General features: G+C 39.9%; 113 protein-coding genes (2 of these 113 only partly in view). 33 read left to right on the top strand and 80 right to left on the bottom strand.

The window, feature by feature from the left end; all coding sequences use genetic code 11:
• On the bottom strand, window positions 1-846 hold the 5' portion of the coding sequence (gene pheS / locus HL290_RS11825) for a phenylalanine--tRNA ligase subunit alpha (protein ID WP_003655056.1). Its footprint begins 135 nt before the window's first position; the window shows 846 of its 981 coding nt (coding positions 1-846); it begins with the start codon at window positions 844-846; its stop codon lies beyond the left edge, outside the window.
• A gap of 158 nt (window positions 847-1004) precedes the next feature.
• Here pheS and HL290_RS11820 point away from each other — a divergent pair, with 158 nt between their 5' ends.
• A complete protein-coding gene (locus tag HL290_RS11820) occupies window positions 1005-1997 on the top strand; it encodes a hypothetical protein (RefSeq protein ID WP_198496570.1) in 993 nt (330 codons plus the stop codon).
• Between the two features lie 6 nt (window positions 1998-2003).
• On the opposite strand, the gene HL290_RS11815 is transcribed toward HL290_RS11820, so the two are convergent.
• The 4 genes from HL290_RS11815 to rpmI all read right to left on the bottom strand — a co-directional run bounded on the left by HL290_RS11815 (window position 2004) and on the right by rpmI (window position 3777).
• Window positions 2004-2507: a GNAT family N-acetyltransferase gene (locus tag HL290_RS11815; protein ID WP_198496551.1), complete on the bottom strand. Its 504-nt coding sequence runs from the start codon at window positions 2505-2507 to the stop codon at window positions 2004-2006.
• Between the two features lie 56 nt (window positions 2508-2563).
• Window positions 2564-3121: an NADAR family protein gene (locus HL290_RS11810; RefSeq protein WP_198496550.1), complete on the bottom strand. Its 558-nt coding sequence runs from the start codon at window positions 3119-3121 to the stop codon at window positions 2564-2566.
• Window positions 3122-3211: 90 nt separating this feature from the next.
• Window positions 3212-3571, bottom strand: coding sequence for a 50S ribosomal protein L20 (rplT, locus tag HL290_RS11805; protein ID WP_000124858.1), 360 nt, complete (start codon window positions 3569-3571; stop codon window positions 3212-3214).
• An 11-nt stretch (window positions 3572-3582) separates the two neighbouring features.
• Entirely contained in the window at window positions 3583-3777 is a 195-nt protein-coding gene (gene rpmI / locus HL290_RS11800) for a 50S ribosomal protein L35 (protein WP_003655048.1), read from the bottom strand.
• Window positions 3778-4013: 236 nt separating this feature from the next.
• Between rpmI and nreB the strand changes: the two genes are divergently transcribed.
• Entirely contained in the window at window positions 4014-5267 is a 1254-nt protein-coding gene (gene nreB / locus HL290_RS11795; protein ID WP_005036786.1) for a nickel resistance MFS transporter NreB, read from the top strand.
• Window positions 5268-5309: 42 nt separating this feature from the next.
• Here nreB and HL290_RS11790 read toward each other — a convergent pair whose 3' ends face one another.
• The 4 genes from HL290_RS11790 to thrS form a co-directional block, all read right to left on the bottom strand.
• Entirely contained in the window at window positions 5310-5738 is a 429-nt protein-coding gene (locus HL290_RS11790) for a YqaA family protein (RefSeq protein WP_198496549.1), read from the bottom strand.
• A 57-nt stretch (window positions 5739-5795) separates the two neighbouring features.
• The gene (locus tag HL290_RS11785; RefSeq protein WP_198496548.1) at window positions 5796-6416 is read right to left on the bottom strand and encodes a glutathione S-transferase N-terminal domain-containing protein; all 621 of its coding nucleotides are present in this window, start codon (window positions 6414-6416) and stop codon (window positions 5796-5798) included.
• A 228-nt stretch (window positions 6417-6644) separates the two neighbouring features.
• Complete coding sequence (infC, locus tag HL290_RS11780; protein ID WP_080026316.1) at window positions 6645-7196, bottom strand: translation initiation factor IF-3; 552 nt, start codon at window positions 7194-7196, stop codon at window positions 6645-6647.
• Between the two features lie 5 nt (window positions 7197-7201).
• Window positions 7202-9124 (bottom strand): threonine--tRNA ligase, encoded by a 1923-nt coding sequence (thrS, locus tag HL290_RS11775; RefSeq protein ID WP_003655037.1) that lies wholly within the window; start codon window positions 9122-9124, stop codon window positions 7202-7204.
• A 394-nt stretch (window positions 9125-9518) separates the two neighbouring features.
• Here thrS and HL290_RS11770 point away from each other — a divergent pair, with 394 nt between their 5' ends.
• Window positions 9519-11156, top strand: coding sequence for an acyl-CoA synthetase (locus tag HL290_RS11770; protein WP_198496547.1), 1638 nt, complete (start codon window positions 9519-9521; stop codon window positions 11154-11156).
• Between the two features lie 46 nt (window positions 11157-11202).
• Here the strand turns inward: HL290_RS11770 and yjgA are convergent, their stop codons facing one another.
• The 9 genes from yjgA to mazG all read right to left on the bottom strand — a co-directional run bounded on the left by yjgA (window position 11203) and on the right by mazG (window position 17838).
• Complete coding sequence (yjgA, locus tag HL290_RS11765) at window positions 11203-11739, bottom strand: ribosome biogenesis factor YjgA (RefSeq protein ID WP_005036793.1); 537 nt, start codon at window positions 11737-11739, stop codon at window positions 11203-11205.
• Window positions 11740-11741: 2 nt separating this feature from the next.
• Complete coding sequence (locus HL290_RS11760; protein WP_013198928.1) at window positions 11742-12011, bottom strand: HPr family phosphocarrier protein; 270 nt, start codon at window positions 12009-12011, stop codon at window positions 11742-11744.
• Entirely contained in the window at window positions 12008-12859 is an 852-nt protein-coding gene (gene rapZ, locus HL290_RS11755; RefSeq protein ID WP_003655028.1) for an RNase adapter RapZ, read from the bottom strand. Before rapZ ends, HL290_RS11760 begins: the two co-directional genes overlap by 4 nt.
• Before the next feature lie 23 nt (window positions 12860-12882).
• A complete protein-coding gene (gene panC, locus HL290_RS11750) occupies window positions 12883-13731 on the bottom strand; it encodes a pantoate--beta-alanine ligase (protein ID WP_198496546.1) in 849 nt (282 codons plus the stop codon).
• A gap of 3 nt (window positions 13732-13734) precedes the next feature.
• Window positions 13735-14544, bottom strand: a complete 810-nt coding sequence (gene panB / locus HL290_RS11745) for a 3-methyl-2-oxobutanoate hydroxymethyltransferase (protein ID WP_003655024.1) — start codon at window positions 14542-14544, stop codon at window positions 13735-13737.
• Between the two features lie 46 nt (window positions 14545-14590).
• Window positions 14591-15073, bottom strand: coding sequence for a 2-amino-4-hydroxy-6-hydroxymethyldihydropteridine diphosphokinase (gene folK, locus HL290_RS11740; protein WP_003655023.1), 483 nt, complete (start codon window positions 15071-15073; stop codon window positions 14591-14593).
• Entirely contained in the window at window positions 15070-16533 is a 1464-nt protein-coding gene (gene pcnB / locus HL290_RS11735) for a polynucleotide adenylyltransferase PcnB (protein WP_003655021.1), read from the bottom strand. Before pcnB ends, folK begins: the two co-directional genes overlap by 4 nt.
• A 125-nt stretch (window positions 16534-16658) precedes the next feature.
• Window positions 16659-17063 (bottom strand): ComEA family DNA-binding protein, encoded by a 405-nt coding sequence (locus tag HL290_RS11730; protein ID WP_003655019.1) that lies wholly within the window; start codon window positions 17061-17063, stop codon window positions 16659-16661.
• A complete protein-coding gene (mazG, locus tag HL290_RS11725) occupies window positions 17032-17838 on the bottom strand; it encodes a nucleoside triphosphate pyrophosphohydrolase (protein WP_198496545.1) in 807 nt (268 codons plus the stop codon). Before mazG ends, HL290_RS11730 begins: the two co-directional genes overlap by 32 nt.
• A gap of 112 nt (window positions 17839-17950) precedes the next feature.
• Here mazG and HL290_RS11720 point away from each other — a divergent pair, with 112 nt between their 5' ends.
• Window positions 17951-18724 carry an SDR family oxidoreductase gene (locus HL290_RS11720; RefSeq protein WP_198496544.1) on the top strand — a complete coding sequence of 258 codons (774 nt, stop codon included), beginning with the start codon at window positions 17951-17953 and terminating at the stop codon, window positions 18722-18724.
• Window positions 18725-18775: 51 nt separating this feature from the next.
• Here HL290_RS11720 and HL290_RS11715 read toward each other — a convergent pair whose 3' ends face one another.
• From HL290_RS11715 to cysM, 4 genes are read right to left on the bottom strand one after another with little or no spacing between them, the layout of a single operon-like run.
• On the bottom strand, window positions 18776-21082 hold the full coding sequence (locus HL290_RS11715; RefSeq protein WP_198496543.1) for a RelA/SpoT family protein: 2307 nt from the start codon (window positions 21080-21082) through the stop codon (window positions 18776-18778).
• Window positions 21083-21112: 30 nt separating this feature from the next.
• Window positions 21113-22504 (bottom strand): 23S rRNA (uracil(1939)-C(5))-methyltransferase RlmD, encoded by a 1392-nt coding sequence (rlmD, locus tag HL290_RS11710; protein WP_198496542.1) that lies wholly within the window; start codon window positions 22502-22504, stop codon window positions 21113-21115.
• A 9-nt stretch (window positions 22505-22513) separates the two neighbouring features.
• Window positions 22514-23332, bottom strand: a complete 819-nt coding sequence (locus HL290_RS11705) for a 3'-5' exonuclease (protein WP_198496541.1) — start codon at window positions 23330-23332, stop codon at window positions 22514-22516.
• A 12-nt stretch (window positions 23333-23344) separates the two neighbouring features.
• On the bottom strand, window positions 23345-24277 hold the full coding sequence (cysM, locus tag HL290_RS11700) for a cysteine synthase CysM (RefSeq protein ID WP_004641224.1): 933 nt from the start codon (window positions 24275-24277) through the stop codon (window positions 23345-23347).
• A gap of 172 nt (window positions 24278-24449) precedes the next feature.
• On the opposite strand from cysM, the gene HL290_RS11695 reads away from it, so the two are divergent.
• The 6 genes from HL290_RS11695 (at window position 24450) to HL290_RS11670 (ending at window position 31364) form a co-directional block, all read left to right on the top strand.
• Complete coding sequence (locus HL290_RS11695) at window positions 24450-27257, top strand: ATP-binding protein (RefSeq protein ID WP_198496540.1); 2808 nt, start codon at window positions 24450-24452, stop codon at window positions 27255-27257.
• Between the two features lie 94 nt (window positions 27258-27351).
• Window positions 27352-28140, top strand: a complete 789-nt coding sequence (locus HL290_RS11690) for a crotonase/enoyl-CoA hydratase family protein (RefSeq protein WP_198496539.1) — start codon at window positions 27352-27354, stop codon at window positions 28138-28140.
• Window positions 28141-28151: 11 nt separating this feature from the next.
• The gene (locus HL290_RS11685; protein WP_198496538.1) at window positions 28152-29021 is read left to right on the top strand and encodes an NAD(P)-dependent oxidoreductase; all 870 of its coding nucleotides are present in this window, start codon (window positions 28152-28154) and stop codon (window positions 29019-29021) included.
• Between the two features lie 13 nt (window positions 29022-29034).
• Window positions 29035-29829: a hydroxypyruvate isomerase family protein gene (locus HL290_RS11680; protein WP_198496537.1), complete on the top strand. Its 795-nt coding sequence runs from the start codon at window positions 29035-29037 to the stop codon at window positions 29827-29829.
• An 81-nt stretch (window positions 29830-29910) separates the two neighbouring features.
• Complete coding sequence (rsfS, locus tag HL290_RS11675) at window positions 29911-30312, top strand: ribosome silencing factor (protein WP_003654998.1); 402 nt, start codon at window positions 29911-29913, stop codon at window positions 30310-30312.
• Between the two features lie 230 nt (window positions 30313-30542).
• Complete coding sequence (locus HL290_RS11670; RefSeq protein ID WP_198496536.1) at window positions 30543-31364, top strand: SDR family NAD(P)-dependent oxidoreductase; 822 nt, start codon at window positions 30543-30545, stop codon at window positions 31362-31364.
• A gap of 62 nt (window positions 31365-31426) precedes the next feature.
• On the opposite strand, the gene HL290_RS11665 is transcribed toward HL290_RS11670, so the two are convergent.
• From HL290_RS11665 to HL290_RS11655, 3 genes are read right to left on the bottom strand one after another with little or no spacing between them, the layout of a single operon-like run.
• Window positions 31427-32881: an NAD(P)(+) transhydrogenase (Re/Si-specific) subunit beta gene (locus HL290_RS11665; protein WP_198496535.1), complete on the bottom strand. Its 1455-nt coding sequence runs from the start codon at window positions 32879-32881 to the stop codon at window positions 31427-31429.
• 12 nt (window positions 32882-32893) lie between these two features.
• Entirely contained in the window at window positions 32894-33208 is a 315-nt protein-coding gene (locus tag HL290_RS11660; protein ID WP_003654992.1) for a proton-translocating transhydrogenase family protein, read from the bottom strand.
• 11 nt (window positions 33209-33219) lie between these two features.
• On the bottom strand, window positions 33220-34347 hold the full coding sequence (locus HL290_RS11655) for a Re/Si-specific NAD(P)(+) transhydrogenase subunit alpha (RefSeq protein WP_198496534.1): 1128 nt from the start codon (window positions 34345-34347) through the stop codon (window positions 33220-33222).
• Window positions 34348-34587: 240 nt separating this feature from the next.
• On the opposite strand from HL290_RS11655, the gene HL290_RS11650 reads away from it, so the two are divergent.
• From HL290_RS11650 to HL290_RS11625, 6 genes are all read left to right on the top strand, one after another.
• Window positions 34588-35514 carry a DMT family transporter gene (locus HL290_RS11650; RefSeq protein ID WP_198496533.1) on the top strand — a complete coding sequence of 309 codons (927 nt, stop codon included), beginning with the start codon at window positions 34588-34590 and terminating at the stop codon, window positions 35512-35514.
• A 67-nt stretch (window positions 35515-35581) separates the two neighbouring features.
• Window positions 35582-35989 (top strand): RidA family protein, encoded by a 408-nt coding sequence (locus HL290_RS11645; protein ID WP_005036835.1) that lies wholly within the window; start codon window positions 35582-35584, stop codon window positions 35987-35989.
• A gap of 18 nt (window positions 35990-36007) precedes the next feature.
• Window positions 36008-37198, top strand: coding sequence for an MFS transporter (locus HL290_RS11640; RefSeq protein WP_198496532.1), 1191 nt, complete (start codon window positions 36008-36010; stop codon window positions 37196-37198).
• Window positions 37199-37339: 141 nt separating this feature from the next.
• Window positions 37340-38344: a tRNA dihydrouridine(20/20a) synthase DusA gene (gene dusA / locus HL290_RS11635; RefSeq protein WP_198496531.1), complete on the top strand. Its 1005-nt coding sequence runs from the start codon at window positions 37340-37342 to the stop codon at window positions 38342-38344.
• A gap of 334 nt (window positions 38345-38678) precedes the next feature.
• Window positions 38679-39197: a hypothetical protein gene (locus tag HL290_RS11630; RefSeq protein WP_005036844.1), complete on the top strand. Its 519-nt coding sequence runs from the start codon at window positions 38679-38681 to the stop codon at window positions 39195-39197.
• A gap of 173 nt (window positions 39198-39370) precedes the next feature.
• Window positions 39371-39766, top strand: a complete 396-nt coding sequence (locus HL290_RS11625) for a hypothetical protein (protein WP_198496530.1) — start codon at window positions 39371-39373, stop codon at window positions 39764-39766.
• A gap of 33 nt (window positions 39767-39799) precedes the next feature.
• On the opposite strand, the gene HL290_RS11620 is transcribed toward HL290_RS11625, so the two are convergent.
• Window positions 39800-40699: a LysR family transcriptional regulator gene (locus tag HL290_RS11620; protein ID WP_198496529.1), complete on the bottom strand. Its 900-nt coding sequence runs from the start codon at window positions 40697-40699 to the stop codon at window positions 39800-39802.
• Window positions 40700-40795: 96 nt separating this feature from the next.
• Between HL290_RS11620 and HL290_RS11615 the strand changes: the two genes are divergently transcribed.
• Entirely contained in the window at window positions 40796-40918 is a 123-nt protein-coding gene (locus HL290_RS11615) for a hypothetical protein (protein WP_080547764.1), read from the top strand.
• 51 nt (window positions 40919-40969) lie between these two features.
• Here HL290_RS11615 and HL290_RS11610 read toward each other — a convergent pair whose 3' ends face one another.
• Window positions 40970-41731, bottom strand: a complete 762-nt coding sequence (locus tag HL290_RS11610; protein WP_198496528.1) for a ThiF family adenylyltransferase — start codon at window positions 41729-41731, stop codon at window positions 40970-40972.
• 111 nt (window positions 41732-41842) lie between these two features.
• On the opposite strand from HL290_RS11610, the gene HL290_RS11605 reads away from it, so the two are divergent.
• Window positions 41843-42598, top strand: a complete 756-nt coding sequence (locus HL290_RS11605; protein ID WP_198496527.1) for a DUF4261 domain-containing protein — start codon at window positions 41843-41845, stop codon at window positions 42596-42598.
• Window positions 42599-42643: 45 nt separating this feature from the next.
• Here the strand turns inward: HL290_RS11605 and acnA are convergent, their stop codons facing one another.
• The 6 genes from acnA to HL290_RS11575 form a co-directional block, all read right to left on the bottom strand.
• A complete protein-coding gene (acnA, locus tag HL290_RS11600; protein WP_198496526.1) occupies window positions 42644-45397 on the bottom strand; it encodes an aconitate hydratase AcnA in 2754 nt (917 codons plus the stop codon).
• A 124-nt stretch (window positions 45398-45521) separates the two neighbouring features.
• Complete coding sequence (locus tag HL290_RS11595; RefSeq protein ID WP_198496525.1) at window positions 45522-46334, bottom strand: TatD family hydrolase; 813 nt, start codon at window positions 46332-46334, stop codon at window positions 45522-45524.
• A complete protein-coding gene (locus HL290_RS11590; RefSeq protein ID WP_198496569.1) occupies window positions 46334-47275 on the bottom strand; it encodes an RsiV family protein in 942 nt (313 codons plus the stop codon). The genes HL290_RS11595 and HL290_RS11590 overlap by 1 nt, the downstream gene beginning before the upstream one ends.
• A 91-nt stretch (window positions 47276-47366) precedes the next feature.
• On the bottom strand, window positions 47367-48209 hold the full coding sequence (locus tag HL290_RS11585) for a hypothetical protein (RefSeq protein WP_080026296.1): 843 nt from the start codon (window positions 48207-48209) through the stop codon (window positions 47367-47369).
• A 69-nt stretch (window positions 48210-48278) separates the two neighbouring features.
• A complete protein-coding gene (locus HL290_RS11580) occupies window positions 48279-49871 on the bottom strand; it encodes a peptide chain release factor 3 (RefSeq protein WP_045435061.1) in 1593 nt (530 codons plus the stop codon).
• 232 nt (window positions 49872-50103) lie between these two features.
• Complete coding sequence (locus HL290_RS11575; RefSeq protein WP_151744318.1) at window positions 50104-50967, bottom strand: hypothetical protein; 864 nt, start codon at window positions 50965-50967, stop codon at window positions 50104-50106.
• A 322-nt stretch (window positions 50968-51289) separates the two neighbouring features.
• On the opposite strand from HL290_RS11575, the gene HL290_RS11570 reads away from it, so the two are divergent.
• The gene (locus tag HL290_RS11570) at window positions 51290-51862 is read left to right on the top strand and encodes a TetR/AcrR family transcriptional regulator (protein WP_005036868.1); all 573 of its coding nucleotides are present in this window, start codon (window positions 51290-51292) and stop codon (window positions 51860-51862) included.
• 275 nt (window positions 51863-52137) lie between these two features.
• Here the strand turns inward: HL290_RS11570 and HL290_RS11565 are convergent, their stop codons facing one another.
• The 5 genes from HL290_RS11565 to HL290_RS11545 form a co-directional block, all read right to left on the bottom strand.
• The gene (locus HL290_RS11565) at window positions 52138-52698 is read right to left on the bottom strand and encodes a TetR/AcrR family transcriptional regulator (RefSeq protein WP_198496524.1); all 561 of its coding nucleotides are present in this window, start codon (window positions 52696-52698) and stop codon (window positions 52138-52140) included.
• A 672-nt stretch (window positions 52699-53370) separates the two neighbouring features.
• Window positions 53371-55425, bottom strand: coding sequence for a GGDEF domain-containing phosphodiesterase (locus HL290_RS11560; RefSeq protein ID WP_198496523.1), 2055 nt, complete (start codon window positions 55423-55425; stop codon window positions 53371-53373).
• Window positions 55426-55754: 329 nt separating this feature from the next.
• Complete coding sequence (ilvC, locus tag HL290_RS11555) at window positions 55755-56771, bottom strand: ketol-acid reductoisomerase (RefSeq protein ID WP_004641176.1); 1017 nt, start codon at window positions 56769-56771, stop codon at window positions 55755-55757.
• A gap of 31 nt (window positions 56772-56802) precedes the next feature.
• On the bottom strand, window positions 56803-57294 hold the full coding sequence (ilvN, locus tag HL290_RS11550) for an acetolactate synthase small subunit (protein WP_001215920.1): 492 nt from the start codon (window positions 57292-57294) through the stop codon (window positions 56803-56805).
• On the bottom strand, window positions 57294-59018 hold the full coding sequence (locus HL290_RS11545) for an acetolactate synthase 3 large subunit (protein ID WP_003654952.1): 1725 nt from the start codon (window positions 59016-59018) through the stop codon (window positions 57294-57296). The genes ilvN and HL290_RS11545 overlap by 1 nt, the downstream gene beginning before the upstream one ends.
• 503 nt (window positions 59019-59521) lie before the next feature.
• On the opposite strand from HL290_RS11545, the gene HL290_RS11540 reads away from it, so the two are divergent.
• From HL290_RS11540 to HL290_RS11510, 7 genes are all read left to right on the top strand, one after another.
• A complete protein-coding gene (locus HL290_RS11540; protein ID WP_198496522.1) occupies window positions 59522-59857 on the top strand; it encodes a DUF4124 domain-containing protein in 336 nt (111 codons plus the stop codon).
• 187 nt (window positions 59858-60044) lie between these two features.
• Window positions 60045-62669 carry a leucine--tRNA ligase gene (leuS, locus tag HL290_RS11535; protein WP_198079014.1) on the top strand — a complete coding sequence of 875 codons (2625 nt, stop codon included), beginning with the start codon at window positions 60045-60047 and terminating at the stop codon, window positions 62667-62669.
• 27 nt (window positions 62670-62696) lie between these two features.
• On the top strand, window positions 62697-63206 hold the full coding sequence (gene lptE / locus HL290_RS11530; RefSeq protein WP_092707358.1) for an LPS assembly lipoprotein LptE: 510 nt from the start codon (window positions 62697-62699) through the stop codon (window positions 63204-63206).
• Window positions 63207-63224: 18 nt separating this feature from the next.
• Entirely contained in the window at window positions 63225-64214 is a 990-nt protein-coding gene (holA, locus tag HL290_RS11525) for a DNA polymerase III subunit delta (protein WP_017391267.1), read from the top strand.
• A 107-nt stretch (window positions 64215-64321) separates the two neighbouring features.
• Window positions 64322-65662, top strand: coding sequence for a MacA family efflux pump subunit (locus HL290_RS11520; protein ID WP_198496521.1), 1341 nt, complete (start codon window positions 64322-64324; stop codon window positions 65660-65662).
• Window positions 65663-65664: 2 nt separating this feature from the next.
• Complete coding sequence (locus HL290_RS11515; protein ID WP_198496520.1) at window positions 65665-67659, top strand: MacB family efflux pump subunit; 1995 nt, start codon at window positions 65665-65667, stop codon at window positions 67657-67659.
• Window positions 67660-67681: 22 nt separating this feature from the next.
• On the top strand, window positions 67682-69076 hold the full coding sequence (locus HL290_RS11510) for an efflux transporter outer membrane subunit (RefSeq protein WP_198496568.1): 1395 nt from the start codon (window positions 67682-67684) through the stop codon (window positions 69074-69076).
• Between the two features lie 70 nt (window positions 69077-69146).
• Here the strand turns inward: HL290_RS11510 and HL290_RS11505 are convergent, their stop codons facing one another.
• The 3 genes from HL290_RS11505 to orn all read right to left on the bottom strand — a co-directional run bounded on the left by HL290_RS11505 (window position 69147) and on the right by orn (window position 71539).
• Window positions 69147-69950 (bottom strand): enoyl-ACP reductase, encoded by an 804-nt coding sequence (locus tag HL290_RS11505; RefSeq protein ID WP_003654938.1) that lies wholly within the window; start codon window positions 69948-69950, stop codon window positions 69147-69149.
• 137 nt (window positions 69951-70087) lie between these two features.
• Window positions 70088-70819, bottom strand: a complete 732-nt coding sequence (locus tag HL290_RS11500) for a Bax inhibitor-1/YccA family membrane protein (RefSeq protein ID WP_198496519.1) — start codon at window positions 70817-70819, stop codon at window positions 70088-70090.
• A gap of 153 nt (window positions 70820-70972) precedes the next feature.
• A complete protein-coding gene (orn, locus tag HL290_RS11495) occupies window positions 70973-71539 on the bottom strand; it encodes an oligoribonuclease (RefSeq protein ID WP_005036888.1) in 567 nt (188 codons plus the stop codon).
• Window positions 71540-71664: 125 nt separating this feature from the next.
• On the opposite strand from orn, the gene rsgA reads away from it, so the two are divergent.
• From rsgA to secB, 4 genes are all read left to right on the top strand, one after another.
• Window positions 71665-72726, top strand: coding sequence for a small ribosomal subunit biogenesis GTPase RsgA (gene rsgA, locus HL290_RS11490; protein ID WP_004641160.1), 1062 nt, complete (start codon window positions 71665-71667; stop codon window positions 72724-72726).
• A 98-nt stretch (window positions 72727-72824) separates the two neighbouring features.
• On the top strand, window positions 72825-73241 hold the full coding sequence (locus HL290_RS11485; RefSeq protein WP_003654928.1) for a rhodanese-like domain-containing protein: 417 nt from the start codon (window positions 72825-72827) through the stop codon (window positions 73239-73241).
• 11 nt (window positions 73242-73252) lie between these two features.
• A complete protein-coding gene (grxC, locus tag HL290_RS11480) occupies window positions 73253-73510 on the top strand; it encodes a glutaredoxin 3 (protein WP_003654926.1) in 258 nt (85 codons plus the stop codon).
• Window positions 73511-73537: 27 nt separating this feature from the next.
• The gene (gene secB, locus HL290_RS11475; RefSeq protein ID WP_003654925.1) at window positions 73538-73990 is read left to right on the top strand and encodes a protein-export chaperone SecB; all 453 of its coding nucleotides are present in this window, start codon (window positions 73538-73540) and stop codon (window positions 73988-73990) included.
• A 70-nt stretch (window positions 73991-74060) separates the two neighbouring features.
• On the opposite strand, the gene HL290_RS11470 is transcribed toward secB, so the two are convergent.
• The 33 genes from HL290_RS11470 to HL290_RS11310 all read right to left on the bottom strand — a co-directional run bounded on the left by HL290_RS11470 (window position 74061) and on the right by HL290_RS11310 (window position 105450).
• A complete protein-coding gene (locus HL290_RS11470; RefSeq protein WP_198496518.1) occupies window positions 74061-74717 on the bottom strand; it encodes a 4'-phosphopantetheinyl transferase family protein in 657 nt (218 codons plus the stop codon).
• 24 nt (window positions 74718-74741) lie between these two features.
• Complete coding sequence (locus HL290_RS11465) at window positions 74742-75176, bottom strand: hypothetical protein (protein ID WP_004794675.1); 435 nt, start codon at window positions 75174-75176, stop codon at window positions 74742-74744.
• Window positions 75177-75187: 11 nt separating this feature from the next.
• On the bottom strand, window positions 75188-76414 hold the full coding sequence (locus tag HL290_RS11460; protein ID WP_198496517.1) for a beta-ketoacyl-ACP synthase: 1227 nt from the start codon (window positions 76412-76414) through the stop codon (window positions 75188-75190).
• The gene (locus tag HL290_RS11455; protein WP_005036897.1) at window positions 76414-77139 is read right to left on the bottom strand and encodes a 3-ketoacyl-ACP reductase FabG2; all 726 of its coding nucleotides are present in this window, start codon (window positions 77137-77139) and stop codon (window positions 76414-76416) included. The genes HL290_RS11460 and HL290_RS11455 overlap by 1 nt, the downstream gene beginning before the upstream one ends.
• A gap of 23 nt (window positions 77140-77162) precedes the next feature.
• Window positions 77163-77588 carry a 3-hydroxylacyl-ACP dehydratase gene (locus HL290_RS11450; RefSeq protein WP_003654915.1) on the bottom strand — a complete coding sequence of 142 codons (426 nt, stop codon included), beginning with the start codon at window positions 77586-77588 and terminating at the stop codon, window positions 77163-77165.
• Window positions 77585-78790 carry a beta-ketoacyl-[acyl-carrier-protein] synthase family protein gene (locus HL290_RS11445; RefSeq protein ID WP_198496516.1) on the bottom strand — a complete coding sequence of 402 codons (1206 nt, stop codon included), beginning with the start codon at window positions 78788-78790 and terminating at the stop codon, window positions 77585-77587. Before HL290_RS11445 ends, HL290_RS11450 begins: the two co-directional genes overlap by 4 nt.
• Window positions 78787-79332, bottom strand: a complete 546-nt coding sequence (locus tag HL290_RS11440; RefSeq protein WP_198496515.1) for a DUF3261 domain-containing protein — start codon at window positions 79330-79332, stop codon at window positions 78787-78789. The genes HL290_RS11445 and HL290_RS11440 overlap by 4 nt, the downstream gene beginning before the upstream one ends.
• Before the next feature lie 2 nt (window positions 79333-79334).
• On the bottom strand, window positions 79335-80630 hold the full coding sequence (locus HL290_RS11435; protein ID WP_198496514.1) for an NAD(P)/FAD-dependent oxidoreductase: 1296 nt from the start codon (window positions 80628-80630) through the stop codon (window positions 79335-79337).
• Between the two features lie 29 nt (window positions 80631-80659).
• Window positions 80660-82975 (bottom strand): MMPL family transporter, encoded by a 2316-nt coding sequence (locus HL290_RS11430; protein WP_265091545.1) that lies wholly within the window; start codon window positions 82973-82975, stop codon window positions 80660-80662.
• Complete coding sequence (locus HL290_RS11425; RefSeq protein ID WP_198496566.1) at window positions 82950-83579, bottom strand: LolA family protein; 630 nt, start codon at window positions 83577-83579, stop codon at window positions 82950-82952. Before HL290_RS11425 ends, HL290_RS11430 begins: the two co-directional genes overlap by 26 nt.
• Window positions 83579-84007: an acyl-CoA thioesterase gene (locus tag HL290_RS11420; RefSeq protein WP_198496513.1), complete on the bottom strand. Its 429-nt coding sequence runs from the start codon at window positions 84005-84007 to the stop codon at window positions 83579-83581. The genes HL290_RS11425 and HL290_RS11420 overlap by 1 nt, the downstream gene beginning before the upstream one ends.
• Before the next feature lie 9 nt (window positions 84008-84016).
• Window positions 84017-85552, bottom strand: a complete 1536-nt coding sequence (locus tag HL290_RS11415; protein WP_004641134.1) for an HAL/PAL/TAL family ammonia-lyase — start codon at window positions 85550-85552, stop codon at window positions 84017-84019.
• Between the two features lies 1 nt (window position 85553).
• Window positions 85554-86480, bottom strand: a complete 927-nt coding sequence (locus HL290_RS11410) for an acyltransferase (RefSeq protein WP_198496512.1) — start codon at window positions 86478-86480, stop codon at window positions 85554-85556.
• Between the two features lie 2 nt (window positions 86481-86482).
• Window positions 86483-87223 carry a glycosyltransferase family 2 protein gene (locus tag HL290_RS11405; RefSeq protein ID WP_198496511.1) on the bottom strand — a complete coding sequence of 247 codons (741 nt, stop codon included), beginning with the start codon at window positions 87221-87223 and terminating at the stop codon, window positions 86483-86485.
• 2 nt (window positions 87224-87225) lie between these two features.
• Window positions 87226-88884: an AMP-binding protein gene (locus tag HL290_RS11400; RefSeq protein ID WP_198496510.1), complete on the bottom strand. Its 1659-nt coding sequence runs from the start codon at window positions 88882-88884 to the stop codon at window positions 87226-87228.
• A gap of 9 nt (window positions 88885-88893) precedes the next feature.
• Entirely contained in the window at window positions 88894-89448 is a 555-nt protein-coding gene (locus HL290_RS11395) for a septation protein IspZ (RefSeq protein ID WP_132070878.1), read from the bottom strand.
• Complete coding sequence (locus HL290_RS11390) at window positions 89445-89699, bottom strand: acyl carrier protein (protein WP_080592314.1); 255 nt, start codon at window positions 89697-89699, stop codon at window positions 89445-89447. The genes HL290_RS11395 and HL290_RS11390 overlap by 4 nt, the downstream gene beginning before the upstream one ends.
• 5 nt (window positions 89700-89704) lie before the next feature.
• Entirely contained in the window at window positions 89705-89965 is a 261-nt protein-coding gene (locus HL290_RS11385) for a phosphopantetheine-binding protein (RefSeq protein ID WP_000067033.1), read from the bottom strand.
• A gap of 1 nt (window position 89966) precedes the next feature.
• Window positions 89967-90770 (bottom strand): lysophospholipid acyltransferase family protein, encoded by an 804-nt coding sequence (locus HL290_RS11380; RefSeq protein ID WP_198496509.1) that lies wholly within the window; start codon window positions 90768-90770, stop codon window positions 89967-89969.
• Window positions 90755-91369, bottom strand: a complete 615-nt coding sequence (locus HL290_RS11375) for a beta-ketoacyl synthase chain length factor (protein ID WP_198496508.1) — start codon at window positions 91367-91369, stop codon at window positions 90755-90757. The genes HL290_RS11380 and HL290_RS11375 overlap by 16 nt, the downstream gene beginning before the upstream one ends.
• A gap of 196 nt (window positions 91370-91565) precedes the next feature.
• Complete coding sequence (gene der / locus HL290_RS11370) at window positions 91566-92975, bottom strand: ribosome biogenesis GTPase Der (RefSeq protein WP_004641121.1); 1410 nt, start codon at window positions 92973-92975, stop codon at window positions 91566-91568.
• A gap of 187 nt (window positions 92976-93162) precedes the next feature.
• Window positions 93163-94308, bottom strand: a complete 1146-nt coding sequence (gene bamB, locus HL290_RS11365; protein WP_198496507.1) for an outer membrane protein assembly factor BamB — start codon at window positions 94306-94308, stop codon at window positions 93163-93165.
• A complete protein-coding gene (locus HL290_RS11360) occupies window positions 94308-95006 on the bottom strand; it encodes a YfgM family protein (RefSeq protein WP_004641116.1) in 699 nt (232 codons plus the stop codon). Before HL290_RS11360 ends, bamB begins: the two co-directional genes overlap by 1 nt.
• A gap of 28 nt (window positions 95007-95034) precedes the next feature.
• A complete protein-coding gene (gene hisS / locus HL290_RS11355; protein ID WP_017388395.1) occupies window positions 95035-96327 on the bottom strand; it encodes a histidine--tRNA ligase in 1293 nt (430 codons plus the stop codon).
• The gene (ispG, locus tag HL290_RS11350) at window positions 96324-97439 is read right to left on the bottom strand and encodes a flavodoxin-dependent (E)-4-hydroxy-3-methylbut-2-enyl-diphosphate synthase (RefSeq protein WP_004641112.1); all 1116 of its coding nucleotides are present in this window, start codon (window positions 97437-97439) and stop codon (window positions 96324-96326) included. Before ispG ends, hisS begins: the two co-directional genes overlap by 4 nt.
• A gap of 21 nt (window positions 97440-97460) precedes the next feature.
• Entirely contained in the window at window positions 97461-98252 is a 792-nt protein-coding gene (locus HL290_RS11345) for a helix-turn-helix domain-containing protein (RefSeq protein ID WP_132070888.1), read from the bottom strand.
• Window positions 98243-99043 carry a type IV pilus biogenesis/stability protein PilW gene (gene pilW / locus HL290_RS11340; protein ID WP_198496506.1) on the bottom strand — a complete coding sequence of 267 codons (801 nt, stop codon included), beginning with the start codon at window positions 99041-99043 and terminating at the stop codon, window positions 98243-98245. Before pilW ends, HL290_RS11345 begins: the two co-directional genes overlap by 10 nt.
• Before the next feature lie 14 nt (window positions 99044-99057).
• Entirely contained in the window at window positions 99058-100293 is a 1236-nt protein-coding gene (gene rlmN / locus HL290_RS11335) for a 23S rRNA (adenine(2503)-C(2))-methyltransferase RlmN (protein ID WP_198496505.1), read from the bottom strand.
• A 123-nt stretch (window positions 100294-100416) separates the two neighbouring features.
• Window positions 100417-100848 (bottom strand): nucleoside-diphosphate kinase, encoded by a 432-nt coding sequence (gene ndk, locus HL290_RS11330; protein WP_003654870.1) that lies wholly within the window; start codon window positions 100846-100848, stop codon window positions 100417-100419.
• 114 nt (window positions 100849-100962) lie between these two features.
• Window positions 100963-101163: a Fe-S cluster assembly protein IscX gene (gene iscX / locus HL290_RS11325; protein WP_003654869.1), complete on the bottom strand. Its 201-nt coding sequence runs from the start codon at window positions 101161-101163 to the stop codon at window positions 100963-100965.
• A 99-nt stretch (window positions 101164-101262) separates the two neighbouring features.
• Window positions 101263-101814 carry a phosphatase PAP2 family protein gene (locus HL290_RS11320; RefSeq protein WP_003654868.1) on the bottom strand — a complete coding sequence of 184 codons (552 nt, stop codon included), beginning with the start codon at window positions 101812-101814 and terminating at the stop codon, window positions 101263-101265.
• A 24-nt stretch (window positions 101815-101838) separates the two neighbouring features.
• Complete coding sequence (locus tag HL290_RS11315) at window positions 101839-103128, bottom strand: glycosyltransferase family 4 protein (RefSeq protein ID WP_198079072.1); 1290 nt, start codon at window positions 103126-103128, stop codon at window positions 101839-101841.
• A 138-nt stretch (window positions 103129-103266) separates the two neighbouring features.
• Window positions 103267-105450 carry a carboxy terminal-processing peptidase gene (locus tag HL290_RS11310; protein ID WP_198496504.1) on the bottom strand — a complete coding sequence of 728 codons (2184 nt, stop codon included), beginning with the start codon at window positions 105448-105450 and terminating at the stop codon, window positions 103267-103269.
• A 192-nt stretch (window positions 105451-105642) separates the two neighbouring features.
• Between HL290_RS11310 and nagZ the strand changes: the two genes are divergently transcribed.
• Together nagZ and HL290_RS11300 are read left to right on the top strand one after the other, a co-directional pair.
• Window positions 105643-106662 carry a beta-N-acetylhexosaminidase gene (gene nagZ / locus HL290_RS11305; RefSeq protein ID WP_198496503.1) on the top strand — a complete coding sequence of 340 codons (1020 nt, stop codon included), beginning with the start codon at window positions 105643-105645 and terminating at the stop codon, window positions 106660-106662.
• Window positions 106663-106742: 80 nt separating this feature from the next.
• Window positions 106743-107585, top strand: coding sequence for a class I SAM-dependent methyltransferase (locus tag HL290_RS11300; protein WP_198496502.1), 843 nt, complete (start codon window positions 106743-106745; stop codon window positions 107583-107585).
• Between the two features lie 55 nt (window positions 107586-107640).
• Here the strand turns inward: HL290_RS11300 and HL290_RS11295 are convergent, their stop codons facing one another.
• On the bottom strand, window positions 107641-108954 hold the full coding sequence (locus tag HL290_RS11295) for an alpha/beta fold hydrolase (protein WP_198496501.1): 1314 nt from the start codon (window positions 108952-108954) through the stop codon (window positions 107641-107643).
• Window positions 108955-109253: 299 nt separating this feature from the next.
• Here HL290_RS11295 and HL290_RS11290 point away from each other — a divergent pair, with 299 nt between their 5' ends.
• Entirely contained in the window at window positions 109254-110519 is a 1266-nt protein-coding gene (locus HL290_RS11290) for a glutamate-5-semialdehyde dehydrogenase (RefSeq protein ID WP_003654861.1), read from the top strand.
• Window positions 110520-110639: 120 nt separating this feature from the next.
• On the opposite strand, the gene HL290_RS11285 is transcribed toward HL290_RS11290, so the two are convergent.
• The 5 genes from HL290_RS11285 to edd all read right to left on the bottom strand — a co-directional run.
• On the bottom strand, window positions 110640-112268 hold the full coding sequence (locus HL290_RS11285; RefSeq protein WP_198496500.1) for an NADP-dependent glyceraldehyde-3-phosphate dehydrogenase: 1629 nt from the start codon (window positions 112266-112268) through the stop codon (window positions 110640-110642).
• 162 nt (window positions 112269-112430) lie between these two features.
• Window positions 112431-112943, bottom strand: coding sequence for a gluconokinase (locus HL290_RS11280; protein ID WP_005036944.1), 513 nt, complete (start codon window positions 112941-112943; stop codon window positions 112431-112433).
• Window positions 112944-112960: 17 nt separating this feature from the next.
• Window positions 112961-114319, bottom strand: a complete 1359-nt coding sequence (locus HL290_RS11275; protein WP_056482915.1) for a gluconate:H+ symporter — start codon at window positions 114317-114319, stop codon at window positions 112961-112963.
• Between the two features lie 185 nt (window positions 114320-114504).
• The gene (gene eda, locus HL290_RS11270; protein WP_198496499.1) at window positions 114505-115134 is read right to left on the bottom strand and encodes a bifunctional 4-hydroxy-2-oxoglutarate aldolase/2-dehydro-3-deoxy-phosphogluconate aldolase; all 630 of its coding nucleotides are present in this window, start codon (window positions 115132-115134) and stop codon (window positions 114505-114507) included.
• A 29-nt stretch (window positions 115135-115163) separates the two neighbouring features.
• A protein-coding gene (gene edd / locus HL290_RS11265; protein ID WP_198496498.1) for a phosphogluconate dehydratase crosses the window boundary here: on the bottom strand, window positions 115164-115343 show its 3' end. The gene runs 1668 nt beyond the window's last position; only the last 180 of its 1848 coding nucleotides appear in the window; its start codon lies beyond the right edge, outside the window; its stop codon occupies window positions 115164-115166.

The following is a 115343-nucleotide window of genomic DNA, read 5'->3' as shown; positions in this document are numbered from 1 at the left end:
AGCAGCACGTAATACATTTGGATGTACCATGCCACAGCCTAAAACTTCTAACCAACGGCCACGTTCATCCATAATATCTACTTCCGCACTTGGTTCAGTAAACGGGAAATATGATGGGCGGAAACGTACCTTTAAATCTTTTTCAAAAAATTCATTAAGCAGATTAATCAATAAACCTTTTAACTCAGCAAAGCTGGTGTTCTCGGCAACGTATAGACCTTCGATCTGATGGAACATAGGTGAATGCGTTTGATCTGAGTCACAACGATAAACACGCCCAGGACATACAATACGAATTGGTGGCTCACTTGTTTCCATTGTACGAATCTGTACACCAGACGTATGCGTACGCAGTAAATGAGTGGCATCAAAATAGAAAGTATCGTGCATAGCACGCGCTGGATGGTGACCAGGAATATTTAATGCTTCAAAATTGTGATAGTCATCTTCAACTTCTGGACCAGTCGCGACTGTAAAACCAGCTTTAGTGAAGAACTGACAAATTCTTTCTTGTACTTGGGTAACAGGATGGACTGTACCAACACGCTGACCGCGGCCCGGCAAAGTAATATCAATCGTTTCACTTGCTAGCTTTTGCTCAAGTGCTGCCTGCTGTAATGCTGCTTGACGTTCTGTTAAAGCAGTATTAATTGTTTCTCGAACAGCATGAATCGCAGCACCTTGTACTTTGCGTTCTTCAGGGTCCATTTTCCCTAATGCTTTCGATTGTTCTGCAAGCTGGCTTTTTTTCCCTGTAAATTGCACACGTACCTGATCAAGTGCAACAAGGTCTTGAGCTGCTGCAATGGCAGCAAGCGCTTCTGTGGTCAGGGCTTCCAGTGACATATTAACTCTCAAAGCAACAAATTAAAAAAATATAATAAAACACTGCATTCTAACAGTTTTTCATCGAATTGATGAAGTTTATCCATCATGAAAAATGTATTAGGCAACAAAAAGATAAAACGTATAAGATAATAGCATCGTCAATGAGATCAACTATTATGGCGCTCAATCAAATTTGGAAACAACAACTTACGCTTGTGACGTATGGTAATGAATACCTCCGCCAGAATTTAAGCTTTAACCAATGGCGACAACATCATATTTTTGATCACCATAGTTTTCAGTTTCGTGACTTAGCTTCTCAGCATTTGCTTGCCCAACACTTTCAAGTTTGGTTGGAAGCTTTAAAAAAACAAGGCACCACTCAGCTTAGCTTACATTTATCAAGCCTTTTAAATGAAGAGCAAAATCCAAACAGCAATGTTGAGCTTTTACCTTATACTCATTTTATTGTGACCCATGAAAATAATAAGAAATTTGCCTGGATTTTCGGCCATGAACTTGCTGAATGGTATAACAATGACAATGAGTTTGAAGCCCCTCCTTCACAAACCTGCGAACTTCGTTTAGAAACTTTCTGGCGTTTTGAACTAACTGAAAAATTATCAAAAAAAATTGAAGCAGATTTAAAAAATCCGCCATGGCAAGAAATAGCGGACTTTATGGATAGTGAATTATTTCGTAGTAAATATGCAGCAGGTTTTGAAGAACCAGAGTTTCAAAAAGCTTATTTTGATGGTACAAACATTACGAGCCAAGAACCAAAACTTGCTTTAATTCCAGAGAATTATCCTGCAGATTATGCTCACCAGCTTTTATCTCGTACTCAAGCATTAACCAACTATTTAGAACAAAAGAAGCGACTTGCAAATGATCCTTTAGGAGAAGAGCTAGACCAAGAACAACTCATTAATTTAAGAAATTTCACGCAAAAAACTGATGATTTGTTTGCCAAGCTTATTGTTAAGACTGCTAATCACTACCAAACAGCTCAAATAATTCCAGTCGTTAAGGCTTCTCCATTCGAGCAATCAAATGAAAATCCACAGCATTCAAAGCCTCAGCACCATAAAGGCAATGGTTCAGGCGTGATTAAGCTCATTGTTTTAACTATTATTATTTGTGCTTTGGCTTATTATTTTGGTCTTTAATCAAGATTACAGTTCCCATTGATAAAATAATTCTGTTATTTCGAAGCCGAACTCAGGTAGTTCGGATTCGCCAATTATTTTGGCTCCCATTTTTTCATAGAAGAAACGGCTTGGATTTTTATTAAAAACTTCTAAACGAATAAAAGCGTAACCTTGATTTAATGCACATTGATAGAACTTTTGAAATAACTCACGGCCTATACCTTGCCTTTGAATTTCTTCCAAAAGATAAAAGGCAAGAATTTCAGCAGTATTATTCTCAGGGCTCAGATAACCATCGAGAAAGCCTTTTACCATTCTATTTTCAGTATAGATAAATAACTTATGATCAGGGCTTTTGGCTATTTCTTTCCATAGTAGCTCCTTATCTAGTACTTTAAGCTCATCCAATATTTCTTGCTTAAGCATACCTGTATAAGTTTCTTTCCAACACTGTACATGTACTTCTGCAATAGATAATGCATCCTTAAAGGTGGCTATACGAATTTCTCTTTCATTTAATGATTTCAATTCGTTCCCCGCACATCATTACTTCTTAAAGTTAAGTATCATTTTTTAATACAAATTTATTGAGCTAAAAGCTGCTCCCGAACATGCATTAAAGCAAAGCCCAATAAATTTAAACCTTGCCATTGAGATGGGTCTTGAATATGTAAATGATCTTGCGCCATACCAATCCCCCAAATTTTATCTACCGGAGATGCTTCAACTAAAATATGGTCTTTCGTTGCTAATAAGAAATTTTTCAATTCAGGATGCTGAGAGAATTTAGCAAAGTTCGCCTGTACCACGATATCAAAACGTTTTTCTTGCCATATCTTTTCATCATAATTGCGCACTTTACGACCTAGTTGTTTTGCTTCATTCGGATGTTTAACTTGCAAAATCTGTGCAAAGATTTCTTCATCATTAAATAATTTTGCTTTTTGCGCCATCATATAGTGCTCAGCAGTAAAGTATTCAACACCCTCATCTTTAAATTGCGCTGGATACCACTGACTAAAACAACTCTTATCAATAAGATCAACTTGTTTAGGAGTATGCCCCCAAAAATATAAATATTTAAACTGATCACCTTTTTGCACTTTTTGAATTAAGTCATCTAAAAACTTTTCATCTTTCATAATTTATCTCTGGTTATTATCTTTTTTAAAACAGAACCACTAAAAATAAAAAAGACCGCTAAAAAGCGGCCTTTTTTTGAATCTCTAAGCTTATGCAGCTAATGCGCCTTTAGCTTTTTCAGCTAAAGCAGCAAATGCTACTGCATCATGCATAGCGATGTCAGCTAATACGCGACGGTCGATGATCACTTGAGCTTTTTTCAAGCCATCGATCATACGGCTGTAAGACAAACCGTTTTGACGAGCACCAGCATTGATACGCGCAATCCATAGAGCACGGAATTGACGTTTCTTTTGACGGCGGTCACGATAAGCGTATTGACCAGCTTTGATTACCGCTTGGAACGCTACGCGGTAAACGCGTGAACGAGCACCATAGTAACCTTTAGCGCGAGCAAGAATTTTTTTGTGACGACGATGAGCCACTACACCACGTTTTACACGAGCCATTTATAATCTCCTTAGATGTATGGGCACATACGACGAACTGAGTTCACGTCAGAAACATGAACCATTACACAGCCGCGTAATTGACGGATACGTTTAGCAGATTTTTTGGTCAAAATGTGGCGCTTAAATGCTTGTTTGCGCTTAAAACCGTGTGCAGTCGCCTTGAAGCGTTTAGCAGCACCGCGGCGAGTTTTCATCTTAGGCATAACAACCTCTTTTGAACACCTGTTCGGAACGTTTGCACCATTGCAAAAACGACCTGCAGGTAAGGGAGCCGATATTCTAAAGCATCCCAACTTAAAACAAAAGTAAAATGCTCATTTTTTGATAGTAAATTGTCTATTTTATATAAACGTTATTTTCTATAATCAATTATCAAATTACGAGAAAATCCATAAAATCATCCCCTATAATAAGTACAATCGCTTAAATTCAAAAGAATATGAATATACAAAATGATGCTTTCGCTGCATTACGGTATCGGGATTTCTCTATCGTTACGATCAATCAATTTTGCTTAACGCTCGCAATTTTGATTCAAGAAATTATTGTTGCCTACTCATTATATCAAATCACCAAAGATCCACTGACCTTAGGTTTAATCGGACTCGCAGAAGCAATTCCATTTATTGCCCTTTCTCTTTGGGGAGGTTATTTCGCAGATAGGTTTAATAAACAGCTCATTATGAAAATCTGTTTATTTTTCTCGGTTCCTCTTCCCTTGGTTTTATGGTTACTTTTCCACTTACATGGTTTAGGGCATATCAGTGTTAACTTCCTTTCTTGGGGCATTTATACAGTCATTTTTGGCTTAGGAACAATCCGCGGTTTCTACAATCCGTCTGCAACATCATTAAAACCATTTTTAATTCCACGTGAACTCTATGCAAATGGTGCGACATGGACAACGATAGGCTGGCAAAGTGGTGTAATTATCGGCCCAATGCTTGGTGGTTTTATGCTTGCTTATTTAGGACGGGAAACTAGCCTATTTAGTGTCGCTGCTTTACTCGCTATTTGCTTTATTTTAATTAACTTACTGCATAAACGTAGTTTCCCTAAAATTGAAACTGACAATATTTTAGAAAGTCTAGGAGACGGTTTCCGTTTTATCTGGAAAACCAAAATTGTTCTTTGGGCCATTTCTCTTGATCTAGCTTCTGTTTTATTTGGGGGTGTCATCGCGTTATTACCCATTTTTGCAGAAGATATATTAAAAGTTGGTCCTGAAGGGCTTGGATATTTACGTGCGGCTCCATCTATTGGCGCACTTATCACCATGATTGCTTTGACTCGCTTTCCGCCAACTCAACATGCATGGCGTAACATGTTACTTGCTGTAGCAGGTTTTGGAATATTTACTATTCTATTCGCCTTCTCGAACAATATGTGGTTATCTCTCTTTGCGCTTGCTATGACAGGCGCATGTGACAGTATTTCTGTTGTTGTAAGGCAAACTATTTTGCAAATTTTCCCACCAGAAAATATGCGGGGACGCGTAGCCGCTGTAAATGGCATGTTTGTGTCTTCGAGTAATGAACTCGGTGCCTTTGAATCTGGTTTAGCGGCTAAATATTTAGGCACAATTACCGCTACAATTTTTGGAGGCTGTATGACTCTAGTTGTTGTGACTTTCTGTTGGCTCAAAACGAATGATCTATTTAAAGTAGACATTACCAAAAGCTCAGAAGACTAAATACATATTTATAATTCAAGCATCTTCGGATGCTTTTTTATTTTAAATAAAACCCATTACCACCCAGTAAATAAACAAATAACGCCCTGCTTTAGCAATAATGACTATACAAAGGAAGCGCCAAAAATTTTCTTTGAAGAGTCCAGCAACCAAAGTAATGGGATCGCCAATAATAGGCGTCCAACTCAAAAGTAAGGAGTAAAATCCATATTTATGGTAAAAGCTCTGCGCTTGTTGTAAACGCTTTTCAGAAACTGGAAACCACTTACGATGTTTAAATTGTTCTATCTTTAGGCCTAGCCACCAATTAACGCAAGAACCCAATACATTACCCAAAGTAGCTATGCTAATTAAAAGCAAAGCTGAATATTGCCCCTTTAATAATAAGGTTACCAATACCGCTTCAGACTGTAGAGGTAGTAATGTCGCAGCGCCAAAAGCACTAATAAAAAGCAAAAAGTAACTCAGCATAATCAATCACACCAAACGACTTTTTGCTTTAAGTATTCACTAAATCCAAGCAAGAAATTAGGCCACTTTAATTGATAGTGCTTTCTGAACTGCGGGGCGTGCTGTTAAACGTACAATATATTCTTGTACGTATGGATAGTCTTCAATCTGAATACCTTGCCATTCATAACGTAAAATCCAAGGTAAAATTGCCATGTCCGCAATAGAGTATTCACCAGCGACAAACTTCTGACCAATGAGTTGTTTGTTAAGTACACTATATAAGCGTTTAGTCTCATTCACATAGCGGTCTATCGCATAGGGGATTTTTTCTGGGGCAAAACGATTGAAATGATGATTTTGCCCAAGCATAGGCCCTAAACCACCCATTTGCCACATGAGCCATTGCTCAACCTCAACTCGCTCTTGCTCATCTGTTGGGTAAAACAATCCAGTTTTTCTACCTAAATATTGCAAGATAGCGCCTGACTCAAATATAGAAATTGGCTCACCACGGGGTCCATCTTGATCAACAATCGCAGGAATTTTATTATTCGGAGAAATTCTCAAGAAGTCTGGTTGAAATTGATCATTTTCTAAAATATTGATTGGGTAAAGAGTGTAATCCAATCCCATTTCTTCTAAGGCAATTGTGATTTTATGTCCATTGGGAGTTCCCCAATAATATAGATCAATCATTCTATTTTCCTATTCATCATTATCATGACTGCGTCTTGGTTTATATCATGTTTTAAGAAAGACTATGAGATTTCCAACACCAAAAAACACATAAAATTCGAGAATTGAATTTCATAGAAAAATATATTGATTGTCTTAAATGAAACTGAATAGAGAAAAATTAAATCATCTTTTTTATTTGTATTTAGTTATAAAAAAGCACTGCTTTTGCAGTGCTTTTTTTGAGTATTACTTTTTCTTTTTCGGTCCAAGTAACATACCCATTTGACGGCCTTCCATTTTTGGTGCTTGTTCCACAACCCCAAACTCAGCTACATCTACTTCAATTTTTTGCAATTGAGCTAAGCCAAGCTGTTGGTGAGCCATTTCACGACCACGGAAACGTAAAGTAATCTTTACTTTGTTTCCTTCTTCAAGGAATTTCAAAATAGCACGAAGCTTAACTTGATAATCACCAACATCAGTTGCAGGGCGCAGTTTGATTTCCTTCACTTGCACTTGATGCTGTTTTTTCTTCGCATCTTTTTGCTTCTGCTTCAGGTCAAACAAGTGCTTGTTGTAATCCATAATTTTACAAACAGGCGGCTCGGCGTTTGCAACGATCTCAACAAGATCAAGTTCAACCTCTTCAGCAGCACGCAGTGCTTCACTTAATGAAACAATTCCTTTTTGCTCACCTTCAGCACCGACGAGGCGTACTTCTTTTGCACGGATCTCATCATTAATTGCTGGACGGTTGCTTTTTGCACCTTGTTGTTGGTTACGGTCAGGCTGTTTAATCTTTCTTACTCCACAATATACCGGCCACGTTCGGCGACGGCAGACTTCACTAAGTCAATGAATGCATCTACTGACATAGTACCTAAATTTTTTCCTGAGCGGGTACGTACATTCACTGTACCTTCTTCAACTTCTCGATCACCAAGAACTAACAAGTAAGGAATACGCTCTAGAGTACGCTCACGAATCTTAAATCCGATTTTTTCATTTCTCAAGTCGGAAATGGCACGAAGACCATTTTCTTTGAGTTTTGCTACGACTTTCTCACAAGCTTCAGCTTGAGAGTCCGTGATATTCATGACACATGCTTGTAACGGTGACAACCAAGGTGGCATGAAACCAGCGTAGTGTTCAATTAGTATACCAATAAAACGCTCAAAACTGCCAAGAATTGCACGATGCAACATAACAGGCTGATCACGATCATTGTCTTCAGTCACATAAGACGCATCTAAACGTTCTGGTAAGTTGAAGTCACACTGAATAGTACCACATTGCCATACACGTCCGAGACAGTCTTTCAATGAGAATTCAATTTTCGGACCGTAGAACGCACCTTCACCAGGTTGTAATTCCCACTCAAGACCCGCTGCATCTAAAGCATCTGCTAAAGATTTCTCAGCCATATCCCAAAGTGCATCATCACCCACACGTTTTTCTGGACGTGTAGAAAGTTTCATTTGCACTTCTTCAAAGCCAAAATCTTTATAAACATCAAGCGTCAGTTTAATAAAATCTGCAACTTCTTGACCGATTTGTTCTTTAGTACAGAAGATATGTGCGTCATCTTGTGTAAAGCCACGTACACGCATAATGCCGTGTAAAGAACCAGATGGTTCATTACGATGACAAGAACCGAACTCTGCTAAACGAATTGGCAAATCACGGTAAGACTTCAAACCTTGGTTGAAAACTTGCACGTGACATGGGCAGTTCATTGGTTTAACCGCATAGTTACGACTTTCTGAATGAGTCGTAAACATGTTGTCTGCATAGTTCGCTGCATGGCCTGATTTTTCCCAAAGCGTAAAGTCTACGATTTGTGGTGTTTTAATCTCAAGGTAACCATTGTCTTGCTGAACTTTACGCATGTATTGTTCAAGAACTTGGTAAATCGTCCAACCGTTTGGATGCCAGAACACCATACCTGGTGCTTCTTCTTGCATATGGAACAAGTCTAGAGCTTTACCAATTTTACGGTGGTCGCGCTTTTCAGCTTCTTCAATACGTTTGATGTATGCAGCAAGCTGTTTCTTATCAGCCCATGCAGTACCATAAATACGTTGAAGCTGTTCGTTCTTCGCATCACCACGCCAGTAAGCGCCAGAGATTTTTGTCAGCTTAAACGATTTTAAAAATTTAGTGTTCGGTACGTGTGGACCACGACACATATCTAAATAATCTTGATGGTAGTACAAGCCCATTTGTGTTTCTTCAGGCATGTCTGCAATCAAGCGTAATTTGTATTCTTCACCACGTGCAGTAAATTCAGCAATGACTTCATCACGTGGTGTCATTTTTTTAACAACATCGTAATCTTGATCGATGAGCTTTTTCATGCGCTCTTCGACAGCTGCCATATCGTCTAATGTAAAAGGACGTGGCATCCAGATGTCGTAGTAAAAACCTTCTTCAATGACTGGACCAATCACCATCTTGGCTTCAGGGAAAAGCTGTTTAACAGCGTGTCCTACAAGATGCGCACAAGAATGGCGAATGATTTCAAGACCTTCTTCATCTTTTGGAGTGATAATTTGTAAGGTCGAATCTTCGGTAATTAAGTCACATGCATCAACTAAGCGATCATTCACACGTCCAGCAACAGTATTTTTTGCTAGACCAGGCCCGATACTTTGGGCAACTTCCATAACAGATACAGCGTGATCAAAATTCTTTTGATCGCCATTTGGCAATGTGATAATTGGCATAAAAAAATCCTTAAGGAGTGATGCCCTATACGAAGGAGCATTTCACCGCGAGATTATGATCGAGGCGAACCTCAAAATATAAAAACGGTGTAAATCAAAGTTTAAAAACCTGAAAGATTTTACACTTGTTCAAGCAAAGTGAAAACCTTTGAGCCCATAAAATCATAAATACATTTTGCTTATCAGGTAAACAGCATTAAATGACTTAAAAAACATATTGAGATGATTTTTTAAACATGTTCAACACAAGTGGTTTAAGATGAAGAAAATAGCATTTCTACTCATTTTCTGACTGGAGGGTATTTCCCTTTAAGACTAAAGCATAGATGCTTTGCTGAGTATTAAGTCATATTTTCAAAGAATGAATTAAAAATAGAACACGGAGTTGTTTCACATGGTTAGTGCTTATGATGAATTGCCACGCACACCCGCAAACTTTGTTGCGTTATCGCCTCTACGCTACCTAGAGCGTGCAGCTTATATTTATCCAAATCAAGCCTCGATTATTCATGGTAAACGCCAAATTTCATGGAAAGAAACCTACCAACGTTGTTGCCAGTTTGCTTCTCAGCTCAAACAACTGGGAATTGAAAAAAATGATACGGTATCAGTTTTATTGCCTAATGTGCCAGCGATGATCGAAGCACATTTCGCAGTTCCAATGGCCGGAGCTGTGCTCAATACGCTCAATACACGCTTAGATGCAAAAACAATAGCTTTCATGTTAGAACATGCTGAAACCAAAGTGCTTTTGGTTGACCCTGAATTTGTTAATCTGGCAAGAGAAGCCCTCTCTCTTATTCCTGACCAACACATTATTGTGATTGATGTAGCTGATGATGAATATGAGGGAGAGAATCAGTTTATTGGCTCTTTTGAATATGAAGAATGGATAGCTCAAGGCGACATTAATTTTGTATGGCATTTACCAGAAGATGAGTGGGATGCAATTAGCTTAAGCTACACTTCAGGCACAACAGGTAATCCTAAAGGCGTTGTTTATCATCATCGGGGCGCTTATTTAAATGCTGCAAGTAATATATTGGCCTGCGGAATGAAACCTCGCGCTGTGTATTTGTGGACATTACCGCTTTTCCATTGTAACGGTTGGTGTTTTGCATGGAGTATTGCAGCCAGCGGTGGAACCAATATTTGTTTGCGCAAGGTCGACCCAGAATTAGTCATGCAACTCATTGCAGAACATAAAGTTGATTATTTCTGTGGTGCCCCTATTGTTCTTTCAATGATTATTAACTTACCTAAAGAAAAACAAACTAACTTTGATCACCATGTTGAAGTAATGGTTGCCGGAGCCGCTCCTCCAGTTGCTATTATTGAAGGTATGCGCAATATGGGAATTAATGTAAACCATGTTTATGGTTTAACTGAAACTTACGGGCCTTCTGCCTTGTGCGCTTCGCAATCAGGATGGAATGAGCTATCAATTGCCGAACAAGCCCAACTTCATTCCCGTCAAGGCGTACCCTATCCGTTACAAGACAGTATGCGTGTATTAGACCCAGAAACTATGCAACCTGTACCGAATGATGGTCAAACCATGGGAGAAATCATGTTCCGTGGCAATATTGTCATGAAAGGCTATTTAAAGAACCCTAAAGCAACTCAAGAAGCCTTTGCTGGTGGATGGTTCCATACAGGGGACTTAGCCGTTTGCCATCCCGATGGTTATGCAAAAATTACTGATCGCTCGAAAGACATTATTATCTCAGGTGGAGAAAATATTTCCTCTCTAGAAATAGAGGATGTGTTGTACAGACATCCAGCTGTTTTAACTGCTGCGGTCGTTGCTAAACCCGATGCCCGTTGGCAAGAAGTACCCTGCGCATTTATTGAATTAAAAATGGGTGCTACCGCAACGCCTGAAGAAATTATTGCACATTGCCAAAAAGAGTTAGCACGCTTTAAAGTTCCTAAAGATGTGATTATTACTGAAATTCCAAAAACATCGACAGGTAAATTACAGAAATTCATTTTGCGTGAATGGGCAAAAGAACGTGCTGAAAATATATAAATAAAAAAAGCGACGCCTTGAGCGTCGCTTTTTTATTTAAGCGCTTTTAGCCTTGATCGGACAATAATGCAATTTGCTGCACATAGTTAACAAATTTAACTTTTGATGCCTCAATATCTGCTTCACTCGCCTGTTGAGTTTTATCACGGTTGATTCTCAACACATGCTGACGCAAGGTGTGACGTTCCGATGCATTATAAATTTTACTAAATTCAGTAATTGCAGGATCACCCTGTTCAATCATGCGGTCAACCCAACGCATTAATTGAGCCTGTCTTTTTGCGCCTTGCTGCGGGGTTAGATAAGACAAAATGACGGTCTCATCTTCATTGCGCAATAACTTACCAATACGTTGAAATTGGCGACGACGTGCTTCAAAAGAACTAATGTTCTGCACTTCCATTAAAGCATCAATTAAACGCTCATCAACTGGAAGTTTCTGAATTTGTTTAATAGAAAGTTGTGCGAGTTGCTCACCTAAAGCAGCCATGCGTTGCACTGCTTTTTTCTGTTCGGTTTTGCTTGCACGTCCTTCTAAAGAACCGAAATCTTCTTCAGTATAACGTTGGGAACCACGTGCCACGATTAATCTGCCTCATAAAATTTTGCTGCGAATAACGCCAGTACTTCATTTAATGCCTGTTCTTCGTCGGTACCATCAATGACCAATCGCAAAGTGGTCCCTTTACCTGCACCTAACATCAGCAAAGACATAATATTTTTTGCATCTACCAAATGGTCGCCTTTCCCAATCTGGATCGACGAACGAAACTTTGTAGTGACCTCGATCAGTTTTCCTGATGCACGAGCATGTAAACCGAGTTTATTAATTACATCAACAGTTGTGTCTATCATGACCAGTGCTTCATTTCTCTGTGTAAGACCTGAACAGACCATTCTGCCTCAAGTGCTTGTTTTAGTCTATCTACGATATAAACCGAACGATGTTGACCTCCAGTGCAACCAATAGAAATCGTCATATAGTGACGATGTCCTTCAGCAAATGCTGGAAGCCATTTTTTTAAGAAGTGAAGAATATCATCAAACATTTCGTTTGCTTGTGGACTTGCTTCTAAAAATTGTCTTACTGGCTCATCCAAACCAGAAAAACGTCTTAATTCTAAATCCCAATGCGGATTTGGTAAATGCCGTACATCAAAAACATAATCGGCATCTAAAGGAATGCCGTGTTTATATCCAAAGGACTGCAATATGACAATAAGCTTATCCGACTGCCCCAATTTAGACAGTAAAATATGCTTTAAATCATGAACGCTTTTATCCGTTGTATCAATATGAACCGTCGCGCGAAACTGAATTGGAAGTAGCAACTGCTTTTCTTCATGAATACATTGCAACAGACTTTTAAAACGATTGGCTAATGGATGTGGACGACGCGATGCACTAAAACGCGCAATCAGATCCTGATCTTGCGTAGTAAGATAAATAACATCAACCGTGCCATGTCTTTGTAATTGCTCAAAAACATGATCGAACTCTTGCATATCTGCCCGAGTACTTCTTACATCCACACCTAAAGCCAATTGCTCTAAGTTATTTTCATGATCTAGCTTTGCCACAATTTCAGGCAGCAATGCCAAAGGCAAATTATCAATACAGTAATAGCCCAAATCTTCTAATACTTGAAGGGCTGAAGATTTTCCTGAACCAGACTGTCCTGTCACGATAAGTATACGCTTCATGGCATGGCTGTCCTTTGATCTATTTATTGGGGTGTAAAGGCAACTTCTAAATTGTCAATCAAACGGGTTGCACCCAGTTTTGCCGCGACAAATAACACAATATCACGATCAAATTGAGTAGCAGGTAACAGATTTGTCTGACGAGCTTCGACATAATCAACAACAAAACCATTATCTGTCAACTGAGTTTTGATATCTTCTACAACTTGTTGCAAATCTTTGCCTTGATGTAACTGTTGCTCAGCCTGCTTCAAACTTTGATAAATAATCGGAGCCACCTGACGGTGTTCATCGCTTAAATAACCATTTCTTGAGCTAAGAGCCAAGCCATCTGCTGCACGAACAATTGGCACACCAATCACTTCTAAAGGAATATTTAAATCTTGTACAAACTGACGAATAACGGCTAACTGCTGGTAATCTTTTTGTCCAAAGAAAGCGTAGTTAGGTTGCACAATATTAAAGAGCTTAGTTACAACCAAAGCTACACCATCAAAGTGTCCCGGACGTGAACTACCACATAAGGCATCTGTAATCTGGTTTACACTGATGTTCGTTAAACGCGGTTGTGTACCGTACATTTGCTCAACTGATGGCGCAAAAATAATATCACAGCCCACATCAGCAAGCAGGCGACTATCTTGTTCTAAAGTACGAGGATAGTTATCAAAATCTTCACCCGGTCCAAATTGAGTCGGATTTACGAAAATGCTCACAACCACAACATCACATAACTTTTTCGCTTCACGAACAAGTGTGAGATGTCCTTCATGTAGATTTCCCATTGTTGGGACAAAACCAATAATTTTACGTGCAGCTCTAGCAGGATTTAAAGAAGCTGCAAGACCTTGTATGGTGGTTTCTGTTTTCATGAATTACAGCTCAACGTGAAAAGTATGTTCTTTAGCAGGGAATGACTGATCAAGTACCGCAGCATGATAAGCTTTAAACGCATCTAAAATAGCAGTTTCACCTGATTGTTCTTTCATAAAGTTACGTACAAAACGCGCAACTCGACCAAAAGTTAAACCTAACATATCTTGTACAACCAATACTTGGCCATCGGTTGCATTACCTGCACCAATACCAATTACAGGTGTATTTGGGAATAATTCAGCAATTTCTTGTCCCAACTGAGCAGGTACACATTCAAGTAATAACACCGATGCACCCGCCTCAACTACTGCTGTACAATCAGCAATGAGTTGATCTGCCGCTTCACGTGTTCTCGCTTGTAATTTATAACCACCAAATACATGTACAGATTGAGGTGTTAAGCCTAAATGAACACAAACAGGCACGCCATTACGGGTTAAAACCTGCACGATTTCACTTAACCATGCACCGCCTTCGATTTTCACCATTTGAGCGCCAGCCTGCATGACTGTTCTTGAGTTCTGCAAAGCATCATTTAAGGTTGCATAACTCATGAATGGTAAGTCGGTCATAATCAATGCATGCTGATTACCACGACGAACCGCTGCCGTATGATAAGCCATATCTTCAACGGTGACTGGCAAAGTTGAATCTCGCCCTTGAATTGCCATTCCAAGAGAATCACCAATTAAGATTGTATCAACTTCAGCAAGTTCCATTGCTTTTGCCATGCTTGCATCGTAACAAGTCAGGCAAGAGAACTTGCGTCCTTCGGTTTTAAATTTTCTTAAGTCACTTAGACTAATCATGATGATATCCTCTACAGGAGTTCGCAGAACATAATGAATCGAGAGCTTAAGCCCAAGACTCATCAGCAAGTACAGTCAGTGTCGGCTGCTGTATCAGCTCTAAATCTTTGAGTGGCTGACCATTCAGTTGTAAATCTGCATCTAAATCTAATAAGGGAATTACAACAAAATCTCGTTGTAGAATTCCTATGTGCGGCACAGTTAAGCGCTCATTTTGAATTTTTTCATTGCCATATATAAGCAAATCCAGATCTAAGGTTCGCTCACCCCAACGACGAAGCCGTACACGACCAGCCTCTTGCTCAAAACGTTGTAAATGATCTAGCAAATCTAAAGGCGCAAGATCCGTATTTAATTCTGCAACTGCATTTAAATAATTTGGCTGGTCTTGAGGTCCCATAGGTGGACTTTGATAAAGTCTAGAAACTTTAACCATTCCTAAGGTTTTAAGCTTGGCAATGGCTTCAGATAAAATTTGACGGGAATCGCCTAAATTACTTCCTAAACCAATATAAGTGGTTATTGTCATTGCGTTGGCCCAAAAACAACTTGGCTTAAATCGCGTTGCACCCGCTTACGTTTTAAAATTGGATGATCGCCCATCACGCCTGCGTCCAAAGCAGTCGCTTTTTCAACAAATCGGCTTACTGCCTGATCTTGTCTAGTACGTTCTTTTTTCCCACGGCGAGTGCGTGGTTCCGGAATATCAACCAAAGGTTCAATTTCCGTCTCAACTTTATTATTTTCAATAGGCTCAGCAGCAGCTTTACGACGGTTTCTAGCTTTCTGACGATTATATTGGCTAATAGCAGCTTCTTTTTCGTCATTTGACATTTCTTGGTAGGATTCCCACCAGCTTCCCATTCCTTGTGTTGTATCATCACCTGACTTTTCACGGAGTAATAAGAAGTCAAAACCAGCGCGGAAGCGAGCATGTCCTGCCAATGCTTCTATTTGCTGTGGTTTTGGATTGAGCAAACGAGTCTGCATTTCCCAAACTTCACGAATAAAAGTTTCTGCAAAACGTGGAATAACTGTACGTGTCGCTTGGCGTTTTAAGACATCTAAACCAGCCTGTGCACGCGCTTCGGCCGGCACAATACCTTTAGATAAATAAAATTCACAACGCTCTAAAAACGGCTGCCACAATAAAACCGCATAGAAAAATGCAGGGTTAATTGTTTTACCCACTTGTATACGTTGATCTGTATTCTTTGCTGCTCTTAAAATAAATGCAGTGAGATTAGGCTGAATATCGGCAAAAAGTTGCTTCCAGACACCGAACTCAATCAACATTGGCAAAACACGCGCCAAATGTCCCATTGTGAACAGCTTCTGAGATTCATCATATAAACGATGCGGCGAGACATCACGCAATAATTGCGTCATTTCGGCATCAAATATATCGAGAATATTTGAATCAATTTTGAAATTTAACTTGGCTGCAAAGCGTAGAGTTCGCAGCATACGCACAGGGTCTTCTTCAAAACGCTGTGTTGGATCACCCAATAAACGCAAAGTTTTGTTTTTAACATCGTCAATTGCTTTGCAAAAATCGAGCACAATAGCCTTACGCGGTTGGTAATATAAGGTATTGATAGAAAAGTCACGTCGAGCAAAGTCTTGTTCGATGGTACCCCAGTTATTGTCACGTAAAATCATGCCTGAGGCACTCGTAACTGCTTTTTTAGGAGGGGCACGGAATGTTGCAACTTCAATCAGCTCACGCCCTGAATAGACATGTGCCAATTCAAATCGACGGCCAATGATTCGGCAACGTCGGCCAAAAACTTCTTTAATTTGAGCAGGTGTCGCATTGGTGACTGCATCGAAATCTTTAGGATTAAACCCTAGCATTAAATCACGGACACCACCCCCAACAATATAAGCTTCATAGCCAGCTTTAGTCAGGCTATCGATCACATCTAAAATCGAAGAAGGAAGTTGGGCTGTGGACAAACCACATTTTGACGCTCGCAAGGTTTGCAAAAGACGCTGTCTCCTACGTCAGGACGTAAATAACAAGTTGTCGCTAATCATAGCTCTAACGCACACAAAGGGCAATTTGATTCTCTGTAGTTTGCGCATGAAATGACAATTGACAAACAGATGATTTATAAACTCAACCGTGTTTTATTCTTTTCAAAAATGGCTGGACCAATGCCCTTTACGTTTTTAAATTCATCAATATTTTTAAAACCGCCATTCTTTTGGCGGTATTCTACAATCGCCTGAGCCTTTTTCTCACCAATCCCTTTTAGCTTTTGAAGCTCATCAATATTGGCTTGATTCAAGTGAACTTGCCCTGAAGAATCAGTCATTGTTGAACTTTTTGGTGCATTAGAATGAGATGAGTGTTGCGTACTTAACTTCTGATCATACATCTGCTGTTTAGCTTTCCACTCCTTAAAATTTTGGTCGAAAGATTGGGCCTGAATCAGTGTCGATGAAATCAGGCTCCAAAATAAAACAATAAAAATATAATACTTACTCTTCCAAAGATTCATGCTGAGCTGCATGTGTTTTTTCCCCTAACTTTAACTGCCGCTTTGCCTGATTCCACAATTCATCCATTTCAGACAAGGTCATGTCTTCTAATGTTCTTTGCTGTTTTTTCGCTTGATCTTCAATAAAAGCAAAACGGCTTCTAAATTTATGTATTGTTGATAAAAGTGATGTTTCACTTGAAATCGCAAGTTTACGTCCTACATTGACTAATGAAAACAGGCAATCTCCAAATTCATCTTGAATTTCATCAATATTTTGATTTCTTAGTGCCTGTTTGAACTCATCCAGCTCTTCTTCTAATTTTTCATAAGCATCTTCTACAGTTTCAAAATCGAATCCAACTTTTGCTACATTTTCTTGAATTTCTTGTGCCTGTAATAGTGCTGGTCCATGCTTTAGTTCATCTAATCGCGATTGACTCTTTCCTTGCTTTTCTTGTTGTTTAATTTGTTTCCAGAGTTCACTTACTTGTTCAGAGCTTAAGTTATTAAATTGATCTGGCTGAAAAACATGTGGATGACGACGAATTAACTTTTCACTTATTGCCTCAACCACATCATTAAAATTAAAAGCGCCTTGCTCACTAAACATTTGCGATTGAAAAACAACTTGCAGCAAAAGGTCGCCTAGCTCATTTCGAATTTCATTAATATCGCCCTGACGAATAGCAGCCTCGACCTCATAGGCTTCTTCAATCGCATATTTCGTAAGAGTCATGGGTGTTTGCGCCTGATCCCACGGACATTTTTCACGTAACTCTTGCATAATTTTAAGCAATTTATCCATGGTAACCCTCAAGTTTAAAAAGTCGGTCAGTAAAACTAAGATCTTAATTTGTTATGATCAAAATCAAAGCGATTAAATCAGTCGCACTATTGTACTGACAAAGAGAAAAAAGATGAGACACAGTATTCTGATTAGTGGCGCCGCTCAAGGTATTGGGGCAGAAATTGCACGTGTATTTTACCAACAGGGATATAAAGTAGGCATTTATGATATTAATGAGTCGCTTGCTCAAAAACTGGCAAGTGATTTAGGGCCAAATGCATGTGCTGGCTATCTAGATGTAAGTGATTACAACCAATGGCAACACATATTAAAAGAGTTTACTGACTGGGCTGGTGAACTTAACATCTTGGTAAATAACGCCGGTATTTTATATTCTGGTGCATTTGAAACAACTGATATTAAAGCTCATCAAAGAACAATAAATATTAATGTAAACGGTGTCATCAATGGCTGTCACGCTGCTCTACCCTATTTAAAGCAAGCATCTTTTGCACGTGTTATCAATCTATCTTCAGCTTCTGCAATTTATGGGCAAGCTGATTTGATTTCTTACTCAGCTAGTAAGTTTGCTGTTCGCGGAATTACTGAAGGTTTAGATGTGGAATGGAAGAAATACGGTATTCGCGTTTTAGATGTGATGCCGCTGTTTGTGCAAACTGCAATGGTTAACAATATGGATGCAGGCACTATTCAAAATATGGGAATCGACTTAAGTCCAAATGATATTGCTCAGCAGGTGCTTACGCTTGTAGAGAAAAAGGCTCATTTCTGGACGCCAACTCACACTCCAGTTGGCATAAAAACCAAACTACTTTATCAACTTTCGACTTTAAGCCCACAGTTTTTAAATCGACTCACTAACATTTATTTATCAAGAAAGTAATTCGAATTAAAAAGGCTGTCATTTGACAGCCTTTTTAATTACTCAATTCAGTTAAACACCTTGGATCATGCGTCGCGCACTAATGATTCCAGGTTGCTGCTCTAAGCGAGCCAACAAACGAGAAAGCTGTGCTAAACCCTTAACCTCAATTAACAACTTCATATTGGCAATACCATCTGCTTCAGAAATTGTATTAACCTGACGAATATTGATTTGGTCAGAGAAAATCACTTGAGTTAAGTCTTTAAGCAGACCACGACGATCATAAGCTTCAACTACAATTTGAACACTTTGACCACGCGTTGGCTGCATTTCCCAGTCGGCTTCAACAGCACGCTCTGGTTCCTGCTTAATCATACGCTGATAATCTGAACAAATGACTTTGTGGATACTGACACCACGGTTCAAAGTAATATATCCAGCGATTGATTCACCATGCACGGGCTGACAGCACTGAGCGATGTGCAGCTCTACATTGTCTAAACCATCAATTAAAATTCCGTGGGCCGATAACGTATGGCTTGCACGCGGATTTAATGCTGGTTTAAGCACTAGTTCAGGTTCATCCTGATCTAGATGCATTTGGCGGTTCACCTGATTAATCAAGGCATGTAAGCTAATATCGCCGCTTACCAGACTCACCAAAATGTCATCACCCGTTTTCACGTTAAAATGTGATGAATAATCATTCAGGTCGATACTTTTTGGGTGAATCGCAAGACGAGCTAGTTCTTTATTGAGAAGTTCACGGCCTACTTCAAGATTTTTACTACGATCTTGCTGTCTAAACCAATGACGCAGCTTGTCACGAGCACGAGAGGTTTTAATATAACCTAAAGAATTCACCAACCAATCTCGGTTTGGATCACGATCTTTTTTAGTTAAAATCTCAACCTGTTCGCCAGTTTTTAAAGTATAAGTTAATGGCACATAACGCTGGTTAACTCGCGCTGCGTAACACTTGTTCCCTACTTCTGTATGCACATGATAAGCAAAATCTAAAACTGTCGAGCCACGAGGTAATTCCTTAATATCACCATCACGACTGAAAACATAAATCTTCTCAAAACCTTCAAAATCTTGTAGTTGATCAAAGCCTTCTGTTTCATCTTCGTTTTGATGTACCGTCGTTTCATTGCGTTCCTGATAGTGCTCTAGGACGGCACGCAATGAATGCAAACGATGATTAAAGGAATGATCGGTATTCTTTGAGCCTTCTTTATAGTTAAAGTGCGAACATACACCCAACTCTGCTTCGTCATGCATCTCATGAGTACGAATTTGTACTTCAAGCGATTTATTCTCAGCAATTACAGCGGTATGCAAAGAGCGATAACCATTTGCTTTCGGGTTGGTAATATAGTCATCAAACTGATGCGGAATATGACGCCATATCTGATGAACAATACCCAAAGAGTGGTAACACTCAGGAACACTATTGACCAATACACGTAAGGCACGAATATCATAGAGCTGATCGAAACTCAGGTTTTTGCTTTTCATTTTTCGATAAATCGAATAAATGTGCTTTGCTCGGCCTGTAATTTCTGCCTCAATTCCGTAAGACGCCAACTCATTTTTTAAACGATCAATAACGAACTGAATATAATGTTCGCGTTCTAAACGTTTTTCATTCAGTAATGACGCAATTTCTTTATAACGATCTGGAGCTAAATAGCGAAAAGCGAGATCTTCAAGTTCCCATTTAAGCTGAGCAATACCGAGTCGATGTGCCAATGGCGAATAAATAGTAAGAATTTCACGTGCTACGCGTTCTTGACGTTCACGAGAGGAATTTGCCAGCTCTCGTAAAGAATAGGTACGTTCAGCAAGTTTAATTAAAACAACACGAACATCTTCGGTGACCGAAATCAGCATTTTATAAATGCCACTTAAATGTTCTCGTTGATTGTTATTGAAGTGATCTTCTAACCGCTTATTTTTTTCAATGAGTTCCGAGAGTTTACCCATTGCCAAAGCGCCTTTGACAAGGTTATAGACCTGATCTCCAAATTTCTTTTTTACTTCTTCTATATCAGTAATGTCTTCACGCACACTACGATAGAGCATGGCTGCCGATAGAGTATCTTCATCGACATGGAGATGTGCCAAAATGTCGGCCATTCCAACGCCAGTAGCGAAAGTATTGGACCGATGATTAACCGTTGATTGTAACTCTTTTTGCAGGGTTTCATTCGCAACTTTTTCAAGCTGTTCAAGCTTCGCCCCATCTAATATTTCACGCACCCGATCCAACCATGAGGCTAAACCGATTTGCGTTTCGGCGGCATGCTCTACAGTCGTTTCCTCGGACAACTCAGTTAGTTGTTCAGGTAACTGTTCACGTACTGTGACCATACCATTCTCCTCAATATGTAACTCATGTTTTTAATCGTTTATCTCTTGAATTTTTTCAAATAGTGCAATGGATTCAACATGTTCTGTGTGCGTAAACATGTCCATCACAGCTGCTTTTTTTAACTGGTAACCATATTGGACCAAAACACCTGCATCCCTTGCCAGTGTAGCTGGATTACATGATACATAAACGATTCTTTTTGCTCCAAAATTTGATACATACTGCATAATTTCATATGCACCAGCACGAGGAGGATCAATCAATAATGCATCAAATCCTTGATTTGCCCAAGAATGATGCGAAAAATCTTTTGTTAAATCTTGTGAAAAGAAGGTTGCCTGCACCAAACTATTGCATTTTGCATTAGCTGTTGCCCGTTGAACCATTTCTTCGCTCCCTTCCACACCAACAACCTGCCCACTCTCACCAACACATCGTGCTAACGGGAGTGAGAAATTGCCTAAACCACAAAATAGATCAAGTACTTTTTCACCTGATTCCAATTGAAGCAATTCACATGCCAATTGAACCATTTGTTCATTTACTGTGGCATTGACCTGCGTAAAATCCAATGGCGAAAAAGCAAAATTTACATTAAACCTCTCTAAAGCATAATGTAAACGTAAAGCACCTTTTTCATCATCAATACGATGAATACTTTCAGGACCCTTAGGTTGCAAATACAACTGCCACCCCTTGTCTAACGCAAATTGCTTTAATTGGTTGACATCAGAATTGTTTAATTTTTCTACATGACGAACCAATAAAGAAATTTCATGATCACCTTTTGCTAATTCTACATGACCAATATGTGCTTTGCCTTTTAGACTTTGGAGTAAAGTGCGTAACTCAGGCAAACTATTTGATAAATTTTTATCCAAAACGCTACAACTATGGATAGAAGTTAAGCGATTACTATGATGTTCACGAAACCCCATAATTAAGCGATCTGGCTTCGGCAAATAGCGCACACCAATTCGTGCTCGGCGGCGATAATCACTTTGTAAAGACCGAATCGGTTCTAGCCACTGTTCAGGTTGAATACCTGCAAAATGCTGTAAATGTGATTGGAGTACACTTTGCTTTAAACGGATTTGTTCATCAGGATGGATATGCTGCATGCTACAGCCGCCGCAAATACCATAATGAGGACAAACTGCATCTATACGATGAGTTGAAGGTTCTCCTAACAACTGCACCATCTCAGCTTCTTCAAGACGCTTTGCTTGATGGGTAATCTTGGCCTTTACAGTTTCTCCGGGCAATGCATAACGAATAAAAACTTTCTTGCCATGCTTATCTGCGGGATGATCAGGATGAGAACCATAATGCGCAATTCCCCGCCCCTCATGAGAAAGTGTTTCAACCTGAAAAATATATTCAGGTTGTTGGGGCTTGCGAGATTTGGCTTGTTGTTTCAAAGGATGAACCTAAAAATCTGAAGAATTAAAATAGTGTGAAGTAAATTCACTATGTTTTGAGGTACGTTCCCATACTTCAAGAAAATCTGCTTGCTGAGGAATATTTTTCAAATAATCAATACTAGAGTTTACCCAATCATTATGCTCATCTACTGTTAATTGTCCTTTTAATAACAACCAACGTATATAGACGAACCATGTATTAAGTACATCTCCTTCACAATAGCTGGTCAGTTTTAACCACTGCTGCGTACGGACATATTCCGGCACATGATAACCCGACTCGCCGCGCTTACCCGGCAAACCTAAAATGCAGGCAATATCATCAAGCTTTTGAAAATTACGCCCGTTAAACATTGCCATCACATCCATTAAATCAATGTGGCGATGGTGATAACGGTTTTGGTAATTATTAAAACGCTTCTGGCTATCAATCTCACCTTGATCAAACAAGCCCGGTGCAGAAAGCCCATGATACATCGCGCGGAATAGAATGACGGGTAAATCAAATTGTGAGCCGTTCCAACTCACTAAAGTCGGATGACGTTTATCAAAAATTGACAAGAATTTCTGTAAAATTTCGGCTTCAGAATAGTTTTCCCGACTAAAAGAAAACAATCTAAAACCAGACTCATCAATCCACAGACCAGAAATACAAACAATTTCATGCAAAGGTAAGCGCTGAAAATCCATGCCTGATTCTTGACGGCGCAGTTTAGTCAACGCTTGCTCTACATCAGCCTCTGGCAAATCAAGATGATATAAATGCGCTCCCGCTTTTAAATCAGTTAAAGTTTCAATATCAAAAACTAAGGTTGGGAAACGCATTATTTCTCTCAATTATGAGTTATCGTCCTGTACTGAAAACAATCCTGTAGACAAGTAGCGATCGCCACGGTCACAGATAATGCAAACAATAACAGCATCTGGATTTTCTTCTGCAATCTTGATGGATGCCCATACTGCACCACCTGAAGATGTACCCGCACTGATGCCTTCCATACGTGCTAATTTACGCATAGTTTTTTCAGCATCAATTTGTGGGATATCAATAGTACGATCCACACGGCTACTATCAAAAATAGTAGGTAAATATTCTTTTGGCCAACGGCGAATACCAGCAATACTTGATCCATCTGCTGGTTGTAAACCAACAATCTGAATATCTGGGTTTTGTTCTTTTAAATATTTAGAAACACCCATGATGGTACCAGTTGTACCCATTGAGCTTACAAAATGGGTAATTTTCCCACCTGTTTGTTTCCAGATTTCAGGGCCTGTCGTTAAGTAATGAGCTTCAACATTATCAGGATTACCAAACTGATTTAAAACGTGCCCTTTACCGTCTTTTTCCATTTGCAAGGCTAAATCACGTGCACCTTCCATACCTTGCTGTGGTGTTACTTCAATCAGCTCTGCACCATAAGCCAGCATCGCATCTTTACGCTCCTGACTCATATTGTTCGGCATAATAAGTTTCATTTTATAGCCGCGCATTGCAGCAACCATTGCCAAAGCAATACCCGTGTTCCCACTGGTTGCCTCAATCAAAGTGTCACCTGGCTTAATTTGACCACGTTTTTCTGCCTGCATAATCATGTTATATGCAGGACGGTCTTTTACAGAACCTGCCGGATTATTACCTTCCAATTTTGCTAAAACCGTCGCTTGCGTATGAGAAGCCAATCGCTGCAAACGAACTAGAGGTGTCTTACCTACATAGTGATCTAACAAAAATTCGTCGGCTAAAAAGTCAGGTTGTGTATTACTCATGATCAACACCTATATCGAGGTGGGCCTATTGTATGAAAAAATGCTCGGTACTGCACCCATTTCAATATGCTTTTTCATGAAAGCGATTAAAGCTCGGTCATTTATAAAATGCCGTCTGTTTTAAAATAAAGCGTGATAAGATGCCGTACAGAGAGATAAATCTGATGTAGCCATGTCTAATTTCAATAAAACCATATCGAAACGCTTACGTCTGAATCATGCATATGGGCAATTGATTGCTCTAATTTTTGTGCCGATTATGATTTTAACAGGGGTCGGTGCTTTTCTGGTTTTAACTGAAACGTCACATTCGGTAAAACAACAACAGCTACATCATGCCTCAGCAATTTTAGCTCGCTACAATCAAATTGCGAAAGATTTGTATACGCTGGTCGAACTACAGCCAGATGAATACGATCATGCTCAGCACATCATGCAAAGCATGTTTAGCGAAAAAAATCTTAAACGCGCAGTACTCATCGATAACAACGGACAGACTTATTTAAGTATTGGTTATCGTGATAATCGTTATTGGCCTAGCTTTCCCAGTAGTAATAGTTTTTTTGGTCCAATCTCTTATAACCACAACAATATTTATGGACTACAGATTAGTAATAAAGCTGGAAAAGCGCCAGTCTGGTTAGTGATTGAAATGGATAACCAGCCTCTAGAGTTGGCACGTTATCGCATTATGATTGCTCTCGTCATTACTGGATTAATGACCTTACTACTACTTTTACTATGCTTGAATTTTTATTCTCGTCGCTGGATTGCGCCGATGTATGAAATTCGCATGCAGTTACAACGTCTAAATGCCGATACTCTAGACCAGCACCTAGTCATTAATAGTACTGGGGAGCTACGCTTACTACAGCGAGACATCGCAAACGTTGTTAAGCGATTGCACTTTAGCTTTTTGGAATTAAAAGAACACACTGAACAAACAGAAGAAGATTTACGCAGAACATTAGATACCTTAGAAGTCCAAAACATTACCTATCGTCAAGCACGTGATCAAGCGATTTCATCAAATCAGGCAAAGTCAGTTTTCCTTGCCAATATTAGTCATGAGCTTCGAACACCTCTCAACAGTATTGATGGTTTTATTCATTTATTGCTTCGTCAGCAAAATTTAAATAATGAACAAAATCTTTATTTACAAACCATTCGCAAGTCATCTGCCCATTTATTGGCATTAATTAACGATGTATTAGATTTCTCAAAAATTGATGCAGGTAAGTTAGAGCTTGAAACAGCACCTTTTGATTTAGAAGAAGCCATTTTTGATGTCATGGATATGCTATCTCCATTGGCTGCTCAAAAACATATCGCCATGGCTTTTTACTATGCGGACAATATTCCACAACAAGTGATTGGTGATGCTTTACGCTTCAAGCAAATTCTGACCAACTTGATTTCTAATGCAATCAAGTTCACTCCAGATGGTGAAATTATTGTTCGTGTTCGTATGGAACATGATGATATTGGGCAATGTCTGCTTCATTTTAGTGTTCAAGATAGTGGTATTGGCTTAAGTGGTACAGACCGTAAAAAATTATTTGAATCATTCTCACAAGGTGATGCATCGGTTACACGTCAATTTGGAGGTACTGGTTTAGGCCTTGCTATCTCTAAACAGCTTGTTCATCTGATGCATGGACAAATTGGCTTTGAGGACAATCAAGAACGTGCACCAACAGAAAAAGGCTCAACCTTCTGGTTTACCGCACAATTTGTGGTAGATGAAGATTACGAAATCGAACATCCTCACTTTGATCATTTACAAGTGGTGTCTTACCTTGCACACCCTGCTACAGCAAGTGTTTTACGTTATTACCTTGAAAACTACCATGTTCCTCATATCGAAACACAATCGATTCTGGACTTGTTTAGTCGTTTAAAACATCTTGATCAGAAAGATAATACATGGCTTATCGTTGATCATAGCGGTGATACAGAAGCGCTATTAAAAGAAATCCGCAGCCGTTATCAAGGCAATTTAGCCGTCTATGGTTATCAAATGACGCTTGAGCCAAACATGCTCAGTGAATATCGTGCTCGTCCTTTATATCAACCATTAAGCCGTAGTGGACTCATTCAATTATTAAGCAACCAACCTATTTTTGAAGAAGAACAGCAAGATTTTAATGGTCAGGGTTTACACATTCTGGCAGTAGATGACCATTTACCAAACTTAATTGTTTTAGAAGCTTTGTTGGGTGAATTAAACGTTAAAACAACTAAAGCATTAAGTGGCCAAGAAGCGCTTAACCTTATTCAAGAACGAATTGATCAGAAACTTAAACCATTTGATTTGGTGTTTATGGATATCCAAATGCCGGTTATGTCGGGCATTGATACCACACGTGCTATCCGTTCTTTAGAGTCAACGCTCGATGGAGAAATGCAGCTTCCAATTATTGCGTTAACGGCCCATGCGCTTGCCGATGAAAAACAAAAACTCCTTAAAGTAGGCATGAATGACTATGTCACCAAGCCAATTCAAATGGAGCAAATCATCCAGATCTTAACGCAATGGACTAAAAACAACTTTACAGCAAAAGCCATAGATAAAGACCATCATGTCGTTGCAGAAGCTTTAGACCCACAAATTTTAAACTGGCAACAAAGTTTGCAACTTGCAGCAAATAAAGAAGACTTAGCGCAAGATCTACTTAAAATGTTAGTTGATAGTTTTCCAACTGAGTTAGACGAAATGCGTCAGCTCATTGAGCTTGAAGACTTCCCTCAACTTGAGCATGTTTTACATCGCCTCTATGGTGCTACTCGCTATGTAGGCGCCCCAAAACTACAGCAAGTGACTGGGGACTTTGAACAATTTATTTCAACGCTACGTAAAGAACGCCGTATAGCAGATGAAGGCTTCATTGAAGAAGTTATACAGCGCTTTGATGAGTTAGGTCTTGTGGTTAAAGAGGTAGAAAGTGCTGCTCTTCAGATCTTGGTGATACCTGACTAACATATCTACCAAATAGGTATGACTGAGCTGTCATGTTTCCAAATTACAGCCATGTTATGCTCCGTTCATCTATAAAAAAAGAAGCGGGAATATCATGGCACTCTTACGTATTGAAAAAAATAATGGCATTGCAACGGTATATTTAAACCGTCCAGACAAACGCAATGCGATGAGTTTTGCCTTATTAAAAGAGTTAGTTTCAACTGCAAAAGCAATTAAAAAGGATCGAGATATCCGCTGTGTTATTTTGACAGGTGAAGGAAATGTCTTTAGTGCTGGCATTGACTTATCTGACCTCAACAATCCCAAAAACTCTGCTTTTGCCATTTGGGAACTTATAAAACCCGGACAAAGTCTTTTTCAAAAAGCCTTTCTGACTTGGCAGAATTTACCTGTCCCAGTTATTGCTGCATTAGAAGGATATTGTTTCGGCGCTGGTATGCAACTTGCCTTGGCTGCTGACATCCGAATTTCTCATCCAGAAACAAAAATGTCGATTATGGAAAGCCGTTGGGGTTTAGTTCCTGATATGGGACTTACTCGCTCATTAAAAGGCTTAATTAGCGTTGACCTTGCAAAAGAGCTCACCTTAACTGCCCGTGTTTTTGATGGGAATTATGCAAAAGAAATTGGTCTTGTAACTCATTTAAGTGACTCTCCTTTAGAGAAAGCACATGAGATTGCATCGGAAATGTTGCAGCGCTCACCTGATGCCCTCACTGCGGCAAAACGTGTACTTGACGCAATGGAACATCAACCAGAAAAATCATTACGTCTAGAAAAAATCTGGCAACTTAAATTATTACTTGGTAAAAATAGCAAACTTGCTCGTAAAAAAGACAAACATCCGGAAGTTAATTTTTTACCACGCCAATATAAATAAGAGCTTAGATTATGAATTTTGATCGCAACACCCCTATTGCTTTTTTAGGCATAGGGCTTATGGGAAGTCGGATGGCAACCCGCCTTATTCAAGCTGGCTTTCAAGTTGCTGTTTGGAATCGAACCGTCTCTGCATGTGACGAACTTATTGATATCGGTGCACAACCTTTAAAACTTTCAAATATTGGTGAGTATCCAGTTATTTTAATCTGTCTGGCAGATGACAAAGCAGTACAAGCTGTATTTGAGCAAATTCAGCCTAACTTAAAAGCTAAACAGATTATTGTTGATTTCTCGAGTTTATCTGTTGCCGCAACGACAACGCTTGCTCAAGCAGCTACTACCCATGACGTCATATGGATTGACTCACCTGTATCAGGTGGAACAGCTGGTGCAGAACAAGGCACACTTGTCATTTTCTCAGGTGGTGATGCTCAAACCATTACAGAATTAACTCCTATTTACAATGTTCTGTCCCAACGTGTGACTCGCATGGGAGATACAGGAGCCGGCCAAGCAACCAAAATTTGTAATCAACTCATTGTTGCAGCCAACAGCGCCCTGATCGCAGAAGCTGTCGCACTTGCAGGTCGAGCTGGTGTAGATACAACATTGCTTGCTCCTGCCTTAGCGGGCGGATTTGCTGACTCCAAACCCTTTCAAATTCTTACTCCGCGCATGGCAACTCATACCTTTGAGCCAGTCCAGTGGAAAGTTCAAACATTATCTAAAGATCTTAACAATGCAGTAACATTGGCTAACAATGTTAATTTAGACATCCCCGTTGCACAAAAAGCTCTATTACAGCTACAAACTCACCAAAAAAATGGCTTTGCTGAGAAAGATTTAGCTACTATGATTCAATTAGTAGAGCAAAAATAAACGGAGTTTGAGTATGGGTCGTCTTGCAGTAAATTTATCCATGATTTTTACCGAAGTTCCTTTAATTGAACGGTTTGCTTTAGCCCATGCAGAGGGCTTTGAACACGTGGAAATTCAATTTCCTTATGAATTGACTATTTCAGATATTCAAACTCAACTCGAACGCTACAACCTTAGCCTCTGCCTAATCAATGTGCCTGCGGGTGATCTTATGCAAGGTGGCAATGGTTTAGCTGGCGTACCTGGTCAAGAAACAGCTTTTAGTGAAGCATTAGAATTAGCAATTAGCTATGCCACTGCTTTAAAAGTTCCCCGTGTTAATATTTTGGCAGGGAAACAGCCTCTAGATGCCGATCTACTTCCTTGTTTGAAAACATTCGCAGCTAATTTAAAACTTGCCTGTAACTTACTTAGTGAACACGGTATAGAACCCGTTTTTGAAATGATTAACGGTACAGATATGCCACGCTTTTTGGTGCAGAACATTGCGCAGGGACAAGAAATGCTAGAAGCAGTCAATCACCCTGCTCTAAAAATGCAATATGACTGCTATCACATGGCGATGATGGGCGAAGATGTACTTGAGGGTTTGCAAGAAAATATTAACTTAATTGGACACATTCAATTTGCGGACTGTCCGGGACGTCATGAACCAGATACAGCCCAAATTCCTTATGAACAAATTTTTTCTTGGTTAAAGCAAAGCTCTTATCAAAACTATATTGCAGCAGAATATAAGCCTGAAAATACTTCAAATCAGTCATTTACTTGGAAGAAAAAGTATTTTTCCGATGATGTAAATATATAAACTGTTACGAGTTCTGTTTGAAATTCGGATCAAAAACCACTATATTAGATAGTGAGTAATTGTCAGGAAAATATACCCTATATGAATTTAGAACCATCGCCCAGCGTGTCTAATTCTCACGATTTCGCAATGAACACCTCAAATAAAGACGTACAGACTTGTCTCAAAGTTGTTCATGACGCTTTAGTTGATGTAAAAGCAAAAGATATTCTCCAGTTAGATGTTAGCTCAATTAGCAATGTCTCTGATGCTATTGTAATTGCAAGTGGTACTTCTACTCGCCATGTCAAAGCACTCGCAGACAATGTTGCAGAAGAAGCTCGAAAAGCCGGTTTCCGCCCGATTGGCGTTGAAGGTGAACGAGATGCAGAGTGGATCTTGATTGATCTCGGCTTTGTTGTAGTACATGTGATGCTACCAACAGCTCGTAAATTCTACGATTTAGAAAGCTTATGGCGTACCGCTCCAGAGTCGGTTGCTTAAAATTTTGCTTTTAAAAAAAGCGGCTCTTTTGAGCCGCTTTTTTATTTATCTGACAGCTATATTAACAACTCTCAAATAGCACCCCCCACTTTCCTCAAATATTTTAACACCTGCTTCAAACAGCCAGCCATCAGCCATTTTTAAAATTGACATGACAAATTGTCAGATTTGCAGCAATATATACTTTCTTGAAGTCCCCACCAATAAATAGCATAACCGGAGTACAGAAAGTGAAGATATTAATTACGGGCGCCAACACAGGGATTGGTTTCGCCACAGCAGAACAACTCGTTAAACAAGGACAACATGTTATTTTAGCGTGTCGAAATCCAGAAAAAGCGCAAGATGCGCAAAACAAATTACGCGCCCTTAACCAAGGGCAAGTCGATTTAGTTTCTCTTGATTTAAACAGTCTTGAATTGACTCAAAAAGCTGCTAATGAGATTGCTGACCGCTATGGCAGCCTTGATGTACTCATTAACAATGCAGGGTTATTTGCCAAAACCAAACAACTGACTGCCGATGGTTTCGAGCAGCAATTTGGCGTTAATTATTTAGGTCATTTTTTACTAACTCAAAAACTACTTCCGGTTTTGCAACAATCTCCCAAAGCACGTATTATCCATCTCGCATCTATTGCTCATTGGGTTGGCTCAATTAAACCTAACAAGTTTCGTGCAGAAGGTTTTTACAATCCCCTGTTTTATTATGGGCAATCGAAGCTTGCAAATTTACTATTCAGCAATGCTTTAGCAGAACAATTAGCAGGTAGTTCTATTACCAACAATGCATTGCATCCTGGCGGTGTCGCTTCTGATATTTATCGTGACTTACCAAAACCAGTTTATGCAGCGATGAAATTAGGCTTAGTCCCAACCTCAGTTCCAGCAAATCTCATTACAGAAATGGCAACTGGAGGTGCATGGCAGAATCGTAATGGTGAATATGTCAGTGCACACATGCCAGACTGGAAATCTTCACACGCAAAAAACCAGCAACTGGCACACGACCTATATCAACAGTCAATAGACCTTGTAGAAAAATTTCTTTAAACAAGTAAACCAAATAAAAAAGCCACCCGAGGGTGGCTTTTACAATCCTGATTAAGGTCAGATTAGTGACCACCACCATTGATTGCTTTCGTCATATCTTCCACAACTTTCTTCGCATCACCAAAGATCATCATGGTTTTTTCATTATAGAACAAATCGTTGTCTAGACCAGCGTAACCAGTTGCCATAGAGCGCTTAATCACCATGATCGTACGCGCTTTATGTGCTTCAAGAATCGGCATCCCATAAATTGGTGAAGTTGGATCATCTTTCGCAGCAGGGTTTACTACGTCATTTGCACCAATTACAAGCACCACATCAGTTGCAGGGAAGTCTGAGTTAATCTCATCCATTTCCAAGATATCTTCATATGCTACGTCTGCTTCAGCAAGTAATACGTTCATATGACCAGGCATACGACCAGCAACTGGATGGATCGCAAAACGAACGCGTACACCTTGCTCTTTTAGAATTTCACACAATTCTTTTACAGCATTTTGTGCACGACCTTGCGCCATACCATAACCCGGTACAATCACAACGCTGTCTGCATTTGACATCAAGAAACCAGCATCATCAGCAGAACCTGAACGGTGGTTACGCTGAACTTGCTCACCTTTAGCAGCTGTAGCAACCGCTGCACCACCCATTGCACCACCAAACAATACATTGATGATCGAACGGTTCATTGCTTTACACATGATGTACGACAGAATCGCACCAGACGAACCCACGAGAGAACCCGCAACGATCAACATGTTGTTTTCAAGTGTAAAACCAATACCTGCTGCTGCCCAACCCGAGAATGAGTTAAGAAGCGACACCACTACAGGCATATCACCACCACCGACTGGTGCAATCCATACCCAGCCAAATGCAAGTGCAAGTGCTGTCATTGCCCAGAATGCTGTCATGTTGCCAGTCGTGAAGAAGTAGAAACCACAAGCCAACATCGCAATAAAGATAAGCGCTTGAACAGGTTTAACCCATGCACCAGAAATCGTTTTCGCCCATTTTTTTGCAGCTAATTTACCGTACGCAAACACAGATGCAGTAAAGGTAATCGCACCAACAAAACAACCTACGAACAATTCAAATAAGTGAACACTGCTCATGTGCACATGTTGCACACCAGCCGCGGTTAAAGCCGCCTCATTTTGAGCAAACAATGCAGTGAGTTGGTTGTTATGCAAAATTGCAGCAATTGCAATTAGGACAGCAGCCAAACCAACTAAAGAGTGCATGAGCGCAACAGTTTCAGGCATTTGTGTCATTGGCACAGTACGAGCACGTGCAATACCAACGATTGCACCTAACACCATTGCACCAACAATCATCCAGATGACTGGGTTATTCGCAACAAAGAAGGTCGTAACTACAGCAATCGCCATCGCGATCATACCGTAACGGTTACCTTGAATTGCTGTTTTAGGGCCAGACAAACCACGAAGCGTCAAGATAAAGAGAATTGCGCCTACAAGGTACAACCAATTTGCATTTGCTTGAATAAATTCCATGTCAAAGCCCTCTTATTTCTTTTGCTTAGGCTTGAACATTTCCAGCATGCGTGCAGTTACTGCAAAGCCACCGAAAATATTAATGCTTGCCAAAAATACTGCAATCGCACCAAGTACGCTCACCACATTTACACTTTGAAATGCAACGTTAGCATCTACACCCAAAATAGGTAGACCCACAGTTTGCAACATCGCACCCACCACAATAATAGATGACAACGCATTGGTTACAGCCATAAGTGGCGTATGTAAAGCTGGTGTAACACCCCAAACTACGTAATAACCTACGAAGATGGCAAGGACGAAAATTGTAATAGTTTCAACCATGAGAAATCTCCTTAACCACGCTTAAGCAGTACTTGACCGCCATGAGTGACCAATAGGGCTTTTTGGATTTCGTCTTCCTGATTAATCGCAAAGTTTTTCTCTTTGTCGAATAATGTTTCTACGAAATTGAATACGTTACGTGCATATAGTGCAGAAGCTTCTGTCGCTACAGTTGCCGGAATATTTGGAACACCCAAAATTTTCACGCCATTTTCTGTAAAAACAGTCTCACCCACTTTAGAGCCTTCAACGTTACCGCCAGTTTCAACAGCCATATCTAAAATGACAGAACCCGGTTTCATCTTGGCAACAGTTTCAGCCTTAATCAGACGTGGTGCATCACGGCCTGGCAACAATGCAGTAGTGATCACGATATCTGCATTAGAAACAGCCTTGTCAACAATCGCTGCTTGGTCTCTGATGTATTGCTCACCCGGCATCCATCCATAACCATTTTTAGCGGCGTCAGCTGCACGTTGTTGCTCTTCTTCAGACATTGGTACGTCTAACCACTTACCGCCTAAAGATTCAACTTGATCTTTTGCTGTAGGACGTAAATCAGTTGCTTCAACAATTGCACCTAAACGTTTTGCCGTTGCAATTGCCTGAAGACCTGCAACACCTACACCCATAATCACAACACGAGCAGGTTTTACAGTACCAGCAGCAGTCATAAGCATTGGGAACATGCGCTGATATTCAGCGGCAGCAAGCAAAACTGATTTATAACCAGAAAGGTTTGCCTGAGAAGACAATACGTCCATGTTCTGCGCACGAGAAAGCGTACGAGGAAGCAATTCTAGAGCAAAAGCAGAAACTTGCTGATTCGCAAACTGATCTAGCTCGGTATTACGATAAGGATCAAACATTGCTACAACAGCAGTATTTGCTGGAAGTTTTTGAATTTCCCCGCCTTGTGGAGCGCGAACTTTCAAAATAATTTGACTACCCGTATAGGCATCATCCGTAATGGTTGCACCGACCTGTTCATAAGCACTGTCAATGTACGCGGCCTTTACACCAGCACCACGTTCAATCACAACGCTATGACCAGCGCTAATCAACTTCTTTACTGTCTCTGGCGTAGCAGCTACACGACTTTCACCGACGACAGTTTCGGTTGGGATTCCGATCTGCATGAGCGTTCCTCAAGCTAATTTCTCATTGTCAAAAACATTGCTAAGCTGCAATGTTTCCCCCATGTGTATTCTTTGTACAGAATTTGGATTCTAATTGAACTTTTTTAAAATACCACCCAATATTTATTTAATAAATACCCATATTTTGAACTGATGATTCACGATATTTGATTTGAGGTGTAATATAGGAAGCTTTTTCTTTTTTTTGCAGACAATAGTCTCTCTTATACAGTCTTGTATATGAAAATTTCATTTTCTTCGTTTCAAATCGGGTCTTTTTTTGCTCTTTGCTCTGCTTTTCTATTCAGTACAAAAGCAATCTTTATTAAACAGACTTATGCCCTTTCTCCATTGGTAGACGCTACAGTCCTGATGGCTTTACGCATGTTAAGCGCTTTACCGTTCTTTCTACTCATTTGTTGGTTTAACAGGCATCATAATCAGGGCATAAAAAAGAAGGATTGGCTAATTTTAATTTTTGCCGGTCTATTAGGCTACTACTTTGCCAGTTGGCTCGATTTTATGGGTCTGATGTTTATTAGTGCTTCTCTAGAACGAATTATTCTATTTTTATATCCTACTCTCACAGTCATAGTCTCAAGCCTGCTATACAAACAAAAATTAGATGCAAAAAGTTTATTTGCCATTTTTCTTAGTTATGGTGGAACTGTATTGGTCATGCTTCAAGAGCACAACAATGCACCAATTCAGGGCAACTTCTGGCTAGGTACAAGTCTCGTGTTTGCGAGTGCTGTGGCTTTTGCAGGCTATTTACTACTGACCCCGCCATTAATTAAAAAATTTGGTTCTTGGAATTTCACAGGTTTAGCTTTAACAGTCGCTTGTATCGGTACATTAACACACTATGTATTAAGCACTCCTCAGCCGATTCAACTTCTATTACAACTTCCATCTAGTGTAATTTGGTACGGCATCGGACTTGGCTTTTTGGTCACTGTTTTACCTACCGTTATGCTCATGCAAAGTATTGAGCGACTTGGCGCCTCTCAATCTGCCATGATTGCTTCGATAGGACCGGTTTTAACTATTTTGCTCGCGGTTACTTTTTTAAATGAACATCTCAATATGTGGCAATGGGTAGGCTGTATTTTAAATATTGCAGGTGTCATGATAATTACCCTCAGAAAGAAAAGATTAAAATACTAATTTCTCTTGACCTCAACTTAAGTTGAGGTTGGATACTCATCTAAATTTTACTGAACGGTTGAGTCTCATGAATAAAGAAACTTTTAAAATAATAAATCCATCAACTTTATACGACCCTACTCCAAATGCTTATAGTCATGTTGCTGTGGTAGAAAACTTTAAAAAGATTATTCATATTGCAGGTCAAGGAGGCGAAAACTCAAAAGGTGAATTAAGCCCAAACTTTGAAGAACAAGTTTCCCAAGCTATTGATAATATTAAGCATGCTTTAATTGCTGCCAATGCAGAGCTTAGCAACATTGCCGTATTAAGAGTTTTAGTTGTTGACCACTCGGTCGAAAAACATGAAATTTTAATTAAAGTTATGCAAAATTTATGGAAAAATCATCCTTTTCCAGCCTGTACACTCATTCCTGTACCACGCCTTGCATTAGAGCATATGCTCATTGAAGTCGAAGCAACCGCATACACCTAATAAAATCGAGAGAACATCATGTCTACCCCTGAAGATATCAGTCAAAATAAACCTTTACTTTGGTTGATGGCAGCAGCATGTGGCTTATGTGCAGGTGTGAATTATTATTGCCAGCCTCTTATTCACTCCATTCAACAAGACTTTGCTGTTACTCAAGCACAAGCCGCATTGACTGTTACATTTGCTCAGGTGTCTTATGCCCTAGGACTACTCTTTATTGTTCCGATGGGTGATATCGTCAATAAAGCCAAGGCTATTCCGTTTTTGATGGTGCTTTGTGCAGTTGGCCTATTTACTTCTGCTTTTGCTGTTAACTTACCCATGCTATGGATCGGTACAATTTTAGCGGGCTTATTTTCTGTTGCAGCTCAAGTGCTTATTCCTCTTGCCACAATGACTGTAAAACCTGAAAAAACTGGCGAGATCATTGGTTTTTTAATGAGTGGCCTATTGGTTGGTATTTTACTCTCTACCAGTCTGGCTGGCCTATTTTCTAACTTATTCCACTGGAAAGTGGTTTATGTGGTAAGCGGCATATTAATGCTTCTGTTGGCATATACCTTAAAAAGTCGCTTGCCTTATGTTTTACGCATGAAAATGAATTATGGACAGATCTTTGCTTCCATGGGGCAGCTTTTAAAACAAGAGAAAAGACTATTATTAAGAGCGCTTACAGGTGCTTTCGCCTTCGCATCTGTGAGTATTTTATATTCCACCATCGCATTACTCCTCACCTCAGCACATCATTTACCTGATCTGTTTATTGGACTAGTACCTTTAGTCGGTATCTTTGGTGCCTTATCAACCCGTTATATTGGTAAATATGCCGATCAAGGACGTACCACTCTCCTCACATGGATGGGCTGTGCTTTATTCCTGTTAAGCTGGCTCTGCTTTTATTATGGACAAACTTTGCTTGCGAGTTATATTGCTGGTTTTGCTTTAATTCAGTTAGCACTAGCACTTGTACACACGAGCAACCAAAGCATTATTTTCCGTTTACGACCAGATGCTAAATCTCGTATTAATGCCATCTATATGACCACTTACTTTATTGGAGGCGCAGGAGGTTCAGCATTAGGAATTTTTGCGTGGAACCGTGGCGGATGGACCATGACTTGCCTTGCTGGTATTGGGTTAGTTGTACTTTGTATTTTGTTTAGCTTGTTTGATGCTATCTTACAAAAAAAGAAAATGATTTCCCAATAAGGTAACTTGTTATAAATCATCTCCCTATATTCAACACAAGGGTGGTTATAAATTACTCGGCTAAATGCCTCTGTCGATTCAAGCATAAACCTCGTATAATGCTGCCCTTTCATTAATTTAGCGACTTTTGGGCTATTGGTTATGCAATCACTTCAATCGTTACAACCTCGTATTTCTGTCGCACCCATGATGGATTGGACAACGAAGGATTATCGATTCTTTGCTCGCTTGTTTAACCCAAATGTTGTGCTATACACCGAAATGGTCACCACAGGTGCGATTCTATTTGGTGATGCAAAACGCCATTTAGACTACAGTGCACAAGAGCATCCTATCGTATTACAGTTAGGCGGTTCAAACCCGCAAGAGCTTGCGACTTGCACAAAAATGGCTGAAGACTGGGGTTACGATGAAGTTAACCTCAATGTAGGCTGCCCAAGTGACCGTGTACAGAACAATAAAATCGGTGCTTGCTTAATGGCAGAACCAGATTTGGTTGCTGAATGCATTCACACTATGCAAAAAGCAGTAAACATTCCGGTAACGGTGAAACACCGTATCGGGATTGATGACATGCACTCTTATGAAGAGATGCTTCATTTTGTAGATACTGTCGCAGCAACAGGTTGCACTCATTTTGTAGTGCATGCCCGTATTGCTATTTTGAAAGGCCTGTCACCAAAAGAAAACCGTGAAGTTCCACCTTTACGCTATGAAGATGTCTATCGTTTAAAACAAGAGCGCCCACATCTCACCATTGAAATTAACGGCGGGATTAAAACGTTTACTGAAACTCAAACACATTTACAGCATGTTGATGGCGTCATGATTGGCCGTGAAGCCTATCATAATCCGTACTTACTCGCGGAAATGGGTCAGCTTTGGAATTTGGAAGCTCCAGATCGATTCGAGATTATGGAACAAATGCTACCTTATATTGAACAGCGTATGGCTGAAGGTGCTCCACTCTCCATCATTACACGTCATATTTTAGGCTTATTCCAAAATTTACCAGGTGCGCGTAAATGGCGTCAGGCGCTAAGTGGTGGAAATGCAAAAACTTTAGGTGATGTAGAACAGGCTATTAGCAACATGCAAGCAGCTTTGATTCGTACTGAAGAATACTTAAAAGAGCATCAAGCTTAAGCTTGTGATGACTTCTTAAATTGTAAGAAAATGTGGCATTTTAAATCAGGGACTTAGATTTTGAGTATATTCGCAATGACTGAATTAAAATATTCAAATTTAAGCTCTGATTAATTATTTTTAAATAAAAATATCAATAACTTAAGTTAAATTGTTTTTGTGTTTCATTTTAATGAGTATCTTTTTATCTCTAAGTAGCAATATTTGGAAAAAAGATACGTTATTACATAACACAAACAAAACTTTTAAGGTACGCCTATTAGTATCTCTGAACGCCACAGGTAGGTGGTGATTTTTTTAATATGGATATAGATAGTACGGTAGAGATTTCACGATGATTATTTATGACGGACAAGTAGCTGATAATTATATGTATCAGGATTCAAATCAGGCAGCCATTGTTGTATCCCACAGCACTCCCAGTCTCCCTTATCCTTTCACTATGAAACCTAGTAATCATCAAACTGAAACTTCCGATACTCCAGCAATAGATGTTGATAGATTCGTAGCTAAATTAGAAAGTATTACCTCAAGACGCAGCAAAGCCCGTTGTGCACGTAGTATCCGCCTTGCTCTCGAATCTGCTGGTGCAGATATTCGGAATCACCCCATTGCAGCTTCAGACTGGGGAGACACTCTCAAAAAGATTGGCTATAAAGAGATAAATCCATCATTTGATGAGCCACAAGAAGGTGACATCTATATCATTCACAGAACCCGCAACCATGTTTATGGACATATTGCTGGATACACAGGAAGTGAATGGGTCTCTGACTTCAAACAAAATAGCTATGATGTCTACAAAGATGATAGCGTCACTTATACTTACTATCGTTTAGGGCAACCTACCTAAGCATCGGGTTTTTCAATCCTTTTTAAATATGCCAAACAGTTGATCAGATAGACTTTTTTAAATCAGGTTTGGCTTCTTTTTTGCATGATTTTCATATTGTACTTGTCAAAAATGATGATGTAACTTTATGAAAAAAAATACTATTAGGCGGTTACTTACTGACATCGTTTAGTTTGGCGTATGCCATTCCCGATACAAACGTTATAGAAGTTTTCAAAAAAGTACCGGAAAAAAGGATTTATCAACCACAATATTTATTGAAAGGAACGGCTCCTCAAACTCGGATCCATGTTATGCGAAAGCAATATTTAAATGGATTACTAGATTGTCCTTCCGTAATTTTTCACGATAAGAAAAAAATTCTATCTCTGCACTCATTTGAAGAAGCAACAATTTTTCTAGAACCAGATAATTACTATATTCGCTATGCAATTAATAATAGTGGTTGCATCAATTTAGAATTCTATCAACATAAACGCCCTAAAATAGACATTATGTCTCAGGAGCGTCAGTTAGACGGTGATAGCGAATATACGTTTCTTATTAGCGAGCACACCGGGCTACAATAATTATTTCAGCATATGGTTAAAGATATCTCCTACTCACGCTTGTAGCAGTTCGTAGATATGTTCAGCATAAGATTGAATCAGATTACTTTGGTCTGTTCTATAAGCTAAAACCACTTCAGAGAAAAGATTCTTATTCTCCAGCGGAATCAGTTTTACATTTTTGGGTAATATTTGTTCAAATTCTTGAGGGACAATACTAATACCCAAATTTGCAGCGACTAAGTGTAATTGGGTTATCTTACGAGATTGGACTACCGCTGCTTTAGGCAAGAAGCCAGCTCCTACACACAAGTTTGAGACTAGATAGCTCAAACCTCCCCGCTTTGGATGTGGAGTTGAAACAAAATATTCATCTACTAAATCTCTTATCTGGATACTTTGTTTTTGTTTAAATTTAGGGTGATCAATATAGACAGCGACAAATAAGGGCTGTTCATATAATTTCAAAATCGTTATTTCTTCAAGGCTATGCAATACTGGTGGTCTAATCAAACCAATATCAATTTCTCCACTCATTAAAGCTAAGATTTGCTGCTCCGATGACAAGGTATTCACCTCAAAATTTACCTGCTTAGCTAAGCTAATTTCTTTTAATATCTGAACTTTTCTATGATCCATGACAATACTGCTTGAGTGAGCAATTTTAATCTGGCGATTTTTCCCTTCCGAAATACTTTTAGAAAGATTAATAATTTCATTTAAGTAGAGCATGTTATCTTTTATTTTCTTATAAAAGACCTCTCCTGCTGCTGTAAGCTTTACTTTCTTGTCAGTGCGATCAAATAGTTGAAAGTTAATCTCTTCTTCTAATAATTTTATCTGCCTACTCAAAGCTGATTGAGCAATAAAGAGCTTTTCTGAAGCAGCCGTAAAACTGCCTTCTTCAACAATTTTTATAAAATATTGAAATTGTTTTAAAGTGAGCATTCCCATCTCAAAATTAGATCATTAAGCCTATTTTCTATATTAGATTAGATAGATTACCTTCGCTAGAATTTTATCAAGACCATTCACTTGATTGAATTACTCATGAAGTATTTAAAAGGTTTCACCATATTCACTGTCGTTATTTTAATTTTATGGTGCTTTAAATTTTACGATCAGCAGCTTCCAACACAGCCCAAACACGACACGATAGAGTTATATGACTAAAAAAGAAAAAGGCATGCCCAAACATAAGAGCATGCCTTTTTAATATTTAAATTACGCTTTCTTTAAATCGAGCTTTTTCAAAACTTCAGCTACTGCAATCATGGCAAAACTTGAAGTCACAACCACCGCTGAACCATAGCCCCCACAGCGTAAACCAGCCGATGGACACACATCTGCACTTGAGAATGGGTTATCGGCGGAATAAATACAGGTAATTCCAAATTTCTCTTTTGGCTTTTTACAAATACCACGAGCGCGAAGCTGGCTACGTAACTTTGCCAACATCGGGTCTTGTTCGGTTTTTGATAAATCCGCCACACGAATTTTAAGTGGGTCGAGCTTACCGCCTGCCCCACCCGAAACAATCAAAGGAATTTTGTTAAAACGGCAATGCAGCATTAAAGCCAACTTCGCTTTAACGTCATCAATACAGTCTAAGATAATATTGGGTACAGGATTTAAAAGCTCTGTGACATTCTCAGGTGTAAGAAAGTCATCAATAATATTTACTTTAATACCCGGGTTAATCTGGCGACAGCGCTCCGCCATAATCTCAACTTTTTCACAGCCTAATGTAGAGGTCATCGCTGGTAGCTGACGGTTCACATTTGATGCCGCGACAACATCCATATCCACTAATGTGATTTCACCAATTCCGGTACGAGCCAAAGCCTCTACAGCCCAACTGCCCACACCACCAATACCAATCACCATCACATGACTTTGCTCGTAATGTTGAAACGAGGAATCACCATAAACTTTGGCTACACCTGCAAAACGACGTTCATATTCATCTTGTTGGAGATCGGTCATTGTTACTCTTGGGGGTCACGAAATACGGTAGCTATTTTACCTGAATCAATTAGGCATAGGATATCTTTTACGATATTATAAATAGCAAAAGTCCCTTAAAATTTATTAATAATGAATCAAGAACTTAATCAAAAAATTGTCTTATGTATCCCAGGTGTTTGGGAAAATCATCAAGCTCTATTACATGCACTCCTCACTAATGAAACAGGATATATTTACGCAGGCTCAATTATTAAGTCTTTAACAAATGAGTATTATGCTGAAATTGAAGAGTATGAAAATGATCCGAATGTAAGTCAGATTTTTAGGTCATTGAGTATGGGCCGTTTTTCTGAAAGTGAATTAGAAAAAATTGATCGACATAATATGGTTATTTATGTTGTCTGTGAGGGTGGATCAATAGAGTTAGCACAACAAGCTCTGTTGTTAGGGCAAGCCCTCATCAAAGCAGGAGGCTTAGCAATTAAAGTTGAGACTTCTGGACTTACACATATTAAAAGTGATTGGCTTAGTTATAGTGCTGAAAATACCCTAGATCTGTTTAAAGGCTTTATTCCTATTATTTCCGACGATAATTTACTTTATTCTTGTGGAATGTATCAATTCGGCAAACCAGATGGATGTATAAATCTAAAAGTAGATCAAGCATCCTATATTCTGAATCATTTCTTGTTATATATCCTTATCGAAAATCCAGAGTTGTTAGAGAATCAAACTTTTTCGATAGATGAAAATTCAGAATTATTAAAGCTTTCCCGAAAAGCATCTGGGGATTTCTTTGATTTAGATTCACTATATTTTAATCCACTCGATGTTTGGATGCTAACTACGTCATTTAGCTGGAAGAAATTATTCAAGTTTAGTTAAGTTTCCAAAAAAGAAACCCTGTAATTTACAGGGTTTCTTTTTCAATTATTCTGCAATCAAATTTCGAAGTACATAATGCAAAATACCACCAGCCTTAAAGTACTCGACCTCATTTAACGTATCAATTCGGCACAACACATTAAAATGACTCGCTACCCCATCCGGTCCTTTTACATCAACTTCAAGAATTTGATGAGGTTGAATTCCGTCCAGTAAACCACGGATTGATATCACTTCATGACCCGTTAAATTAAGAGATTGACGAGTTTGCCCATCAACAAACTGTAATGGCAACACTCCCATACCGACTAGGTTTGAACGATGGATACGCTCAAAACTCTCGGCAATCACTGCTTTCACACCTAATAAATTTGTTCCTTTTGCAGCCCAGTCACGTGAGGAACCTGTTCCATATTCCTTACCTGCAATAATCACAAGAGGTGTGTTTTCTTGTTGATAAAGCATCGCTGCATCATAAATGGCAAGCTTTTCACCACTTGGAATGTAAATAGTATTACCACCCTCTTCACCACCAAGCATTTCGTTTTTAATACGAATGTTGGCGAAAGTTCCTCGCATCATCACTTCATGATTACCACGTCGAGAACCATACGAGTTAAAGTCTTTTGGATCGACCCCTTGCTCTTGTAAATACCGACCCGCAGGACTATCTTTTTTGATATTCCCCGCAGGTGAAATATGGTCGGTTGTGACTGAGTCACCTAAAACAGCCAAAATACGCGCCTGTTCAATATTTTTAATTGGTTTCGGTGGCTCTCCAATTCCTTCAAAGAAAGGAGGATGGCGAATATAAGTCGAGTCATCAACCCATTCATAGGTTTTGCTCTTTGGAATCTGAATCGCTTGCCAACTCGCATCACCATCAAAGACCGCAGCATATTCTTTGTGGAACATCTCTGTATTTACTTTCTGCAAGACAACATCAATTTCTGCCTGACTTGGCCAGATATCTTTTAAATAGACGGGCTGTCCATCTTTGCCCTCACCAAGAGGCTCTGTTGTCAGGTCGGTACGAATATTCCCAACCAAACCATAAGCAACCACGAGAGGCGGTGAAGCTAACCAATTGGTTTTAACTAATGGATGTACTCGTCCTTCAAAGTTACGGTTACCAGAAAGTACAGATGCAACATTTAAATCATGACATTGAATTGCATCTTCGACTGGCTCTGGTAATGGGCCTGAGTTACCAATACAGGTTGTACAGCCATACCCCACCAAGTTATAACCCAACTCATCTAAATACGGCGTAAGCCCAGCAGCCAACAAATAATCAGTCACGACCTTAGAACCAGGTGCAAGAGAGCTTTTCACCCATGGTTTTCGTTGTAAGCCTTTTTCAATGGCTTTTTTGGCAAGCAGACCCGCCGCTAACATCACGCTTGGGTTAGAGGTATTGGTACAAGAGGTAATGGCTGAAATTACGACATCACCATGATTTAACGGGTATTCCTGCCCTTCAATCACACAAGATGGACTTTCATGTTGAATATTTGCTTTTTTTGCCTCTACAGCAGTACCACCACCTTCATTTTCTAGACGTTCTTTTGCTTCTTTTGCTGGTTTTAGCGTTAACTCCATGAGCGCATTAAACGTTTTAGGCACTTCTGATAACAGCACTCGGTCTTGCGGGCGTTTTGGTCCAGCCAAACTTGCTTGCACCGTGGTCATGTCTAAACTTAAAGTATCTGTAAAAACAGGTTCATCACCAGCATTTCGCCATAAACCTTGAGCTTTACTATAGGCTTCAACGAGCTCAATACGGTCTTCATGACGGCCTGTCAGTTTCAGATATCCTATAGTCACTTCATCTATTGGAAAGAAACCACAGGTTGCACCATATTCTGGTGCCATATTGGCAATGGTTGCACGGTCAGCAAGAGGCAAATCTGCCAGACCATCTCCATAGAATTCAACAAATTTACCCACTACACCTTTTTGGCGAAGCATTTGAGTAATGGTGAGTACCAAGTCAGTTGCAGTAATACCTTCTGGTAATTTTCCTGTAAGTTTAAAACCGATGACTTCAGGAATAAGCATAGAGATTGGTTGGCCCAACATTGCTGCTTCAGCCTCAATACCGCCTACGCCCCAGCCTAAAACACCCAAGCCATTAATCATGGTCGTATGCGAATCTGTTCCCACTAAAGTGTCAGGAAATGCAAAAGTTTTGCCTTCATCTTCTCCCAACCACACTGCTTGGGCCAAATATTCTAAATTGACCTGATGGCAAATACCTGTACCTGGCGGCACTACACTAAAATTATTAAATGCAGACTGTCCCCAACGTAGAAATTGATATCGTTCGCCATTACGCTGCATTTCAATATGTACGTTTTCTTCAAAAGCCTGATCATCGGCAAAATAGTCAACCATCACCGAGTGGTCAATCACCAAATCGACTGGAGATAACGGATTAATCTTCTCTGGGTCTCCACCAGCTTGAGCCATGGCTGCTCGCATTGCTGCCAAATCGACTACAGCGGGTACCCCTGTAAAATCCTGCATTAAAACTCGAGCAGGTCGATATTGAATTTCCTGTTCAGAACCTTTGGTTTTTAACCATTCTGCTAAGGCATAGATGTGTTCAGTTTTAACGCTAAGTTGGTCTTCGAACCGTAATAAGTTTTCCAATAATACTTTTAAAGATTTCGGTAGTTTGGCAATATCCCCTAGCGTTTTCTCTGCTTGGGCTAAGCTAAAAATCTGATAATTGCTGGAACCTACTGTTAGCGTCTGTAAAGCATTAAAACTATTGATATTGCTATACTTAGCCATTGGGTTATCCTCCCATGTCTGGCAATGTTATTTTTCACGTTTTTACATGTTGTTTTCTTACTTTAAGCTTCTTTTCTAATCGCTGTGTTTTGTTTTAGTTACTATTTCTAATCTTTGATTTTTATTACGATAATTTCAACGCCGAGAGCGAGTTTTCCCAAAGCTGTACGGCCAAATCTGACGCTGATATGTTTAAGTTTTCTGCCAAACTTTGCAAAACATAAGGCAAATTAACTGGGGTATTACGGGTACGCTCTTCAATTGAGGTTTGGCAACAAAGTGGGGTCATATCGGGACAATCCGTTTCAATCACCAAGTGCTCTACACCTATAGCCTGCACAACCGTATGAAGTTTTTTTGCATTCGGATTAGTAATTTGCCCTGTCACACCAATTTTGAACCCAAGTTTAATAAGACCTTTTGCTTCCTCTATGCCACCACTAAAAGCATGAGCAATTCCACCCAGTTTAAATTTCTGAGCTTTTAATATTGCGAGTACATCGCCATGGGCTTTTCTAATATGGAGAAGTACTGGTTTTTGATATTGGGTTGCCAGCTCTAACTGATCGGCAAAATATTGTTTTTGCTTCGCATAGATATCAGGGTGCTTATGCTCTTTTAAGAAAGTATCTAAACCAATTTCGCCTACTGCCACACATTCTTCTTTCTGCAAAATTTGCTCAAGATGAGAAAGATGTTCTGGCTGATGTTGCTCAATATAAAATGGGTGTAAACCGGGTGCTAAATATGAAGTCGGTACATTTTCCCAGTTATTTAACTGATGATGGGTTCGTAGCAATTCATCAAAACGTGACTGCACAAAACCAATTAAAACCAGTGCATCAACCCCAGCTTTTTTGGCATTAAGCGCTAACTGTTGCCGATCTTCATCAAAATCGGCAACATCAAAATGCGTATGTGTATCAAACAGACGCATTAGCTTCCACTTTTTGCAACAGGTGCTGAAGCTGGTTGCGACTTAGGCTGCGGCAAATATTCTTTTTTCAAGACTTCCTGTAATTGATCATAAGGAATGACTAATCGAGGTAATCCCACCACATATGGCCCAATTTCATATTCACCATATTGAAGGATTAAACCTTGTTCGCCTAATAAGAAATTATCGGATAATTTAAATGGCCAAGCTTGTTCATAATCACCGACATTATCAGCCAGTTTAGAGTCTGTAACCCAAGTCTTAAAGGCTTCATGCGCCAACTTCTCTAACGCTGCTTTTTGCTGTGGACGTAACAAGTCTTCAAGCTTGATCTGCTTTTGTTCTTTTAAATCAAAATTATAGTAATGCTGTGCAGCAGAACCATGGGCACCACCCAAATAGCTACTGCTATTTAGTACAACAGTGACCACTTTACCTTGAGCCTGCAAAATCTTAGGTTTAACTAAAAGATTAATTTGATGACTACTACTTAAAGCTTTTAACTCATTGTCCAGACCAATAAATGAGTTTGCATAACGTTGAACCTGTGCATCAAAGCTATTTTTTTGCTCTGCACCCGCAACTGCTGAAGCTTCTGTTTTTTGATCTGGTTGCTTCACTTTAGTATCGGGTTCAGCAATCTCTAAAATTTGATCTAGAGCCTTTAAGATTTGCTGATCTACAATTTTATCAATAAATGGAAAATTACTCTGTAAACGCTCAACTGTAAATTCAGGACAAGTTTTACCATCACAATCAGGTAAAGCAACCTTACTCGGAATTGTTTCACCCTTCAAAGTCAGCTCTACTGGCTTTTGTTCTTCGACTGCTGGTTTCTGCTGTTCTTGAGAATCCTTAGGATCGGCTTTAGGTTGGCATGCCACCAAAAATATAGCCGAAGCAAGCAAAGTTAATCGCAGTGAAACTTTAGAAGATAACATCATATTTTGCCTTTTATTCTAAGGAGATTACGCAGTGCCTTTTCTAAGAAATTAGCGCATATAAATAGAGGTTGCAAATTCTGCTACCATCTTAAAACATTTGTTCATAAACCTCGGGTTGTAATATTTTTTTTGTTTGTTCTGTAGATAAATAAATATCGAGCTGTGGTGCCTCTTTAGTAATTTGGTTTGCCTGATAATGCAGTCCAATACCTTCACCATCAAAGAACCAATCCGCTTGCCCCCAATATAAAGTTTTTGGTGCTTCTTTTTTTATTTCAACAGTCTGCTTTTTTAACCAGTCTTGATAGGCTACCTGCACCATTTGATGCATAGCTGTTTGCTGATCTTTTTTTAAAACATCTAACAAACTTAAACTTTTATGCAATTTTCGGTCGGCCACGAAAAAGTAATAACGATCTTTAATCGTGAGCTCTTCTTGCTTGGTATCAAGCCCCAATTGCAATAAAACATATTGATTACGCTGCGAAGCAATACGTGTATGAAGATGCAATTCATAAGCCCGATTCTTTGAATATTTATCTTGCCATTCATCAGACTTTTTAACATAGGCATTAATCGCCTGCTGCAAGCTTAAGTCTTTTTTCAAATCAATTTGATCTTGAATCACTTTAGCCTGACTTTTGGCGATCCATTCATTTAACCATGCGTCTTGAGTCTTTATCGTTTGAATATCGACATCAATACAATTTTTCTTCTCACAAAATGGCAAAGCATAATCGGCTTTTACTTGTTGTAAGTTGAGAAATGGCAGTACTTCAGCTTTTTCAATATTTTGAGTTTGGGTACCTGCTAGTTTCGTTTGAGAAGAGGATGAAGACTGAGAGCTTTTCCAGACAAAAATAGAAATAGCAGAAATTAATGTTACGACTGCAACCACCAGCGCAATAATTGTCTTTTTACTCAAGTTCATTTCATCATCCTTTTTTATTTTTCAAAACAAAACAGCTTCTATTCGAAGCTGTTTGTCACATTAAAATGATCAGTGTTCACGTGTGTTACGGAACTGAATATCAGGCCAACGCTCTTGCATAATCTGCAAGTTCACTCGGCTTGGAGCAAGATAAGTTAAATGTCCGCCGCCATCGATAGAAAGTTGGTCATGTGCTTTCTTCTTAAATTCATTCAGAATTTTTTCATCATCACAGTGAATCCAGCGAACTGTATTAACGCTTACAGGCTCATAAACACAGTCAACCTTATATTCTTCTTTCAAACGATACGCAACCACGTCAAACTGGAGCACACCTACCGCCCCAACAATCAAGTCATTGCTGATTTGCGGCATAAACACCTGAGTCGCCCCTTCTTCAGACAACTCTTTCAAACCTTTTTGCAATTGTTTTGACTTTAATGGATCTCTTAAACGCACACGACGGAACATCTCTGGCGCAAAGTGAGGAATACCTGTGAAGTGCAGATTTTCACCACTTGTGAAAGTATCACCAATTTGAATCGTGCCATGGTTATGTAAACCAATAATATCGCCCGGCCATGCTTCTTCTAAATGTTCACGCTCACCAGCAAGGAATGTCAAAGCATCACTAATGCGGACATCTTTACCAAGACGCACGTGGTTCATCTTTAAACCTTTTTCATATTTACCAGAGCAAATACGCATGAAGGCAATACGGTCACGGTGTTTCGGGTCCATGTTGGCTTGAATTTTAAATACAAAACCAGAAAAACCTTCTTCTTTCGCGTCAACTACACGCTCTTGTGTAGGGTGCGCTTTAGGTTCAGGTGCCCAGCCCATGAAAGCATCTAGGACATGGTCAACACCAAAGTTACCTAATGCCGTACCAAATAGAACCGGAGTTTGTTTACCTTGTAAAAATAAGTCGCGGTCTAATGGCTCATTTGCCATTTGTACGAGCTCAAGCGACTCTTCAAAAGATGCCCAAGCCAAATCACCTACTTTTTCACGAATATCAGCATGATCATAACCATCACGTACTTCAATATCTGTAATGGTTGAACCAAAACCTGCTTTATAGACATACAATTTATTTTCAATAATGTTGTATACACCAGCAAAATCACGGCCCATTCCTAATGGCCATGTAATAGGTACACAGCGAATATTGAGGACATTTTCAATTTCATCAAGTAACTCAAGTGGCTCACGAATCTCACGGTCCATCTTGTTTACGAATGAAATGATAGGCGTGTCACGCATACGACACACTTCCATCAATTTGATGGTACGTTCTTCGACACCTTTTGCACCATCAATCACCATTAACGCTGAGTCAACTGCGGTTAAGGTACGATACGTATCTTCCGAGAAATCTTCATGTCCCGGTGTATCGAGTAAGTTAATGGTATGACCTTTATATGGGAACTGCATAACAGACGTGGTAATAGAAATTCCACGCTCTTTTTCCATTTCCATCCAGTCAGATGTAGCTGCGCGGTCAGATTTACGGCTTTTTACCATCCCTGCAACCTGAATTGCTTTACCCCATAACAGTAATTTCTCTGTCATGGTGGTTTTACCGGCATCGGGATGGGAAATGATGGCAAATGTGCGGCGTTGAGCAACCTGTGCCGCTAACTCATCTTTAAAACTCATGAAATACACCTACTGCGGAGATTGCAGTGCCAAAGATCTAAAGTCGATCAAAATAAAAATTGGCGTAATTGTAGCAGATTTATAGAACTGTTTAATGATTGTTGATATGCCATCAGTCACTCATAAGATTTTTGAACATTTTTTGAGAATACAACTTCGCTCATTAGAGATTTTACAATCAAAAAAGCCCATCCGATTGCGGATGGGCTTTCTTAGGACTTAGCAGAATATCTTATGCCAGTTTCTTTTCTTCAATAAATTGCACATCGGCAATTTGTACATCCCAGAACTCATTCCATAAAGCACAATAATCAATACATAGCTTGGTTAAGCCTTCATAATCATCTTTTGTAATCGCTTGCGCTAAGGCAAACCAAAGGTCATCCTGATGGTCATCATCAGCGGCCTCAGACGTTTCATCAGTAGATACACCATGCACATGGTAATATCCACCACCTTCAACATCGATATTCACAAATTTGGTCGCTTGACGTAATGGAGGGCTAAAAAGAATAACCTCTTCTTCGGCAACTGCTAACAATGCAACTACATTGATATAACTATCATAAGAAGATTCTAAGAATGAACGGACCTGATCTGCGGCTTGTGAAGCTTTATAATTACGGCGATCATCTTCCGTTAGACCATAATCATTAAGTAAATCTTCATACAATGGATAATGAGCATATTCAGGATTCCCCAAATAATAATCATCTTTACCTAATCCCGGTCTAAAACCGAATTCATCAAGTACATTTAAACTTAATAATACTCGTGGAAACATTTTAGCTCCAGAATGGAGTTTTGGTTCCAGTTGTTTTGTTTGGAACTGCGCTTGTAATAAAGCATCAGTAAAAATCTGTACAATTGCATGACGATATTCTAAATGAATATGAGTTAAAGTATCCTTATCTAGATAACCATGATTTAACATTTCGATTGCAGGATGTTTACAAACTGGTAATTCTGCAATTTTATTTCTTAACTGTTTGAGAAAATTTAAATTTTCATCCCATTGTTTTGCAGGAATACTATTTCTCATCCCCTGCAATGCTTTTTGTCTTGGATTATTAAAATCTTCAAATTTTTTTGACATAATCATTCTCAATAAAAAGTTTTTTCTTATAGTTAAGCGGGGGATTCCCTTATTTCAATTTGCATTCAATTGCTAAAATAAAATCCATATACCCATCCTTAACAACCTGATATTATGTCTATTAACTCAACAAATCAATGGATTAATTAATAATATTTAAAAAAGTAAATTATTGCCAACCAAATATATAAAATATTATTTTTTAAGATTAACCAAACTATTGAATAAATATAGTTTTTTAAATATTATAAAATAAGTTTTATTTAAGCTTTAACACTTACAATAGCAAAGTTAATCAAAAATATTCGCGACGGTGAACCCGATGACAAAAAGAGAAAATATTATAACAACAGCAACATCCCTTTTTAACCAGAAAAGCTATACATCTGTTGGTGTTGATAAGATTATTGCTGAGTCCAATGTGGCAAAAATGACTTTTTATAAGTACTTTTCTTCTAAAGAAAACTTAATTGAAGAGTGCCTTCATGAAAGAAATTTAGAAATCCAATCTTCAATATTAGGAAAAATTAATAATATTAACAATCCGTTAATTAGACTTAAAACCATTTTTAACTGGTATATCGACTGGATTAATGCAGATGATTTCAATGGTTGTTTATTTAAAAAAGCCACCATTGAAGTTCTACAATTGTACCCATCTATTAAAGATCAGGTTAATAAATATCGAGAATGGATTTACAAATTGGTTTTCTCAACATGTGTGGAATTAGAAATCAAAGATGCCCATACGCTTACCAGTCTTTTCCTTAATATTATTGATGGCATCATTATTGATGGCACAATAAATAAATCAAAAATTAATTCTGAACAAACATGGTCTTATATAACAAAGCTTATTAATTTTGAAGAAACTCAAGCGTGCTCCGCCGCTTAATATATCAATTTAATAGTTTTAGATGTTTTGTAGAAGAATTAAAATATCATTAAAAAAAACGAGTAGAGCATGAATTAAAGCTCTACTAATAAAATCTATCTAAATTATTGTTACAACCCTATAAAAGCAAAGCCCCTGCTATTTTAAACACAGGAGTTACTCTCATTTTCTCTATTTTAACTTTATAATTTATATAAATTTAAGGCGTTAAAATAAGAGTTTTATTAAGAATAACTAAACCTTTACTACTTATAACTATGCACATTTATATATTATTAATCCATCGCGATATTCCTTAAGAAATACTCCAATAACGCATCTCTATCATCCACACTATTTTCACCTAAAAGCTGAACCATAGCCCCATCCACCACAAATAAAAACATGTGTGCATCTTCTTTTGAGGCCTCTGAGTTCTTTGTTAAAAGCAGTCTATAAATCTCGCTAATGAGCCAGTTTCTGTACTCAACCACTACTTGATAGGCCTTTGGGTAAAGCTTTTCAATTTCAAAAATAGCTTTAAATAGCAGATGATAAAGGCCTTCTAAATCTGCATGTAAGAAGTAAATTTTGCGGAGTTTTTCAATTACGGTTAAGCCTTTCTGAACACAAATGATTGAAAGCACCTCTTGTTTTAAACCATCCTTTTGAAAGGTTAAGCTCATTTCAATGAGCCTTTCTTTTGAGTGAAAGTAATTATAAAAGGTAGCTTTGGGGAGTTTTGCTGCTTCAATAATTCGGTCCACCCCGACTTTGTGAAAACCATACTTATTAAAAAGATATCTTGCAGAATGAAGCACGCTTAAAGCACGAAATGGAAGATCTAAATGTTGCATAGCTTTACCGTTATAAAAATAAGTTCTTGTTGTGTCTCAATGAGATAAAACTGCCTAGGCTCTTGTTTTAAGCAAAAAAGGCATGCAAAGGCCCTCGAAAGACTGCCTCAGCGCATCTCAAGTTTTATTGTTGATATGATTTTTTTGGTCGTGACGAGCTAATGCTTGAAAACCCAAAGGTCATCAAACCGCACTAAAGACTAGTCTGGAGGTATAAAAATAGAATGCATAGCTAACTCCTTTATATGGGGAGTTCTGCCAAAGCATTAATCAAGAATTATGGTGGCAGAACGAAAGAGGGTTAGCAGACTGGTGAAAGATTTAACCAGCACACCCGAGGGTGTCCCTCTCCCGTCCTACCGCTACGGGAGGAGACGAGGAGTTTACGCATAAGACTATCCCTCAGACGGAATAACTCTGATGCGATCTTTCATCACGGTCTGCTAAAACCGACTGGCAATGTAGGCCAGCTTGCAAAGGATAATCTGAGAGTTTACAGGTGTCAATGTAGCTTTTATGACAAGTTATTAAATTTCTTATTGTTTTTCATTAGATTAAATTAATTATTAGTTTAAATATTATATACAATAAAATAATTTTAATTGAAAATTTATTGAGAAATCAGTCATCAGTCTTTAAAAAAATTGGAGTAGCCTAATCTAGCTATTAAGACTAAGCAAAATGAGCGCCTTGAGACTCAATGAGCTGATCAACCTGAACCGGCATTCCCAATAAATAACCTTGGAATTGCTGACATCCTAAACGGGTTAAAATCTCAACCTGCTGCTGAGTTTCCACCCCTTCTGCCGTTACGGTTAAACCTAACTTTTTCGCTAAATGAATAATACTTTCTAGAATAACTTCTTCTTTTGAACCCGGTTTTAAATCAACAATAAAGCCACGGTCAATTTTCAGCTCATCTACAGGCAGATCTTTTAAATATAAGAAGCTCGAATGCCCTGTTCCAAAATCATCAATGGCAACACGAATTCCCATGTCACGTAACCGCTCACAAGCTCGGATACTCAAATCGATATGCCGCATTGCAGTTGATTCAGTAATCTCAACAATTAAGTGATGAGGTTGAATTTGATATTTTTTTAATAATGCTTCGAGTGTACTAAATAACTTTTTATTTTCGAATTGTAGTGCCGATAAGTTCACAGCGACTGGATAGAATGGTGTGTTACTGCGCTCCCACTCCTGAATTTGCAGGCAAGCTTGCTCAAGCGCCCAATATCCCATTGGAATGATCAAACCCGTTTTTTCAGCACCTTCAATGAACATATGCGGTGTAAGTATTCCTAAGGCTGGGTGATTCCAACGGATTAATGCCTCAACTCCACAAACTTCAAGATTGGTATTAAATTTTGGTTGGTAATATAAGATGAACTGTTTTTCTTCTACGGCTTTATAAAGATCATTGATCAGTTTCGACTGACTTCTCGTTTCTTGCTGATGGGTTGAATAACTAAAGATGGTATACGTATTTCGGCCTTGTTCTTTAGACATGAGCATGGCGGCATCAGCGTTCATGAGTAAGTCCTGAACATTCTGTCCATGCTCAGGAAAGAGTGCCACACCCAAACTTGCAGAAATGTTAATTTCCTTGCCAGAAATTTGATAGCTTTCCTGAATCAGTTGTAAAACCTTCTCGGCTAAAACAACCGCTTCGTCTGCATTTGTATTTTCTGCAATAAGCAAAAACTCATCACCACCGATTCTAAGCAGCTTACATTTTTCATTGAGTTGCCAATGCAAACGATTCGCCATTTGAATGAGTAATTGATCACCGATATGATGCCCAAAAGCATCGTTAACCGATTTAAATCGGTCTAAATCAATATATAAAAAAGCAATTTTCTGGTCTTTATAGCGATGATCTGAAAGTAATACTTCTGCATAATCAACCAAGTAAAGACGGTTTGGTAGTTTAGTTAAATTATCTTGTATAGAGAGATTAGCTAATTCTTTATTTGCCTTACGCAACTCTAAATTTTGTTGAGTGAGGCGCTGTTCCAACATCGCAACAATAAAACTTGCGACCAGTACCAAACATGTGACCAAGATAATCGTAAATAATAATAGGTCATGTTCAGCCTGATATTGGCTAATAAATTTATCAGTAATATTTGTCGCAATGAGCGCCGTATAGTGCATTCCCATAATACTTAAGGTCATCATTACCGAAAATGCGATTTTCAAAGTTAGGCGATGACGTTCGGTATCTTTTAACTTATAGGCTAATAAAAATGCCAGCCCTGAACCGCTCATCGCAATTAATACAGAAAATAATAGCAAGAAAGAGGTGTAATCTTTTTTATAGATATTAATATTCCAGCCCAACATACTAATGTAATATGAAGCTGAAATTCCGATTCCCATAATAATAGAACTTAAAATGAGCCGGAATAAAGGTAGCGTAAAACGTGAAGTCAACCACATGGCAATGCACGATAGCAAAGCACTAATGGCAAATGAAACAGTAATTAAAGGAATATTCGAGTTGACTGTTTCAAACAGATGATAAGCTTGTATACCAATAATATGAACAATGCTAATTGCTGATGCGAGTAATAATCCATTGATAAATAAAATTAAAAACTCAAATTTTTTATAGACTTGCTTGAATATTAATTGTTCCATGGAAATTACAAGAAAGCAAATGATGCCAGCTGCAATAAAAGAGCCGACGATCAATGTGCTATCGTAATCAACATGACCCATATTGGACTTCCATGATTATTCAATACTTTTTTTTATTTTGTTCAACTCATTGCCCAAAATACAATTAAACATGTTAAAAAAATTAGTAAATTTGACTTATTCAGTCAGTTATAAACAATAACATTATCTATCTTTTGGTCAAGTATTTTTTACTTTATAAATCAATAGACTAAATAAAAAATAAGCAGCCAATTATATGAAAAATATAGAATTTATTTAATCCAGTCAAGTTGACTCAATGGCTCTTTTTCATATCCAAATAAAAACAGTATAAAAAAAGAACCCTGCTTAATGCAGAGTTCTTTTAAAGCTTTTTTAGAAAAAGAAAATTAGTTCTTTTCTTTGTCTACTATTTTGTTTGCTTGAATCCATGGCATCATTGAACGTAACTTATTACCAGTTACTTCAATACCATGCGCAGCATTTTGACGACGACGAGCAGTCATAGATGGGTAGTTTAATGCACCCTCTTGAATGAACATCTTCGCGTATTCGCCAGATTGAATACGTTTCAATGCATTACGCATTGCTTCACGAGACTGTTCGTTAATTACTTCAGTACCAGTTACATATTCGCCATACTCAGCATTGTTAGATACTGAGTAGTTCATGTCAGCGATACCGCCTTCGAACATCAAGTCAACGATCAATTTAAGTTCGTGTAAACATTCGAAGTAAGCCATTTCTGGTGCATAACCAGCTTCAACTAAAGTTTCGAAGCCCATTTTCACGAGTTCAACCGCACCACCACAAAGAACTGCTTGCTCACCGAATAAGTCAGTTTCAGTTTCTTCACGGAATGAAGTTTCGATAATACCAGTACGGCCGCCACCTACACCTGAAGCATAAGAAAGAGCAACGTTACGTGCATTACCAGAAGCATCTTGGTGAATTGCGATTAAGTCAGGAACACCTGAACCACGTTGGTATTCTGAACGAACTGTGTGACCAGGTGCTTTCGGAGCAACCATGATTACATCTAAGTCTTTACGTGGAACAACTTGGTTATAAAGAATTGAGAAACCATGAGCAAATGCTAAAGTTGCGCCTTCTTTGATGTTTGGCTCAATCACGTCACGGTAAAGTTGTGATTGGAATTCATCTGGAGTCAAAATCATTACGAGGTCAGCTTGCTTAACAGCAGCAGGAACTTCTGCAACTTTAAGACCAGCATTTTCAGCTTTCTTCCAAGAAGCTGAATCTGCGCGTAAACCTACAGTTACGTCTACGCCTGAGTCTTTAAGGTTAAGTGCATGAGCATGACCTTGAGAGCCGTAACCAACAATCGCTACTTTCTTGCCTTGGATGATTGATAAGTCACAGTCTTTATCGTAAAAAATTTGCATTTGTGTTCTCCGCTAAAATACTTTTAAAAAATTAAATGGCTAATACTTTTTCGCCACGGGCGATACCAGATACACCTGAACGAACGACTTCTAGAATAGTGTTTTCTGCAAGCGCATCGATAAAACCATCTAATTTTTCAGTTGTCCCTGCTATTTGAATGGTATAGGTAGTTGGTGTCACGTCTACAATTTGCGCACGGAAAATATCCGCTGTTCGCTTAATTTCAGCACGTGAAGCACCTAACGCTTTTACTTTAATCAACATCAGTTCACGCTCAATGTGCGAACCTTCTGATAAATCTACTACTTTTACAACTTCAACAAGTTTGTTGAGCTGCTTTGTAATCTGTTCAATCTTATGGTCATCGCCATAAGTAGTTAACGTCAGACGTGATAAAGTTGGGTCTTCGGTTGGAGCTACATTCAACGTTTCAATGTTGTAGTTACGTTGACTGAATAAACCCACCAAACGAGAAAGCGCACCAGCTTCGTTTTCAACGAGTACAGAAATAATATGTCTCATTATGTACGCTCCCCTTTACCTAACCACATATCCTTCATTGACTGACCTGCGATCAGCATTGGATAAACATGTTCTGTACGATCAACCATGACATTAATGAATACACATTTATCATTAATTGCCATTGCTTCAGCAAGCTTCGACTCTAGTTCATCAGCATGATCAATTTGGATACCAACATGACCATATGCTTCCATTAACTTGCCAAAATCAGGTAATGATTCAACATATGAGCTTGAGTGACGGCCTTCATAGTTCATATCTTGCCATTGTTTAACCATACCTAAAGCACGGTTATTCAAGCACAAGATCTTCACGTTCATACCGTATTGCTTACAAGTTGAAAGCTCCTGAATACACATCTGAATTGAAGCTTCACCGGTAATACAAACTACCTGTTGATCTGGGAAAGCTAACTTGGCTGCCATTGCATAAGGTAAACCTACGCCCATGGTGCCTAATCCGCCTGAGTTAATCCATTGACGTGGACGTTTGTACTTGTAGTACAACGCGCCAAACATTTGGTGTTGACCCACATCCGAAGTAATGATGGCATCACCATTGGTCGCTTTATATAAAGCTTCAACAACTTGCTGTGGCTTCATTGTGCCATCAGCCAGTGTTTCATACTTCAAACCATGAACTTTACGCCATTCATTAATCTGATCCCACCATGCAGCAATTGCTTCAGGGTTCGGCTTAGACACATTCAATTGTTTCAATTGCGTCAACATTTCCTGAAGTACAGGCTCAACCGCCCCTACAATCGGAATGTGCGCCATGATCGTTTTTGAAATGCTCGCCGGATCAATATCAATATGAATAACTTTGGCATTCACACAGAATTTTGCAGGGTTATTGGTTACTCGGTCATCAAAACGTGCACCAATTGCAAGAATGACGTCAGCATTATGCATCGCCATGTTTGCTTCATAAGTACCGTGCATACCCAACATGCCCACAAACTGTGGATCATCGCCAGGGAAGCCACCAAGACCCATAAGTGTATTTGTCACTGGGTAGCCCAACAAATGAGCCAACTCAGTCAATAATGCAGATGCATTACCTTGAACAACACCGCCACCAGTATAAATTACAGGACGTTTTGCACTTAAAAGTTCATCAATCGCTTTACGAATTTGACCAGAATGACCACGTGAAGGTGGCTGATAAGAACGCATCTTCACTTTTTCAGGATATTCGTACGCAAATTTTTCTGCAGGATTTGTCGCATCTTTTGGAATATCGACTACAACTGGGCCAGGGCGGCCACTTGATGCAATATAAAATGCTTTTTTGATAATTGCAGGAATTTCACTTGCGTGACGAACTTGGAAGCTATGTTTCACGATAGGACGTGAAATACCCACCATATCAGTTTCTTGGAAAGCGTCTTCACCAATAAGATGTGATGCAACCTGGCCAGACAAAATCACCATTGGGATTGAGTCCATATAAGCTGTTGCAATTGGAGTCACAGTATTAGTTGCGCCAGGTCCAGAAGTGACCAGTACTACGCCAGTCTTACCTGTCGCACGCGAGTAAGCATCTGCCATATGACCAGCAGCTTGTTCATGACGTACGAGGTAATGATTAATTTTGTCTTGTTGAAATAGCGCATCATAAATATGTAATACAGCGCCGCCTGGATAACCAAAAACATGTTCAACGCCTTCGTCCGCAAGAGCACGAACGAGCATTTCACCACCAGATAAAAGTTCCAACGTGATTCACCCTAAATTCTTTATCACTATTTATGGAAGGCACAAATAGTGTTTCATTCATTGAATTGTCTGCACTGTTATAGCACACATATTGTCTAGTTTTCGTTGCAATAGAAAAATTTCTGTTTTTCAGCCGTATAAGCTTTTTTAACATTAATAAAGCATGTCTGGATATACATACTTTAAGTAAAATCAATCTCTCGGCTAGAGAGAATGTCTATTACAAAACATGACAGTTATTCGAAGGGTGATCAAATAATCGCATATAAAACTAAAGGAAGCATTTTTGTTGTTTAATTCACTAAAGTCAAGATTAAAGAAAAGGTTTTTCCATAAAAATTTTTAGCTGCTTCTTTTTTAATCTAAAATTAAATCGTAAATTTGGTAGTTCTAATCCCTATTTATTAAAAATAATTATTCTTTTTATATAAAACCATACATTGTAAATTGCTTATTTATAAACTTTATTTAAATATAGTCAGCTTTTTTGGGGAAGATCTGATATGAATTTATCTTATTTAAAAACAAGCTTATATACAGTAGTAACAACGGTAATTTTAATTTACTCAAGTCAAAGTCAGGCACAGCAATATTATAAATGGATGGATAAAAGTGGCTCTACACATTACACCACGACTCCGCCACCTAAGAGTGCAAAACATTTGAACAAAGTTTCAACTTACGGCAGCCAACCATCCGTAAAAAATTCGACACCCACCTCAGAACAACAACATCAAGATAAAACAGATAAAGTAGTGCAAGAAACAGCTAACTTAGAACAGGACAAAGGTGTACCCGCTGTACCAGTTCCGCCCGCCCCATCCGCAGCAGCACGATAACCAAAATGAGAGTGGTGAATATTTTCACCACTCTTCTATTATTTAAAATAAAGAAGAATAGATTGAGAAATGTTTATTGCTCATATTAAAAGATAAAATCCTGATCTAAAAACTGACATTTCCCCTTATTTTGCGCTATGCTGTGCAGCAATCTTTCATTTCAATTTTCGTTGTATAGCTTACGTCTATGACTATTTCTCACATTGACCCCGAATATCAAGCAAACACGATTGAACCATCAGTTCAACAAGATTGGGAAAATCGTAAAGTCTTTAAAGTTGCCGACACTGTCGAAGGTAAACATCGCTACATCCTGTCAATGTTTCCTTACCCAAGCGGCAAGCTGCATATGGGGCATGTGCGTAACTATACAATTGGCGATGTTATTAGCCGTTTTTACCGTTTAAAAGGTGAAACTGTGCTACAACCTATGGGTTGGGATGCATTCGGTTTACCTGCTGAAAACGCAGCAATTGCTCATAAAGTTGCTCCAGCAAAATGGACATTTGAAAACATTGCCTACATGCGTGACCAATTAAAAAAATTGGGTCTATCTGTAGACTGGGACCGAGAGTTCGCAACTTGTACACCAGAGTATTATCACTGGGAACAATGGTTATTTGTTCAGCTTTATAAAAAAGGTCTGATCTACCGTAAACTTTCAACAGTAAACTGGGATCCGGTTGACCAAACAGTTTTGGCAAATGAACAAGTTGAAAATGGTCGTGGCTGGCGCTCAGGTGCATTGGTTGAAAAACGCGACATTCCAATGTACTACTTCCGTATTACGGATTATGCACAAGAATTATTAGACGATCTTGACACCCTACAAGATGGCTGGCCTCAACAAGTGTTGACCATGCAACGTAACTGGATCGGTCGCTCTACTGGCATGGAAATTACGTTCCCATCTGCCAATACAGAAATTTATGCTGACGGTTTAACTGTTTATACAACTCGTGCCGACACTTTAATGGGTGTGACTTATGTTGCTGTTGCAGCAGAACACCCTCTTGCGCTTAAAGCTGCTGAAACTAACCCTGAATTGGCTGCATTTATTGAAGAATGCCGCATGGGTTCAGTTGCAGAAGCGGACTTGGCGACAGCTGAGAAAAAAGGCATGGCAACAGGCTTGTTTGTAAAACATCCTGTAACTGGTGAAGAGCTTCCTGTTTGGATTGCAAACTACGTATTAATGTCTTATGGCTCTGGCGCTGTTATGGCCGTACCAGCACATGATGAACGTGATTTTGAATTTGCTAACAAGTTTAATTTATCAATCAAGCAAGTCATTGATGCTAAAGGCACTGACGATGCAGACTACTCTGCAACCCAGTGGCAAGAATGGTACGGTTCTAAAGAAGGTAAACTTGTTAACTCTGGCGAGTTTGACGGTTTAGAATTCCAAGCTGCTTTTGATGCATTCCTTGCAAAATTAGAACCACAAAATTTAGCAAATTCTAAAGTTCAATTCCGTTTACGTGACTGGGGTGTATCTCGTCAACGTTACTGGGGTTGTCCAATTCCAATGATTAACTGTGATACTTGTGGTCAAGTTACAGTGCCTGAAGATCAACTTCCTGTTGTATTACCAACAGACGTTGTACCAGATGGTTCAGGCAACCCGCTTAATAAAATGCCTGAATTCTATGAAACTAAATGTCCTTGTTGTGGTGGCGATGCACGTCGTGAAACAGATACTTTAGATACTTTCGTAGAGTCATCTTGGTACTATGCACGTTACGCTTCTCCAGACTTCACTGGTGGTATGGTTAAACCTGAAGCTGCTCAAAACTGGCTTCCTGTGAACCAATACATTGGTGGTGTTGAGCACGCGATTCTTCACTTACTTTATGCACGTTTCTTCCACAAATTAATGCGTGATGAAGGCGTTGTACAAGGTAATGAACCATTTACCAACTTGTTAACTCAAGGCATGGTGCTTGCAGACACGTTCTACCGTGAAGCAGAAAATGGTAAGAAAACTTGGTTTAACCCAGCTGATATTGAGTTAGAGCGCGATGAAAAAGGTCGTATTCTTTCTGCAAAATATTCAGGTGATGGTCAAGAAGTTGTCATCGGCGGACAAGAAAAAATGTCTAAGTCGAAAAACAACGGTATCGACCCGCAAGCGATTATTGATCAATACGGTGCAGATACTGCTCGTGTATTCATGATGTTTGCTGCACCACCAGATCAATCTTTAGAATGGTCTGATGCAGGTGTTGAAGGTGCAAACCGTTTCTTGAAACGTGTATGGCGTCTTGTAGCAGGCTTCCTTGAAAAAGGAAACTCAACTTCTACAATTGATACTGCAAACTTGTCTAAGGATGCTCAAGATTTACGTCGTAAAACACACGAAACCATTCAAAAGGTAAGTGATGATATTGAACGTCGTCATGCATTCAATACTGCTATTGCTGCTTTAATGGAGTTGTTAAACGCAAGCAACAAGTTTGAAGCAAAAGATGACAACGACATTGCGGTAGAACGTGAAGCGATCACTACACTTTTAACTTTGCTCGAACCATTTGCACCACATTTAAGCCAAACTTTATTGGCTCAATTTGGTACAGATGTTACAGCAGCAACGTTCCCTGAAGTGGACGCTTCTGCATTAACACGTAATACGCAAACGATTGTTGTACAGGTTAACGGTAAACTTCGCGGTAAACTTGAAGTTTCTGTTGATATTTCTAAAGAAGATCTATTAGCTCAAGCTAAAGCTCTACCAGAAGTTCAACAATTCTTAACCGGACCAACAAAAAAAGAAATTGTGGTTCCAAATAAACTAGTTAACCTCGTGGTTTAATTAAAGTTATTAATGAGAGGATCAAGCATGCACTTAGCCAAACGTTTAGCCGCTGTTGTTTTAACCTTAGGCCTTAGTGCAGGCTTAGTCGGGTGTGGATTTCATTTAAAAGGAACCAACCCGACTGCGACTCCGCTTGTTTATAAAAAGTTAAGCCTTGAGTTACCAGCTAAAACTGATGATTTGGAAACGCAGTTAAAAGTGTATTTGGCTGCCAATGGTGTTCAATTCAGTAATGATAGTGATGCCTATGTACTCCGTGTTTTGGAATACACACCACGTCGTCAGCTTTTAAATGGAAAACTGACAGAAGTATTATTACGCCTAACCGTAACCTTCCAGATTGAAGATCGTCAGGGTAATAAAATTACTGAACCACGCTCATTAACTGCATCTCGTAGTTATCAATATGACTTGGCAACAGTCAACACTGAAAATCAGCAAGAAACTTACTTACAACATATTGTGATTGATGATATTGCACAACAAATTACTCGTCAGATTTCAGCAAATCGTTTGCCAAAAGCTCAGCCTTAATCTGTATTTTTGCCTGCAATGAAAATTGACTATTTACAAGCCTTAAAACGTACTCCGGAAGCTCGGGGTGCGTGGATTTTGCATGGGCAAGAACCCTTATTAGAACAAAATTTATTAGATGCCTTTCGCAAAAGCTGGCAACAACAAGAAGTTGAAAGACAGCGCTATGATATTAGTAGCGTGAGCGACTGGAAAAATGTCTTTAATGCACTTAATAGCTTATCTTTATTTTCTCAGCAGCTTGCTATTGAAGTACATGGCAATATAAAACCTGATGCAAATGGCTTAAAACAACTTAAAAGTTATATACAACATAATGAGCATAACCTGTTATTAATTGTTTTACCCAAACAAGATAGTAGCAGCTTAAAATCTGCTTTTTTTCAAGTTGTTGAAGCAAATGGGGTTGTAGTTGCTCTAACGGCAAATTACCCACAAGACCGTCAACGTATTTTAAACGTAGAAGCAGAAAAGCTAGAGATTCAACTCGACAATGATGCTTGGCAGTGGTTAATGCAACATCATGAGCACAATTTGCTTGCAGCTAAAAATAGCTTGATGCGTGTAAGAGACACATTTCCAGACCAAAAACTGATTTTGATTGAGCATTTATATGCTTGTTTACAAGATCAATCACGCTATACCACCTATGATTTAAGTGATGCGTTATTAGAAGGCAACCTTGGCCAATCTATTAAGATTTTTCAATATCTAATTGCAGCAGGCGAACCAGATAGTCTGATTTTATGGACTTTAAGTAAAGAAATGCGCTTGTTGATGCAATTGTTTGAGCAACCTCATAATGCCCTACAGCTTGGTATATGGAAAACTAAGGTTGGTTTATATCAACAAGCCTTAAGAAGACTAAATCCACAACAGTTTTTAGGCTGGTCTACCCTTCTATTGCAAATTGATGCAGCAATTAAAGGAATGTCAAACGAAAATGCAGAACATTTAATGCAGCAGGCGATTGCTGAATTATGTGGAAAAACACTATTTATACAATAATTCGGCTGAATCATTTTTCATCATTCCTGAAATATCATAAAAATTCACGTTTTATCCTCATTTCGCTTTTATACTAAATTAAATTTTAAACTTTTCGACCTCTCGCCATGCCAAAAATAAAGCCAATCAAACTTGTTATTATCATCGTCTGTATAGTCATTATTGCTCTTTTAGCCTGGAAGTTTTTCAAGCCAAAACAGCAGCAGCCACAATATATTACTGCCGAGGTAACGCGCGGGGATATTGAAAATAATGTACTTGCAACGGGTACACTTGATGCAACCAAACTTATTAGTGTCGGTGCGCAGGTATCTGGTCAGGTTAAAAAGATGTATGTACAACTGGGCGATCAGGTTAAGCAAGGTCAACTTATTGCGCAAATTGATTCAACCACACAAGAAAATAGTTTAAAAACTTCTGATGCGAATATTAAAAATTTAGAAGCACAGCGCCTTCAACAAGTTGCTTCTTTGAATGAAAAGCAACTTGAATACCGCCGTCAGCAACAAATGTATGCGCAAGATGCGACACCACGCGCAGATCTAGAATCGGCTGAAGCAAGCTATAAAACAGCTCAAGCACAAATCAAAGCATTAGATGCGCAAATCGAATCTGCAAAAGTGACTAGATCTACGGCGCAAACCAATATTGGTTATACACGTATTCTAGCTCCAACTGATGGTACGGTTGTCGCAATTGTGACGGAAGAAGGCCAAACAGTAAACGCAAACCAAAGTGCGCCAACAATTGTCAAAATTGCAAAATTACAAAATATGACGATTAAGGCGCAAGTCAGTGAAGCTGACATTATGAAAGTTGAGAAAGGCCAACAGGTTTACTTCACTACCTTAGGCGAAGACACTAAGCGTTACGCAACCTTACGTCAAATTGAGCCTGCTCCAGATTCAATTTCTAGCGAATCAACAAATACCACCAGTTCAACTACAAGCTCAGCCGTTTACTATAATGCCCTATTTGATGTGCCAAATACCGATGGTAAATTGCGTATTGATATGACTGCACAAGTTTATATCGTTTTAAATTCAGCTAAAAATGCCCTACTCGTTCCTTCTTCAGCGCTTAGCTCTAAACAATTTTCAGGTCAAAGAAAATCAGGTCAGTCATCTGATAAAGCAAGCTCTACACCTGAAGCTGCTAAAAAGTCTCAAGGGAACGGAGCTCGTCTAGAGCGTCTTAACCTGACTGCCGAGCAAAAACAGCTAGTTGAACAAGGCAAGTTAACTTTAAGTGTTGTACGCATATTACAAGCCGATGGCACAACCAAACCAACTCAGATTTTGGTTGGCATTAACAACCGTGTAAACGCTCAAGTTCTTGCGGGCTTAAAACAAGGTGATCAAGTTGTCATTGCCGATAGTGCAGATACTTCCGCTGCATCAGCAAATAGTAGTAATAACCGTCGCCGTAGTGGCCCAATGGGAATGTAAGCATGACAAAACAAGCTTTGCTTGAAGTCAGCAATCTGGTCCGGGAATTCCCTGCTGGCGAAAGCACAATACAAATTTTAAAAGGGATTGACCTTACCATTTACGAAGGCGAACTGGTTGCCATTGTCGGCCAGTCTGGTTCGGGTAAGTCAACGCTCATGAACATTTTGGGCTGCTTAGACCGCCCTACCAGTGGTAGTTATAAGGTCAGTGGACAAGAGACTGGTAAGTTAGAGCCAGATCAGCTCGCTCGACTACGTCGTGAATATTTTGGTTTTATTTTCCAGCGCTACCATTTACTTGGTGATTTATCTGCTGAAGGTAACGTCGAAGTTCCAGCTGTTTATGCAGGTGTTACGCCTTCTGAGCGTAAACAACGCGCAACAGCTCTACTTACCGAATTAGGGTTAGGCACTAAAACACTTAATAGACCAAGTCAGCTTTCTGGTGGTCAGCAGCAACGTGTTTCTATTGCCCGTGCCCTCATGAATGGTGGTGATGTTATCCTTGCGGATGAACCAACAGGAGCGCTTGACTCTCATAGTGGTGTTGAGGTAATGCGTATTTTGCGTGAACTCAATGCTGCTGGTCACACTATTATTCTGGTGACACACGATATGCAAGTTGCAAAAAATGCGACTCGTATTATCGAGATTAGTGACGGAGAAATTATTAGTGACCGTCCTAATGTTCCAGATCAAGCAGCCGAACCAATCAAGTCTGATCCTGATGCCGCTCCTGCTTTACAAGGTAGACAGAAGAAAGGCAAAAGTATTTCTGCATGGCGTTCAACTTTAGACCGCTTATCTGAAGCCTTCCAAATGGCTTTACTGTCTATGAATGCCCATCGCATGCGTACTTTTTTAACCATGCTTGGCATCATTATTGGTATTGCATCTGTTGTTACCGTGGTCGCTCTAGGTAAAGGGTCTCAACAGCAAATTTTAAGCAATATTAGTAGTCTGGGAACCAATACGATTACGGTGTTTCAGGGCCGTGGTTTTGGTGACAACTCCAAAACTGCAAGCTTTAAGACCTTGGTTCCTGCCGATGCCGATGCGTTAATGACTCAGCCTTATGTTAGTGCAGTCAGTCCGATGGTCAGTACATCCAAGACTATGCGCTATCAACAGAATGAAGCAAACGCCACCATTAATGGTGTGAGTAATGATTATTTCGATGTAAAAGGTTTGGTCTTTAAAGATGGGCAAACTTTTGATCAACGTAGTGTTCGTGATCGTTCACAAGATGTAGTGATTGATACCAATACGCAAAAACAATTCTTTAGCGATGGTAGCAATCCAATTGGTCAAGTGGTACTACTCGGTAGCGTACCGGCACGTATTATCGGGGTTGTAGAACCGCAAACAAGCGGCATGGGCTCAGACGACACCTTAAATGTCTATATGCCTTATACAACCGTAATGAGCCGTATGCTAGGCCAGTCCAATGTACGCAATATCGTGGTTCGTATTAATGACAAATATTCAACTACAGCCGCAGAAAATGCGATTGTAAACTTATTAACTCAGCGCCATGGTGCACAAGATATTTTCACTATGAACAGTGACAGTATCCGTCAAACCATTGAGAAAACAACCAGCACGATGACCCTTCTGGTTTCAGCAATTGCCGTAATTTCATTAGTGGTTGGTGGTATCGGGGTTATGAATATTATGCTGGTTTCTGTGACTGAACGTACTCAGGAAATTGGTGTACGTATGGCTGTAGGCGCACGTCAAAGTGATATTTTGCAGCAATTTCTTATTGAAGCAATTTTAGTCTGTTTAATTGGTGGTGTGCTTGGTGTCTTACTGTCACTTGGCCTTGGACAACTTATTAATAAATTTGCTGGCGGTAACTTTAGCGTGGCTTATTCAAGCACTTCTATTATTGCAGCATTTGTGTGTTCAACACTGATTGGTGTCGTTTTTGGTTTCTTACCAGCCAAGAATGCGGCAAAACTCGACCCAGTTGCAGCACTATCACGAGAATAAGGAAAATTGCATGTCTTTCTCTATGACTAAACTTAGCACAGCACTTCTCCTCACAAGCTCTCTTGTTGGATGTGCTGCTGTAGTAAAAACACCTTACGAAACACCTGCGGTACAAGTTCCAGGTAGTTTTCAATATAATGCCACAAAAGCAAAAACCATGTCTGCCGATCAATATTCTGACCGTTGGTGGACACTTTTTGGTGATGCACAGCTTAATCAGCTCGTAAGCAATGTATTAGAACGTAACAGTGACTTAGCTGTCGCAGGGATTACCTTAAAACAAGCACGTTTACAAGCTGACCTAACAGCAAATAAGCAAGGCTTACGTACTAGCTCTAGTGTTTCAACTGGACATTCTTTTGATTTGAACTCAGGAGATGACAGCGCTAAAGGTCTATCAATGAGTGCGGGCGTAAGCTATGAAGTTGATTTGTTTGGTAAGCTTGCACGCCAAACTGAAGCAAGTAAATGGGAAGCTTTAGCGACTGAACAAGACCTACAAGCCACTGGACAAAGTTTAATTGCAACCACGGCTAAATTGTATTGGCAACTCGGTTATTTAAATGAACGTTATGCGACTGCTCAGCAGAGTTTGGCGACCTCACAAAAGCTATATCAACTAGTACAGATTCAGTATAAAGCTGGTGCTGTTTCAGGTGTAGATCTTACTCAAGCAGAACAATCTGTACAAAGCCAAAAAGCGAGCCTAAGCCAGATTGAGCAACAACTGGTTGAAACACGTACTGCCATTGCCGTGCTCTTACATGAACCATTGCAACAGTTAAACATTCAAGAGCCCAAACGTTTGCCACGCAATGCACTACCAGCAATTGGTGCGGGCTTACCTGCCGATATTTTATCGCGCCGTCCCGATTTACAAGCCTCTGAGCTTCGTTTGAAAAAGGCGCTCGCGACTAAAGATGCTACTAAGGCGAGCTACTATCCATCGATTAGTTTAACCAGTAGTTTGGGATCAAGTAGTACATCGTTGACAGAACTGTTACGCAACCCTGCCCTAACTTTAGGTGCAAGTTTAAGTTTACCGTTTTTGCAATATAACGATATGAAGAAAGATATTGCGATTAGCAATCTGGATTATGAAAAAGCGATTATTCAATATCGCCAAACGCTTTATCAGGCTTTTGCTGATGTCGAAAATGCTTTATCAAGTCGTACAGAGCTCGATAAACAAGTAGCGTTACAAGAACGTAATGTCGAACTTGCAGAAAAAACTGAACGTTTAACTGAAGTCCGTTATCGTTATGGTGCTGTCGCATTAAAAACACTTCTTGATGCTCAGCAAACTACACGTACTGCACGCTTAAGCCTTGTTGAAACTAAACAAAGCCAATACAACGCGTATGTCACCCTCATGCAAACTTTAGGTGGTTCACCTGTAAAAGAACTTCCTCAATAAATTGCGCCCAGTAAAAAAAGCCGTAGTCCTTCAACTACGGCTTTTTTTATGTCCGAATAAATTTTAAAACTTATTCATCATCCATCATAGATTGGCTCATACCAACAGTATTGAAACCAGCATCTACATATAAAATTTCACCAGTAATACCTGAAGCCCATGGTGAGCATAGGAATAATGCTGCATTACCCACTTCGTCAATGGTTACGTTGCGTTTTAATGGCGCAACTTTTTCATTGGCATCTAACATTTTACGGAAAGATTTAATACCCGAAGCAGCCAAAGTACGGATTGGACCAGCAGAAATCGCGTTTACACGAATACCGTCAACACCTAAGCTTGATGCTAAGTAACGAACACCCGCTTCTAAAGAAGCTTTTGCCATACCCATTACGTTGTAGTTAGGCATAACACGCTCAGAACCTTGGTAAGTTAAAGTCAATAAACAACCTTGGCGAGCTTGTAATAATGGTTTTGCAGCACGTGCCATCGCAATAAAGCTGTATGCACTGATGTCATGAGCAACTTTAAAACCGTCACGGTCAGTCACGTCAGTAAAATCACCATCAAGTGTATGTGCAGGAGCAAAGCCGATAGAGTGAACTACGCCATCTAGACCGTCCCAATGTTTTGCAAGTTCTGCAAATGCATTGTCAATTTCGCTATCAACTGCAACATCACATGGGAACACAAGCTTAGAACCGAATTGCTCAGCAAATTCATCCACACGTTTTTTTAATTTTTCGTTTGGATAAGTAAACGCAAGCTCTGCACCTTCGCGGTGTAATGCTTGGGCAATACCAAAAGCAATTGATAATTTACTAGCAACGCCTGCAATCAAAAAGCGTTTACCTGCTAAAAGTCCTTGTGTCATGCCGATCTCACTCAAAACAATTTAAAGCATAATGCCAATATTCAACGGTTTTCGAAATTGCATAATGCATCTTTTTTCAAAAATCGCACGAAAAAAAATCGCCCCTCATGAGGAGCGACTTCTAAATGAATATAATTTTAGTCGTCAGATAACAAACCAATCAAACGTAAAAAAGAGATATACATCCAAACTAAAGTTGAGAGTAATGCAATACCACACAACCACTCCATAAATTTTGGAGCACGGTAAGCTGCGTTGGTTTCAATTAAATCGAAATCTAAAATCAGGTTAAGTGACGCAATCACAGCAATAAATGCAGCAAAGCCAATTCCTAACCAATTACTTTCAAAAATATAAGGAATGCTTGAACCAAAGGCTAAGCGCATGATCATCTGCACGATAAACACAAGAAAAATCGCTAAAGATGCAGATATCACAACTGACTTAAATTTTTCTGTTGCACGTACAATGTGAAATTTATATAGACCAAACATCACCAATGTTGTCACGAACGTGGCAAGTAATGCTTGTAAAGGCACACCCGGGTACTTCATTTGAAAAGTAAAAGAAATACCGCCTAAAAATGCACCTTCAAATAAAGCATATGGAATTGCTAAGGTTGGTGCAGTCGTCGGTTTAAATGTGGCAATCAAAGCTAAAACCAGGCCACCAATTGCACCAACAATAGCACCCGCATAGGCAATACCAACATTTGCAGTAAAAGCTGCGTAGAAAAATAAAGCAATACCCACAGCCGCTGCAATGACCGTCAACATAACAGATTTTTGAATCGCACCTTGCACAGTCATTGGTTGACTATAGTCACTGACCGTTTCAACACGTGTCAGTATCGGGTTATTACTTTGCATAAATGCTCTCTTTTTATAATAAAAATTTAAAACATCATTTTAAGCAAAATGAATATGAAAGCCAAATCAGGCTCTCGGCATTATTGTAACAATGTCCTTTAACCAATAAAAAAAGGGGCAGCAGCCCCCTTTCATATTACATATACAACGTAATCAATCTTTACCATCAGTATTCATAATAAAGAAGTATTCACGGTAATATTTCAACTCAGAAATTGAGTCACGAATATCATCCATTGCCAAATGCGATGCATTCTTTTTCAGACCACTCATAATTTCAGGGCGCCAGCGTTTTGAAAGCTCTTTTACGGTAGATACATCAAGATTACGATAATGGAAATACTGCTCAAGCTCAGGCATAAGACGATGTAAGAAGCGGCGATCCTGACAAATCGAGTTACCGCACATCGGTGAAACTTTTGGATTGACCCATTTTTTTAGGAATTCTAAAGTCTGTAGCTCAGCATCACGAGCTGTCAATTTGCTACGACGAACTCGCTCAACCAACCCAGATTGTCCATGTTGGCGGGTATTCCACTCATCCATTGCATTTAAAATACGATCAGGTTGATGGATAGCCAAGACCGGACCTTCGGCAAGTACATTTAAATTATCATCTGTAATAATTGTTGCGATTTCAATAATTTGGTCATTATCGGTATCTAAACCGGTCATTTCCAGATCAATCCAAATTAATCGTGTATTTAAAGTACTGCTCATGTATGTACGTTCTAAAATGCCGTAAAAACATCAATAGTAGCAAATTTCTTGCATCTGCGCTGTAATTCTATAGCCGCTTCATGCTATTTTTGCCATCTTCAAACAGTGGTTTTTTTGGGATATGAATGGCTTTAATTCGTAAGCGTCGTTTAACTGAACAGCAGCAACGTCGTATTGAAAAACAGCACAAAACTCGCCAAGAAGAGGCCGATACTTCACAAGATCTGGACGGACTCGTTGTACAACATTATGGCCGCCAACTCGAAGTACAGGCACTCTCTGTACCTGAGCATCACCCAGAAAAACCTCAAGTTGCCGAAGGAGAGCCAGAACCATTCTGGAAACCTATCGAGCTCAAAAGCGTATGGCGCTGTCATACTCGAACTAACCTTGAGTTACTTGTGACTGGCGACCGAGTTAAATGGCAAGCAGACCCGAACACGGGTTTAGGCATTATTACTGCCATTCATCCACGCAACTCATTACTTACCCGTCCAGACCGTTATCACAAGGTTAAACCAGTTGCAGCAAATATCAGTTTGATTGTAATTGTATTTTCTCCCCTTCCTGAGCCAGCTCCGACATTAATCGATCGTTATTTAGTGGCTTGCGCAGACGCTAACATTCCTGCACTTTTAGTCTTAAATAAATCAGATTTACTCACTGAAAATGACCCAATTCTTACGCTATTAGAAGAATATAAAACTTTGGGTTATGAGGTGATGATTTGTCAGTCTAAAAAGGGAGATATCTCTGCTTTATCTGAACGTTTAGATGGCGAAACAGTAGCTTTCGTTGGCCAATCGGGTGTAGGGAAAAGTTCTTTAATTAATGTATTAATTCCAGATGCAGAGCAAAAAACAAATATTATTTCTGAAAACTCTGCACTCGGTCAGCACACAACAACCTCTACACGTTTAATGAATTTCGGTAAAAATGGCGCGTTAATCGACTCACCGGGAATTCGTGAATTTGGGCTTTGGCATCTTGATTTAGAAAAAATTCGTATGGGCTTTCCAGAAATTGAAGCACATTTGGGTTCTTGCCAATTCCGTAATTGCACCCATACTCATGAAAAGAACTGTGGGTTAAAACACGCTGTAGAATCTGGTGAAATTTTACCACGGCGTCTAGATAGCTTTTTGCGTTTAAATGATGAGATTCAAGAAGCACAGCAAAAAAACTAATTTTCTGTCCGCTTTGCACTTGAAGTGGTGATTTTGATCACCATCTATATACGCTATACTCTAGGTCAATTTTGTTTTTAATTTTTTTTAGGTGACTTGTGGAACGCTGGTTAGAGTTTATGGGGAATCACCCCATTTTGTTTGGTACGCTCGGAGTCTTGGTCGTGTTGTTCTTCATTTTTGAGGGTCAACGTAACGGTCGTAAAATTTCACCACAGTCGCTTGGTATTTTAGTGAAAGCGAAAAATGCCATACTGATCGACTTGCGCGATAGTAAAGACTTCCGTGAAGGTCATATTAGTGGCAGCCGCAATATTCCTTTCAGCCAAATTGCAAGTCATGCTGATGAATTAAAAGCAAGTGAGCGTCCATTGGTATTTATTTGCAACCTCGGGCAAGTTGCTGGTAGTGCTTTGCAAAAAGTTGCTCACCATGACAGCTATCGTCTTGATGGTGGTATTAGTAACTGGAAAGCACAAGGCTTACCTCTTGTAAAAAGCAAACCAAAAGCTTAAGGAGAATTATTATGACTGCAAATGTCATTGTTTACTCAACTTCTGTATGCCCGTATTGCGTTCGTGCTAAACAGTTACTTGAGCGTAAAGGTATTGCTTACAAAGAAGTAAATCTTTCTGTTGAAGCACCGGAAGTACGTGTTGAATTAATGCAACGCACGAATCATCGTACTGTCCCACAAATTTTTATTAACGATCAGTTTATTGGCGGTTTTGACCAACTTTATGCTTTAGAGCGTGAAGGTAAACTCGACGAATTATTGGCTTAACATCGCATCCATATTAAGGAAAAAACAATGAGCGAAGAACAACAAGTTCAACCACAATTAGCTTTAGAGCGTATTTATACAAAAGATATTTCTTTTGAGGTTCCAGGGGCGCAGGTTTTTACTAAACAATGGCAACCTGAACTCAATATCAATCTTTCTTCTGCTGCAGAAAAAATTGATCCAACTCATTTTGAAGTTTCTTTAAAAGTTGTGGTACAAGCCGATAACGACAACGAAACAGCGTTCATTGTAGATATCACTCAATCAGGTATTTTCTTGATTGATAACATCGAAGAAGATCGCTTACCGTATATTTTAGGCGCTTATTGCCCAAATATTTTGTTCCCGTTCTTGCGTGAAGCGGTAAATGATTTAGTGACTAAAGGTAGCTTCCCACAGTTACTTCTTACACCAATCAACTTTGATGCAGAGTTCGAAGCAAATATGCAACGTGCTCAAGCTGTTGAAGGTCAAGCTTAATTTTTAGCTTCTCCTTTAGTAAAAAACCGCGTAATTCGCGGTTTTTTTTATGTTTTGAATAATTAAAAAATTAATGATCAAGAGAAATAAGCTGAATAGTAGGAAACTGAAAACCGCGGCAAGATAATTCTGAGCGCCATGCCACTGTTAGCATCATATTACCCAGAACGAAGTTTTGATAAGCAAATGTCCCAATAAGTGGATGAGAACATATTCCGCCATTGTCTGTAGGATGTGCCTGAGTATTTAAAGTGTTTAAATCTAACCGTATACCGAGACCTGAAGCTTTTAGAACAGCCTCTTTAGTCGTCCAGACTTTAAACCAGTATTCTCTGTCTTGATCTAAGCTTAGCCACGTTTCATATTCATCAGGATGAAATGCATGCTGGGCTAAAGCTTCCAAACGAACTTTACGGTCTAGTTCTTCAACATCGACACCGATATCTTTAATATGCGGGCTCATCGCTAAAGCATAATACTGTTGGCTATGAGAATGATTAAAATGCAAAGCGTGATTCAGTAAATATGGCTTGCCATGCTCATGCTTTGCAAACGCTAAATCCATTATTGTAATTTGTAATTTCTGTGCTATCAGCTCGTTTCTAATGTTATGTATTTGCTGTTTTTTATAATGATTAAATGTACGAAAGTCTGGAAAATCTTGTTTAGATTTTAAAAGAAGCTGGGACAATGTCTGTGTATAGACTTCAATATTACGCTTAGACATTATCCCGACCTTTTTTAAAATTAATTAGAATTTAACCACGTCGCCTTTTAAGGTAACGCCCGCCATCATGGCACCTTTATAGCAATCGTAAGTTGTAGTACTTGTGGTTTCATTGGCTTTAAAATAACTCACGATATTGGTAACTGCGTTTGCACCTTGTGCTTTAGCATTGTTTTGCATTTGGATCAGTGCTGAACGTAAAACCCAGTCACACGACGTTGCTGCTGACTTACCAAAACCATTAGTTTTTTTATTGGTTACCGCATCTTTTTGAATGATTTTACCGCCAGACTTTGTACCCTTTAAATAAAACTTTACTGAACCATCTAAAGTGCCATCTGCAACTGCACGGTCTACAGCTTCTTTAAAATTCAACTGATGTACTTCATCTCCAGCCTGAACAGTGGCAGTAAAACCCGCACTTAGCATTGCTACAAATAAAAGTTTTTTATTTAACATTGTTGTGTTCCTTATTGTTTAACACGTTTAAAAATAAGCGAAGTATTAATTCCGCCAAAAGCAAAGTTATTGCTCATAATAATGTCAGCATCCAGAGTTCTTGGCTGCTGAACGATATAATCCAGATCGCCGCACAGTGGATCGACTTCATCTAGATTTAAAGTTGGAATAAAGCGACTACGATTCATCATTTCAATGCTCAGCCAAGCTTCAATAGCTCCACACGCCCCCAGCGTATGTCCAAAGTAGCTTTTTAAAGAGCTGATCGGCTTACGTCCCAAAACTGCTGCTGTCGCCTGACTTTCTGCTACATCGCCCTGATCAGTTGAGGTGCCATGCGCATTTACATAAGCAATGTCTTTAGCTTCTACAGATGCATCTTTAAGTGCCAATTGCATACAGCGACCCATCATTTCTGACTCGGGGCGAGTTACATGTTGACCATCAGTATTGCTACCGTAGCCAATCACCTCTGCATAGATATGAGCACCTCGAGCTTTGGCATGTTCGTATTCTTCTAAAATTAAACAGCCAGCCCCTTCACCAATCACCAATCCATCTCGCTTAGCATCAAATGGGCGTGGTGTTTTTTCTGGTTGGTCATTCATTCCACTGGTCGCGAACAATACATCAAAAACCGCAGCACCTGCTGCACTAAGTTCTTCTGCGCCACCAGCAATCATGACCTGTTGTTTGCCATATTTAATCGCTTCATAGGCCTGACCAATGGCCATAGAACCAGAAGTACACGCACTTGATGTGGGTAAAGTTAACCCTTTTAGACCAAAATATACGGTCATGTTCACCGCACTTGTATGGGCCATCATGCGGATATAGGTTGTTGCATTGATCTTACTCATGCTCTGATGAAGCAACATGCTTGCAAACTCACCCACGGCCTCTACGCTACCCGCAGAAGAACCAAAGGCAACACCCGCTTCACCACTAGACAAAATTTCGTGCCCAAGCAAGCCAGCATTTTGCAAAGCAGTTTCGGCACAAACCACAGACAGGAGCGCAACACGGCCCATACCACGGGTGACTTTACGATTAAAATGTTTCGGAACATTAAAAGTTTCAACAGGTCCAGCAAGCTTGGTCCGAAGGTCAACATACTGTTCCCATTCCGGCATGTAGCGAATACCACTTTTGGCGGCTTCAAATTGGGCAAAAATCTCATCAGAGGTTTCACCTAAAGAGGTAATCCCTGCCATTCCTGTCACCACAACGCGTTTCATCAGATGAGTCCCCCATTCACAGAGATAACCTGTCGGGTCACATAAGAAGCTTCATCTGAACACAAGAATTTCACCACGCTAGCAACTTCATCGACTTGTCCCATGCGTTGTAACGGAATCATTTTAAGTGCATGTTCTTTGACTTCATCTGTCACCATTTCCGTCTCAATCAGACCAGGCGCTACACAGTTCACGGTAATTTTTCGCTTGGCCAATTCGAGTGCCAAGGCCTTGGTTGCACCAATCAACCCTGCTTTTGCAGCACTGTAGTTGACCTGACCACGATTGCCCATAATGCCAGAAACCGAAGATAACGTGACGATACGACCGCCTTTACGCAAATGGATCATTGGCATAACTAATGGTTTTAATACGTTATAAAAACCGTCTAAGGAAGTCGAAATAACTTCATCCCAGTCTTGATCTGTTAAAGCTGGGAAAGCACCATCATGGGTAAGACCTGCATTCAATACAACACCATAGAATGCACCGTGTTGCTCTACATCTTGTTCTAAAATTTGCTGAACCGTCTGGCGTTCAGTGACATCAAACATTAAATAATGGCTATTTTGTCCTAGCGCTTGAATCTCTTGTACGACTTGCTCTGCATCTGCCTGACGCGAACGGGCATGCACAGTTACATCAAAACCAGCCTTTGCAAGTTGTAATGCAATCGCTTTCCCAATTCCTCGACTTGAACCCGTTACTAAAATTCGTCTTGTCACAATGTATTCCTAATTCTTTGTGGTTATTCAAATGGTGTTTCTGTTGGCTCAAATACACTTAACGTTGCCTGAATGCAGTGTTCAGCATATTTGATTTCACAGGAAAATTGCCCAAGTCCTTCATGAAAATATTGTTGTTCTATTTGAATGATCAATCGTGAACCTAAAGCGAAATAAGGGATCGGTAAATTTAACTTACGTGTTCCCAATAAAAACCCGACTTTTGGCGCTTGTTTTGACTGCTGGCCTTGCCAGCCTGAATAAGCGCTGATGGTTTGTGCCATAATTTCAATGCTTGCCCATGTCGGCAAGCCTTCTGCTTCACAAAACATGAGCTCGGGTGTAATCGTGAGTTCTGCTTGTGCCCGCCCTTCTGCAACATCAGTTAAATGGTCAATAAAAACCATAGGCTGCTCATGAGGAATATATTGAATTGCATCAAGTTTCATAAGGGCTTCACTCCAAAAACAAGACTAATATTACTTCCCCCAAAAGCGAAAGAATTACTCATCACATAGCGGATGGGCTGTTTTAGTTCGGCATCTTGCACATAGTTTTGGTCAGCCAAATCCGGATCAATCTCAACATTTTGATGCAATGGCAACCAACTTTGATCTTTTAGAACTTGTTCACAAATAAAAGCTTCTATAGCGCCAGCTGCACCAAGGCAATGTCCAGTTTTGTGTTTGGTGCTACTTAAAGCAACCTGATAATCACCAAAAACTTGTCGTACGGCCTTAATTTCCATTGCGTCATTTTGTGGAGTTGCTGTGCCGTGCAAGTTGATATAACCAACCTCTTGAGCTGAAATATGAGCCATATCTAGTGCACGTTGCATAGCTAAAGCCGCACCTTTGCCTTCAGGATGTGGAGCCGAAATATGCCATGCATCCATCGATTCACCAGCACCCATTAACATTACAGGAGCCGAGGCTTTACTTAATACAAAAAATGCAGCAGCTTCACCAATATTAATGCCATCACGTTTCACACCGCAGGGTTGGCAAGTCTGTTCAGATAAACTTTCTAGGCTATTAAATCCATTTAGTGTCAACTGACACAAGGTATCGACGCCACCCACCAGTACAACATCGGCTAAATCTGCATGAAGTAATCGCTGACCCGCAGCTAATGCTTTCGCGCTTGAAGAACAAGCGGTCGAAATAGTATATGCAGGCCCTTCCCATCCTAAGTACTGCTGCAATGCTTTTGCTAAACAGCTCATTTCTTGTGGATAGTGAGATATTGAAAGAGCAGTTTTCCCTTGAAAATATTGCTTAAGTAATAATTCATTATCTGCAATACCTGAAGTGGATGTGCCCACCACAATTGCCAAACGTTTATTTTCAAAGGATGCCGTATAGCCTCTTAACGCTGCTTCGATTTCAGATAATGCAGTTAATGCAAAACGTAGATTACGTGAATCTACAGACTGTAAGGTGTCTGGTACATTCGAGCATAATGGATGTGTATATTGCCCTACCCAAACATTACGATCAGCAATTAAATCATCTCGCAAACTTAAGGTTTGCTGTGGCTGTTGTAATGCCTGCTTGATTTGATTAAGTTCGCAACCTAATGCAGATAAACCGACACTTAATTGTATGCCTACTGCCATTGTGGCTGCATTTTCTGAAGGTAAATGTTTCATGGTGTAGGACTTTCTTCTGTCTGCAACGTATTTTCAATCGAACTCAGCGTCATGGTATAAGGGACTTGTTGATTAATCAATTCAATGCTTCCTTGCCCTTGTTTAAGCTGCAACACAGGCTGCTTTTCAATATAAACAACCTGCATGCCTGCTTGTTGTTTCATCTCTACAGCTTGCTGTCCTAAATGTGAAAATTGAGGGTATGTCGCAAATAAAAGATCGCGCACCACAAACTCAAAAGGTAATAAACGCATTTGATCAATACGTTGTTCAACATGAACCCGATGTCCATCAAACTGTAACTTAAATAATTGTTGACCTGTCAGGCTCAAAGCCACCATATCCAGTACAGCACCCTTTTGCTGTTGGTATAACAAGAAGCTAAAACTTTGCTGCTTCCACTGAACTTCAACCTGATCTTGTCGTTGATAAGCTTGCGCCTGCCATAATGGGCTTTGCAGCCCTTTGGCATGTGGCATAACCTGACAACCATTTAAAAATATAAAGCTACTGAGTAATATCGTTGCCCATTTGCGTTGCATGATTACCCCTCAAGTGCCTGTTCTTGTGCCAAGCCCTCACGACAATATTCTGCCAAAGTAGTAAGTCTACGTTTGGCATTTTTATGGATTGGATTTTTTTCATCCCACGCATAACCAGCCAGTAATGAAGAAATCATACGGCGAATGCCTTCATTCTGATTTTGTGAGAACACTACATCTTGAAACTCGCCTTCATACCATGACTCAACATAGGCACGAAACACCTGAATACCGCGGCGTAATGGTTTTTCATATTCTTGCAACCAGTCTACCTGCTCACCTTGCAAGACACGCTCAACCAAAGGTACAGCTAAGCTGGAAGATTTTAAAGCGATCGTCACACCTGATGAAAAGACGGGATCGAGAAACTCACCGGCATTACCTAATAGTGCATAGTTGTTGCCTGCCAAGTGTTTTACATTCGCTGAGTAGCCCACCAAGGTGCGTACTGGCGTATCAAATTTTGCACGGCGCAATACATGTGACAAGCTTGGCTCATCGGCCAGAATACGCTTAAACATTGCCTCAGGTTCATTATCTTCAGCATTTTCGACTGTGTATTTGTCAAAAAAATCTTGTTCTGCAACCACACCAAAAGAAGCACGACCATCTGCAAATGGAATAAGCCAATACCATGCGCGATGATCTTTTTCGTGCACAGTAATTAAGATTTTATTGCGGTCAAACTCAGGGTCGTCTGTAATACCATCTTCAATATGAGTAAACAGTGCACGACGTACCGGAAAGTTTGATGGGCTCTCTAAATCTAAAAGCTTTGGTAAAATCCGCCCAAAACCACTCGCATCTAACAAAAACTTGGTTTGAATCTGATAACGCTGTTGTTCTTCATCTAATACAGTAAGTACGGGCTGTTCAGATGCAACATCAACATCTAAGACCTCATGTCCGAAACGTATATCAGCACCATAAACTTGAGCCTGCTTTGCTAGCAAATTATCAAAATCTGCACGGCGAACTTGCCAAGTAGTCCCTGGCCCATCCGTAAATTTTTCTGTAAAGTCATAAAAACTACGCTGTTTGCCACGTAGAAAAGCTGCCCCATTTTTAAATTGAAAAGCGTATTTTTCAACATGCTCACGGACCGTTTCTAATAAACCAGCCTCTTCTAAAAATGCCATGGATTGCGGTAACAATGACTCACCAATCGAAAAACGTGGGAAATGCTGTTTTTCAATGACCGTAACGGTATAACCCTTTTTTCGAAGAAGTGCCGCAGCAGAACTACCTGATGGTCCAGCCCCAATAATTACGACGTCAATTTTTTCTATAGTGCTCATAGCACAACTTCCTTTTTAATTTATTCAAATTATGAATGGTCTTGTAAATTCACGATATGTTTTTCATCTGCGGGGGTTAATAAAGTCGCATAGATAAACGAGAAAATAACCCCGAATAAAACCGTTAAACCAAAACAATGAATTGCGTAAGTATGGCTAAATGAAAGTAATCCAAAGCCAAGTAAGGTGGACATCATACATAAAAATAACGCCATTCCAACCACTTGCGGGTGATCATGTCCATGTCGGTAAAAAATTGCATAGTCGACTCCAATCCCGATAATCAGGAAAGTTGCCATAATACTAAACAGGTTAATCTCGACACCTAACCATGCCTGAACAGCAAAAGTGCTCAGTAATGCCAAGCTTACTGGCAGGACCAAAGGCACAATCGAACTTAGTCCATAAATAAGCGCCAAACCAACCGCCAGACCAATTAAGGCATAAATCAGAAGATGCTGAGCCTGCACTCGATGTTCGGCAAACATTTCCGACATTGCAGTAATGGGTTGCTGGAAATGTATGTGATCATTCTGAAGCTGCTTCAACACTTCAGGTTGTTTCACCCCTGTCACCATCACTAATCGTTCATTGGCTTGAGGCTGTAAAAAAGCTAAAGGATGATCTTTAAATACCGAAAAATCTAATAGTGGTTGTGTTGCCAGTTGCTGTTGCCACTGTAAAACATCATTAACATTTAGCCCCATGCTTTGGGCATATTGCTGCAAAGTCGCTTTTGGAATATTTGTTAATAGTTGTAGATTGTTTTGCTGCTCTGCCAATGGTGGAACCCATTGTCCTAGAGCTTGAAATGCACTGATTTTTCCTTTTGCTTGCAACTGTTGTAATTGCCCAATCAGTTGCTGCTCTTGTTGCTGCATTTCATTTGCAGAGGCTGCTCGTACTACAAAATAATCACTGCTTTGTTGCTGGCCAAATTGCTCACGAACAGCTTGGTCTTGCTGTTTCAGACTGGCATCCATACCTTGTAAGTTACGGATGTCATCGTTACTTTTAAGATAGAAAAGACTCACCGTACCCACTGCTAAAACGGCTGCAATCAAGCCATAACGTATCTTAGCTCGCTGTTGAAACCATAACCGAGCTTGTCCAATCCACGACAGTGCTTTTATGGCTGGCTGGGCATTTAGAGCAGGTAATCGTGGTAATAACAACACACTACTAATCCAAGCCGCAGTCAGCCCCACAATTGAAAAGACTGCAATCTGCTTGAACCCAGGAAATGGGGTAAAACTCAAAAAGATGTAAGCAACCAATGTGGTCATTAAGCCCATAAACAAACTTGGTAATAGCGGTTTTAAAATTTGAAAACCACCAAGCTTTCTATGCTGCGATTGCATCGCCATAAAATAAAATGAAAAGTCGACACAGACACCTATCAGACTTGCACCAAACACTAATGTCATCAGGTGAATTTCACCAAACACCCAATGTGTGACCGCAAATGCCACAAAGCTTCCAGTCGAAACTGCAATAAACTCGGTCGCCAAAGGTCGCAGTGAGCGAAAGCCGAACCAAACCAGAAAAATTAAGCCCAGTGTCGAACCTACACCAATGGTTGAGATTTCCTGTTTAGCTGATTGCGTCCCAAAATTTGAAAATAAAATAGTTCCAGTCCAATGAGATTTTAATCCCATTGCAGCTAACTTTTGCTTAGTTTGCTCAATCCAGTTCGATACCTGTTCTTGGTAATCAATATTGTATGGGCTTTGCGTCAACTGTAATACGAAAAGCCGAGAGATACCTTGCTCATGGTGAATGGTCGCAAAGCCCTGCTCCATTTCAATATCTTGTTGTGACGGATTCGCCAACTGCATGGCATAACGAGGGAACAACAATAGCGGGTCCTGCTTAAGTGACTCAGCAGTGACAGGCATGCCGGGACTCATCATCTGCATCAGACTTTGTTCCGTCAGTGCCTCGTAATCCAGCTTTTGTAATAAGGCTTGATCTTGAGCACTCAATAAACCTGCTCGATGTTGATACAACTGTTTTGCAAATTGATCAAAATCAAGCTGTGGTTTGAGTGGCTGCCACAACTGACTTTGCTTAGCCTGCGCTGTTAAAAAACTTGTCGCCTGTTGTATCGCAGCTTCATCTTTAGCATCTATAACAACAAATACTTTATTGTTGAGTTGCTCATTCATGTACTGCTGAGTACGTGCAAGTTCTGGGTCTTGCTGAACTTTAGGCAATAACGCAAAAATATTGGTTTGAATATGAATGTCTTTGTTCAGCCAAGTCATGCCAAGCCCCACTGCAATGAGCAGCAGAGCAATTAACCAAAGTGCAGTGAACTTATTTTGCCAGTTGGAAAAGCGCATGCTCAGCAGCCGTTAGAGTCGTCGGTTGAGAAGTCTGGTGACTAAAACGAATGGTAGTCAAATTATTGGCTTTTTCGGTAATCACAATTTGGTTAACGTACTGTTGCCCTTGCGCATCAACACGCACAAACAGCTTTTTAAACAGGCTACTTTTCGGAGTTAAGCTCATGCTCCAACCCGCGGGACTATAATTTGCACTTACCACATTAAAATTCTTTGCCAAAGCCTGTTCATTACCAGACATTAACTGCAAAAATAAGGTTGCTACAGAGCTATAAGGTGATTGATCCACCTGAATTTGGCTAAATGTACGCTGAGTTTTCTGTACCAATTTGGTTGGGGTAACAATCAAATCTGCTTGCACAGGTCGTTTGATTTGCCATGCAACACCATAAGATTTTGAAAACAACAAAGAGCCGTTCGATACAAAAGTTTTATTCAACGATGGCAGTTTTTTTTGCTGTTCGAAATCAGCACGAACTGTAGGAGACTGTGACAATTGCTGAAAAATTTGAGTAATCTGTGCCGGTGCTGCATAGACAGCGCTTAAACTACCCATCCAAACAGCAGTACCTAAACCTAAAGTTTTGATGAATTTAGTCATCATATATTCCTCTTCGGTTGAAACTCAGACCACGCATTCAAACGATCAAACAAAACTTGAGGCGACTGGAAACACATTTCACGAGCTTCAATATTCACCGCCACCTGTGTGGTATAACCTTTGGTTAAACGCTTTCCTGACACAGCATCAAAAATCAAATAATCAATTTTTAAGCGGTTTTCCCATTCTTTTAAAATGGCGCGAACCCGAATCTTTTGTTCAAACTCAATCCCATATGCATAGCGAACATGGCTTTCAATCACAGGCCATGCATAGCCTGATTCTTTCATCTGCATATAGTTGTAATGAAATTGATCGAGCAATTTACAGCGCGCAATCTCAAAATATTTTAAATAGTGTCCATGCCAAACCACATTCATGGTATCGACATCATGAAATGGAATTTCAATGATTACATCTGCATGCATTGGCTCACCTTATCCCATAAATTCTGGTTGATTAAACAATTCAAGTTGGTCTAAACGATCAACAATCTGTTGTAATTCGGTTTGTAATGGTCGGTCTTCTTCGACAAATGCAAAGCTTTGTAAAGTCCATTGCATAAATGCCTGTAATGTTGGACTTAACTGTGCTGTTAAATCTTTCAGATGAATCGCCTGCACACTGGCACAGCAGAGGGCTGCAACCACTTGTTGGGTTAAGGTGATCACACGGCTCGCATCACGGGCAGCAATGGTTCCCATACTGACTTTGTCTTGGTTATGACACTCGGTTGAGCGTGAAAAAATTGAAGCTGCCAAAGTATTTTTTAAAGCTTCAGCAGTCCACGCTGAAACCCCGATTTGCACAGCTTTAAAGCCGTGATTGAGTGGTAAACGTTCGGTCGTTGCGCCCGTTAAATTACGTGGTAAACCATGATTCATTTTATGATCGACCAATTGTGCAATCTGTCTATCCATCAAGTCAGCAATATTGGCAATCATAATTTTTAAGCTATCCATTGCTTGTGCAATGTGCCCACCGTAAAAATGCCCGCCATGCAACACACGCATGCCTACAGGATCAATCAATGGATTGTCATTACTTGAATTCAGTTCATTTTCAATAAACTGACGTAACCATACTTTTGAATCTTCAAACACACCAATAATATGCGGTGCACAGCGCAACGAATAACGATCTTGCAAACGTGGGCTTTGATGTGCTGTTTGTACTTCACTGTTAAGCCAGTCACGCAATTGTTTGGCAATCTGTTGCTGTCCCGGATGAGGTTTTTGTGCAAACAGTACTTCATCAAAATGGCTTGGATTACCTTCCAGTGCCAATACATTCAGAGCCGTAATCAAAGTACTTGCGAGTGCAATCTGCTCTGCTTTTTTATAGTTTAAACAAGCAATTGCCGTCATCACCGCAGTGCCGTTCATAAGCGCCAAACCTTCTTTGGGTCTGAGCGTTAATGGTTGCAAGCCTTTTTCAGCATACACCTGAGCAACAGGGGTAATTTGTCCATCAATATAGACATCACGCTCCCCGATTAACGTTCCAGCAATGTAGGACAACGGCGTTAAATCACCGCTTGCCCCCACCGAACCTTCAGATGGAATAACTGGAATCACATTTTCATTCAGCAACCAAACCAAGCGCTCAAGCAATGCCAAAGACACACCTGAATAACCGCGAGCCAACGAACATAAACGCGTCACCACTACTGCACGTGCAGTGATCACATCTAAATTTTCACCTAAACCACAACCATGAAACCGTGAAAGATGCAGTGGTAGTTCATTAACCTGATGTAATGGCACTTCAACTAAACATGAGTCACCATAACCCGTGGTCACACCGTAAATGACACCTTCTTCTTCAAGGAGCTGATCGAGAAAATCAGCACCTTTTTGAATTAGGTCACGCCATGAAGATGACTCAGGTAAAGCAACCAGACATTCGCCTCTTGCGACCGAAACGACATCTTCAATACTCAGTGACTGTTCACCTACGGTTAACACACGCATGTTATTTCGTCCAAAAATTATAAAAATTAAACCATTGATAAGGGGCACGCAGACAATGCTGTTCTAATACGGCAACATACGTTTTAGTTATGGTTTGCATACTTTCAATACGGTTAGCACGCGGCAAATTTACCTGCTCGGCAATTGAATGAATATGAACTTGGAACTGTTGTTGCACACGGTAGCAAAAAACTGCAATAACAGGTACTTTCAGTAAATTTGCCAAGATCCATGCACCTTGTGGAAAGGCTGCTGATTCCCCTAAAAAGTCGACATGCTGTACACGATCTGACTGCACGGGTACACGATCCGCTGCAACAATCACCCACTCACCCTGTTGCATTTTGTCTTGTAAAATCATAGCGGTTTCAATACCCAACTCATCGACGGGCAATAAGCAAACATCAGCCTTATCATTTAGCTTTTTCAAAAACTCATTAAACTTGGTCGCGTGCTTTTGGTATACCAGCACGTTAATTTTCTGGGGATGTTCTGACTTAATTGCCCGAAGCAATTCAATATTGCCAAAATGGGAAACCACAATCAGCGCCCCTTTTTGGTAGTGCCGAGAAAAGTTTTCATGCCCAAAAACTTCTAGATTTTGCTCTGAGATATGTCCTAGCCAACCCTCGATCTTATCTAAAATACATTCACCAAATTGCATAAAATGCTTATAGCTATTTGCCCAAGTTGGTTCGTGGGTAAAGGGAGACTGTGTTCCAGCAAAATGATGCAGTTTTTGTAAATAAATTAAGGAAGCTTGTCGTGCTGTGGCGGCAAACAGCCAATACCACATAATGACAAAGTACATCACCAACTTGCATAACCAACGTCCACCAAAACGGTAAAACCACAACATAAGCATGAGGGGCACCATGCCTCCTCGCTCTTTAATGTCATTCCATTTTGGAGAAGCTGAATCTGACATAATTAACCTTTCAGCCTTTGTTTTAACAGCTTCGGTAAGCGAATCAGCATGCCCATAAACAAAGTTGCGTGTGCTTTACTCAGCCCCAAGTTATCTCGCCAAGCATGAAAATGGGAGATGCCCTGCTCTGGATAAACCACAGGTGTCGGCACATTAATAAATGAGGTATTTTCCCATTTTAAACGCACCAAAATTTCGCTATCAAAGCCCATACGTGGCTGAAACTTAGCACTGTTCAAAACTTTAATGGTGCTTTCGAGTGGATACACTCTAAACCCACACATACTGTCTTTAATTTCAAAAGATAAACTATTAAGCCATACCCAAAAATGGGTAATGTAACGTCCGTACAACCGTTTTTTAGGAATAGATTCATCAAAGTACGGCTGACCAATTACCATGGCTTTGGGATGTTGCTTGGACTGCTCAATAAATTTAGGAATGTCATCCCAGTGGTGTTGCCCATCGGAATCAAGTTGTAAGGCATGGCTTAAACCCAACTCATGTGCAGCATGCAATCCTGTAATCACAGCTTGCCCTTTGCCCTTATTCACTTCATGTTCAATTAAATGAATTTGGGAATATTGATCGGCCAATGCCCGTAAAATCTGGCTACAAGCATCATCACTTCCATCATTTACCAATACAATCGGCAAATGAAAGCGATCAAGATAGGCAATCAAATCAGCTAAATAATAGGGATGGTTATAAACTGGGATAACAAAGCCATAGTTGGTCTGCATTTTTAACCCTCTACTCCCGTTTGCAAAGCGAATAATAAACGCCCAGAAGCCAGAATCTGTTCTGAATCGCGTAGCTCAAAACTCACTTTATGCTCTTTTCGAGAAAGCTTAAGTTGTACAATTGCATAAGGACGGATCAGATTTTGAAATTTTAGCTGTTCATAACCCTGACACCAATTTAAGTCCGACCAAATTGATTTAGCAAAATGTTGTAAAAAACCTATTTGCCCAACCCCAGGATAAATAGGTTGTGTCGGGAAATGCCCTTTAAAACAAGCTAATTCTGTTGGAAACTCAAGGCTAAGAATATAGTCATCTGAACTTTGAGACTGCGACAAAACCACAGGTTGTAACATAGGCTTAAATAGAGTCTGCAAATAGCTTTTATTGAGTTTAGACTGCGAGTTTTGCGGTAGCTGACTTAGGAAACGCCATTGACGTGGAATCGCGATCGTTTCCAAGTTGTCTTTCAACTGTAGTTTTAAATGACCAACAAAAGCCGACTTACCTATTTGCTGTAACTGTTCCCGTACATCTTCTTTTAAAACAACAATACATCCCAATATTTGACGATGCTCATGTTCAAGTACCAGTACATGACATTGCTGTACTGCATCTAAAGCTTGAATGCTTTGCTCGATCGCATCTAGGCTCAGGCGCTTTTCTTCAAGTTTAATAATTCGATCTGTACGCCCCATCAGCTTAAAAGTCTGACACTTTGCATCTGACCATGCTGCACCATCACCTGTGGTAATCCAATCATCCTCAAAGGCATGATTACTCTTCACCATGAGCTGTTGGTCTTCAATACGAATAGCCACATTGCTAAAAGCAGTCCAAGCATCCTCATCTTGAACACGATGGGCAATACCACCTGTTTCAGAACTTCCCAAAACTTCAATAATCGGACGGTTTAAAAAAGGGCGAACACCACTTTCTAGCTTGCCACCCGAACTAAAGACCATTTGACAGTGTTGCAAAACGACATCTGTGGTCCAGCGTTTTAATAATGCCGGACTTGAAATCAAATAATTGCTTAATCCCAATTTTTCTAATTGTTTTTGAGCCTGTACTACATCTTCAGGAAATGCCATTTGAGGAGCATAAAAACTTCGACCCGCTGCTAGTGGTAGCAATAATTTAAACAGTAGCCCATAAATATGTTGATGACTGACCGTTGCAATCGCGATTGCATGTTCATCAAAACTAAAGCTTTGACTCAACCCTTGAACTTCGTTGAGTAATTGTTTGAGTGTTCTTGGGATTTTTTTAGGTTCACCAGTTGAACCTGATGTATAAAAATAGAGTTGCGCCTGCTCTAGAAAAGCATCATCTAAGGTTAAAGATAAAGGAACAACTTTTTCAACATCTTGACGCTTTAAAAAATAAATCTGCTGCGCTGCGAAATCTTGTTCTAATTCGCGTACTCGATTTGGTGGTAAAAGTACCTGTTTTTCTGCTAACAAAGCGGCAAAAAATAAAACCAGAAATTCATAGCTGTCTGCTTCCCATAATGCCCAAGTTAAATTTTCCATTTGAGCAATTGCAGCAGCTTGTAAGGCAACATCCTGCCAAAATTGAGTAAAACTAGTCGAATGTAGAGCAGCATCTATACAAAGTGGATGAGCTGAATCGATGAATTTTTGAAAATGACAGTGCATAATTTTTAATTAATGATTTGTAGAATGTAAACGCTGATGTCGCTTACGCAAAATAAATTCACCAACGAACAAAATGCCCATTAGTACATACGAAATAAAGCCATTATAAATGACCCAAACCTGAGTCGATGTAAAAAGTACGGTGCTTAAAGCAATCAATGCATTACAGAAAAAGAAAATGCACCATACCTTAGTCACCTGTCTGGTCCACTGCACACCAGAAGGAGGTAAATCAGGTTCAACGAGTCGGGCAAAACGTTCAATCATAGACGGTGGTTTTATCAGTGTCAGTGCAAAAATCACCAATGCACCCAAACTCATGCCAACCGGATATAACTTTAACCAAGCATGATTATGTGACAGCAAGCTAAGACTGCCACAAACAATGGCAAAACCAGTTAAGGGCCATAATAATGAGTTGCCTTTACTAAAAAGTCTGACCACACCTAATCCGATGAGTAACACACTCACCCAAACAAATTGACCGTGCGTCAAACTCCAACCCACAATAAAGGGATACAACACAAAAAGTGCTGTAATCATCCCTTTAATCACGAGCTTCATTCAGCAGTCATATTCCGAATAACCGTCACAACATCAAGTACGGTTCGCACATTTTTAAAATCTTCAGGTTTTACTTGCTTACCCGTTAACTCTTTAATTTTTACAACTAAATCAACTGCATCAATACTGTCTACATCAAGATCTGAATATAAGTTTGAATCGAGTTGAACAGACTCCGGTTCAATTTCAAACAAATCTTCCATCCATTCGCGGAGTTTAGTTAATACTTGCTCTTGAGATAACATCATCACACTCCTTATGACTTCTGCTGTGCTTCAACTAAAGCAACTAAACTTTGGATTGATTTAAAATGCTGTTTGGTTTCATCCGACTCCGCATTTAAATGAATGTTGTAACGCTTTTTCAAAGCCAGTCCCAACTCCAGTGCATCAATCGAGTCTAATCCTAAACCTTCTCCAAATAATGGAGCTTCTGTATCAATATCCGCAATAGTGATATCTTCTAGTGCCAAAACATCAATAATCATTTGCTTTAGTTCATCAGCAAGATTGCTCATTTCAAGATAACTCTTCATCAAAAATTTTATAAAAACTACGACTTAACTGACGAACTTGTTTAGGTCCTACTGTTAAATCATCTAACAAATCTGAAACTTGTACAGTATCGAGTACTTTCACTTCGATATGAAATGGTCGAGATGGTACGTGGTACCATTTTTCATTCTTGGTTAATGTCGATGGTGTACAGGTAATAATTACTGGGCGAATTGGTACATTTGCACGAATGGCAATGTTGGCTGCACCGCGCTGAAATTCGTTTAGGGTCATCCCTTTTTCAGTACGCGTTCCTTCCGGAAAAATTAAAAGAGAAGCCGCATTATTTTCTTTCAAACGCGTCACACAGTCTTCAACAAATTGCTGAGAGCCTGCGTTCAAAATATAACCCGCGCTTTGTACAGGTCCTTTAGTAAAGGGGTTCGACCAAAGAGACTGCTTCACCACACAATTAGCCTGCTGCATCATACCAATTAGTACTACAACATCAATCAAACTCGGATGATTGGCAATGACTAGCTCTTGGCGACTATTCTGTAGCTTTTCCAAACCTTCAACCGAATAAGTCATGATGCCCAGTTTGACCATCATTTCGGTAAAGCCTTTAAAGCTATACTTAATCACATTCTGCGCACGCTGCTGGCGCTTTTCAGAATCAGAGGTTGTGGCATTCAGCACAGGTGCAATGACGGTGGCAATTGCCATACCACCCAGCCCGAAACTGGCAAAACTAAAACCAGTTGCAGCTACACGCCAACAATAATTACCCTTTTGTTTCAGATTTTTAAGATTTAGCATTTGTTCCACCCAAATGCAGATATTAACTGGTCAGCATCCTGCCAAAAATGAGCAAAAGCAGGAGCATCTGCTTCATCTGTATGCATCCACGCAGTAATTTGTAAATTAGGTTGCTCTAAAGTAACGACAGCAGCCATCGCATAGGTAGGGAAATCGACTGCTTCAGCATAAATATTGGGTAATGGCTCATCATAGGCAACGACTAATACCCGATGGATATCTTTCATTGACTTTAAAAGAGCATAGGCCTCAATCAAACTTTCAGTCCATGAACAGCTTAAGCTGGTAGATGGAGTGTCATCCTGACATAAAATAGAATAAAGCCCAGAAATTGCATTATGAACAGACGTTGAAAATTGTGTAGGTGATGGAGTTTGCTCACTTAAAACATCTTGCAAGATATTCAACGTTTTAGACTCGTCACCATATCGTGATACCCAAACTATATAATCGACTTTACTACCATTTAATGCGCCAAGCGCACTATTTAAAGCAAGTTTAGCTAATGGTGATAACCGTCTACGCTGCATAGCTGGAATACAGTCAAGGGCTGTATATGAGGGCTGAGCATGTGTAAATGTGAGCTGAGCAAGATGTAATGTTACCATGCTAAAAGTGAACCCTAAGCAGCATTATTCTGTCGGAATATAAATTATTTTATAAAGATGCTGATTATAGCATTCGTTATGAAATTTACAAAAAATTACGTTTATCATTCACACTTTTTCATAACTCTTGGCACATGCTCATTTATTTGCAATAAAAAACCCAAAGAAGACTTTGGGTTTTTGAACTTTAAAAAGCTTAACGTTTAAACTTTTTCTCAGCTTTTTTGAATTTCTGTACATAACGACGTTTACGTGCCGCAACACGCTCATCCACTTGTGACTTACGTCCTTCAAATGGGTTTTCCGAAGTTTTAAAATCGACACGTACTGGCGTTCCTTCCAGTTTGTAAACTTTGCGGAACACATTCTCAAGGTAACGGCGATAATCCGCTGGGGTTTTGTCGACCTTATTACCGTGAATTACGATCGTTGGTGGATTTTGTCCACCCATATGCGCATAACGCATTTTAATACGCTTACCACCAATCATTGGTGGTTGATGCGCTTCAGTCGCATCATTTAAAATTTGGGTTAATTTCGCAGGAGAAACTTTTAAATGCGATGAATCATAAGCACGATGGATGGTTGGGTACATTTCCCCTACGCCAGTGCCATGCAATGCCGAGATTAAATGGACTTTCGCCCAAGGAATGAAGTCAAAACGACGATCAACATCCAACTTACACTGTTTACGATCGTATTCGGTCATGTTGTCCCATTTGTTAATGGCGATCACCATGGCACGACCAGCTTCAAGTGCATAACCAATCAAATGTAAATCTTGTTCAACTACGCCTTCACGAGCATCCAACACCACCACAATCACATGTGCATCTTTAATGGCTTGTAGTGTTTTCACGATTGAGAATTTCTCAATCATTTCATCAACTTTACCTTTACGACGCACACCCGCTGTATCAATTAATGTGTACTGACGACCATCACGTTCAAATGGGATATAAATAGAGTCGCGAGTTGTACCAGGTTGGTCAAATGCCACTACACGGTCTTCACCAAGCAATCGATTGACCAAAGTCGATTTACCCACATTTGGACGACCAATAATCGCTAAACGCAAACCTGTTGCTTTGTCATGCTCTTCTGGATTTTCATCTTCAGGTATGTCTACTAAGACATCCTCAAGCATTTGCTGTACACCACGTCCATGGCTGGCAGCAACTTGTAAGGGTTCACCCATACCAAGTTTGTAGAACTCAACCAACGCAGCTTCTGCATGAACACCATCAACTTTATTGGCAACCAAGTAAACTTTTTTACCCAAAGTACGCAGTTCACGGGCAATTTGCTCGTCCGAAGCCAATAAGCCAGCACGCGCATCAACCACAAAAATAATGATATCTGCTTCATTGATCGCTGTTTTTGACTGCTCAGCCATGTAGTTATCAATACCGCCTTCATTTTCACCAATACCGCCAGTATCAACAACAATGAAAGACTTATTCTGATAAGTCGCATCACCATATTTACGGTCACGAGTCAGGCCCGCGAAGTCGGCTACAAGTGCATCACGACTCTTGGTAATCTGGTTAAATAACGTTGATTTTCCGACATTCGGACGACCAATGAGCGCAATAACGGGTTTCATACAATAACCTTAATTCAAGACCAGCCATATCTCATGGCATGAGCATTAAAAACAGTACAGGAGATATATTTTAAGGTCAGAGATGACCATAATAAAAGACGGGGCTTTGAACTGATTTAATTCAAACACCCCGATATTTTTAACAGCGTAATTTGTTAAGCGCTTATTTTAGCACAAGCGAACGAAATTAACGATTCTGCCAAATACTTAAATCACCTTTTCTGGTCGAAACATAAAGTTGGTTCTCGATAACACGTAATGTATTAACTTCACCACTTGTTTTTGAACGACCAATTAATTTACCTGTTGCGGGTTCAACAAGATGTAATACACCATCTAAATCGCCAACAACAAGATCTTGTCCTAGCACAACTGGATTACTTAAATGACGGTTTAACAAACTATCATTTTCCCAGATTTTTTCGCCAGAAGCTAAATCGTAAGCTGTTAACTTACCATCTGTTGAAGAGACAAATACTTTGTTGTCATAAACTTCTGGACGTTTAGTACTGCTCGAATCTTCACTCCAAACTACACGTTGAGAAGCAAGATCGGTAACAGTCACTTGACCTTGGAAACTGGTCGTTACCATAAACTGTCCAGCTACAGTAGGATCACCTTCGATATCAATTAAACGTTGAATATCAGAACGACCTTCGCTTACTGCAACACGACGTTGGAAACGTGGAATACCACTAATTGTATCAATTGCATAAACATAAGCATTCGCAGATGCAATTAATACAGTACGAGGATCAAGACTCACTGGTGATGCCTGACCACGTAAACTAAATTGGACATTTGGTAATTTATAAGCCCAAACTTGTTGGCCCGAAGTAGCATCATGCGCAAATACTGTACCATCATTAGCAATGGTAATAACGCGTCCAGATTGAACCAATGACGGGCTTAACAATGCGCCCGATAACTGTGCAGTCCACTTCTGTTCACCTGTTGCTTGATCTAGTACAAAGAGTTGCCCTTTACTATTACCAACAACAACAATTCCTTCAGCAGCTTCAACACCAGAGCTCAAGCCTAATTTGCTGACTTTCTTCTCCCAAATGCGTTGTTTACCACGATATGCAGCTACTTCGCCTTTTGGATCAAGCGTGAAAACCACACCATCGCTTGCATCAAGTTGCAAACGTAATGGATCAGCCTTATCAGTAGAAGAAACACTACGCGAAAACACTGGCGTTAAGGTCTTTTTCGACTCGGTCAATTTCGGTAGAGGATTAGGTTTAACTTCTTTTACTTTATTACTCGAACATCCCACCAGTACAGCCGATGCGATTGCAATTGCCAAAGGCAGTTTGAATTTCTGATTCATTAAGACTCTTCCACCTGTGTTTCCAAAATTGGGCGCTCAATCTGTGGATCTTCAACTAAAACGCCAACACTTTCGAGTTTAATTTGTAAAATTTGTCGCTCTTGTTTACGTTCTAGTAACGAATTCCAGGCTGCCTGATACGCTTTTTTAGCAGAATCAACATCTTTCTTAGCAACAAAGATATCACCACGTAACTCTTCTACTGTTGCTTTAAATGCAGGATCGACGTTACCAGACAAGGTTTTTAGTGCTTCATCATATTTGTTTTGCGCTAATTGTGCATCTGCTAAACGCAATTTTACAACCTGAATCAAACCTTCATCTTTTACTTTTGAATTTTCAACTTTTTTTAATGCTTTTTCGGCAGCAGCATAGTCCTGTTTTTCATAGGCTAATTTTGCCAATACAAACTGAGTCTGTATTGCCTGAACAGAGTCGATATCATCTTTTACAATTTTATCTGCCGACGCAGTTACCGAACTTAAGGCATTAGGATTATCGGCACTTGCATTTGCCTCATCCATTAACTGCTGTACTTTTGCAGTTTCTACTTGGCTAGTTGCCAGATTCTTTTTTTGCCAGTATGTCCACCCAAAAAAGGCAATCAACGCAATGAGAATTCCGCTAATCATGGCAGAACCATATTTTTTGGCGAACGACTTTAAGCTGTCGAATTGTTCTTCATCACTTACGCTCATGTGATTGTCCTTTTCCAGATGTTTCAGTTTATTTTGTAAATTTTTGGATTAAAAATGGTACGAGGTCAGCAATTGCTACTTGTGACTGTTCAGCTGTTGCTAGTTCTTTTACTGCAAGCTGCTGTGCATCCCACTCTCGTTCCCCTAAAATCAAAGCAAAGATTGCTCCAGCCTGATCAGCTTTTTTCATCTGGCTTTTCATGCTGCCTTGCGAACCTGTTTTGATTCGAATACTGCTATTTGCAGCTTCTAACTGGTCACGTAATTGTTCCGCTAAAATCAAAGCTTTGGTTTGATAAGCAGGCTCTGCAACCAAAAAGACTTCACAATCACGAATAACTTCGGCCTGTTCAACTTGCTCAAGTAGAAGCAATAAACGCTCCATACCCATCGCAAAACCAACTGCTGGTACAGATTGATCTGGCTTACCCTTTAACTGACCAACTAAACCGTCGTAGCGTCCACCAGCACATACTGTACCTTGTGAACCAAGTGCCGTAGTCGTCCATTCAAAAACAGTCTTGTTGTAATAATCCAGACCACGCACTAACTTCTGGTTAATTACAAACTGGATACCAGCAGCAGTCAAATAATCTTGTAACTGCTTAAAATGATCCAAACTATCTTCTTTTAAGAAATCATGCAATTTCGGTGCATTTTCCAGAATTTTCTGGGTAGATTCAATTTTAGAATCTAAAATGCGTAACGGGTTTGTTGTTAAGCGACGCTGAGAATCTTCATCCAACGCATCTTTATGCTCGTTTAAAAAAGCAACCAATGCATTGCGGTATTCAGTACGCTCATCAGCCTCACCTAAAGTATTCAACTCAAGTTGAACCTTATCGGCAACACCCATACGTTTCCATAAACGTGCTGTCAACAAAATCAATTCGGCATCAATATCAGGTGTTGCTACGCCAAAAGTTTCCACGCCAAACTGGTGAAACTGACGGTAACGGCCTTTTTGTGGCTTTTCATAACGGAACATAGGTCCCATATACCACACACGCGGTGTAGCACCACGCAACAAATTATGTTCGAGCATCGCACGAACACAACCTGCCGTACCCTCTGGACGTAAGGTTAATGACTCAGGTGGATTACCTTTGTCAAAAAAGGTATACATTTCTTTTTCAACAATATCGGTTGCATCACCAATAGTACGTTTAAACAATCCCGTTTGTTCAATAATCGGCAAACGAATTTGTTGATATCCATAAGCATCCATTAAAGATGCTAAATATTGCTCGAGACGTCTCCACGCTACTGTTTGCGTTGGCAAGACGTCATTAAAACCTTTGATTGCGACTATTGAACTCATGATGAACTACGAATAATTTCTTTAGATTTAGCTTCTTCAAGCTCTTGGACACGTTGACGAACCATTGTTTCGATTTCATCAACCAATTGATCGGTATCGATTAAATGGCTTTTTTCACCATTACGATAAACCAGTGAGCGAGGCGCCGCCCCGACAACCCCGATATCGGCTTCTTTTGCTTCACCCGGGCCATTTACCTTACAACCAATCACTGACACATCCATTGGAGTACGAATATCTTCTAAACGTTCCTCCAAAGCTTGCATCACTTGAATAACGTTAAATTCTTGGCGAGAACAACTCGGACAAGCAATAAAGTTAATCCCGTTAGAACGAAGTCCCAATGATTTTAAGATATCAAAACCAATCTTGATTTCATCTTCTGGTTCGGCAGCAAGCGAAATACGCATCGTATCGCCAATACCTTCCATCAATAATCCGCCAAGGGCAATCGCTGATTTCACAGTACCAGTACGGTAAATACCGGCTTCAGTTACACCAAGATGTAATGGATTATCGATTTGTTTTGAAAGTAAACGATAAGCATCCATTGTTAAAAATACATTAGATGCTTTTACACTGACTTTAAATTCATGAAAATTGAGTCGATCTAAAATATCAATATGGCGTAATGCAGACTCAAGCAGTGCTTCACCTGTAGGCTCGCCATATTTTTTTTGTAAATCTTTTTCTAGAGAACCACCATTGACGCCAATACGCATTGAAATGCCATGATGACGTGCAGCAGCAACGACTTCACGAACTTTCTGGTCGGACCCGATATTCCCCGGATTAATGCGTAAACAGTCTGCACCATAATCTGCAACTGCTAAGGCAATTCTATGGTCAAAATGAATATCGGCAACTAATGGTACTGAAACGCGCTTACGAATTGCGCCAAATGCTTCAGCAGCCTCCATAGATGGGACCGAAACACGCATAATATCAGCACCTGCTTCAGCGCAACGTTCAATCTGAGCAACGGTTGCATCAACATCGCAAGTTTCAGTGTTTGTCATACTTTGCACGCTAATAGGTGCATCGCCACCGACATACACCGACCCAACACGGATTTTACGCGTTGGTCGACGTTTAATTGGGTTCTCTATCATTGTATCGCTCAACTCATGGTATTAGCGGGATAAACGGAATTCAGCTTTACCGTTTACCGTATATGGAGACAATGAAATCTGTTCTTGGTTTAAACTTAATGACACAGCAGTTGCATCATCAAGACGAATCTGAAATGGAGACTCACCATTTAAATTTAAAGTTGATGACTGACGACCTGTCGCCAAAACTTTACCTGTTGCATCAACAATATGAACAGAAGTTGGTCGGTTAAAGTTTAGCACCAATTGATCACCCACTGTTGAGGTGGCATTTCCTTTCATAGGTAAAACTTCAACATTAGATTGATTTACTTTAGGTAAATCAGCATCTTCTTTCTTTGAAGTCCATTTTTGAATACCCATAACAATCAATGACACAACAGCAACAACCAAAATTGCAAGCAGTGCGCGCTTTAACCATTTCTTATTACGGTCACTATTAGAACCTGGGAGTTTACCCATGATTTTAATTGGTGAGTTATTTAAGGCATGATTTGGTAAAAGCCCAGTATCATTTGCATAAATCTCATCAAAACGCTGAATAATTGCCGTCGCATCTGTATTTAGATATTTTGCATATGAACGGTAATAACCCTTGATAAAAGTCGCTTCTGGCAATGACTTATAATCATCTTGCTCTAAAGCGGTTAGAGTTTTGACCGGCATGTTTAGATCTGAAGAAACTTGCCCTAACTCTTTATTCTGAGCAACTCGAATTTGACGTAAATACTCACCAGGACGTTGAATATTTCCTAAAGCAGAAGTCGGTAAGCTTGAGCCAGTTGGCTGCTGTGAATTAGGATTTATTTCCATACGGCCTCAGTACTATACTGTAATTGCAAATAACGTTGATATTCTGGACTTTCTGGGAACAAGGCACGTAATTGGTTTACTAACACTTGCATTCCCATTTTATCCGCATTGGCTCGAGCCACTCTTACACCAATCCAAAGTGCTCTTGCACCCTGATTTTTCTGCCCCACTGTACGAACATATTGCTCATACATTTGTGTAGCAGCCGGAATCTGCTGCTGCAAATAAAAAATTTCCGCTAACTCTAACATTGAAATATAAGAGTCGCGGTTAGCAAGGAGTGATTGCTTGAATGTTTTTTCAGCATTCGCAACATCACCCAATTTTAAATAAATACGCCCCAGATTTTCTAACGCCTGATAGCGTTGGTCATAACCTAATGTTGTACCAGCAATACGAAATTGCTCGATCGCATCATTATAGCGTTCCATTTGGTATAAATAAGTACCATAGTTATTATGTGCTTGAGCATTATCTGGTTCAGATGAAATTGCTCGTTTAAAATAATGTTCTGCTTTTTCTAAGTTCGACTTACTACCTTCTTGCTGTAGTAAAATACCCATCATCATATTTGCCGTTGCATCACGGCTATCTACACTTAAGGCTTGATCAAGAGCTCGCTTTGCCGAATCCAAGTCACCTGAACGGATATGTTCAGCAGCAAGTTGTGTACGCACCTTTACCGCTTTTTCTGGGTCTTTTTTTTGCGTATGCGTTGTCTGGCAACCACTTGCCAAAAGCGCAACTGCTACTCCCATACAAAATACCGTTTTTAACTTTGGAGTACTCAAAGCCTGCCCTCAATTTATCCTTGTGTCCGCAAAATCTCTTGACGCTGTGTGACTTTGTTCTGCCACTGTTCAGCACGACGAGTTCTATCAGCCACTTGACCGACTAACTGTCCACATGCAGCATCAATATCATCACCACGTGTTTGACGAATCGTACACACAAATCCAGCATCAGACAAAGTTTTTTGGAACGAGATAATTCGATTTCGGCTTGAGCGACCATATGGCGCATGCGGGAACGGATTAAATGGAATTAAATTAATTTTACTTGGTAAGTTTTTTAATAATTTAATCATTTGCTGTGCATGTTCAGGGTGATCATTTACGCCCTCTAACATCACATATTCAATAGTCACATGTTTACGCGAACTTTCATTACCATCTTTGGCAATATAACGCTGACATGCTGCAATTAACTGAGCCAATGGATATTTTTTATTAATTGGTACTAATTCGTTACGTAATTCATCGTTTGGTGCATGTAAAGAAATTGCTAAAGCAACATCAATGTCTTTTGCAAGTTGGTCAATTTTTGGTACAACACCTGACGTTGATAAAGTCACACGGCGTTTTGACATGCCATAGGCAAAGTCATCAAGCATAATCTGCATGGAGCTTAATACGGCATCATAGTTGAGCAATGGCTCACCCATACCCATCATCACGACATTAGTCACTGAACGCTCGCGCTCGGCAACGGGCACTTCTTCCATATAAGAATAGTTTGCCATCCAGAGTTGTCCAATGATTTCATCTGGCGTTAAATCACGTTGGAAACCTTGTTTACCTGTTGAACAAAATGAACAGTCCAATGCACAACCTACTTGTGAGGAAATACACAAAGTTTTGCGCAAGCCTGTTTTATCTTCAGCAGGAATTAATACAGTTTCAACCAAAGATCCTGCACCATCACCCACGCGAAAAACCCACTTACGTGTGCCATCTTTTGAATAATGACGGTGAACAACTTCAGGCGCCTTGATTTCACAAATCTGTTCAAGCTTCTCACGTAATTTGCCTGAAATATTGGTCATTTCAGCAAAATCAGTAATGAAGTATTGATGCATCCATTTCATGACTTGTCCGGCACGAAACTTTTTCTCACCAATGTCTTCAAAGAATTTTTCTAATTCAGTACGAGACATGCCGAGTAAATTCACTTTATTTTCGGCAGCAGGGATTACCAGCGTGGACGAAGATTGCTGCTGTCCATCAAGATTTTCAGATGAAACGACCTCTGCAGAACTCATGTGTATTTACCTAAACCATGTCAAAAAACTGAAGATATTGTTCAAGAATCAAACAATATTCTCTTGAGAGAATAAAAAAACCAGATAAGTAGTATACCACTTATCTGGTTTGAATGCTTTCGATTAACGAGTGCGTGGGCAGATCTCGTTGTCAGCAAAGAAGTAAGCAATTTCACGCTCTGCAGAAGCAACTGAGTCAGAACCGTGAGCAGCGTTTTCGTCGATGCTTACAGCAAAGTCAGCACGGATAGTGCCAGGAGCTGCTTCTTTAGGGTTTGTAGCGCCTAAGATTTCACGGTGTGCAAGAACTGCATTTTCGCCTTCAAGAACAGATACTACAACTGGACCAGAAGTCATGAATGCAACTAAGTCACCAAAGAAACCACGTTCTTTATGCTCAGCATAGAAACCTTCAGCATCAGCTTGAGAAAGGTGTTTCATTTTAGTCGCAACAATTTTTAAACCCGCTTTTTCAAAACGAGCAAAAATATCACCGATGTGGTTTTTAGACACAGCATCAGGTTTTACGATAGACAAAGTACGTTCAATAGCCATGAGTGGCTCCTTTATTTTAAGATTTAAACTTTAAAAAATTTGCCGCATTATACCGATGTCATAGGCAATAATCAGCTTTGAATGTGTAAAAGTTGCGATTTTTTCTACTGTTTTTTAGCGAACTTCGTCTATCCAGGCCATTTGGATCCCTTCTAGCAATCCTTCTGTCGATTTATTTGGGTCATCATTAAAATCTGGTAAAGCACATACCCATGCATGTAAATCAGTAAAACGAATCCATTGCGGATCAACTTCTGGATGTGCTTCTGACAATTCAATGGCAATATCAATTGTATCTGTCCAACGTAAGCCCATAGCGGCTCCTATCTGTTTAATCTGCTAAATCACGAACTGTGTACTTTAGCAAATCCACAAACCTAATCGTTAGCTTAAGCTGATAAAAATTACCGATGCTTATAAAGCGATATTCAATAAAGGTGCAGCAAAAATAATCAAACTTGCCACAGCGGCGCCAATTAAAGCCCCTACAATCACATCACTTGGGTAGTGAAGACCAAGCACCATACGAGACAATGCCACAAGCACCATGAAAGGAAACATCGCCGCAAGCAGGACTGGCTGGATATAGCCCAAGACAATTGTCACCATCACGGCATGAAGCGTATGGCCAGATGGAAAGCTGAAATGATCGAGTGGTCTTTCACCGAGCACAATCACCTGATGTACTTGATAAGGACGAGGTCGCGTTGTTTTATGTTTTAAGAATTTATAGATTGCCGTCCCAACAGAACCACCTAATAACAAGTAGATGATTTGCAGGCTATAGGTGATGCCTTGCATTCCCCATACGATTGCCAGCATTAAATACCAAAATGGACCATCACCTACACGACTGATGATTTTAAAAAAAAGGGCAACACGTTGTGAATGAGAGAAATTGTTTAGATATAAACAGCCTCTCAAATCTAAATCGAGTATTTTTATTTTTGCATTCTTAAATTTCATGGTCATTCTCCTATTTTAGGATACTTAGGTGAAGTCCACAGAGGGCTCCTTCACTACCTGATAAAATGCCTGCTCCAATTGCTGAACCGGAAGTTGCCAACCGCTTTGCTGTACTTTATGACAGGCTTGTACGCCCATTTCTCTAAGTTGTTGTACTGAAGGAAGCTGATAAATTTGTTGTATAAAGTGGCTTTTTTGTCCAAGTGGGCTTAACCAGCCATTCACACCATGTGTTAAGTATTGATGTGCACATGCATAATCATACGCGATAACTGGCAAACCGCTTGCCATTGCCTCTAAAACTACGTTACCAAACGTTTCAACTTGACTCGCAAATACGAATACATCTGCACTCGCATAGGCAGCCGCCAAATCTTGACCTCTCAGACTTCCGGTAAAGATAACGCCCTTCGCTTCAGGCAATGACTTTAAGCGAGCAAAATCTGGGCCATCTCCCACAATAACTAACTTAGTTTTATGTGGCTGAACAGTTTGTAAGTTGGCATAACTTTCAATGAGCACTTGCACTTCTTTTTCAGGCGACAAACGTCCCACATAAAGCATAACGCGAGTATTCTCATCAGCATCCCATTGCTTTCGCAAATTTTCAGAGCGATGTCTCGGTGAAAATCTCGTCGTATCTACGCCACGCCCAACAACAACCAGTGGACACGTAATACCGAAGCCTCGTAATGCTTCTTGTGTATCTTTACTCGGCACACAGGTCACTTGAGTATTGTTGTGAAACCAGCACAGGTATTTTTGAATCGGTTTTACTAAAAAAGCCAAATCAAAGAATCGGCTAAAATCTTGAAAGGGTGAATGAAAGCCGCTAGAAACCGGAATAGCTTTTGCTTTTGCAGCCTGCATGGCAGTTAAACCTAAAGGACCTTCTGTCACAATGTGGACTACATCTGGCACAAACTTTTCAAAAGCTTTCGATACTTTTAAATATTGTGGCCAGCCAAACTGTAAAGTCGGATATTTTGGAATCGCTTGCGACATGACCAGACATTCTTGCTCTGGTGTAAAGTCATGGCATTTTGCTTTTTGTTCTGGGCGAATCAATAAAATCTTATGCCCCTGCTTTTGTAAGCCTTGGCATAACTGTAATAATGAAAGTGCCACACCATTAATTTCAGGTGGCCATGTTTCTGTAACAATCGCAATTTTTAAACGCGGGCGAACCAACTCATGTAGTGAGTGAGTATTAGACAACTGCTGCTTTTGTTTAAAATAGAATTGGAAGCTTTCAGGAAGTTGCTGTTGTTTTAATAGTGCTGTCGCGTATGAGCTTTGCATAGCGCCATCCATCAATGTATTTATTTTCATGCTTAAAGATTAAGCAGTTTTTTTGACACTTTGATGATAAATGCATGACAGTTTACTGACATGAAAAATAAAAAAAGCACACTGATGACAGTATGCTTTTCTCTTAAAGCTTAATAACGCTTAGCGATTTTGCAATTTTGCATAATCCATAAGTACATTTGCAGCTTCAGTCACAAAAGTTTCTTCTTCTGGCAATGCAGGACGTTGTGAAGCCTTCATTTTAGCGCGAGATTCAGCTAGAGCATCTAATGAAGCTTGATAGCTTTCCCAGTTTGCAAAAGGTTTTTGACCACTTGCTGCACGGCGTTCATTTTCTGCATCTAGAGTTTGTTTCTCTAAACCAAGTAATTCTGCACGGCGCTTATCAATATCAAGTACGACTTGCTTTTGCTCACTTGTTACCTTGGCAATTGCAGTACGTTTATTCAAATATTTAAATTGAGGATCAGCACTTACACGTTGTTCAGAAAATTGAGACAACTTTGTGACATAAGGTTGAACAGAACCTTCACGTTTAAATGGCGCTGTAGGAATGGTGTCCCACTTCAACGCATTCTTCGATTTACGTTCACCAAACTCTTCGTTATAGATATCGACAAGTTTAATGTCTGGCACTACACCTTTATTTTGTGTACTACCACCGGTAATACGGTAGAACTTACGCTGAGTTAAAGTCGCTTGACCGTATGCCAGAGTATCAAGTTGTACCTGAGCTGTACCCTTACCAGTTGTTGTACTACCAATAATAATACCGCGCTCATAGTCTTGGATTGCAGCAGAGTAAATCTCACTCGCTGACGCAGATGCCAAGTTCACCATTACAGCAAGAGGGCCAGTGTAAATTTGTTGACCACCATCGTTATCTTCAAAAACACTTACGTTGCCATTACCATCACGAATTTGGACAACTGGACCAGATTTAATCACTTGACCCAACATACGTGCAACTTCTTCTAATGAACCACCTGGGTCATTACGTAAGTCAATAATAATACCTTCTACTTTCTTCGCTTTTAAGGCTTCAAAAGCATTTGCAGTATCTTCCGAAACTGAACGGTACTGTTGACCAGCACGACGTGAACGATAGTCAAAATAGAAAGAAGGTATTTCGATTACACCCAATACGTGCTTTTTACCATCACGTGTCACTTCAACTGTGCGTGAACGAACACCAGCATCTTCTTCTTGAATGACATCACGCACCAAAGTCACATTACGTGCTTGACTCATTGATGCACCAGCACCAAGAAGTTTTAATGTTACTTTCGTTCCGCGTTTACCACGAATAAGCCCAACAATTTCAGAACTTGACCAACCAACCACATCAATCATTTTCTCGCCTTCTTGGGCGACACCAACGATTCGATCTCCTGATTTCACTTGACCAGACTTACTAGCAGGACCGCCTTCTACAATGGTTTCAATCTTGGTGTAATCTTCATTGCCACGCTCTGGACGAATCGACACCCCAATGCCTTCTAGTTGCAAGGTCGTTTGGCGATTAAGTTCTATCGCATCAATTGGCGGGTAATAGTTACTATGTGGATCATAGGTCGCCAACATGGCATTTAATGTTTTGTCCAACACATCATCGCTTTTCACACGACTAATTCTTTCAAGCTGACGTGTATAACGTTTAGTTAAGGTCTGAGCTGGCGTTAAATCTTCTGGGCCAGTTAAGTCTTGACCATCAGCAAGTGAAGGGTTTTCTTTAAGCGCTTTTTGCTTAGCCTGCTCTTCTTCACGACTAATGGTTAAGTTGATTAACTGCGAAACCAGCATTTTACGCCAGTGGTTTTGTTGCTCAGCTGTCGTTTTAAAATACGGTGCTTTTTCACGATCAACTTCAATATAGCTATTTGGCTGTTTTAAATTTTGCTGTTGTTTCAACTCAGCCAACATGAACTCATAAAATTGTTTTAAGCGTTCACGATATTGCTGATGAATTGCAAATGGACCTGTTAAGTTCCCCGCTTTTAATGAAGCACCAAAATTTGAACCATATAGTTTTTTATAATTTTGAACTTCAGAGTCTAAAAATAGTGAGTGATCTGGGTCAAGACTATCTAAATACATATCAAGAATACGATTTGATGTTGTCGCATCCAGACGCATATTCAAATAATGTTGGCGATCAACTAAAGTTGCCAGTTGGCGGGCTACCAAAGCCTGCTCTTGCGTTGGCTGGATCGATTGAGAAACCACAGCAGTATTCGTTGCTGCTCTCGCTTCATTCATCGTATGAGAGAAGAATAAACCGCCAGTCGCGATCGCTACTGCACAAGCTATAGTTTGAAGTTTCATAAATTTTTAATACTTCCTTGGGTGTTCCTATCTTACATGCTCTGTTTTCGATATGAACTAAGCAGATTCAAAATCTTAACCAACTAAATTGTTTATACCGTGTAGTTTTATCATATTCTATACTGACAAAATGTAGCAAAACATTGCAAAATTCGCTTATTGTTTTTCAATCAAAATTCAAATGGAACCAATATGATTGGCGCATTGATGCTGGATATCGCCGGCACAGAACTTACTCAAGAAGATATTGAACTATTACGCGCTCCGCAAGTCGGTGGCATGATTTTATTTGCACGAAATATTGAATCTCCGCAACAAGTCCGTGCTTTAACAGACCACATGCGTCAAATTCGTCCAGATATTTTAATTGCTGTCGACCAAGAAGGTGGTCGAGTTCAGCGCCTAAGATCTGGTTTCACCTTATTACCGGCCATGGGCCGTTTTGGTGAACTCTATATTACCCAACATCAAAAAGCACTTGAGCTAGCTGAACAGTGTGGTTGGCTCATGGCAACCGAAGTCCTTGCAGTCGGCATCGATTTTAGTTTTGCACCAGTTTTAGACCTTAATGCAATTAGTGATGTCATTGGTGACCGAGGTTTCTCTAAAAATATTGAGGATATCGCACCTCTTGCTGGCGCATTTATGCAAGGCATGAAAAAAGCAGGAATGGCAAATACGGGCAAGCACTTCCCTGGCCACGGTTCAGTAAAAGCAGACTCTCATGTCGCAGCTGCAATTGACAGCCGTAGCTATGACGAAATCTATAATCATGACATGCAAAGTTTTATCAAGCTCATGCCTCAGCTTGATGCACTCATGCCAGCACATGTGATTTATGATCAGATTGACCCAAATCCAGCTGGTTTTTCACCTTTTTGGATTCAAGAAGTTCTACGCAACCGTTTGAAGTTTGATGGTGTACTTTTCTCTGACGACTTAAGTATGCAGGCCGCATGTGTAGCAGGTGGTGCAGATGCACGTATTCAAGCCGCGCTTTCTGCGGGTTGTGATATGGGACTTGTGTGTAATGACCGTGATGCTGCATGCACAGCACTAGAAGGTATCGAAAAACTTGCTCTGCCAAACCAAGAACGCTTAGAACGTATGCGCGGTCAAATTCCACAAATTCAGATTGGTGAAACCTTATCGCTAGGAGATGAGTGGCAAGCTGTCAAAACAGCCATTGAAGAGTTTAAAAATTCGTTTTAAATTGACTTAAGCACATATTTGACTGATGGTTCAAATCATCAGTCAAATCACACAAAAACAATAAACCGAGTTCAGGACGAATGACACAACAACTTTCTAAACACCGCCATATTTCTTTTACTGCACACTATACCGGCTATATCTGGTACCAAATGGGGATCTCTCACGAAGCACTTGCTACAACTAAAGGCAAATCACTGGCGTATTTGGTTCACCCGATAGAATCTTGGGCCGAGAAATATGTGGGTGGCAGCATGCGCACCACGCTCAAACAACGCCATACCATGCTTGACCATCATTTAGAGAAGTTAATTCAAGAAAATCCTGATCTACAAGTCTTAGAAATAGCATGTGGCCTGTCCCCTCGCGGATGGTGGTTTAGACAGCATTACCCTTCAATTACCTATCGGGAGCTTGATTTACCCGATATGGCACAAACCAAACAAAATGCACTTCAGCAAATTGAACAAAATGCGCCTGAAATTTTATCGGTTGATTTATTTACAGAAGCTTTTGCACAAGCATTTGAAGTGTTTGACCCGAACCGCCCATTGGTTGTAATTAGTGAAGGTTTAATTAACTATTTTGATAAAGATTTATTAAAACAACTCATTCAATCGATCGCTCACTACGGTGCTGCTTTTAAAACGTTCCATTATTTAACGGATCTGTACCCTGAACCAATTAAAAACAAACTGGCGACCCTGATCTGGAACAGTAGTAAGCTACTTAAATTAATGTCCCGCAGCTCTTTTAGTTTTCATTTTAAAAGTCCTCAAGAAGTACAGGATTTTTTTAAAGGTGCGGGGTTTCAACATGCCACAGTTGAACAGCCACAAATATTTTTTGGGCAAGTTCATTCCGATGATCATGAGCAACATTTAGGTGATCTTGTCTGGATAATCCATAGCCAAACAAAATAATAAGCATAAAAATTGGAAGCTCGAAAATTACGAGCTTCCAACTATAAGGAATAGATTAAACAGTTTGTTTTTGACGAGTAATAAAACGACTTAAACGATCAGCAAGTTCAAAACTACCATGTTTAAATAAAGCTCGAATCCCCTGCTCTGTACTTTCAAAAATTAAACATTCAATTGAAAAAGTACCTTCTTCATCTTCTAAATGCAGTGCTAAATCACGTGGATGTTCATTTACAAAATCCAGCTTCGAAACATCATCCATTTTTAAATACATACCAAAGAATGTGACATCAACGATCGTCACTGGCACCTGTACATCAAACTCTCGGTGAGTAAGTTGAGTTTTTGGCTGTAAAACCCGAACCCGTTCTTCACCACGGCGTTCCATCTTTTGCATTTGTTCACGTGTCATAGGAATAATTCCATCCAAATTATGGATAGATTCCCCCTTCAAGAAAGTGGTGAACAAACTCATAGTTTCTTTACGGCGTTGCAACTGAGGTACATGGTCAGCATTTGCAATAAGTGCAAATTCCATATCTGGACATTGCAAAGCAAAATTTGCATTTTCATGCGGCAAAGTAAAACTATCGTACTGCCCTGCAGCAACGAGAGTTTTACACGCCGGAATTGGCACGTCAGTTAAACGCAAAAGACGATTACAGTTAATTTCATAACGCTCTCGCTCTGTGCCCGTAAACTCAGCCATTTGCCTAAAAAATAATTTTTTAGCTGTAGGCGACATGCGGGTTTTATCTAATTTGGCATGATTCACCAAATATAAAATCACGGCTTGACCAAACTCTTCCATGCGGTTTTCTTGCATGAGCTTAAGAGACTCTTCCAAAATCATTCGCCAACTTTTTCGGGTCTTTTGCATGACACCCATCAAAATCATGCGGTCCATTAATTCTGGGCGATGATAAGCAAAGCAAGATGCTATCACTGACCCCAAAGACATTCCCATAACGGAAACTTTTTGTAGTCCAACAATATCCAGCCAGAGTCCCAACATTTTAGATAAATCAGGTAATTCTAAAGTACCCGCAGATACTCCTGTATCCCGATTGGTAATTTGCTGATTTGCGCCCATAGAAGGTAAATCAATTAAAATGACCGGACCGCTTTCAAACAATTGTTCAACACAATATTTATAAGAATTAAAATTCTGGAAAGCACCGCCCACAATCACAATTGGCGTATTGTGAATCGTTTTTGGATCGGCAATTGCCATATATTCAATCTTCCAGCCGTCAATCCATGTTGTACGAGCAGGTTGTTTAAAACTATCTCTATGGTAGATATCGAAAAAGCCAAAACCGGCATAAGCTTGGTTTATCTCCGAATCCATTTGAATAATGGAATTCATATCCTTGCTTCCTCCTTGCTGTAATTTTTTTATGCTGCAAGAGTTCCTTCTTGAACACGTAATCTTTTATGCACAAAACTTTAAAATTTGTATTAGTTTGTATTGCACAATAACATTCTAAACAATTGTGTGAAATATACGCAATCGCTCAAATGACCGCTCATCTTGTTTAAGTCGCTAATAGTTTGCAAAATATTTAAATGTTTTTTTATGGCGGTCACATTTTTCAAAAAAAGCCATTCATTGTTCCGCATTTGACTGCTACTATCGTAGTCATTGGTAAACGATTAAAAACGGCTATGCAAGATTCAATTGAACAATATATGCAAAAAGTCGGGCAACAAGCACGTGACGCCTCACGCGTCTTAACAAGTGCTTCTACCTCGCTTAAAAATCATGCACTCTCTGCTATTTATACTGCTTTGGAAAATAATCAGGCAGCAATCTTGGCAGCGAATCAAGTGGACATGGATAAAGGTCGTAGCAATCAGCTCGATAGCGCATTGCTTGATCGTCTTGAACTTACGCCCGCACGTTTTAAAGGAATGTTGCAAGGTTTAAAAGATGTGATCGCGCTTGTCGATCCTATTGGGGAAATTACTGATCTTGCATACCGCCCAACAGGTATTCAAATTGGCAAAATGCGTGTACCTCTAGGTGTCGTTGGGATGATTTACGAATCGCGTCCAAATGTCACGCTAGAAGCAGCATCTTTAGCCATCAAATCGGGCAATGCCATTATTTTGCGTGGTGGTTCAGAAGCGCTTGAGTCAAATAAAGCAATTGCAGAAGCAATTAAGCATGGCTTAAAAGTAGCTGGTTTACCTGAACATTCAGTGCAAGTTATTGATACGCCTGATCGTGCGGCAGTCGGCCATCTTATTACTATGGCTGAATATGTGGATGTCATTGTTCCACGTGGTGGTAAAAGCTTAATTGAGCGTGTGACGAATGAAGCACGTATTCCTGTTATTAAGCATCTTGATGGTAACTGTCATGTATTTGTCGAAGCGCAAGCAGACCTTCACAAAGCCTTACCTATTACATTGAATGCAAAAACTCATCGCTATGGTGTTTGTAATGCGATGGAAACTCTGCTTGTTGATGAAAAAATTGCAGACGTTTTCTTACCACGCATTGCCGAACTTTATGCAGAAAAGCAAGTTGAACTACGTGGCTGCCCAGAAACACGCCGAATTTTAGGCCCATCTGTTAAAGCTGCAACGGAAGAAGATTGGTATACCGAATATTTAGGGCCAATTCTTGCAATTAAAGTTGTTAGTGGTTTAGACGAAGCAATTGACCATATCAACAAATATGGTTCACATCACACCGATGCGATTGTGACCGAAAATTATAGTTTGGCGCGTCAATTCTTGGCTCGTGTAGATTCGAGTTCAGTGGTTGTCAATGCCTCGACTCGTTTTGCTGATGGTTTTGAATACGGCTTAGGTGCAGAAATTGGTATCTCTACAGATAAAATCCATGCACGTGGTCCGGTTGGTTTAGAAGGTTTAACTTCTCAAAAATGGATTGTGTTAGGTGACGGTCAGATTCGTCAATAATCGATCTATTATTTCAAACAAAAAACGCCTGATATTAATCAGGCGTTTTTGTTTTATTATTCAAATTTTACAAGTATTAAAAAAACCAGCCCAATGGCTGGTTTTTTAAGCACATACCACTTAGAAAATAAAGTCGGTATTCACAAATTTAGAGTAGTGCTCAGACACCATAGAGGCCAGCATGCCTTTACTGTCATCAGTCTGTTTAGCAGCAATCATAGAACGGATAGAGAATGCACGCAGCGCATCATGAACAGACAGTGTACCTTCCGCAGAATCTTTACGACCACCAAATGGAAACACATCTGGACCACGTTGGCACTGACAATTAATGTTCACACGACAAACCTGATTGACCAGCGGATCAACCAAATGACCAATTTGCTCAGGGTCACTACCAAAAATACTCACCTGCTGACCATGATCAGAAGTAGTGACATATTCCAGCACAGTTTCAATGTCATCATAAACAGAGACTGGTACCACTGGACCAAACTGTTCCTCACGATACAGTCTCATCCCCTCAGTCACTGGATAAACTACGGCTGGATAGAACATAGTTTTGCAGAATTCACCACCCTCTACATTAACCACTTTTGCCCCTTTAGCCACGGCATCTTCAATGACTTCAGTCATATAGGCCGTACGGTGCATGCCTGGCAGCGGAGTAATAAACACACCTTTTTCCCACGGCATACCCACTTTCAGCTTGGCCAGTTCAGCCGTTAAGCGGTTAACAAATTCATCGGCTATCGAACGATGTACCATCAGCATTTTGAGCGCAGTACAACGCTGACCATTAAACGACAATGCACCCAGCAGACACTCTTTCACTGTCAGATCCAGGTCGGCATCCGGCAGAATAATGGCAGCATTCTTCGCATCTAGCCCCAAAATCGCACGCAGACGGTGAGATTTAGGATGTTGCTTTTTCAAGTAATCGGCCACTTTGCTAGAACCAATCAGCGCCAATACGTTGATTTTTCCAGATGCCAACAGATGCGGCACCACCAGTGAGCCTGGCGCATAGATGGTATTGATCACACCTTTCGGGAATGATTCACGGAATGCTTCCAGCAATGGTTCAAACAACAAGGTACCAAATTGAGGTGGTTTGAAGACGATGGTATTGCCCATTAGCATAGCCGGAATCAGGGTAGCAAAGGTTTCATTCAGCGGATAGTTATATGGCCCCATACATAACACTACGCCCAACGGGGTACGACGGATTTGACCAATGGTACCTTCAGCAATCACAAAGCGGGAGTTAGCATTGTCTAAGTCTTTCAGGGCATCAATGGTTTGACGCATGTAGGTGACAGTACGGTCAAACTCTTTCTCAGAGTCAGCTAAGCTCTTGCCAATTTCCCACATGATCAGTTTAACAATCAGGTCTCGCCGCTCCACCATACGCTGAATAAAATTCTGCATACAGGCAATGCGCTCACCAACTTTCATCATTGGCCATTCACCACGACCGTTGTTGTAAGCCCGTACTGCCGCTTCTAGTGCTTCGTCGCTTTCCTTCTCACCCATGATTGGATAACTGCCAAGCTCAACTTGCTGCAAACTACCATCAGGCTGCTGAGTCCAGATTGGGGACAATGTTTTCTTGGTTGCACCAGCCCACAACTTCAGCTCACCATCTACTAATGAGACACGCTGATGAATCTGGGATGGTAGACGCACGCTCTCAGGAATACTATCTACGATGGGAAATTTCTGCTGCAAATTATTTGAATGACTCATTCTTCTTATCTCCAAGTTTTATATATTTATGTATTTATATATTCGAACCTAGCCCGCTATGATCAGACCTTGTTCCTGTGAATACCAGTACCATTACTGGTATTCACTTTGCTTGAGCCGCACCACAAATCAATCAAGACTTTGCAATGTTTATAAATGAGGTTACCCCCTACACACGCTGTCAGTTACCCCTAATTTTTGCATGACCTGCACAACTATTTGTTCAGGTGTCAATGCGATATCAATCGTAATTGCCTCATGAACATCAGGCTCTTCTAAAGTATCAAGCTGAGTCTGCAATAAAGAAGGGTCAAAAAAATGGCCTGCTCGCTCAGCAAGACGCTGTTTTAACAACTCATATGACCCTTTTAAATATACAAACTGCACATTTTGGTCATGGCCACGTAAAATATCTCGGTAGACCCGCTTGAGTGAAGAACAAGTAAACACTGCGGTCTCACCCGCCTGCTGCTTCTCTTCAATAGCTTTACGAATCGCGTGTAACCAAGGCATGCGATCTTCATCAGTTAGAGGAATACCCTGACTCATCTTGCTTTTATTTGCAGTCGAATGCAGTGTATCTCCATCGAGAAACTCACAAGCCAAATGCTCCGACAGCAACTCACCAATCAGTGTTTTGCCTGTTCCACAGACACCCATTGCAATCACAATCATGGATTAATTACCTCTAATTATAAAATAGTGCTAAGAAGTAGCGTGAAAGACAAACCCAACACCGAAATAATGGTTTCTAATACTGACCAAGTTTTGAGTGTCTGCCCTACTGTCATACCAAAATATTCTTTGATTAACCAAAATCCTGCATCATTTACATGAGAGAAAACTAATGAACCTGAACCTGTGGCAAGTACTAAAAGTTCCGGTCTAACGGTAACACCAGCTGTAGCAGCAATCGGAGCGACAATACTACAAGCAGTAGCCATAGCGACTGTTGCCGATCCTGTTGCCAAACGAATCAATGCTGCAACTAACCAGCCCAACAATAAAGGTGACAAATTTGCCTTCAAGGCTGTAGAAACGATCTCATTAGAAATACCACTGTCACGCAAAATACCGCCAAAACCGCCACCAGCACCGACAATCAACATAATTCCGGCAATAGAAGCCAAACAACCGCCACAGAATTTTTCGATCTGTTCACGGTTAAAGCCCTGCATCGTACCAAAAGTAATAAAGCTGACCAGTACGGCAATAAGCAATGCGATATCAGAAGTACCAATGAAACGTAGTAAGTCGTTTGCGAAAGTTTGTGGTGCAAAGAAAAGATCAGCCCAACTTCCGATTAACATTAGTACGACAGGCAACATAATCGTAAATAAGGTAATTCCAAAGCTTGGTAGCTCACGAGTTTCTTTCTTATCTACCTCAACAAATTGCTTAAACAATGGATTGTTCTCAGGCAATTTGACATATTTGTTGATCCATAATGCATACAACGGCCCTGCAACAATCGCCGTTGGTACGCCCACTAACAAACTGTAGGCAATCGTTTTACCAATATCAGCGTGATATGCCTGTACTGCCAACAATGCTGCCGGATGTGGTGGAATCAAACCATGCACAACGGACAACCCTGCAACCATAGGCAAACCTACGACCAATAACGACTTGCCTGTTCTTTTGGCAATGTTAAAAGCAATTGGAATAAGGAGTACGAAGCCCACTTCGAAAAATACGGGCAGCCCCACAATAAGGGCAATAAACATCATGGCCCAGTGAATATTTTTCTCACCGAACCATTTAATTAAAGTAATTGCTATTCGCTCTGCACCACCCGACTCGGCCATCATTTTACCGAGCATCGTTCCGAGTGCGATTACAATCGCAAGGTGACCTAAGGTTTTACCGGTACCGGCTTCATATGACTTAACAATATCGCCCATTGGCATGCCAACAGCTAAAGCTAAACCGAGTGAAACAATAATAAGAACTAGAAATGGATAAATTCTGAACTTCGCGATCATGACAACCAATGCAATAATCGCGATTACAGTATAGATAAGCAACATGCCACCCTGAACCGTCTCCATGTGACATTTCTCCTTGGAGTAACTATCTAGGCTAAGCCCAAATAAAGGTCTTCAACCAGGATAATTCCTACTGTTGAGACACTAATTTTTTATATTTAGGTATGACCAGCATCACTACTGGTCATATCGACATAAGCTCTAAAGCACATCAAACGCGCTTCATTTTTTATAAATATTGATTACATTTACAATGTTCTCAACTGACTAGCCAATTGTGCCAAGCGAGTAATTTCCGCCCAATCTTGTGAAGCAACTGCCGTTTTCGGTGTTAACCACGATCCACCAACACACACCACATTCGGTTGCTTTAAAAATTCCGGCGCTGTTTCTACAGTAATGCCACCTGTAGGGCAAAAACGTAGGTTTGGAAATGGACCATAAAATGCTTTTAGCATCTCGACTCCACCCGCTTGCTGAGCTGGAAAGAACTTCACAATCTCATAACCTAATTCAATTGCCTGAATCAGGTCACTTGGCGTCATCACACCCGGCAACAAAGGCAAACCGGCATCTTGCGCAGCCAAATGTAAATCTTTAGTCAAACCCGGTGACACACCAAATTGAGCACCAGCTTTTTTTGCTTGAGCACAATGTTCTGGCTTGGTAATCGTACCTACACCGACCACAATGTCATCTGCCAACTGGCTCGCACGCTCAATAGCAGCCAGTCCTGCCGCAGTACGTAACGTAATTTCCAATACTTTCACGCCACCAGTGTGCAACGCACGTGATACATGTTCACCTTGCTCGGCAGACTCAAATGCCAGTACCGGAATCACTGGTCCTAATTGAACAACATCTTCAATCTTAATCATTACTTTTCTATTCCTATTATTATTAAAGTCTAAGGTTGAACGATTTCACCAACCAAAGCACCAAACACAGAAGCACCATGCTCAGCTGGGGCAGCAGCGGCACGGAACACACCGAATAATTCACGACCAAAGCCGACTTCGTTTTCTGCCTGATGTTCTGGCTGCGCAACAGGGCGTGACTGCCAAACAACTTCATCTAACTCAATATC

This window comes from Acinetobacter sp. AC1-2 (assembly GCF_016124155.1).
Taxonomy (GTDB): Bacteria; Pseudomonadota; Gammaproteobacteria; order Pseudomonadales; family Moraxellaceae; genus Acinetobacter; species Acinetobacter calcoaceticus.
Note: the sequence above shows the minus strand (reverse complement) of the source record. Positions and strands in the feature narration are given on the sequence as shown.

What these genes read in the sequence shown, in the direction of transcription:
- mazG (WP_198496545.1), bottom strand. Translation starts at nt 17,838, where the DNA reads ATGGATAAATTGCTTAAAATTATGCAAGAGTTACGTGAAAAATGTCCG.
- HL290_RS11770 (WP_198496547.1), top strand. Translation starts at nt 9,519, where the DNA reads ATGGTTAGTGCTTATGATGAATTGCCACGCACACCCGCAAACTTTGTT.
- bamB (WP_198496507.1), bottom strand. Translation starts at nt 94,308, where the DNA reads ATGAATCAGAAATTCAAACTGCCTTTGGCAATTGCAATCGCATCGGCT.
- orn (WP_005036888.1), bottom strand. Translation starts at nt 71,539, where the DNA reads ATGAGCAGTACTTTAAATACACGATTAATTTGGATTGATCTGGAAATG.
- secB (WP_003654925.1), top strand. Translation starts at nt 73,538, where the DNA reads ATGAGCGAAGAACAACAAGTTCAACCACAATTAGCTTTAGAGCGTATT.
- HL290_RS11290 (WP_003654861.1), top strand. Translation starts at nt 109,254, where the DNA reads ATGCAAGATTCAATTGAACAATATATGCAAAAAGTCGGGCAACAAGCA.
- panC (WP_198496546.1), bottom strand. Translation starts at nt 13,731, where the DNA reads ATGAAAACAGAAACCACCATACAAGGTCTTGCAGCTTCTTTAAATCCT.
- HL290_RS11470 (WP_198496518.1), bottom strand. Translation starts at nt 74,717, where the DNA reads ATGTCTAAGCGTAATATTGAAGTCTATACACAGACATTGTCCCAGCTT.
- holA (WP_017391267.1), top strand. Translation starts at nt 63,225, where the DNA reads ATGAAAATTGACTATTTACAAGCCTTAAAACGTACTCCGGAAGCTCGG.
- HL290_RS11505 (WP_003654938.1), bottom strand. Translation starts at nt 69,950, where the DNA reads ATGACACAAGGACTTTTAGCAGGTAAACGCTTTTTGATTGCAGGCGTT.
- HL290_RS11705 (WP_198496541.1), bottom strand. Translation starts at nt 23,332, where the DNA reads ATGCGTTTCCCAACCTTAGTTTTTGATATTGAAACTTTAACTGATTTA.
- HL290_RS11460 (WP_198496517.1), bottom strand. Translation starts at nt 76,414, where the DNA reads ATGAAACGCGTTGTGGTGACAGGAATGGCAGGGATTACCTCTTTAGGT.
- HL290_RS11810 (WP_198496550.1), bottom strand. Translation starts at nt 3,121, where the DNA reads ATGAAAGATGAAAAGTTTTTAGATGACTTAATTCAAAAAGTGCAAAAA.
- HL290_RS11760 (WP_013198928.1), bottom strand. Translation starts at nt 12,011, where the DNA reads ATGATAGACACAACTGTTGATGTAATTAATAAACTCGGTTTACATGCT.
- HL290_RS11580 (WP_045435061.1), bottom strand. Translation starts at nt 49,871, where the DNA reads ATGAGTTTTAAAGATGAGTTAGCGGCACAGGTTGCTCAACGCCGCACA.
- HL290_RS11680 (WP_198496537.1), top strand. Translation starts at nt 29,035, where the DNA reads ATGGGTCGTCTTGCAGTAAATTTATCCATGATTTTTACCGAAGTTCCT.
- HL290_RS11515 (WP_198496520.1), top strand. Translation starts at nt 65,665, where the DNA reads ATGACAAAACAAGCTTTGCTTGAAGTCAGCAATCTGGTCCGGGAATTC.
- HL290_RS11360 (WP_004641116.1), bottom strand. Translation starts at nt 95,006, where the DNA reads ATGAGCGTAAGTGATGAAGAACAATTCGACAGCTTAAAGTCGTTCGCC.
- HL290_RS11730 (WP_003655019.1), bottom strand. Translation starts at nt 17,063, where the DNA reads ATGCAGCTCAGCATGAATCTTTGGAAGAGTAAGTATTATATTTTTATT.
- leuS (WP_198079014.1), top strand. Translation starts at nt 60,045, where the DNA reads ATGACTATTTCTCACATTGACCCCGAATATCAAGCAAACACGATTGAA.
- HL290_RS11510 (WP_198496568.1), top strand. Translation starts at nt 67,682, where the DNA reads ATGACTAAACTTAGCACAGCACTTCTCCTCACAAGCTCTCTTGTTGGA.
- HL290_RS11420 (WP_198496513.1), bottom strand. Translation starts at nt 84,007, where the DNA reads ATGCATGCAGATGTAATCATTGAAATTCCATTTCATGATGTCGATACC.
- hisS (WP_017388395.1), bottom strand. Translation starts at nt 96,327, where the DNA reads ATGAGTTCAATAGTCGCAATCAAAGGTTTTAATGACGTCTTGCCAACG.
- HL290_RS11690 (WP_198496539.1), top strand. Translation starts at nt 27,352, where the DNA reads ATGGCACTCTTACGTATTGAAAAAAATAATGGCATTGCAACGGTATAT.
- grxC (WP_003654926.1), top strand. Translation starts at nt 73,253, where the DNA reads ATGACTGCAAATGTCATTGTTTACTCAACTTCTGTATGCCCGTATTGC.
- HL290_RS11650 (WP_198496533.1), top strand. Translation starts at nt 34,588, where the DNA reads ATGAAAATTTCATTTTCTTCGTTTCAAATCGGGTCTTTTTTTGCTCTT.
- HL290_RS11315 (WP_198079072.1), bottom strand. Translation starts at nt 103,128, where the DNA reads ATGGATGGCGCTATGCAAAGCTCATACGCGACAGCACTATTAAAACAA.
- HL290_RS11300 (WP_198496502.1), top strand. Translation starts at nt 106,743, where the DNA reads ATGACACAACAACTTTCTAAACACCGCCATATTTCTTTTACTGCACAC.
- ilvC (WP_004641176.1), bottom strand. Translation starts at nt 56,771, where the DNA reads ATGCAAATTTTTTACGATAAAGACTGTGACTTATCAATCATCCAAGGC.
- HL290_RS11285 (WP_198496500.1), bottom strand. Translation starts at nt 112,268, where the DNA reads ATGAGTCATTCAAATAATTTGCAGCAGAAATTTCCCATCGTAGATAGT.
- HL290_RS11345 (WP_132070888.1), bottom strand. Translation starts at nt 98,252, where the DNA reads ATGGAAATAAATCCTAATTCACAGCAGCCAACTGGCTCAAGCTTACCG.
- HL290_RS11695 (WP_198496540.1), top strand. Translation starts at nt 24,450, where the DNA reads ATGTCTAATTTCAATAAAACCATATCGAAACGCTTACGTCTGAATCAT.
- folK (WP_003655023.1), bottom strand. Translation starts at nt 15,073, where the DNA reads ATGACAATAACCACTTATATTGGTTTAGGAAGTAATTTAGGCGATTCC.
- HL290_RS11450 (WP_003654915.1), bottom strand. Translation starts at nt 77,588, where the DNA reads ATGAAACTTGATGCAATTCAATATATTCCTCATGAGCAGCCTATGGTT.
- HL290_RS11435 (WP_198496514.1), bottom strand. Translation starts at nt 80,630, where the DNA reads ATGAGCACTATAGAAAAAATTGACGTCGTAATTATTGGGGCTGGACCA.
- HL290_RS11440 (WP_198496515.1), bottom strand. Translation starts at nt 79,332, where the DNA reads ATGCAACGCAAATGGGCAACGATATTACTCAGTAGCTTTATATTTTTA.
- HL290_RS11395 (WP_132070878.1), bottom strand. Translation starts at nt 89,448, where the DNA reads ATGAAGCTCGTGATTAAAGGGATGATTACAGCACTTTTTGTGTTGTAT.
- HL290_RS11685 (WP_198496538.1), top strand. Translation starts at nt 28,152, where the DNA reads ATGAATTTTGATCGCAACACCCCTATTGCTTTTTTAGGCATAGGGCTT.
- HL290_RS11280 (WP_005036944.1), bottom strand. Translation starts at nt 112,943, where the DNA reads ATGATTGTGATTGCAATGGGTGTCTGTGGAACAGGCAAAACACTGATT.
- thrS (WP_003655037.1), bottom strand. Translation starts at nt 9,124, where the DNA reads ATGCCAATTATCACATTGCCAAATGGCGATCAAAAGAATTTTGATCAC.
- HL290_RS11605 (WP_198496527.1), top strand. Translation starts at nt 41,843, where the DNA reads ATGAATCAAGAACTTAATCAAAAAATTGTCTTATGTATCCCAGGTGTT.
- HL290_RS11620 (WP_198496529.1), bottom strand. Translation starts at nt 40,699, where the DNA reads ATGGGAATGCTCACTTTAAAACAATTTCAATATTTTATAAAAATTGTT.
- HL290_RS11630 (WP_005036844.1), top strand. Translation starts at nt 38,679, where the DNA reads ATGATTATTTATGACGGACAAGTAGCTGATAATTATATGTATCAGGAT.
- rplT (WP_000124858.1), bottom strand. Translation starts at nt 3,571, where the DNA reads ATGGCTCGTGTAAAACGTGGTGTAGTGGCTCATCGTCGTCACAAAAAA.
- HL290_RS11375 (WP_198496508.1), bottom strand. Translation starts at nt 91,369, where the DNA reads ATGGTAACATTACATCTTGCTCAGCTCACATTTACACATGCTCAGCCC.
- rsgA (WP_004641160.1), top strand. Translation starts at nt 71,665, where the DNA reads ATGGCTTTAATTCGTAAGCGTCGTTTAACTGAACAGCAGCAACGTCGT.
- ndk (WP_003654870.1), bottom strand. Translation starts at nt 100,848, where the DNA reads ATGGCTATTGAACGTACTTTGTCTATCGTAAAACCTGATGCTGTGTCT.
- HL290_RS11560 (WP_198496523.1), bottom strand. Translation starts at nt 55,425, where the DNA reads ATGGGTCATGTTGATTACGATAGCACATTGATCGTCGGCTCTTTTATT.
- HL290_RS11415 (WP_004641134.1), bottom strand. Translation starts at nt 85,552, where the DNA reads ATGCGTGTGTTAACCGTAGGTGAACAGTCACTGAGTATTGAAGATGTC.
- HL290_RS11720 (WP_198496544.1), top strand. Translation starts at nt 17,951, where the DNA reads ATGAGACACAGTATTCTGATTAGTGGCGCCGCTCAAGGTATTGGGGCA.
- HL290_RS11615 (WP_080547764.1), top strand. Translation starts at nt 40,796, where the DNA reads ATGAAGTATTTAAAAGGTTTCACCATATTCACTGTCGTTATTTTAATT.
- dusA (WP_198496531.1), top strand. Translation starts at nt 37,340, where the DNA reads ATGCAATCACTTCAATCGTTACAACCTCGTATTTCTGTCGCACCCATG.
- HL290_RS11405 (WP_198496511.1), bottom strand. Translation starts at nt 87,223, where the DNA reads ATGCAGACCAACTATGGCTTTGTTATCCCAGTTTATAACCATCCCTAT.
- HL290_RS11565 (WP_198496524.1), bottom strand. Translation starts at nt 52,698, where the DNA reads ATGCAACATTTAGATCTTCCATTTCGTGCTTTAAGCGTGCTTCATTCT.
- rapZ (WP_003655028.1), bottom strand. Translation starts at nt 12,859, where the DNA reads ATGAAGCGTATACTTATCGTGACAGGACAGTCTGGTTCAGGAAAATCT.
- HL290_RS11645 (WP_005036835.1), top strand. Translation starts at nt 35,582, where the DNA reads ATGAATAAAGAAACTTTTAAAATAATAAATCCATCAACTTTATACGAC.
- iscX (WP_003654869.1), bottom strand. Translation starts at nt 101,163, where the DNA reads ATGGGCTTACGTTGGACAGATACAATTGATATTGCCATTGAATTGTCA.
- HL290_RS11655 (WP_198496534.1), bottom strand. Translation starts at nt 34,347, where the DNA reads ATGCAGATCGGAATCCCAACCGAAACTGTCGTCGGTGAAAGTCGTGTA.
- HL290_RS11275 (WP_056482915.1), bottom strand. Translation starts at nt 114,319, where the DNA reads ATGGAGACGGTTCAGGGTGGCATGTTGCTTATCTATACTGTAATCGCG.
- HL290_RS11595 (WP_198496525.1), bottom strand. Translation starts at nt 46,334, where the DNA reads ATGCGTCTGTTTGATACACATACGCATTTTGATGTTGCCGATTTTGAT.
- HL290_RS11590 (WP_198496569.1), bottom strand. Translation starts at nt 47,275, where the DNA reads ATGTTATCTTCTAAAGTTTCACTGCGATTAACTTTGCTTGCTTCGGCT.
- nreB (WP_005036786.1), top strand. Translation starts at nt 4,014, where the DNA reads ATGAATATACAAAATGATGCTTTCGCTGCATTACGGTATCGGGATTTC.
- HL290_RS11640 (WP_198496532.1), top strand. Translation starts at nt 36,008, where the DNA reads ATGTCTACCCCTGAAGATATCAGTCAAAATAAACCTTTACTTTGGTTG.
- HL290_RS11410 (WP_198496512.1), bottom strand. Translation starts at nt 86,480, where the DNA reads ATGTCAGATTCAGCTTCTCCAAAATGGAATGACATTAAAGAGCGAGGA.
- HL290_RS11785 (WP_198496548.1), bottom strand. Translation starts at nt 6,416, where the DNA reads ATGATTGATCTATATTATTGGGGAACTCCCAATGGACATAAAATCACA.
- HL290_RS11715 (WP_198496543.1), bottom strand. Translation starts at nt 21,082, where the DNA reads ATGGTCACAGTACGTGAACAGTTACCTGAACAACTAACTGAGTTGTCC.
- lptE (WP_092707358.1), top strand. Translation starts at nt 62,697, where the DNA reads ATGCACTTAGCCAAACGTTTAGCCGCTGTTGTTTTAACCTTAGGCCTT.
- HL290_RS11400 (WP_198496510.1), bottom strand. Translation starts at nt 88,884, where the DNA reads ATGCACTGTCATTTTCAAAAATTCATCGATTCAGCTCATCCACTTTGT.
- nagZ (WP_198496503.1), top strand. Translation starts at nt 105,643, where the DNA reads ATGATTGGCGCATTGATGCTGGATATCGCCGGCACAGAACTTACTCAA.
- HL290_RS11520 (WP_198496521.1), top strand. Translation starts at nt 64,322, where the DNA reads ATGCCAAAAATAAAGCCAATCAAACTTGTTATTATCATCGTCTGTATA.
- HL290_RS11385 (WP_000067033.1), bottom strand. Translation starts at nt 89,965, where the DNA reads ATGAGCAATCTTGCTGATGAACTAAAGCAAATGATTATTGATGTTTTG.
- HL290_RS11585 (WP_080026296.1), bottom strand. Translation starts at nt 48,209, where the DNA reads ATGAACTTGAGTAAAAAGACAATTATTGCGCTGGTGGTTGCAGTCGTA.
- rpmI (WP_003655048.1), bottom strand. Translation starts at nt 3,777, where the DNA reads ATGCCTAAGATGAAAACTCGCCGCGGTGCTGCTAAACGCTTCAAGGCG.
- ilvN (WP_001215920.1), bottom strand. Translation starts at nt 57,294, where the DNA reads ATGAGACATATTATTTCTGTACTCGTTGAAAACGAAGCTGGTGCGCTT.
- HL290_RS11465 (WP_004794675.1), bottom strand. Translation starts at nt 75,176, where the DNA reads ATGTTAAATAAAAAACTTTTATTTGTAGCAATGCTAAGTGCGGGTTTT.
- HL290_RS11425 (WP_198496566.1), bottom strand. Translation starts at nt 83,579, where the DNA reads ATGACTAAATTCATCAAAACTTTAGGTTTAGGTACTGCTGTTTGGATG.
- HL290_RS11610 (WP_198496528.1), bottom strand. Translation starts at nt 41,731, where the DNA reads ATGACCGATCTCCAACAAGATGAATATGAACGTCGTTTTGCAGGTGTA.
- HL290_RS11310 (WP_198496504.1), bottom strand. Translation starts at nt 105,450, where the DNA reads ATGAAACTTCAAACTATAGCTTGTGCAGTAGCGATCGCGACTGGCGGT.
- HL290_RS11665 (WP_198496535.1), bottom strand. Translation starts at nt 32,881, where the DNA reads ATGGAATTTATTCAAGCAAATGCAAATTGGTTGTACCTTGTAGGCGCA.
- eda (WP_198496499.1), bottom strand. Translation starts at nt 115,134, where the DNA reads ATGATTAAGATTGAAGATGTTGTTCAATTAGGACCAGTGATTCCGGTA.
- der (WP_004641121.1), bottom strand. Translation starts at nt 92,975, where the DNA reads ATGAAACCCGTTATTGCGCTCATTGGTCGTCCGAATGTCGGAAAATCA.
- acnA (WP_198496526.1), bottom strand. Translation starts at nt 45,397, where the DNA reads ATGGCTAAGTATAGCAATATCAATAGTTTTAATGCTTTACAGACGCTA.
- HL290_RS11430 (WP_265091545.1), bottom strand. Translation starts at nt 82,975, where the DNA reads ATGCGCTTTTCCAACTGGCAAAATAAGTTCACTGCACTTTGGTTAATT.
- panB (WP_003655024.1), bottom strand. Translation starts at nt 14,544, where the DNA reads ATGATTAGTCTAAGTGACTTAAGAAAATTTAAAACCGAAGGACGCAAG.
- HL290_RS11445 (WP_198496516.1), bottom strand. Translation starts at nt 78,790, where the DNA reads ATGAAACATTTACCTTCAGAAAATGCAGCCACAATGGCAGTAGGCATA.
- HL290_RS11320 (WP_003654868.1), bottom strand. Translation starts at nt 101,814, where the DNA reads ATGAAATTTAAGAATGCAAAAATAAAAATACTCGATTTAGATTTGAGA.
- HL290_RS11790 (WP_198496549.1), bottom strand. Translation starts at nt 5,738, where the DNA reads ATGCTGAGTTACTTTTTGCTTTTTATTAGTGCTTTTGGCGCTGCGACA.
- ispG (WP_004641112.1), bottom strand. Translation starts at nt 97,439, where the DNA reads ATGATAGAGAACCCAATTAAACGTCGACCAACGCGTAAAATCCGTGTT.
- HL290_RS11540 (WP_198496522.1), top strand. Translation starts at nt 59,522, where the DNA reads ATGAATTTATCTTATTTAAAAACAAGCTTATATACAGTAGTAACAACG.
- HL290_RS11295 (WP_198496501.1), bottom strand. Translation starts at nt 108,954, where the DNA reads ATGAATTCCATTATTCAAATGGATTCGGAGATAAACCAAGCTTATGCC.
- HL290_RS11575 (WP_151744318.1), bottom strand. Translation starts at nt 50,967, where the DNA reads ATGTCAAAAAAATTTGAAGATTTTAATAATCCAAGACAAAAAGCATTG.
- rlmN (WP_198496505.1), bottom strand. Translation starts at nt 100,293, where the DNA reads ATGAGTTCTGCAGAGGTCGTTTCATCTGAAAATCTTGATGGACAGCAG.
- cysM (WP_004641224.1), bottom strand. Translation starts at nt 24,277, where the DNA reads ATGAGTAATACACAACCTGACTTTTTAGCCGACGAATTTTTGTTAGAT.
- HL290_RS11660 (WP_003654992.1), bottom strand. Translation starts at nt 33,208, where the DNA reads ATGGTTGAAACTATTACAATTTTCGTCCTTGCCATCTTCGTAGGTTAT.
- HL290_RS11500 (WP_198496519.1), bottom strand. Translation starts at nt 70,819, where the DNA reads ATGCAAAGTAATAACCCGATACTGACACGTGTTGAAACGGTCAGTGAC.
- HL290_RS11820 (WP_198496570.1), top strand. Translation starts at nt 1,005, where the DNA reads ATGGCGCTCAATCAAATTTGGAAACAACAACTTACGCTTGTGACGTAT.
- rsfS (WP_003654998.1), top strand. Translation starts at nt 29,911, where the DNA reads ATGAATTTAGAACCATCGCCCAGCGTGTCTAATTCTCACGATTTCGCA.
- HL290_RS11570 (WP_005036868.1), top strand. Translation starts at nt 51,290, where the DNA reads ATGACAAAAAGAGAAAATATTATAACAACAGCAACATCCCTTTTTAAC.